Annotated in this window: 102 protein-coding genes and 1 pseudogene (1 of these 103 running past the window's edge); 56 read left to right on the forward strand and 47 right to left on the reverse strand. The window is 68.4% G+C overall.

Annotated elements, in window-relative coordinates:
• The first annotated feature begins 38 nt into the window (after positions 1–38).
• From DX912_RS03520 to DX912_RS03535, 4 genes are all read left to right on the forward strand, one after another.
• The gene (locus DX912_RS03520) at positions 39–320 is read left to right on the forward strand and encodes a hypothetical protein (RefSeq protein WP_115841100.1); all 282 of its coding nucleotides are present in this window, start codon (positions 39–41) and stop codon (positions 318–320) included.
• Positions 321–420: 100 nt separating this feature from the next.
• Positions 421–927 (forward strand): peptide-methionine (S)-S-oxide reductase MsrA, encoded by a 507-nt coding sequence (msrA, locus tag DX912_RS03525; protein ID WP_115841101.1) that lies wholly within the window; start codon positions 421–423, stop codon positions 925–927.
• Between the two features lie 102 nt (positions 928–1,029).
• Complete coding sequence (locus tag DX912_RS03530; RefSeq protein WP_115841102.1) at positions 1,030–2,574, forward strand: M20/M25/M40 family metallo-hydrolase; 1,545 nt, start codon at positions 1,030–1,032, stop codon at positions 2,572–2,574.
• A 338-nt stretch (positions 2,575–2,912) separates the two neighbouring features.
• On the forward strand, positions 2,913–4,967 hold the full coding sequence (locus tag DX912_RS03535; RefSeq protein ID WP_115841103.1) for a M13 family metallopeptidase: 2,055 nt from the start codon (positions 2,913–2,915) through the stop codon (positions 4,965–4,967).
• Between the two features lie 62 nt (positions 4,968–5,029).
• Here the strand turns inward: DX912_RS03535 and DX912_RS03540 are convergent, their stop codons facing one another.
• Positions 5,030–5,869: a hypothetical protein gene (locus DX912_RS03540; RefSeq protein WP_115841104.1), complete on the reverse strand. Its 840-nt coding sequence runs from the start codon at positions 5,867–5,869 to the stop codon at positions 5,030–5,032.
• A gap of 364 nt (positions 5,870–6,233) precedes the next feature.
• On the opposite strand from DX912_RS03540, the gene DX912_RS03545 reads away from it, so the two are divergent.
• From DX912_RS03545 to DX912_RS03580, 8 genes are all read left to right on the forward strand, one after another.
• On the forward strand, positions 6,234–7,010 hold the full coding sequence (locus DX912_RS03545; RefSeq protein ID WP_181902696.1) for an iron-containing redox enzyme family protein: 777 nt from the start codon (positions 6,234–6,236) through the stop codon (positions 7,008–7,010).
• Complete coding sequence (locus tag DX912_RS03550) at positions 7,007–7,438, forward strand: VOC family protein (RefSeq protein WP_232338502.1); 432 nt, start codon at positions 7,007–7,009, stop codon at positions 7,436–7,438. The genes DX912_RS03545 and DX912_RS03550 overlap by 4 nt, the downstream gene beginning before the upstream one ends.
• Before the next feature lie 20 nt (positions 7,439–7,458).
• Positions 7,459–8,829 carry an aspartate aminotransferase family protein gene (locus DX912_RS03555; RefSeq protein WP_115841107.1) on the forward strand — a complete coding sequence of 457 codons (1,371 nt, stop codon included), beginning with the start codon at positions 7,459–7,461 and terminating at the stop codon, positions 8,827–8,829.
• A 73-nt stretch (positions 8,830–8,902) separates the two neighbouring features.
• The gene (locus DX912_RS03560) at positions 8,903–9,304 is read left to right on the forward strand and encodes a DUF2946 family protein (protein WP_115841108.1); all 402 of its coding nucleotides are present in this window, start codon (positions 8,903–8,905) and stop codon (positions 9,302–9,304) included.
• A gap of 66 nt (positions 9,305–9,370) precedes the next feature.
• Complete coding sequence (locus tag DX912_RS03565) at positions 9,371–11,440, forward strand: TonB-dependent receptor family protein (RefSeq protein ID WP_115841109.1); 2,070 nt, start codon at positions 9,371–9,373, stop codon at positions 11,438–11,440.
• 118 nt (positions 11,441–11,558) lie between these two features.
• Positions 11,559–13,382, forward strand: a complete 1,824-nt coding sequence (locus DX912_RS03570) for a DUF885 domain-containing protein (RefSeq protein WP_115841110.1) — start codon at positions 11,559–11,561, stop codon at positions 13,380–13,382.
• Positions 13,383–13,492: 110 nt separating this feature from the next.
• The gene (locus DX912_RS03575; protein WP_115841111.1) at positions 13,493–16,021 is read left to right on the forward strand and encodes a mechanosensitive ion channel family protein; all 2,529 of its coding nucleotides are present in this window, start codon (positions 13,493–13,495) and stop codon (positions 16,019–16,021) included.
• 312 nt (positions 16,022–16,333) lie between these two features.
• Positions 16,334–18,223: a potassium transporter Kup gene (locus DX912_RS03580; protein ID WP_115841112.1), complete on the forward strand. Its 1,890-nt coding sequence runs from the start codon at positions 16,334–16,336 to the stop codon at positions 18,221–18,223.
• Here DX912_RS03580 and DX912_RS18305 read toward each other — a convergent pair.
• The 10 genes from DX912_RS18305 to DX912_RS03625 all read right to left on the reverse strand — a co-directional run bounded on the left by DX912_RS18305 (position 18,220) and on the right by DX912_RS03625 (position 26,340).
• The gene (locus DX912_RS18305; protein WP_157029060.1) at positions 18,220–18,378 is read right to left on the reverse strand and encodes a hypothetical protein; all 159 of its coding nucleotides are present in this window, start codon (positions 18,376–18,378) and stop codon (positions 18,220–18,222) included. The two genes, DX912_RS03580 and DX912_RS18305, sit on opposite strands and share 4 nt — an antisense overlap.
• Before the next feature lie 10 nt (positions 18,379–18,388).
• Complete coding sequence (locus DX912_RS03585; RefSeq protein WP_115841113.1) at positions 18,389–18,571, reverse strand: hypothetical protein; 183 nt, start codon at positions 18,569–18,571, stop codon at positions 18,389–18,391.
• A 118-nt stretch (positions 18,572–18,689) separates the two neighbouring features.
• Entirely contained in the window at positions 18,690–19,118 is a 429-nt protein-coding gene (locus DX912_RS03590; RefSeq protein ID WP_115841114.1) for a cupin domain-containing protein, read from the reverse strand.
• Between the two features lie 259 nt (positions 19,119–19,377).
• The gene (kduD, locus tag DX912_RS03595; protein ID WP_115841115.1) at positions 19,378–20,133 is read right to left on the reverse strand and encodes a 2-dehydro-3-deoxy-D-gluconate 5-dehydrogenase KduD; all 756 of its coding nucleotides are present in this window, start codon (positions 20,131–20,133) and stop codon (positions 19,378–19,380) included.
• A 42-nt stretch (positions 20,134–20,175) separates the two neighbouring features.
• Entirely contained in the window at positions 20,176–21,021 is an 846-nt protein-coding gene (kduI, locus tag DX912_RS03600; RefSeq protein ID WP_115841116.1) for a 5-dehydro-4-deoxy-D-glucuronate isomerase, read from the reverse strand.
• Positions 21,022–21,511: 490 nt separating this feature from the next.
• Entirely contained in the window at positions 21,512–22,609 is a 1,098-nt protein-coding gene (locus tag DX912_RS03605; RefSeq protein WP_115841117.1) for a LacI family DNA-binding transcriptional regulator, read from the reverse strand.
• Between the two features lie 88 nt (positions 22,610–22,697).
• The gene (locus tag DX912_RS03610; RefSeq protein ID WP_115841118.1) at positions 22,698–23,981 is read right to left on the reverse strand and encodes a TRAP transporter large permease; all 1,284 of its coding nucleotides are present in this window, start codon (positions 23,979–23,981) and stop codon (positions 22,698–22,700) included.
• Positions 23,982–24,491: a TRAP transporter small permease gene (locus DX912_RS03615; protein ID WP_115841119.1), complete on the reverse strand. Its 510-nt coding sequence runs from the start codon at positions 24,489–24,491 to the stop codon at positions 23,982–23,984.
• A gap of 8 nt (positions 24,492–24,499) precedes the next feature.
• Complete coding sequence (locus DX912_RS03620; RefSeq protein ID WP_115841475.1) at positions 24,500–25,489, reverse strand: TRAP transporter substrate-binding protein; 990 nt, start codon at positions 25,487–25,489, stop codon at positions 24,500–24,502.
• 17 nt (positions 25,490–25,506) lie between these two features.
• The gene (locus DX912_RS03625) at positions 25,507–26,340 is read right to left on the reverse strand and encodes a 2-keto-4-pentenoate hydratase (protein ID WP_115841120.1); all 834 of its coding nucleotides are present in this window, start codon (positions 26,338–26,340) and stop codon (positions 25,507–25,509) included.
• A 225-nt stretch (positions 26,341–26,565) separates the two neighbouring features.
• On the opposite strand from DX912_RS03625, the gene DX912_RS03630 reads away from it, so the two are divergent.
• Entirely contained in the window at positions 26,566–27,822 is a 1,257-nt protein-coding gene (locus tag DX912_RS03630) for a pectate lyase family protein (RefSeq protein ID WP_147298553.1), read from the forward strand.
• Between the two features lie 153 nt (positions 27,823–27,975).
• Here DX912_RS03630 and DX912_RS03635 read toward each other — a convergent pair whose 3' ends face one another.
• The 4 genes from DX912_RS03635 to DX912_RS03650 all read right to left on the reverse strand — a co-directional run bounded on the left by DX912_RS03635 (position 27,976) and on the right by DX912_RS03650 (position 34,372).
• Entirely contained in the window at positions 27,976–28,722 is a 747-nt protein-coding gene (locus DX912_RS03635; protein WP_115841122.1) for a rhamnogalacturonan acetylesterase, read from the reverse strand.
• A gap of 106 nt (positions 28,723–28,828) precedes the next feature.
• Positions 28,829–29,989, reverse strand: coding sequence for a pectinesterase family protein (locus DX912_RS03640; protein ID WP_181902697.1), 1,161 nt, complete (start codon positions 29,987–29,989; stop codon positions 28,829–28,831).
• Complete coding sequence (locus tag DX912_RS03645; RefSeq protein ID WP_115841124.1) at positions 29,970–31,313, reverse strand: pectate lyase family protein; 1,344 nt, start codon at positions 31,311–31,313, stop codon at positions 29,970–29,972. Before DX912_RS03645 ends, DX912_RS03640 begins: the two co-directional genes overlap by 20 nt.
• A 215-nt stretch (positions 31,314–31,528) precedes the next feature.
• Positions 31,529–34,372 carry a TonB-dependent receptor gene (locus tag DX912_RS03650; RefSeq protein WP_115841125.1) on the reverse strand — a complete coding sequence of 948 codons (2,844 nt, stop codon included), beginning with the start codon at positions 34,370–34,372 and terminating at the stop codon, positions 31,529–31,531.
• A 258-nt stretch (positions 34,373–34,630) separates the two neighbouring features.
• Between DX912_RS03650 and DX912_RS03655 the strand changes: the two genes are divergently transcribed.
• From DX912_RS03655 to DX912_RS03665, 3 genes are all read left to right on the forward strand, one after another.
• Complete coding sequence (locus DX912_RS03655; protein ID WP_115841126.1) at positions 34,631–35,638, forward strand: sugar kinase; 1,008 nt, start codon at positions 34,631–34,633, stop codon at positions 35,636–35,638.
• On the forward strand, positions 35,625–36,260 hold the full coding sequence (gene eda, locus DX912_RS03660; protein WP_115841127.1) for a bifunctional 4-hydroxy-2-oxoglutarate aldolase/2-dehydro-3-deoxy-phosphogluconate aldolase: 636 nt from the start codon (positions 35,625–35,627) through the stop codon (positions 36,258–36,260). Before DX912_RS03655 ends, eda begins: the two co-directional genes overlap by 14 nt.
• A gap of 191 nt (positions 36,261–36,451) precedes the next feature.
• Positions 36,452–36,835, forward strand: coding sequence for an HU family DNA-binding protein (locus DX912_RS03665; protein ID WP_115841128.1), 384 nt, complete (start codon positions 36,452–36,454; stop codon positions 36,833–36,835).
• Between the two features lie 185 nt (positions 36,836–37,020).
• Here DX912_RS03665 and DX912_RS03670 read toward each other — a convergent pair whose 3' ends face one another.
• On the reverse strand, positions 37,021–37,629 hold the full coding sequence (locus DX912_RS03670) for a nucleotidyltransferase family protein (protein WP_115841129.1): 609 nt from the start codon (positions 37,627–37,629) through the stop codon (positions 37,021–37,023).
• Positions 37,626–38,654 (reverse strand): XdhC family protein, encoded by a 1,029-nt coding sequence (locus tag DX912_RS03675; protein ID WP_233433464.1) that lies wholly within the window; start codon positions 38,652–38,654, stop codon positions 37,626–37,628. Before DX912_RS03675 ends, DX912_RS03670 begins: the two co-directional genes overlap by 4 nt.
• A 211-nt stretch (positions 38,655–38,865) precedes the next feature.
• On the opposite strand from DX912_RS03675, the gene DX912_RS03680 reads away from it, so the two are divergent.
• From DX912_RS03680 to DX912_RS03690, 3 genes are all read left to right on the forward strand, one after another.
• Positions 38,866–39,321: a (2Fe-2S)-binding protein gene (locus tag DX912_RS03680; RefSeq protein ID WP_115841130.1), complete on the forward strand. Its 456-nt coding sequence runs from the start codon at positions 38,866–38,868 to the stop codon at positions 39,319–39,321.
• 214 nt (positions 39,322–39,535) lie between these two features.
• A complete protein-coding gene (locus DX912_RS03685; protein WP_115841131.1) occupies positions 39,536–41,725 on the forward strand; it encodes a xanthine dehydrogenase family protein molybdopterin-binding subunit in 2,190 nt (729 codons plus the stop codon).
• 10 nt (positions 41,726–41,735) lie between these two features.
• Entirely contained in the window at positions 41,736–42,323 is a 588-nt protein-coding gene (locus tag DX912_RS03690) for a hypothetical protein (RefSeq protein WP_115841132.1), read from the forward strand.
• A gap of 71 nt (positions 42,324–42,394) precedes the next feature.
• Here the strand turns inward: DX912_RS03690 and DX912_RS03695 are convergent, their stop codons facing one another.
• From DX912_RS03695 to DX912_RS03710, 4 genes are read right to left on the reverse strand one after another with little or no spacing between them, the layout of a single operon-like run.
• Entirely contained in the window at positions 42,395–45,556 is a 3,162-nt protein-coding gene (locus DX912_RS03695) for an efflux RND transporter permease subunit (RefSeq protein ID WP_115841477.1), read from the reverse strand.
• A gap of 7 nt (positions 45,557–45,563) precedes the next feature.
• Entirely contained in the window at positions 45,564–46,811 is a 1,248-nt protein-coding gene (locus DX912_RS03700; protein ID WP_115841133.1) for an efflux RND transporter periplasmic adaptor subunit, read from the reverse strand.
• Positions 46,808–48,085: a TolC family protein gene (locus tag DX912_RS03705; RefSeq protein WP_115841134.1), complete on the reverse strand. Its 1,278-nt coding sequence runs from the start codon at positions 48,083–48,085 to the stop codon at positions 46,808–46,810. Before DX912_RS03705 ends, DX912_RS03700 begins: the two co-directional genes overlap by 4 nt.
• Before the next feature lie 54 nt (positions 48,086–48,139).
• Entirely contained in the window at positions 48,140–48,523 is a 384-nt protein-coding gene (locus DX912_RS03710) for a hypothetical protein (protein WP_147298555.1), read from the reverse strand.
• 105 nt (positions 48,524–48,628) lie between these two features.
• On the opposite strand from DX912_RS03710, the gene DX912_RS03715 reads away from it, so the two are divergent.
• The 5 genes from DX912_RS03715 (at position 48,629) to DX912_RS03735 (ending at position 52,595) form a co-directional block, all read left to right on the forward strand.
• Entirely contained in the window at positions 48,629–49,567 is a 939-nt protein-coding gene (locus DX912_RS03715) for an energy transducer TonB (protein WP_181902698.1), read from the forward strand.
• A gap of 35 nt (positions 49,568–49,602) precedes the next feature.
• Entirely contained in the window at positions 49,603–50,310 is a 708-nt protein-coding gene (locus DX912_RS03720) for an alpha/beta hydrolase (protein ID WP_115841137.1), read from the forward strand.
• An 83-nt stretch (positions 50,311–50,393) separates the two neighbouring features.
• Positions 50,394–51,134 carry a LytR/AlgR family response regulator transcription factor gene (locus DX912_RS03725; protein ID WP_115841478.1) on the forward strand — a complete coding sequence of 247 codons (741 nt, stop codon included), beginning with the start codon at positions 50,394–50,396 and terminating at the stop codon, positions 51,132–51,134.
• 44 nt (positions 51,135–51,178) lie between these two features.
• Positions 51,179–52,090, forward strand: coding sequence for a hydroxymethylbilane synthase (gene hemC / locus DX912_RS03730; protein ID WP_115841138.1), 912 nt, complete (start codon positions 51,179–51,181; stop codon positions 52,088–52,090).
• Positions 52,091–52,226: 136 nt separating this feature from the next.
• Positions 52,227–52,595, forward strand: coding sequence for a hypothetical protein (locus DX912_RS03735; RefSeq protein WP_115841139.1), 369 nt, complete (start codon positions 52,227–52,229; stop codon positions 52,593–52,595).
• 23 nt (positions 52,596–52,618) lie between these two features.
• Here the strand turns inward: DX912_RS03735 and DX912_RS03740 are convergent, their stop codons facing one another.
• The 5 genes from DX912_RS03740 to DX912_RS03760 all read right to left on the reverse strand — a co-directional run bounded on the left by DX912_RS03740 (position 52,619) and on the right by DX912_RS03760 (position 58,215).
• Positions 52,619–53,281, reverse strand: coding sequence for a DUF481 domain-containing protein (locus tag DX912_RS03740; RefSeq protein WP_115841140.1), 663 nt, complete (start codon positions 53,279–53,281; stop codon positions 52,619–52,621).
• 96 nt (positions 53,282–53,377) lie between these two features.
• Positions 53,378–54,352, reverse strand: a complete 975-nt coding sequence (locus DX912_RS03745) for a dimethyl sulfoxide reductase anchor subunit family protein (protein ID WP_115841141.1) — start codon at positions 54,350–54,352, stop codon at positions 53,378–53,380.
• Positions 54,353–54,362: 10 nt separating this feature from the next.
• The gene (locus tag DX912_RS03750) at positions 54,363–55,133 is read right to left on the reverse strand and encodes a 4Fe-4S dicluster domain-containing protein (RefSeq protein WP_115841142.1); all 771 of its coding nucleotides are present in this window, start codon (positions 55,131–55,133) and stop codon (positions 54,363–54,365) included.
• Between the two features lie 8 nt (positions 55,134–55,141).
• Positions 55,142–55,354, reverse strand: coding sequence for a hypothetical protein (locus DX912_RS03755; RefSeq protein ID WP_115841143.1), 213 nt, complete (start codon positions 55,352–55,354; stop codon positions 55,142–55,144).
• Positions 55,351–58,215: a molybdopterin oxidoreductase family protein gene (locus tag DX912_RS03760; protein ID WP_115841144.1), complete on the reverse strand. Its 2,865-nt coding sequence runs from the start codon at positions 58,213–58,215 to the stop codon at positions 55,351–55,353. Before DX912_RS03760 ends, DX912_RS03755 begins: the two co-directional genes overlap by 4 nt.
• Positions 58,216–58,479: 264 nt before the next feature.
• Here DX912_RS03760 and DX912_RS03765 point away from each other — a divergent pair, with 264 nt between their 5' ends.
• The 11 genes from DX912_RS03765 (at position 58,480) to hslU (ending at position 70,032) form a co-directional block, all read left to right on the forward strand.
• A complete protein-coding gene (locus DX912_RS03765; RefSeq protein WP_115841145.1) occupies positions 58,480–59,448 on the forward strand; it encodes a helix-turn-helix transcriptional regulator in 969 nt (322 codons plus the stop codon).
• Positions 59,449–59,692: 244 nt separating this feature from the next.
• A complete protein-coding gene (locus tag DX912_RS03770; protein ID WP_115841146.1) occupies positions 59,693–59,995 on the forward strand; it encodes a hypothetical protein in 303 nt (100 codons plus the stop codon).
• A gap of 103 nt (positions 59,996–60,098) precedes the next feature.
• The gene (locus tag DX912_RS03775; RefSeq protein WP_115841147.1) at positions 60,099–62,231 is read left to right on the forward strand and encodes a prolyl oligopeptidase family serine peptidase; all 2,133 of its coding nucleotides are present in this window, start codon (positions 60,099–60,101) and stop codon (positions 62,229–62,231) included.
• Positions 62,232–62,307: 76 nt separating this feature from the next.
• A complete protein-coding gene (locus tag DX912_RS03780; protein ID WP_233433465.1) occupies positions 62,308–64,446 on the forward strand; it encodes a S9 family peptidase in 2,139 nt (712 codons plus the stop codon).
• A gap of 112 nt (positions 64,447–64,558) precedes the next feature.
• The gene (locus tag DX912_RS03785) at positions 64,559–64,972 is read left to right on the forward strand and encodes a YbaN family protein (protein ID WP_115841148.1); all 414 of its coding nucleotides are present in this window, start codon (positions 64,559–64,561) and stop codon (positions 64,970–64,972) included.
• Positions 64,973–65,008: 36 nt separating this feature from the next.
• Positions 65,009–65,296, forward strand: coding sequence for an LPS translocon maturation chaperone LptM (lptM, locus tag DX912_RS03790; RefSeq protein ID WP_115841149.1), 288 nt, complete (start codon positions 65,009–65,011; stop codon positions 65,294–65,296).
• 12 nt (positions 65,297–65,308) lie between these two features.
• Positions 65,309–66,154, forward strand: coding sequence for a diaminopimelate epimerase (gene dapF / locus DX912_RS03795; protein WP_115841150.1), 846 nt, complete (start codon positions 65,309–65,311; stop codon positions 66,152–66,154).
• On the forward strand, positions 66,147–66,821 hold the full coding sequence (locus tag DX912_RS03800) for a DUF484 family protein (RefSeq protein ID WP_115841151.1): 675 nt from the start codon (positions 66,147–66,149) through the stop codon (positions 66,819–66,821). The genes dapF and DX912_RS03800 overlap by 8 nt, the downstream gene beginning before the upstream one ends.
• A 73-nt stretch (positions 66,822–66,894) precedes the next feature.
• Entirely contained in the window at positions 66,895–67,809 is a 915-nt protein-coding gene (gene xerC / locus DX912_RS03805; protein WP_115841152.1) for a tyrosine recombinase XerC, read from the forward strand.
• Positions 67,810–67,953: 144 nt separating this feature from the next.
• Complete coding sequence (gene hslV / locus DX912_RS03810; RefSeq protein ID WP_115841153.1) at positions 67,954–68,505, forward strand: ATP-dependent protease subunit HslV; 552 nt, start codon at positions 67,954–67,956, stop codon at positions 68,503–68,505.
• A gap of 138 nt (positions 68,506–68,643) precedes the next feature.
• On the forward strand, positions 68,644–70,032 hold the full coding sequence (gene hslU, locus DX912_RS03815) for an ATP-dependent protease ATPase subunit HslU (RefSeq protein WP_325050553.1): 1,389 nt from the start codon (positions 68,644–68,646) through the stop codon (positions 70,030–70,032).
• A 134-nt stretch (positions 70,033–70,166) separates the two neighbouring features.
• Here the strand turns inward: hslU and DX912_RS03820 are convergent, their stop codons facing one another.
• The 10 genes and pseudogenes from DX912_RS03820 to DX912_RS03865 all read right to left on the reverse strand — a co-directional run bounded on the left by DX912_RS03820 (position 70,167) and on the right by DX912_RS03865 (position 77,965).
• Positions 70,167–70,613, reverse strand: coding sequence for an OsmC family protein (locus DX912_RS03820; RefSeq protein WP_115841154.1), 447 nt, complete (start codon positions 70,611–70,613; stop codon positions 70,167–70,169).
• A gap of 45 nt (positions 70,614–70,658) precedes the next feature.
• A complete protein-coding gene (locus DX912_RS03825; RefSeq protein WP_147298557.1) occupies positions 70,659–71,729 on the reverse strand; it encodes a hypothetical protein in 1,071 nt (356 codons plus the stop codon).
• Positions 71,730–71,770: 41 nt separating this feature from the next.
• Positions 71,771–72,484, reverse strand: a complete 714-nt coding sequence (locus tag DX912_RS03830; RefSeq protein WP_115841156.1) for a helix-turn-helix domain-containing protein — start codon at positions 72,482–72,484, stop codon at positions 71,771–71,773.
• A gap of 135 nt (positions 72,485–72,619) precedes the next feature.
• Positions 72,620–73,261 carry a GNAT family N-acetyltransferase gene (locus tag DX912_RS03835; RefSeq protein WP_147298558.1) on the reverse strand — a complete coding sequence of 214 codons (642 nt, stop codon included), beginning with the start codon at positions 73,259–73,261 and terminating at the stop codon, positions 72,620–72,622.
• 104 nt (positions 73,262–73,365) lie between these two features.
• Complete coding sequence (locus DX912_RS03840) at positions 73,366–73,626, reverse strand: hypothetical protein (RefSeq protein WP_115841158.1); 261 nt, start codon at positions 73,624–73,626, stop codon at positions 73,366–73,368.
• A gap of 70 nt (positions 73,627–73,696) precedes the next feature.
• A complete protein-coding gene (gene arr, locus DX912_RS03845; RefSeq protein ID WP_220340758.1) occupies positions 73,697–74,098 on the reverse strand; it encodes an NAD(+)--rifampin ADP-ribosyltransferase in 402 nt (133 codons plus the stop codon).
• Between the two features lie 150 nt (positions 74,099–74,248).
• Positions 74,249–74,704, reverse strand: a complete 456-nt coding sequence (locus tag DX912_RS03850) for a nucleoside deaminase (protein ID WP_115841160.1) — start codon at positions 74,702–74,704, stop codon at positions 74,249–74,251.
• A pseudogene (locus DX912_RS03855) lies at positions 74,701–75,181 on the reverse strand (GNAT family N-acetyltransferase). Before DX912_RS03855 ends, DX912_RS03850 begins: the two are co-directional and overlap by 4 nt.
• A 22-nt stretch (positions 75,182–75,203) precedes the next feature.
• Complete coding sequence (locus DX912_RS03860; RefSeq protein WP_115841161.1) at positions 75,204–76,310, reverse strand: HlyD family secretion protein; 1,107 nt, start codon at positions 76,308–76,310, stop codon at positions 75,204–75,206.
• Positions 76,307–77,965: an MFS transporter gene (locus tag DX912_RS03865; RefSeq protein WP_115841162.1), complete on the reverse strand. Its 1,659-nt coding sequence runs from the start codon at positions 77,963–77,965 to the stop codon at positions 76,307–76,309. The genes DX912_RS03860 and DX912_RS03865 overlap by 4 nt, the downstream gene beginning before the upstream one ends.
• A gap of 96 nt (positions 77,966–78,061) precedes the next feature.
• Between DX912_RS03865 and ubiE the strand changes: the two genes are divergently transcribed.
• Entirely contained in the window at positions 78,062–78,835 is a 774-nt protein-coding gene (gene ubiE, locus DX912_RS03870; RefSeq protein WP_115841163.1) for a bifunctional demethylmenaquinone methyltransferase/2-methoxy-6-polyprenyl-1,4-benzoquinol methylase UbiE, read from the forward strand.
• Between the two features lie 36 nt (positions 78,836–78,871).
• Here ubiE and treA read toward each other — a convergent pair whose 3' ends face one another.
• Entirely contained in the window at positions 78,872–80,485 is a 1,614-nt protein-coding gene (gene treA, locus DX912_RS03875; RefSeq protein ID WP_425477908.1) for an alpha,alpha-trehalase TreA, read from the reverse strand.
• A gap of 130 nt (positions 80,486–80,615) precedes the next feature.
• Here treA and DX912_RS03880 point away from each other — a divergent pair, with 130 nt between their 5' ends.
• The 4 genes from DX912_RS03880 to DX912_RS03895 all read left to right on the forward strand — a co-directional run bounded on the left by DX912_RS03880 (position 80,616) and on the right by DX912_RS03895 (position 85,242).
• Complete coding sequence (locus DX912_RS03880; RefSeq protein WP_115841165.1) at positions 80,616–82,553, forward strand: M1 family metallopeptidase; 1,938 nt, start codon at positions 80,616–80,618, stop codon at positions 82,551–82,553.
• 109 nt (positions 82,554–82,662) lie between these two features.
• Entirely contained in the window at positions 82,663–83,640 is a 978-nt protein-coding gene (locus DX912_RS03885) for an alpha/beta fold hydrolase (RefSeq protein WP_233433466.1), read from the forward strand.
• 11 nt (positions 83,641–83,651) lie between these two features.
• Positions 83,652–84,407 (forward strand): hypothetical protein, encoded by a 756-nt coding sequence (locus DX912_RS03890; RefSeq protein WP_233433467.1) that lies wholly within the window; start codon positions 83,652–83,654, stop codon positions 84,405–84,407.
• Between the two features lie 367 nt (positions 84,408–84,774).
• Entirely contained in the window at positions 84,775–85,242 is a 468-nt protein-coding gene (locus DX912_RS03895) for an aminoacyl-tRNA deacylase (protein ID WP_115841166.1), read from the forward strand.
• A 63-nt stretch (positions 85,243–85,305) separates the two neighbouring features.
• Here DX912_RS03895 and DX912_RS03900 read toward each other — a convergent pair whose 3' ends face one another.
• Positions 85,306–86,238: a carbohydrate kinase family protein gene (locus DX912_RS03900; RefSeq protein ID WP_115841167.1), complete on the reverse strand. Its 933-nt coding sequence runs from the start codon at positions 86,236–86,238 to the stop codon at positions 85,306–85,308.
• Between the two features lie 300 nt (positions 86,239–86,538).
• On the opposite strand from DX912_RS03900, the gene DX912_RS03905 reads away from it, so the two are divergent.
• From DX912_RS03905 to DX912_RS03965, 13 genes are all read left to right on the forward strand, one after another.
• Complete coding sequence (locus DX912_RS03905) at positions 86,539–87,585, forward strand: rod shape-determining protein (protein ID WP_115841168.1); 1,047 nt, start codon at positions 86,539–86,541, stop codon at positions 87,583–87,585.
• 147 nt (positions 87,586–87,732) lie between these two features.
• Positions 87,733–88,905 carry a rod shape-determining protein MreC gene (mreC, locus tag DX912_RS03910; RefSeq protein ID WP_115841169.1) on the forward strand — a complete coding sequence of 391 codons (1,173 nt, stop codon included), beginning with the start codon at positions 87,733–87,735 and terminating at the stop codon, positions 88,903–88,905.
• Positions 88,902–89,387, forward strand: a complete 486-nt coding sequence (gene mreD / locus DX912_RS03915) for a rod shape-determining protein MreD (protein WP_115841170.1) — start codon at positions 88,902–88,904, stop codon at positions 89,385–89,387. Before mreC ends, mreD begins: the two co-directional genes overlap by 4 nt.
• Before the next feature lies 1 nt (position 89,388).
• The gene (mrdA, locus tag DX912_RS03920) at positions 89,389–91,452 is read left to right on the forward strand and encodes a penicillin-binding protein 2 (RefSeq protein WP_115841171.1); all 2,064 of its coding nucleotides are present in this window, start codon (positions 89,389–89,391) and stop codon (positions 91,450–91,452) included.
• On the forward strand, positions 91,449–92,561 hold the full coding sequence (gene rodA / locus DX912_RS03925; RefSeq protein WP_115841172.1) for a rod shape-determining protein RodA: 1,113 nt from the start codon (positions 91,449–91,451) through the stop codon (positions 92,559–92,561). Before mrdA ends, rodA begins: the two co-directional genes overlap by 4 nt.
• Positions 92,562–92,710: 149 nt before the next feature.
• A complete protein-coding gene (gene mltB / locus DX912_RS03930) occupies positions 92,711–93,874 on the forward strand; it encodes a lytic murein transglycosylase B (RefSeq protein ID WP_115841173.1) in 1,164 nt (387 codons plus the stop codon).
• Positions 93,871–95,067, forward strand: coding sequence for a septal ring lytic transglycosylase RlpA family protein (locus DX912_RS03935; protein WP_115841174.1), 1,197 nt, complete (start codon positions 93,871–93,873; stop codon positions 95,065–95,067). The genes mltB and DX912_RS03935 overlap by 4 nt, the downstream gene beginning before the upstream one ends.
• A gap of 59 nt (positions 95,068–95,126) precedes the next feature.
• Positions 95,127–96,341 carry a D-alanyl-D-alanine carboxypeptidase family protein gene (locus DX912_RS03940; RefSeq protein WP_115841175.1) on the forward strand — a complete coding sequence of 405 codons (1,215 nt, stop codon included), beginning with the start codon at positions 95,127–95,129 and terminating at the stop codon, positions 96,339–96,341.
• A 106-nt stretch (positions 96,342–96,447) separates the two neighbouring features.
• Positions 96,448–96,726 carry a DUF493 family protein gene (locus tag DX912_RS03945; RefSeq protein ID WP_115841176.1) on the forward strand — a complete coding sequence of 93 codons (279 nt, stop codon included), beginning with the start codon at positions 96,448–96,450 and terminating at the stop codon, positions 96,724–96,726.
• Positions 96,714–97,403, forward strand: coding sequence for a lipoyl(octanoyl) transferase LipB (gene lipB / locus DX912_RS03950; protein ID WP_115841177.1), 690 nt, complete (start codon positions 96,714–96,716; stop codon positions 97,401–97,403). The genes DX912_RS03945 and lipB overlap by 13 nt, the downstream gene beginning before the upstream one ends.
• Positions 97,404–97,461: 58 nt before the next feature.
• The gene (gene lipA / locus DX912_RS03955) at positions 97,462–98,475 is read left to right on the forward strand and encodes a lipoyl synthase (RefSeq protein WP_115841178.1); all 1,014 of its coding nucleotides are present in this window, start codon (positions 97,462–97,464) and stop codon (positions 98,473–98,475) included.
• A gap of 263 nt (positions 98,476–98,738) precedes the next feature.
• A complete protein-coding gene (locus DX912_RS03960) occupies positions 98,739–101,000 on the forward strand; it encodes a carboxy terminal-processing peptidase (RefSeq protein ID WP_115841179.1) in 2,262 nt (753 codons plus the stop codon).
• A gap of 83 nt (positions 101,001–101,083) precedes the next feature.
• Positions 101,084–101,914, forward strand: coding sequence for a methylated-DNA--[protein]-cysteine S-methyltransferase (locus DX912_RS03965; protein WP_115841180.1), 831 nt, complete (start codon positions 101,084–101,086; stop codon positions 101,912–101,914).
• Between the two features lie 96 nt (positions 101,915–102,010).
• Here DX912_RS03965 and DX912_RS03970 read toward each other — a convergent pair whose 3' ends face one another.
• A complete protein-coding gene (locus DX912_RS03970) occupies positions 102,011–102,505 on the reverse strand; it encodes an Lrp/AsnC family transcriptional regulator (RefSeq protein ID WP_115841181.1) in 495 nt (164 codons plus the stop codon).
• 249 nt (positions 102,506–102,754) lie between these two features.
• Here DX912_RS03970 and yedA point away from each other — a divergent pair, with 249 nt between their 5' ends.
• The 3 genes from yedA to DX912_RS03985 are packed head-to-tail and all read left to right on the forward strand — an operon-like array spanning position 102,755 to position 105,130.
• Positions 102,755–103,702: a drug/metabolite exporter YedA gene (gene yedA / locus DX912_RS03975; protein WP_115841182.1), complete on the forward strand. Its 948-nt coding sequence runs from the start codon at positions 102,755–102,757 to the stop codon at positions 103,700–103,702.
• The gene (gene rarD / locus DX912_RS03980; RefSeq protein WP_115841183.1) at positions 103,699–104,610 is read left to right on the forward strand and encodes an EamA family transporter RarD; all 912 of its coding nucleotides are present in this window, start codon (positions 103,699–103,701) and stop codon (positions 104,608–104,610) included. The genes yedA and rarD overlap by 4 nt, the downstream gene beginning before the upstream one ends.
• A gap of 10 nt (positions 104,611–104,620) precedes the next feature.
• Positions 104,621–105,130: a DinB family protein gene (locus DX912_RS03985; RefSeq protein ID WP_115841184.1), complete on the forward strand. Its 510-nt coding sequence runs from the start codon at positions 104,621–104,623 to the stop codon at positions 105,128–105,130.
• A 225-nt stretch (positions 105,131–105,355) separates the two neighbouring features.
• On the opposite strand, the gene DX912_RS03990 is transcribed toward DX912_RS03985, so the two are convergent.
• The 8 genes from DX912_RS03990 to DX912_RS04025 all read right to left on the reverse strand — a co-directional run.
• The gene (locus DX912_RS03990) at positions 105,356–106,687 is read right to left on the reverse strand and encodes an ABC transporter permease (RefSeq protein WP_115841185.1); all 1,332 of its coding nucleotides are present in this window, start codon (positions 106,685–106,687) and stop codon (positions 105,356–105,358) included.
• Between the two features lie 13 nt (positions 106,688–106,700).
• Entirely contained in the window at positions 106,701–107,858 is a 1,158-nt protein-coding gene (locus tag DX912_RS03995; protein ID WP_115841186.1) for an ABC transporter permease, read from the reverse strand.
• A 152-nt stretch (positions 107,859–108,010) separates the two neighbouring features.
• Positions 108,011–108,706, reverse strand: coding sequence for an ABC transporter ATP-binding protein (locus tag DX912_RS04000; protein WP_115841187.1), 696 nt, complete (start codon positions 108,704–108,706; stop codon positions 108,011–108,013).
• A 61-nt stretch (positions 108,707–108,767) separates the two neighbouring features.
• A complete protein-coding gene (locus DX912_RS04005) occupies positions 108,768–110,021 on the reverse strand; it encodes an efflux RND transporter periplasmic adaptor subunit (protein ID WP_115841188.1) in 1,254 nt (417 codons plus the stop codon).
• A gap of 758 nt (positions 110,022–110,779) precedes the next feature.
• Complete coding sequence (locus DX912_RS04010) at positions 110,780–112,159, reverse strand: leucyl aminopeptidase family protein (protein ID WP_115841189.1); 1,380 nt, start codon at positions 112,157–112,159, stop codon at positions 110,780–110,782.
• A complete protein-coding gene (locus DX912_RS04015) occupies positions 112,156–112,872 on the reverse strand; it encodes an HAD family hydrolase (RefSeq protein WP_115841190.1) in 717 nt (238 codons plus the stop codon). Before DX912_RS04015 ends, DX912_RS04010 begins: the two co-directional genes overlap by 4 nt.
• A gap of 151 nt (positions 112,873–113,023) precedes the next feature.
• Complete coding sequence (locus tag DX912_RS04020; RefSeq protein ID WP_115841191.1) at positions 113,024–114,157, reverse strand: AI-2E family transporter; 1,134 nt, start codon at positions 114,155–114,157, stop codon at positions 113,024–113,026.
• A protein-coding gene (locus tag DX912_RS04025; RefSeq protein ID WP_115841192.1) for a hypothetical protein crosses the window boundary here: on the reverse strand, positions 114,154–114,242 show its 3' portion. The gene runs 406 nt beyond the window's last position; the window shows 89 of its 495 coding nt (coding positions 407–495); its start codon lies off the right edge, out of view — the gene reads right to left on this strand; it ends in the stop codon at positions 114,154–114,156. The genes DX912_RS04020 and DX912_RS04025 overlap by 4 nt, the downstream gene beginning before the upstream one ends.

The following is a 114,242-nucleotide window of genomic DNA, read 5'->3' on the forward strand; positions in this document are numbered from 1 at the left end:
TCGAACACGACGCCGCCTCGCACACGGAGTGACACCTCATGAAGCGCACGATGAGCCGCATCCACGTAGTGCTGTTCCTGCTGGGCATCGCGATGGCGATGCCGGGTTGCGATCGCCGCGAAAGCGATGGCAATTCCACGACGCCGCCAGCGGCGGGCGATGCGTCCGAACCGGTGCAGTCCGAGCAGCCCGCCGCGCCGGCGCCGGAAGCGGCGAGCAACGATTCCACGGCGCCGGGCGCGGCGAATCCGCCGCCGGAAACCACGCCGTCGGACACTTCGCCCCAATCGCCGCAGCAGGACGATCCATCCCGCCGCTAGGCCGTCGACGCCGCCACGGCGCGCTTGCGGGGGCGTCTTCACGCCCCCATCGTGGAGGGACCGGACGAGACCGTCCCCATCGACGAGGCAGAGGACCGACATGAGCGCCCGTACCGAAACCGCACTGCTGGCCGGTGGCTGCTTCTGGGGCATGCAGGAGCTGATCCGCGCGATGCCCGGCGTGGTGTCCACGCGCGTGGGCTACAGCGGCGGCGACGTGCCCAACGCCACGTATCGCAACCACGGCACGCACGCCGAGGCGATCGAGATCGTGTTCGATCCGGACAAGCTGAGTTATCGCGAGATCCTGGAGTTCTTCTTCCAGATCCACGATCCCAGCACGAAGAACCGCCAGGGCAACGACATCGGCACCAGCTACCGCTCGGCGATCTTCTATACGAACGACGAGCAGAAGCGCGTGGCCGAGGACACCATCGCCGACGTCGATGCGTCGGGTTTGTGGCCGGGCAAGGTGGTGACCGAAGTGTCGCCGGCCGGCCCGTTCTGGCAGGCCGAGCCCGAACACCAGGACTACCTGCAGCATTACCCCACCGGCTACACCTGCCACTTCGTGCGTCCCGACTGGAAGCTGCCGCGCCGGGCCTGACCGGCGCGCCGATGCAGGGCGCGTGAAGCGCGGCCCCGTTCGCGCGTGTCCACCGATCCCCGGCTAGACTCGCCGCACGACCACGGCTGGGGAGAACGGTGTATGGCTGCATCGGTTTTCGGGCGTCGCGCGCAACTGGGCGCGATCGGTTTGACCGCCTTCGCGCTCACCGCGATGGCATCGGGGATGGCACTCGCGCAAACGCCTGATCGCGCCGCGATCCAGGTGCAGGTGGCCAAGCGGCACGACACGGCGGTGAAGGCGCTGCAGGACTGGATCGCCCTGCCGTCCATTGCCGCGGAGGATCGCAACGCGAATCAGGGCGCCGAATACATGGCGAAACTCGCGCGCGAGGCCGGCTTCCAGAAGGTCGAGATCGTCGACACCGGCGGCAAGCCGGGCGTGTTCGCCACGCTCGACGCAGGCGCGCCGACCACCGTCGGCGTGTACTACATGTACGACGTGAAGCAGTTCGATCCGGCCGAATGGTCGTCGCCGCCGCTGGAAGCGCGCATCGTCGACAAGCCGGGGCTCGGCAAGGCGATCGTCGGCCGCGGCGCGGCCAACCAGAAGGGCCCGGAAATGGCCTTCCTCACCGCGCTGCACGCCATCCGCGACGCGAAGCAGAAGATGCCGGTGAACCTCGTGCTCGTCGCCGAGGGCGAGGAGGAAATCGGTTCGCCCAACATCGCCAAGCTGGTGCTGCGCCCCGACGTGCAGGCCGCGCTGAAGAAGAGCATCGGCGTGTTCATGCCGATGGGCCTGCAGGATCCCGACGGCGCGGTGACGGTGAACCTCGGCGCGAAGGGCGTGGTCGAGCTGGAACTGGTCGCCGACGGCAACGCATGGGGACGTGGCCCGTCGAAGGACGTGCATTCCTCGCTCAAGGCGATGGTCGACAGCCCCGCATGGCGTCTGGTCAAGGCGCTGGACACACTGGTGTCGGAAGACGGCAACACCATCACCGTCGACGGCTTCCCGAAGCCGACGCCGCTCACCGCGACCGAACGCGCGCAGATCGCCAAGTCCGTCGCCGCGCGCGACGAAGCCACTGCGCGCAAATCGCTGGGCGTACCGCACTGGATCGACGACCTGTCGTGGGAAAAGGCGAACGAGCGCCTGGTCTCGCAGCCGACGATCAACATCGAAGGCCTCGTCGGCGGCTACACCGGCCCCGGCGGCAAGACGATCCTGCCGTATCGCGCGGTCGCGAAGATCGACATGCGCCTGGTCCCGCCGATGACGCGCGACGGCGCGGTCGAGGCGCTCAAGGCGCACTTGAAGAAGCGCGGTTACGGCGACATCGCCGTGAACGTGAGCGGCGGCTACGACCCGACCACGACCGATGCGGATTCGAAGCTGATCCAGGCGCAGATCAACGTGCTGCGTCGTAACAACATCGAGCCGCTGCTGTGGCCGCGCCTGGCCGGCTCGTACCCGGGCTTCGTGTTCACCCAGCCGCCGCTGTCGCTGCCGTCGGGCCACTTCGGCCTCGGCCATGGTGGCGGCGCGCACGCGCCGGACGAGTTCTACCTCATCCAGTCCACCAACCCGAAGGTGCAGGGATTCGACGGCGCGGTGATGTCGTACGTGGATTACCTGTACGAGCTGGGCGCGACGGGCGGGAGTTCGGCTGCGGCGAAGTGAGGTTCTTCAGCCCCTCTCCCGCCGGGAGAGGGGTTGGGGGTGAGGATGCGCTGCGTTCCTGATCGCCGAACCCTGTTTCCTCCGTCTTCCCGGCGAAAGCCGGGACCCAGGCCGATCACGCTGGTTCTTGCGTCACGCCCATCTTCGGATTGTCAGCGGGCCTGGCTCCCGGCCTTCGCCGGGATGACGATTCGGGAAGGCGCGGCGTGAGCCCGCTTTGCCTCAACTGGCGCCCCGCACTCCGCACCCCGCCAGCCGCCACAAACCCCACCAAAGTCACGCGACAGCCCCGTCGCGCGCCGTTAGCCTCGGGCGTTCCATTCCCGTCGGAACCACCCATGAAGTTCTCGTCCCTGAGCCTCGCCCTCGCGCTCGGCCTGGCATCCACCGCCTCCTTCGCCGCCGGGAATCCGGCCGGCAAGCCCGAGCTCGGCGATTTCGGCGTCGACCTCAGCGCCCGCGACCTGTCGGTCAAGCCCGGCGACGACTTCAACCGCTACGTCAGCGGCACGTGGCTGAAGAGCTACCAGCTCAAGGATTACGAGACCTCCTTCGGTTCGTTCAACGCGCTGCGCGACCGTTCGGAGGAGCAGGTGCACGGGCTGATCGAGGAACTGCACGCCAAGGGCGGCATCGCGCCGGGCAGCAACGACCAGAAGGTGCGCGATTTCTACGCCAGTTACATGGATCGCGACGCTCGCGACGCCAAGGGCATCAAGCCGTTGCAGCCGGTGCTTAAGCGCATCGGTGCGATCAAGTCGAAGGGCGATCTGATCAACGCCTTCGCCAACGCCGACCTCGACGCCAGCGCCTCGCCGGTACGCCTGGGCGTGGACCTGGACCGCAAGAATCCCGATGCGTACCTGGTGAGCCTCAACGTCGGCGGCCTCGGCCTGCCGGACAAGGACTACTACACCAATCCCGACGCGCGCTTCGTCAAGATCCGCGAGGCCTACGTCGCGCACATCGCGCGCATGCTCGCCTTCGCCGGCGCGAAGGATGCGCAGGCGCGCGCGCAGAAGGTGCTCGAGCTCGAAACCGCGCTCGCCAAGCCGCAGTGGGAGCGCGCCAAGCGCCGCGATCGCGACAAGACCTACAACGTCTCCTCCTTCGCCGAGCTGCAGAAACAGTTCCCGTCGTACGACTTCGCCGCGCACCTGAAGGCGCAGCAGATGCCGCAGCCGGACCGCGTCAACATCGTCACGCCCGATGCCGTGCAGCCCGTACTCGACGTGATCGCCGCCACGCCGCTGCCGGTGTGGCGCGACTACCTCGCCTTCCACGCCGTCGATGGCAACGCCGAACTGCTGAGCCGCGAGATCGACAACGCGTCGTTCGAATTCAACGGCAAGGTGCTCGCCGGCCAGAAGGCGCAGAAGGACGACTGGAAGCGCGCGGTGGCGATCGTCGGCGCGAAGGACGGCGGCCTCGGCGATGCCGTCGGCGAGCTGTACGTCGCGAAGTACTTCCAGCCCGAGTCCAAGGTCGCGATGGACAAACTGGTGGAAAACCTGCGCGCCGCGCTGCGCCAGAACATCCAGCAGCTGGACTGGATGGGCGAGGCGACCAAGGCCGAGGCGTACCGCAAGCTCTCCACGTTCCGCCCGAAGATCGGCTACCCGGAAAAGTGGACCGACTATTCCAGCGTCACCATCGTGCCGGATGACCTGGTCGCCAACGCGATCCAGATGCGCCGCTTCGAACGCAACGACGAGAACCGCCGCGTCGGCCAGAAGACCGATCGCGACGAATGGCGCATGACCCCGCAGACCGTCAACGCCTACTACAACTCGACGTTCAACGAGATCGTGTTCCCCGCCGCCATCCTGCAGCCGCCGTTCTTCGACGTGCATGCCGACGCAGCGGTGAACTACGGCGGCATCGGTGCGGTGATCGGCCACGAGATGGGTCACGGCTTCGACGACCAGGGCAGCAAGTCCGATGCCGACGGCGTGCAGCGCAACTGGTGGACCGATGCCGACCGCGCGCGCTTCGACGAACGCACCAAGGCGCTGGGCGCGCAATACGACAGCTACTGCCCGCTGGAAGGCCAGTGCGTCAACGGCGCGCTGACGATGGGCGAGAACATCGGCGACCTCGGCGGCATCTCGATGGCCTACACCGCCTACAAGCTGAGCCTGGACGGCAAGCCCGCGCCGAAGATCGACGGCCTGACCGGCGACCAGCGCTTCTTCCTCGCGTTCGGCCAGATCTGGAAGGGCAAGTACCGCGACGAATCGCTGCTCAACCTGATCAAGACCAACCCGCATTCGCCGGGCATGTACCGTGCGAACGGTCCGGTGCGCAACTTCGATCCGTGGTACCAGGCGTTCGACGTGAAGCCGGGCGACGCGCTGTACCTGCCGCCGGAGAAGCGCGTGCGTATCTGGTAATCATCGACACGCGTTGATGCAGAACGGCGCGGCGGAGCGATTCCGCCGCGCCGTTCTGCGTTTCAGGCGCCGAGGTCCGGTTCCGGCGGAGGACGCTCGCGAGTGCCGCGCGTCACCAGGCGCAACTGCCGCAGCGGCCCCTTCCACGGCAGCACGAAACGCCGATAGAAGAACGACAGCACGCGGCGCGGCCACGGCACGCGTCGTGCGAGGCCTTCCTCGATCGTGTACACGCATGGCGCGCACAGGCCGCACGGCTTGCCACGCACGGGGCGATGGCAGAACCACGTCATCTCCATGATGCCGTCCCAGCCGGCCGCGCGCGATTCGCGTTCGATCCCGCGCTTGTCGACGTGGAACAGCGGGAAGCCGAACGCGCCGAACAACGTGTGTTCAGGCGTTCCGATGCGCGCCGGATCCACGCGCACGCTGCGGAAGCCTGCCGGGTGGTCGACTTCGACGACGAAACCGCGCAGCAGCGCCTGCACCTTGTCGTCCACGTGCACGCCCAGTTCCATGCCGTCGAGCGTGTGGTCGCGACAGAACGCCGGCAGCCACGCATATTGGCTCCCGATGAACGAACGACGGCGGATCTTCGACAGCGCGAAGGCGATATCGTCGTCCACCACGATGTCCGCCACCGCCGCGCGCCGTAGCGGCTGCAGCAGCTCGCGCGTGTGGGGGAACTCCTCGTTCAGGCGCTGCGCGATGCGCGCCATCGTGTCGATCTCGGTATCCGTCGACGGACGCGTGCGATCTTCCAGGTAATAGGGAATCACGCGCGCGCGATCGCGCAACAGCAGCTGCAACAGGCGGAACGTGGAATCCCAGCCGCCGGTCCAGAGCAGCTTCACGCTTCGCGCGTCCTCGTGCAGGTCATTGTTGACGCGCGTGCTGCGCATGCGGCGCGGTTCCTCTTCGCGATGCGGGGAGACAGGACATGCGTTGTAGCAGTCGTGCATGAAGGATGCATCGCTGTCGTCGGCAGGCTCGCATGCGCTTCGTAAAGGTAGATGAATACTGGCTGTTCGAAGAACAACATGAATGCGCGATCGCGTGAAGCGCGTCTTCGCAAACGTGAGCGCAATCGCGAAATTCCCCGCAATTCCAGTGAAAACGAGAGGTCGTGGTCAAAAGGGAGTGAACCTTGCCATGATTCCTGCGGGGTATGCTCCAGCCGCACTCGATGTTCGTCATCGACGAGTTCGCTTCCCTCCACGCGCAGCGCATGCAATGCGTGCAACGCGCCTCTACCGGACCGGATGCATGTCCCTGGAAAACAGTCTGAGCCCGCTGACCACGCCCTCCTTTCCTGTCGCGATGCATCGCGGCGAATGGGACAGGGACAGTTTCTGGACGTTCGCGGACGCTGCCAAGGAAGCTACCGAAGCGCTTGCGGCGCAGAAGATGAAGGCGCTGGAGAACATGCCGGTCGAGGCGCTGCGCGAGTTCTGCACGCAGTACCGCTTCTTCACCATCGAATACATCAGCGATCTCGCGCTGCTGCTCGCCAAGCTCCCCTTCGGCGGCCTGCGCAGCCTGTTGAGCCAGATCCTCTCGGAGGAACTCGGTGAAGGCGACGCCTCGCGCGCGCATCCGGAGATCTACGATCGCTTCCTCGCCAGCATCGGCGTGCCACGCGACCGGCTGGATCGCGGCTTGCCGGAGAACCGCCGCATCCTCGGCGCGCTCACGCAGGAAATGGCGCAGCGCGATCCGGCCTTCGGCGTCGGCCTGCGCGGCATGGGCGGCGAGTGCCTGTGCCAGACCTACCTGTCGGTGATGTTCGACCACCTGCGCGTGCATCCCTACATGCAGGAGAACGCCGACCGCATCGACTGGGAGTTCTGGACGATCCACACCGGCGAGGAAGACATCGTCCACGGCGAACTCACGCGTGCGGCGATCGACCGCTACATCCAGGACGAGCCGGGCGCACTGCCGGATCTTGCGCAGGGCTACGAGCGCAGCATCACGGCATGGAACCGCTTCTGGCAGAACATCTTCGACGCGTGCGCGCCGCAGCGGAGTGCCGTCTCGTGAGCGAGGCGCCGCGCAGGATCACGCAGTTCCACCTCGCGTTCCCCGTGCGCGACCTCGACGAGGCGCGCCACTTCTACGGCGAGGTGATCGGTTGCCCGCAGGGCCGCACCGACGTGTCGTACCAGGATTTCGATTTCTTCGGCCACCACCTGGTGGCGCACATCGCGCCCGATGGCGCGCCGCTGCAGACCGGCCGTTTCGACGGCGAAGCGGTGCCGGTGCCGCATTTCGGCATGAACCTCGACCGCCAGTCGTGGGAGACGCTCGCCCAGCGCGTGAAGACCGCCGGTGTGCAGTTCGCCGAAGAGCCGCACTTGCGCCTGAAGGGCAAGCCCGGCCAGCATGTGACGATGTTCTTCTTCGATCCGTCGGGCAATGCGCTGGAATTCAAGTCGTTCGACGATCCGGAGCAGACCTTCATTCCCTGAGGTCACTGAAGGCGATCGACATGCGTGAGGCTTCCCTGCAAGGCGCCGGCGGAGCCGCGCCGTCGACCGCGCGTCGCGACGACCGCGCGCACGTGCTGCATTCGTGGTCGGCCATCGACACGTTGAATCCGACCGTCGTCGCCGGCGCGTCGGGTTCGCATTTCTGGGACGAGGAAGGCCGGCGCTACATCGACCTGTCGAGCCAGCTCGTCAACGTCAACGTCGGCCACCAGCATCCCAGGCTCGTCGCCGCGATCCAGGCGCAGGCCGCGACGCTGTGCACCATCGCGCCGTACCACGCGAATGCGGCGACGAGCGAAGCGGCGCGATTGATTGCCGAGGTTGCGCCGGGCGATCTCAACCGCGTGTTCTTCACCAACGGCGGCGCCGAGGCCATCGAGAACGCGATGCGCATGGCACGCCTGCACACCGGCCGCCACAAGGTGCTGGCGATGTACCGCAGCTACCACGGCGCCACGGCCGGCGCGATCACGGCCTCGGGCGATCCGCGCCGCTGGCCGGCGGAGCCGGGCATGCCGGGCATCGCGCGCTTCTGGGGACCGTATCCGTATCGCTCCGCGTTCCATGCGCGCGACGAACGCGAGGAATGCGAGCGTGCGCTCGCGCACCTGGCCGACACGATCGCCGTGGAAGGCCCGCACGCGATCGCGGCGATCCTGATGGAAAGCGTGGTCGGCGGTAACGGCATCCTCGTGCCGCCGGACGGCTACCTGCAGGGCGTGCGCGCGCTGTGCGACGCGCATGGCATCGTGATGATCGCCGACGAGGTGATGGCCGGTTTCGGCCGCTGCGGCGAGTGGTTCGCGATCGACCGGTGGAACGTCGTGCCCGACCTGATCACCTTCGCCAAGGGCGTGAACTGCGGCTACGTGCCGCTGGGCGGCGTGATCATCTCCGACGCCATCGCCGCGAGTTTCGCCAAACGCGCGTATCCGGGCGGGCTCACGTACGCGGGCCATCCGCTGGCGTGCGCGGCGGCCGTGGCCTGCATCGGCATCTATCGCGAGGAAAGCCTGATCGAACGTGCGCGTGCACTCGGCGACACGATCATCGGCCCCGAACTGCGCGCGATGCAGGCGCGGCATCCGTCCATCGGCGACGTGCGCGGGCTCGGTGCGTTCTGGGCGATCGAACTCGTGCGCGATCGCGACACGCGCGAGGCGCTGGTGCCGTTCAACGCAAGTGGCGATGCCAATGCGCCGATGATGCAGTTCGCCGCTGAGTGCAAACGCCTGGGTGCGTGGCCGTTGGTGATGGGCAATCGCCTGCACGTCGTGCCGCCGCTGAACATCGAGGAAGGCACGCTGCGCGAAGGACTCGCCATCGTCGACGAAGCGCTCGCGGTGGCGGACCGCTTCACCGCGAACTGACGGCCTTGCCGATCCGGCCGGGCTTGATCGACGTCAGCCCGGCGAGCCCCGCGCGCCCGTACAATGCGCCGCGATGCGCAACCCCGCCCTCCATCGACGGATGACCCTGCTGGCGCTCGCCGCCATGCTGCTGCTCCTGTCGTTGCCGACGGTTGGGCGCGTGCTGTCGGCGTCGTCGGCCGATTCGCAGGGCGCGTGGGCGCAGATGTGCACCATGGCCGGGCTGAAGCTCGTGAAGCTCGCCCCGGCCGATGACGCCGGTTCGCTTGAGACGCCCGCGCCGAAACACGCGCTGCCCGGCGAGGATTGCGCCTACTGCCCGGTGCTCGCCGGCCTGGCGATGTTGCTGGTGTGGACGCTGTTCGCGGCGCCGCCCGCAATGCGCCGCGCACTGCCGCCATGGCGACACGCGCCGCTGCGCGCGTTCACGCATCCCAGTGGCCTGGGCTCGCGCGGCCCGCCGATCGCCCTCTAGAAACCACGACACCTTCCTTCCGCGCGTGCACTTCGCGCGCGCGTTCGTGCTTTCCGGAGTTTCCCCATGTCGATCCTTTCGTTCGCGATGCCGCGCGCATCGCGGCTGGCCGTTGCCGTGTGCGCGGCGTTCGTTCCCGCTTTTCCAGTCTTCGCCGATCCGGCGCTTCCCTCGACCACGCTCGACGCCGTCGAAGTGCACGGCGTCCGTCCCGAACTCGCGAGCGCGCCCTCGCTGCAACAGGCGCGCGCGCGCCTGGACGAACGCGCCGGCGGCACCGCGCTCGTCGATGCCGACGCGTATCGCGATGGCCGCGTCAGCACGCTCACCGATGCGCTCGGTTACGCGCCGGGCGTGTTCGTGCAATCGCGCTTCGGCGCGGAGGAGGCGCGGCTGTCGATCCGCGGCTCCGGCGTGCAGCGCACCTTCCACGGCCGCGGCATCGAAGTCCTGCAGGACGGCGTGCCGCTGAACCTCGCCGACGGCGCCTTCGACATGCAGGCGATCGAGCCGCTCGCCGCGCGCTATATCGCGGTCTGGCGTGGCGCGAACGCGCTCGAATACGGTGCGGCCACGTTGGGCGGCGCGATCGACTTCGTTTCGCCGACCGGCTTCGATGCGCCGATGATCGATGCACGCGTGGAGGCCGGCAGCTTCGGCTACACGCGCGAGCAGGTCGCCGTGGCGGGTGCATCCGATCGAGCCGACGGGTACGTCAGCCTCACCGGCCTGCAGCAGGACGGCTATCGCGCGCATTCGCGGCAGGAGAATTACCGCCTGTTCGGCAACGCGGGCTATCGCTTCAGCGACACGCTCGACGGACGCGTGTACCTCACGCACGTCGATACGCGCTCGGAACTGCCGGGCAACCTCACGCTCGCGCAGTCGAAGGCCGACCCGCGCGCCGCCAACGCGGGCAATATCGCGCTCGACCAGCGCCGCGATTACACGCTCGACCGCATCGCCGGACGATTGGGCTGGACGCCGTCCGAAGGCCGCACGCTGGTCGTGTCGACGTGGCTGTCGGACAAGTCGCTGCACCATCCGATCTACCAGGTGCTCGACCAGGACAGCCGCGACGTCGGCATCGACGCGCGCTGGCGCGACGAAGGCGAACTTTCCGGGCATCGCAACGTGCTCGTTGCTGGCGTGGCGTACACGCGTGGCGACATCGACGACGACCGCTTCGTTAACGTCGCGGGGCACGCGGGCGGCCGCACCAACCGCTTCGATCAGCGCGCCACCAACGCCAAGGCCTACGTCGAAAACCAGACCTGGCTCGATGCGCGGTGGGTGGTATCGCTGGGTGCGCAGGAACTGCATTCGACGCGGCGCTCGCGCGACGGCTACATCACCGGCGGGCGCGACGAGGGCTTCGACGCCCGCTATTCCGGCGTGAGTCCGAAGCTCGGCGTGCGGTATGTCCTCGACGACACCGCGCAACTGTTCGCCAACCTGAGCCGCAGCCTGGAACCGCCGAGCTTCGGCGAACTCACCGGCGGACCGGGCGTCACGCAGGTGGACGAGCAGAAGGCGACGACCGCCGAAATCGGCCTGCGTGTGCAGCACGAGGCGTTGTCGCTCGATGCCGCGCTGTACCGCGCTCGTGTCGATGGCGAACTCCTCGCGCTGACCGACGGCAACGGGAATCCGCTGGGCACGATCAACGCCGATCGCACGCTGCACCAGGGGCTGGAACTCGGCCTCGGCTGGCGCATGGCCTCGCAGTGGCTGCTGTCGGCGAACTACCTGTGGAACGATTTCCGCTTCGAGCACGATGCGGTGTACGGCGACAACCAACTCGCCGGCATCCCGCCGCAGCAGCTGCGCGCATCGTTGCGGTGGTCCCCGGGCGAGGCCTTCTACGTCGCGCCCAACGTGGAATGGGTACCGCAGGACTACTACATCGACCACGCCAACACGTTCCGCGCACCGGGCTACACGCTGGCCGGCGTGCGCATGGGCGGGCGCGTCGCGTCGAACTGGTCGTGGTTCGTCGATGCGCGCAACCTCGCCGACCGCCGCTGGATATCGAGCACCAACGTCGTCGCCGACGCGCGCGGGCAGGACCAGGCGAACTTCATGCCGGGCGACGGACGCTCGGTGTACGTCGGACTGGAGTGGGCGATGCAGTGATCGTTGCCGATCGCGTCGGTTCGTGACCGTGGCACTCGACGGCAGGGCGATTCGCACCCACGATGTCGCCCTCGCCGAAGCGGCCGCTTCGGGCCGCCCTTGCGAAACAGGAGTCCGCATGCCCCGCAGTGTCCTTACGCTCGTGCTCGCCGCCGTACTCGGCATCGCGGCATCCGCCGTCGCCGCCGAATCGCCCGATGACCTGCGCGCCATGATCGACCGGCAGACGATGGAGGAAGTCCGTCAGAACCCGGAGCTGCGCACGCTGCTGGGCATGTCCGGCGACGGCATCGACCTGTCGGGCCAGCTGACCGACGTCGGCCTCCCGCGCCGGGCCGAGCTTCGTGCGCGCATGCAGCACAACCTCGACGAGGTGATGCGCGTTGATCCCGCCAGGCTCACCGGGCAGGATCGCTGGAACTACGGCCTGGTCGTGTGGTTCTACCGCACGCAGATCGACCTGCTGAAGCCCGACTGGGCGCCGGCGTGGATGCCCGCAGGCGCGTCGACCTACGCGGTGGACCAGCTCTTCAGCATTCCGGTCTCGCTGCCCGGCTTCCTCGAGAACCAGCACGCGGTGCGCGACGAGGCAGGCGCGGTGTCGTACGTGTCGCGCCTGCATGCGGTGGCGACGAAGATCGACCAGGTGCGCGCGAACTTCGACCTGCAGGCGAAGCAGGGCGTGCTGCCGCCGCAGACGGCGATGGAAGGCGCGGCGTCGCAGATCCGCATGCTGGTCTCGCGCGATCCGGCGCGGAGCCCGCTGGTGACCTCGTTCGAACGCAAGCTCGCCGCGGTGAAGGCGCTTCCGGCGAAGCGTCGCGATGAACTCCTCGCGCAGGCCGTCGAGGCCGTGCGCGTCGACGCGAATCCCGCCTATGCGCGCCTGCTTGCGCGGCTAAACGAGGAAATCGCGAAGAAGCCGGGCGACCACGGCATGTGGGCGCTGCCGGACGGCAAGGCCTTTTACGACGCCTCGCTGCGCTGGAACACCAGCACCAACCTCGACGCCGACCGCATCCACCAGATGGGCGTGGACGAAGTGGCGCGCATCGAACGGGAGATGGACGCGCGGCTTCGCGCACAGGGCCGCACCGAAGGCAGCGTCGGCGAGCGCATGTCCGCTCTGGTGACGGACCCGCGCTTCCAATACGACGACACCGAGGCCGGGCACGCGGAACTGATCGCCGACATCCGCCGCAACCTCGCGAAGCTCGATCCGCATGTGCCGGCGTATTTCGGGCGCACGCCGCCGCAGCCGCTCGACGTTCGTGCCGTGCCGAAGGAAGCCGAGGCGAACGCGCCGGGCGCGTACTACATCCAGCCGGCGATGGACGGCTCGCGGCCGGGCATCTTCTTCGTCAATTTCGGCAACCTGAAGGCGAACACGCGCTGGAGCCTGCCGACGCTGACCTACCACGAGGGCTCGCCGGGCCATCATTTCCAGATCTCCATCGCGCAGACGCTGACCGACCTGCCGATGCTGCGTCGCAGCCTCAACCCGAGCGCGTTCACCGAAGGCTGGGCGCTGTACGCCGAGCAGCTCGCCTCCGAGATGGGCCTGTACCGGGACGATCCGTGGGGCGACCTGGGACGCCTGCGCGCGGAGCTGTTCCGCTCCGTGCGGCTGGTCGTCGACACCGGCCTGCACCGCAAGCGCTGGACGCCGCAGCAGGCGATCGACTACATGCGCGCACACACCGGCATGCCGGAATCGGAAGTGCGGTCGGAAGTCTTCCGCTACCTCGTGCAGCCGGGGCAGGCGTGCTCGTACAAGATCGGTCACCTGAAGTTCGTCGAGTTGCGCGAACGTGCGCGCACCGCCCTGGGCGACCGCTTCGACATCCGCGCCTTCCACGACCTCGTGCTCGGCAACGGCGCGGTTCCGCTGGCGGTGCTGGAAGCGTCGGTGGACGACTGGATCGCGACGCAGCGCAGGTAACGCATCGCCTCGAAGGCGTGAAGAAGCGCGGCCTCGACACGTGGCCGCGCCTCGGCGCGCGCTGCGTCGAATTCCCCTAGACTCCCGCCTGGAACACCGGAGTGCGTGCGATGCGTCGATTCACGGGCTGGCTGTGTGCGTTGCTGTGGCTGTCGATCGCGGCCGCGCCGGCCTTCGCGCAGACCAAAACCGTCATCGAGACGCCCACGGCGACGCCCGACGCGCCGAAGGCGCCGGTGGCGATCCCGGTTGCCGACATCCCGCTGCGCGCCGATTCGGACGAGCGCTTCGCCGAGGCGATCATCCTGCGCGCGAGCGAGGAGGATCCGACCGAACATCTCGCGCCGGAACTCGATGCCATCGCGAAGTCCGTCGACGAGAAGGCGAAGATGTTCCGCGCCGCCGAACTGCGCGAACTGCCGGTGATGCGGCTGGAGAGTTTCGAACGCCACTGGAAGTTCGATGCGCGCCGTTTTGCGCGCTGGCAGGAGAACATGCGCACGGCCATGGCGCCGTACGCGCAGAGCGCGTCGCAACTCGCGCAGCGTCGCGCCGATTGGGAAGCGACGCAGGTGATCGCGCGCGGCGGCAACATGCCGGCGGCGCTGTCCAGTCGCGTCGATGCGCTGGTCGCGCAGATGAAGGAAGCCGAACAGGCGCTGTCGAAGCCGCTGGCGCGGCAGATCGCGCTCGGCCGCCGCGCGAACCTGGTGGATGCACGCATCCAGGTCGGCCTGCGCTCGGTGTCGGAGGCGATCGAGTTCATCGACAGCCGGCTGATCCGCCTCGACTCGCCGCCACTATGGCGCGCACGACAGGCCGACAGCGATCCGAACGACGCGATGACGTCGATCAAGAACGGCATCGGCATCGAGGCGCGCTTCCTCACCGAATATACGGCTTCCGATTTCGGCAACCAGCGGGCGCTGCACGTGCTGCAGGTCCTGCTGCTGCCGGTGCTGTTGCTGCTGTCGTGGCGCGCACGGCGTGCGCGTCGCGAGGCGATGAAGGCCGGCGCCGAGCCCGAGCCGATCGATGCGACCACGCGCGTGCTGCAGCGGCCGATCTCCTCGTGGCTGCTGCTGTCGATGATGGGCGTGCTCGCGTTCGAGCCGGACGCGCCGCTGCTGGCGCACCAGTTCGCGATGCTGGTCGCGCTGGTGCCCGTGCTTCGCCTGCTGCCGCCGCAGAGCGAGCGGCTGCTCGGCCACTGGCCTTACGTCGCCACGGCGCTTTACCTGCTCGAACGCATCGCGTTCTTCTTCCTCGCCAACGCGCTGGTGTACCGCTGGTACCACCTGGTGCTGGCGACGCTGGCGCTGCTGCTCACGCTGGGCCTGCTGTGGCGCGCGCGTCGGCAGCAGCATTCGGGGCTGGAAGGCCGCTACGGGCGCGCCGTGCACATCGCCGCATGGGTGAGCGTGGCGGTGTTGCTGGTGTCGATCGTCTCCAACGTGGTCGGCAACGTGTCGCTGGCGGAGATGCTCAACAGCGCCGTCATCGACAGCGGCTACTTCGGCCTGGTGCTTTTCGCGGGCATGACGGTCGCGGTCGCGCTGCTGCATCTGCTGTTGGCGCGCGGTGGCGACGCGCGCCTGCGCGTGGTGCGCGAACACGCCACGCCGTTGCTGACGCTGATCGTGCGCCTGCTGACGCTGGCCGCGGTGATCGGCTGGGTCGTGTTCACCATGAACCGGTTCCGCGTGTTCCGGCCGGTGTACGCGTTCTTCGAGACGATCCTCACGCACACGCTGCAGATCGGCGAAATCGCCATCAGCCTCGGCCACGTGCTGGTGTTCTTCGTGTCGATCTACGTCGCGTTCTGGGCGGCGAAGGCGACGCGCTACCTGCTGCAGGAGGAAGTGCTCACGCGCATGTCGCTGCCGCGCGGCGTGGGTAACTCGGTCGCGTCGCTGACCTATTACGCGGTGCTGCTGATCGGCGCGCTGGTCGCGCTGACGGCGGCGGGCTTCAAGATGACGCAACTGGCGTTCATCTTCGGCGCGCTCGGCGTGGGCATCGGCTTCGGCCTGCAGAACGTGGTGAACAACTTCGTCTCGGGCCTGATCCTGATGTTCGAGCGGCCGATCCAGCCGGGCGACGTGGTCGAAATCACCGGCACGTCCGGCCGCGTGCGCGAGATCGGCATGCGCGCCACGACCATCAAGACCTTCGACGGCGCCGACGTCGTGGTGCCCAACGGCACGCTGCTGTCGGAGAAGCTGACCAACTGGACGCTGCTGGACCGCAATCGCCGGCTCGACATCGACATCGGCGTGGCCTACGGCTCCGATCCCGCGCAACTGACCGCGCTGTTGCAGAAGACGGCGCTGCAGACGACGGGCATCGTGTCGAACCCCGAGCCGGCGGTGCTGTTCCTGGGCTTCGGCGCGAGCGCGCTGAACTTCGGCCTGCGCGCGTGGACATACGACTACGACAACTCCGCGTCGATCCGAAGCGATCTGGTCACGCGCATCTACGCGGCGCTGAACGAAGCGGGCATCGAAATGCCGTTCCCGCAGCAGGACATCCATCTGCGTTCGGTGTCGGAGGAAGCGGGCGAGATGCTGCGTCGGCGCAGCGAGGCGCGTAATGCCGGTGGTGGTGCCAAGGACAAGGGCGAAGAGGCGGGCGGCTGAGCGCGCCAAGGTCTGGACGCGTCATCCGTTGATGCGAAACGCGGGAAGTGAGCAGTGCATCGCGACCCCTCGTCGTCATCCCCGCGAACGCGGGGATCCAGCGCCTTCAGCCGGACGCGTCCGGTTGTAAGAGAAGTCGCTGGATTCCCGCGTTCGCGGGAATGACGGGCAACAGGGGGGCGGCGGCGAGGCCACTGAGACCAGCGCACCCCGAAGCGGCGTCATCCACACGCACCCACACCGTTCAGTCCGCACGCCCTCCCGTCACCCCGGTTTCGTTGTACTGGCATCGGGCCCGTCGCGTGCGGATCGATGCGGAACGACGAACACATCAGCGCCGACAGAAAGGCGTCGCCCGCATTGCCCGGGCTCATGCTCGCCGCGCTGGGCGTGGTGTTCGGCGATCTCGCGACCAGTCCGCTGTACTCGCTGCAGGAGGCCTTCGGTTCGCATGGCGTGCGGCCGACGCCGGCGAACGTGATCGGCGTGGTGTCGCTCGCGTTCTGGGCGCTCGTGGGCGTGGTGTCGCTCAAGTACGTGCTGTTGATCATGCGCGCGGACAACAAGGGCGAGGGCGGCATCATGGCGCTGCTGGCGCTGGCGCGTTCGTCGCTGATGGAGCGGCCGCGGCGGCGCCATTGGGTCGTGCTCGCCGGTCTCACCGGCGCCGCGATGTTCTTCGGTGACAGCGTGATCACGCCGGCGGTATCGGTGCTGTCGGCGGTGGAAGGGTTGGAGATCGCGGCGCCGGCGCTGGCGCCGTGGGTGTTGCCGCTGAGCATCGCGATCGTCGTCGGCCTGTTCGCGCTGCAACGGTTCGGTAGTGCGCGCGTCGGCGGATGGTTCGGTCCGGTGATGCTGTCGTGGCTGCTTGCCGCCGGCGTGCTCGGCTTCTTCGCGATGATGCGACAACCGCAGATCCTGTCGGCAATGAACCCGCTGCATGCGTGGTCGTTCTTCGCGCGCAACGGCTTCGCCGGGCTCACGACGCTGGGCGCGACCGTGCTGGTGCTGACGGGCGCCGAAGCGCTGTACGCGGACCTGGGGCATTTCGGCGCGCGGCCGATCCGCCTGGCGTGGACGACTACCGCGCTGCCATGCCTGCTGCTGAGCTGCTTCGGCCAGGGCGCGGTGCTGCTGCTCGATCCCACTGCGGCCACGCGGCCGTTCTATCGAACGGTGCCGCACTGGGCGTTGTTCCCGATGATCGGGCTCGCCACCGCGGCGACGGTGATCGCATCGCAGGCGGTCATCGCCGGCGCGTACTCGATGGTCCGTGCGTGCATCCAGCTCGGCTACCTGCCGCGCATGCGCGTGCTGCATACGTCCTCCCGCGTGCGCGGACAGATCTACCTGCCGCTGGTGTCGGGGCTGCTGCTGTTGCTGGTGCTCGCCGCGATGCTGGGATTCCGCTCGTCCGGGGCGCTGGCCGCGGCGTTCGGCATCGCGGTGAGCGGCACCATGCTGACGACGACCATCCTCATCGTCGTGGTGATGCGACGCGTGTGGGGATGGGGATGGCCGGTCGTCGTGCCGCTGGGACTGGCGATGCTGGCGATCGACCTGGCGTTCTTCGGCGCGAACCTGATGAAGCTGCGCAGCGGCGGCTGGTTCCCGCTGCTGCTGGGCGCGCTTGCGCTGGTAGTGATGACGACTTGGCGCCGAGGGCGCGAACTCCTCACGCAGCGCAACCGGCGCGACAGCCTGCCGCTGCGTCCGTGCCTGGTCTCGCTGCGCGACCACCCGCCCACGCGCGTGGCGGGCACGGCGCTGTTCCTGACGAACGATCCGGAATATGCACCGCAGGCGCTGCTGCACAATCTCAAGCACAACCGCGTACTGCACGAGCGCAATGCGTTGCTGACGGTGGAAATCCTTGACGAACCCTATGCACGCGAGCGCGTGCGCATCGACGCGCACGATGCGGACTTCCACCGCATCTGCGCACGCTTCGGCTTCGCGGAAACACCGGACGTGCCCGCCGCATTGGAAGCGTGCGGCGAGCAGGGACTCGACTTCGATCTGATGGAGACGACGTTCTTCACCAGCCGCGAGGACGTCATCGCGGGCGATCGCACCGGCATGGCGCTGTGGCGCGACCAGCTGTTCGCGCTGCTCACGCGCAACGCGCTGCCGGCGACCTCGTTCTTCCAGATACCGGACAACCGGCTGATCGAGATCGGCCGGCGTGTCGCGATCTAGGCGCGACCGGCTACGTCGTGGAGGTAGAGCGCACTGGTCGCATCGGGCGACGGATCCTGCAGCGGCGCCGCTTCGCGACTGTGCAGGTACATGTAACCGATGATCGCGACGGCGAGGATGATCGCCATCGCGATGAAGATCTGGCGTGAGTTCATCGCGCCGTCCTCAGTGCTTGCGATCGCCGCGATCGCCCTGGCCCGGCTTCGACTCGTGCTGCGATTGACGCTTCTGGTCCTGCGACAACGAACGACTTACGTCGTCGGACTCCTTGAAGCGGCCCTTCTCGTCGCGACGCACGTAACGCTTGTCGCCGTTGGGGGCGATGAGTTCGCGCTTGCTGTCTGCCATCGGCGTGCTCCCTTCACTGGACGATGGCCCATGCTCGGATGCGCGCGGTTAAGACGGGGCGAATGAAGGCCGCCTTCATTCATGCACGCGCGCCGCGCGTCACGGATCCTTCACCGCGTCAGCGCTGCGCGCGCTTGCGGTAGACGACGATGATGACGAGGTCCTCCTCGCCGCGCTGCGCAAGCGCATGCGTGCTGCCATCGCGCGTGAGAATCGCGTTTCCGGGTCCGACGTCGCGGCGCTTTCCGTCGAGCATCAGTTCGCCGCGACCGGACAGCACGTAGTAGATCTCGTCCTTGTCGTTGCGATGCTCGCCGATGGTCGCGCCCGGATGGAGTGCGCGCTGACGGAAGACGATGTCGAAGCCTTCGGCCTGCTCGAAGAAGGGATAGGCCGTGGTCGTGCCCTTGCCTTCGTGTGGACCGGGCTGCTGGACGGCGATATCGCGCGCGTTCTCGACGTACGAGTCGCGGCGGGGCTCGGCGGCGTGGGCCGTGGAGAGTGCCGCGCTGATCAGCGTGAAAGCGATGAAGCGGAATGGGCTCACGTCATCCTCCCTCTGTCGTCATCCCGGCGAAGGCCGGGACCCAGGCCCGTAGCAGCCGGGTACTCCCAGTCGATAAATCGTCACGTCGTCATTCCAGCGAAAGCTGGAATCCATCTTGATCTTGCGCCTGCTTCCTGAAGCACCACCGCAGCGCGGTGCGGCAATCCAAGTTCACCGCCATCGCTTCGTTACCCCTCACCCCAACCCCTCTCCCGGTGGGAGAGGGGCTCGAAGCGTCAGCGCTCCAACGCAATCGCCATCACCGCGCCAGCCAACCACCATCCACCGGCAGGATCGCGCCATTCACGTAATCCGACGCACGCGATGCGAGGAACACGGCCGCGCCGCCGAGATCGGAAGGATCGCCCCAGCGGCCCGCGGGGATGCGGTCGAGGATCGCGGCGCTGCGCGCTTCATCCGCGCGCAGCTGCGCGGTGTTGTCGGTCGCCATGTAGCCGGGCGCGATCGCGTTGACGTTGATGCCCTTGTTCGCCCATTCGTTGGCGAGCAGGCGCGTGATGCCGGCGATGCCGCTCTTGCTCGCGGTGTACGACGGCACGCGGATGCCGCCCTGGAACGACAGCATCGAGGCGATGTTGACGATCTTGCCGCCGCCGTTCGCGATCATGTGCCGGCCGGCCGCCTGCGCCATGAAGAACGCGCCCTTGATGTTCACGTTCATCACGTCGTCCCAGTCCTTCTCGGTGAAATCCACCGCATCGGCACGGCGGATCAGGCCGGCGTTGTTCACCAGGACGTGCAGCCCGCCTAGACCGTCGAGCGTCTCGCGCACGACGCGCTCGATCGGCTCCACGCTCGACAGGTTCGCTTCGATCGACACGAAGCGGCGGCCGAGCGCGCGCACTTTCTCCTCGGTCTCGAGCGGCGCCTGGATGCCGGCGGCGGCGATGTCGGCGCCCGCTTCGGCGAGCGCCACCGCGATGCCCTGGCCGAGGCCCGTGTTGGCGCCGGTGACCAGCGCGACCTTGCCTTCGAGACTGAACGGATTGGACATGGTGCCTTCCCCTTGGTTTCGTGTGCGGATGCGTCCGCGCGCTTACTTGAGCTGGCAGATGTCCAGCTGGTTCATGTCGGTGTAGTCGAGGTTCTCGCCGCCCATCGCCCAGATGAAGCAGTAGTTCTTCGTGCCCGAGCCCATGTGGATCGACCAAGGCGGCGACACGACGGCTTCGTCGTTCGCGATGACCAGGTGGCGCATGTCGGCCGGATCGCCCATGAAATGCATGACGCGCTGGTCAGCGAGGTCGAAGTAGAAATAGACCTCCGAGCGGCGGTCGTGCAGGTGCGGCGGCATGGTGTTCCACACGCTGCCGGGCTTGAGGATCGTCAGGCCGAGCAGCAGCTGGCACGACTTCACCGTCGCCGGGACGATGTACTGGTAGATCGTGCGTTCGTTCGAAGTTTCCAGCGCGCCGCGCTCCAACGGAACCGCCTGCGCGATGGAGATGTGCTTCGTTTCGAAACGCGCGTGCGCGGGCGTGGATGCGAGGTAGAACTTCGCCGGATTGGCGGCGTCGTTCGAGGCGAACGTCACATCGGCGCTGCCCATCGGCACGTACAGGCCGTCCTTCGGTTCGAGCGTGTGCGAGGTGCCGTCGACCGTGACCGTGCCCGTGCCGGCACCGACATTCACGATGCCGAGCTCGCGGCGTTCGAGGAACGGCTTGCCCGCGGCGGAGGCCGGTTCGGTCTGCGCCGGGAGCGATACCGGCGTCGTCGTCGGCGCCGCGCCGCCGATGACGAAGCGCTCGTTGTGCGAGTAGTTCAGGACGACCTGCCCGGGAACGAAGAGGCCATCAATGAGGTAGCGCTCGCGCAGCTGGTCGTTGCTGGCGCCGGCCATCATGTCCGGGTGGGTGGCGTGGTAGGTCTTGCGGAACATCGGGCCTCTCCGGTGGTTCGGGCCGTCGCGGACGTCGCGCGGCAGGCGGGTGAGGGGATGATAGCGGGGTTTTGGTAACCGGTGTCAAAAGGCTGGTGCGCCGGGCGGGATAGCCAACGGCATTAACACCAACGACCCGAATGCCTTCGAAGAACGTCATCCCGGCGAAAGCCGGGACCCAGGCTGATGGCCTATGGGCACCCCATGGACGGCGAACCATCACCCCGTAATTCCCGCGTAGGCGGGAATCCATGGACATGGTGGATGGCCAGCGACGTAATCCGGGTGCGCTGCGGGCCTGCAGAAATGGCCTGCGCGTTCCCTGTGCGATTTCAGCGAAAGCTGGAGTCATCTGGCGTTCGATCGGGACGTCGAAACAGGCATCGCGAGCGCGAACGTGCCCTCACGCCCCGACCCTCACCCCAACCCCTCTCCCGCAGGGAGAGGGGCTTAAACGCGGGGCGCCTCACCGAGCGCGCGAGCGTCGGCCTCAACCCACCTTCGGCCGCTGCGTCGAATCCCGCACGACCAGCTGCGGGCTCACGGTGCGCGGTTCCTTCACCGCGTGCGGGCCGGACGGCTCCTCGCCCAGCAGCATCTGCGCCGCCTGGCGGCCGACGTCGCGCGTGGGCGAATGGATGGTGGTCAGCGCCGGCCACAGCTGCGCGGCGAGCGGGCTGTCGTCGAAGCCCACGACCGACAGATCGCCGGGAATCGACAGGCCGCGACGCATCGCCGCCTTGTAGACGCCGGCGGCCATTTCGTCGTTGCAGGCGAAGATCGCCGTCGGGCGCGGCGACTTGGCGAGCAGGTATTCCGCGCCCGCAACGCCCGAGTCGAACGTGTAGCCGCCCTCGAAGATGTAGTCCGGCGACAGCTCGATGCCGCGCGCGTCGAGGCCGGCGAGGAAACCGCCGCCGCGTTCGATCGTCGAGCGATAACGGCGCGGACCGGTGATCAGCCCGATGGTGCGATGTCCCAGCGATTCGACGTAGTTGGCCGCTTCCATGCTGGCCTGGCGGTCCTGCGTGACCAGCATGTGCGTCGCCGCGTCCATCGGCACCGAGGCGATGCGCACGTAGCGCACGCCGGTCTCGCGCAGCGCGGTGGCGAGCTGCTCGTCTTCCGACACGCGCGGGATCAGGATCACGCCATGCAGCTTCTGCTGCTGAACGAAACGGCGCACGCCCTCGATGTAGTCCTCCTTCGAGGAATCGCACGGGTGCACCACCAGCTCGTAACCCGAATCGCGCAGCGCATCCAGCGCGCCGTACTGCATGTTCACGATGTACTGCGCGGTCGGGTTGTCGTACACCAGCCCGATCAGGAACGAACGCCGGAACGCGAGGCCACGCGCCTGCGGGTCGGGCGTGTAGCCCAGCTGCTTCATCAGCGCGAGCACTTTCTCGCGCGTTTCCGGATGCACCAGCGGCGAGTTGTTGATGACCCGCGAGACCGTCTTCTTCGATACGCCGGTGAGCCGCGCGATGTCGTTGATCGTCGCCTTGCCGGTCAGTCCGGTGTCCTCCGGCGCCGGCAGCGGCGAGGCGGTGCGGGATCGGCGGGTGCGCGGCGCGGGTTCGGTCATGGGCGGATTCTAGCGGGGCGCGAGCGGGGTGCGCGCGCCCGATGCGATCCGGCACCGATGCATCGTCGAAACAGGCGCGGACGCCGCGTCAGGCCTTGAGCACCGCCGGCAACCACAGCGACAGTGCCGGCACGAAGGCCACCACCAGCAGCACCGCCAGTCCCGCCAGCCAGAACGGCCAGATCGTGCGCATGCTCTGGCCGATGCTGATCTTGCCGATGGACGTGCCGACGAACAGCACCGATCCCAGCGGCGGGCTGATGAGGCTCAGGCCGCCCTTCAGCACCAGGATCACGCCGAAATGCACGGGATCGATGCCGATGGCCCGGGCCACCGGCAGGAAGATCGGCGTGCAGATGAGGATCATCGGTGCGAGGTCGAGGAACGTGCCCAGCACCAGCAGCACGAGGATCATCAGCAGCAACATCAGGTTGCGGTCCTGCGTCAGGCCGGTGAGGAAATCCACCGAGGCCGACGGCACCTGCAGGTACGCGAGCAACCAACCGAACACCGCGGCGGTGGCGATCACGAACAGGATCGCGCCCGCACTGCGCGCCGCGTGCACGACGGTGCCGAGGAATTCGCGCCATGGCATCTGCCGATACAGCACGCTGGTGACCAGCAGCGCGTAGACGACCGCGATCGCCGCGCTCTCCACCGCGGTGAAGATGCCTGCGCGGATGCCGACGAAGATCAGCGCGACCAGTCCCAGGCCCGGAAGCGCCGACACCAGGCGCAACGCGACGGCGCGCCAGCCGGGGAAGATTTCCACGCCGTAGCCGCGATGCCGCGCCACCGCGTAGCAGGTGACCATCAACACGAGCGTCATCAGCAGCGCGGGCACGATGCCGGCGGCGAACAGGTCGGCGATCGACAGACCGCCGCCGGCCGCGGCCGAATACAGGATGAGGTTGTGCGAAGGCGGCACCAGCAGCGCGACCAGCGCGGCGGTGATGCACACGTTCACGGCGAAGTCGCGGTCGTAACCGCGCTGCACCATCTGCGGGATCATCGTGCCGCCGACGGCCGACACGTCGGCCAGCGCCGAGCCCGACACGCCGCCGAAGAACAGCGACGACAGGATGCTGACCTGCCCGAGGCCGCCGCGCATGCGGCCCACCAGCGACGAGGCGAGGCTGATCAGGCGTTCGGAAATGCCGCCGCGCATCATGATCTCGCCGGCGAAGATGAAGAGCGGAATGGCGATGAGGCTCGCCGAACCCGAGCCGGCCGAGACCTGCTGCACCATCACGATCGAGGGCACGTCCAGGTAGAGCAGCGTCGCCAGCGAGGCGGCGGCCAGCGCGTACGCCACCGGCACGCCCAGCACGAGCATCACGCCGAAGACGACGAAGAGCAGGGCGATCGCCATTCAGTGGACCTCCGCCGACGGGGTGTCATGGAACATCTGCGATATCGCGAACAGCGCCATCAGCGCGCCGCCGACGGCGAGCGGCAGGTAGTCGATGCTTTCCGGCAGCGGTGCGCCCGCGGTCGGGATGTGCACGCCGTCGACGAACAGCACGCCGCCCCAGTAGGCGAGCATCAGCCCGATGACCACCACCACCGCCGATTGCAGCAGGTGCGCCGCGTGCCTGCCGCGCGGGCCGAGCGCTTCGGCGAGCAGCGAGAACGCGAAGTGTCGGCGCGTGTGCACGCCCGCGGCGGCGCCCATGCTCATCGCGGTGCTGAGCATCAGCAGTGTGACCGGCTCGGTCCAGCTGGGCGAATCGTTGAGCACGTAGCGCGCGATCACCTGCCAGCCCTGCACGAGCACGAGCATCAGCAGCGCGAACGCCGCCGTCGCGATCGTCCAGCCGGCCAGCCGTTCGCAGGTGCGTTGCAGGATCGAAGTCGGAACCGGAGTCACGGTGGCGTCCATGGGAATCCTCAGGCGAGATCGCGGATCTGCCGGTACAGCGCGTCGATGGCCGGGTCCGCGCGGTAATGCGCCAGCAACGGCTGCGCGGCGGCGCGGAACGACGGGATGTCGCATTCGTTGAACGCGACACCGGCGTCCTTCACGATGCGGCGCGCGTCGTCTTCCTGCTGCGCCCACAGCGTGCGCATCACGCCCACCGATTCGCGCGCCAGGCGCAGCAGCGTCTCGCGATCGCGCGCTTCCAGGGAATCGAAGATCTTGCGCGACATCAGCAGCACGTCCGGCGCCCACGAATGATCGCTGTGCGACCAGTAGCGTGCGGCCTCGAAATGGCGGCTCGACTGGAAGCTGCGGATGTTGTTCTCCGCGCCGTCGATCATGTGCGTCTCCATGCCGGAGAACACCTCGCCCAGCGGCAAGGGCGTCGGGTTGGCGCCGAACAGGCGCAGCATGCGGATGAAGATGTCCGACATCGGCACGCGGATCTTCAACCCGTGCAGGTCGCCCGGTACTACGATGGGATGCTTGATGTTGTAGAAGCAGCGCGGACCGCTGTCGTAGATGGCAAGGCCGACGAGCCCGCGCGATTCGAAGCCGCGCAACACCTGCGCGCCGACGTTGCCGTCGATCGCGCGCCGCAGGTGCTCGGTGGAATCGAAGACATACGGCAGGCACAACGCCTGCGTGAGCGGAAACGCGTTGTTCAGCGCACCGGTGTAGACGCGCGTGATGGCGATGGCGCCGAAACGCGCCATGTCGATGGCTTCCGATTCGCGGCCGAGCTGGCCCGCGTGGTACATGCGGATGCGCACGCGTCCGCTCGTTTCGCGCTCGAGCTGTTCGCCGATCCACTGCACGGCCTGCACGGTCGGGTAATCCTTCACGTGCACGTCGGTGGCGGTGAGCACGCGCGCCGGCTCGGCCGCGCGCAGCGCCTGCGGCAACGCGCCCGCGGCGCAGGCGCCGGTGAGTCCGGCGAGGAAACGGCGGCGATGCATTCCGTGTTCGGCTTCGGTCACGCGCGCTCCCCGTGCGGTTGTGCGGCGATGGCGTTGCAGTGGATCTCGCCCCATTCGCCGAAACTGACGCGCGCGCGCTGTCCGGCCACGATGTCGTGGATGCCGGTCGCCGCGCCCGTCGTCACCAGCATGCCGCGTTTGAGCGGATGTCCGCGACGTGCGCAACGCGACAGCGCGAACGCCAGCGCCGCGAGCAGGCCGCCGGCGATGGAGGCCGCGCCGCCTTCGCCGACCAGGTGGCCATCGATGAAGGTCTCGCAGGTGAGGTCCTCCGCGCTGCGGCGCTGCCAGCCGGTGATTTCGTTGCCGAGCACCAGCCCGGTGTTGTTGCCGAAATCCGACACCACCACCGGCGGGCCGAGCACGTTGATCAGCGGCAGCGGACTGCCGGCCAGCTCGATGCCCACGTGCAGCGCATCGACGAGCCCGGCTGCTTCGTCGGCGGAGTAATCGAACTTGCCGGGATCGCTGTCGCGCGCGATGCGGAACACGAACTCGGCCTCCACCGCGGCGAAGCCGCCGGGAATCACCGGGAACGTCGCCGCGTCGCGCGGTGAGGGCGACTGGATCGCACCTTCGAAGATCGGCCCGACCAGGCGTTCCTCGCCGAGCGTCGCTTCCCAGTCGGCCGGGATCTTGCCGACCTTCCAGCCCACGACCGGGCGGTCCCACAGCGCGATCGCCGCGTCCTGGCGCGCATAGCCCACGTCGAGGCTGGCGGGCAGCGCGCCGGGATATTCCGGAAGCGCCTGCGCCTTCCGGCGGGCATCGACCAGTCGCCGGGCGATCGTTGCGCTGTCACTGCCCGCGTCGGGCGCGTGTTTGTCCATGCGACGGCGATCCCCTGAGATTCGGCTGTTCGGGATGTTGTATAGGAAACCGGTGTCATTGACAATCGGGGTCTACACTCGGATCACGGCTCGGGGAGGGGACGGATGGGGATGCAGCGCCGGAACGGCAGGATTCACGGGTTTGCGCGCGCGCTGGCGATGGCCGCGCTGCTGGTTTCCACCACGGTCGGAGGCGTCTGGGCGGGCCCCGCCGGGCCTGATGCCTTGTCCACCGGGACACCCGCACTCGCATTCCCCGGCGCCCAGGGCTGGGCGGCGCATACGCCGGGCGGCCGCGGCGGCAAGATCCTGCGCGTCACCACGCTCGCGGCCGACGGGCCGGGATCGTTCGCCGAAGCGCTCGCCACGAAGGGGCCGCGCATCGTCGTGTTCGAGGTCGGCGGCGTGATCGACCTGGGCATGAAGGAGCTGCGCATCACCGAGCCCTTCCTCACCATCGCCGGGCAGACCGCGCCGCAACCGGGCATCACCTTCATCAAGGGCGGGCTGACCATCGCCACGCACGACGTCGTGGTGCGCCACATCCGCATGCGCCCGGGCGATGGCGGCATGCCGAAGTTCTCCGGCGACATCGACGCGATCACCACCGTGCGCGGCGCGAAGGACGTGATCGTCGACCACTGCTCGCTGACGTGGGCGACGGACGAAAACCTGTCCGCCTCCAGCACGCGTTTCTTCGGCGAGGACGAGAAGGCATGGATGGACGCGGCGTCGCGCCGCATCACCTACAGCAACAACATCATCGCCGAGGGATTATCGAACGCGACGCACAAGAAGGGCGAGCATTCCAAGGGTTCGCTGATCCACGACCACGTCAACGACGTGCTGATCGTCGGCAACCTCTACGCGCACAACTACGAACGCAACCCGCTGTTCAAGGGCGGCGCGCGCGGCCAAGTGATCAACAACCTGATCTACGACCCCGGCCAGCGCGCCGTGCACTACAACCTCATCGCCGAGGAATGGCTGGGCCATCCGTATTCGCGCGGGCAGGTCATCGCGCGCGGCAACGTGATGCGCGCGGGCATTTCGACGGAGGACGTCGCGTTCTTCGAAGTGGGCGGGTCGGGCGACGTGGACGTGTTCTTCGAGGACAACCTCGCCGTCGACCGCATCGGCAACCCGCTGCCACAGCAGGGTCGCTACACCACCACGCCGATACGCGTGGATGCGATGAAGCGTGCGCCGGCGCTGCCGTTCGGTGTGACGCTGTTGCCGTCGTCGCAGGTGCAGGACGCGGTGATCGCGAATGCCGGCGCACGGCCCTGGGATCGCGACGACGTGGATCGCCGCATCCTCGCCGACACGATCGAAGGTCGCGGCCGCATCATCGACAGCCAGGAGCAGGTAGGCGGCTATCCGGTGCAGAAGGAAACCCGGCAGGCGTTCGTGCCGGCGGACTGGGACCTGGACACGATGGAACCGCTGAAGCCGCTGCCGCGGCGGGAGCCGTTGAAGTAGGCGTTCGCGCGAGCAGCATCGCAGCGTCGATGTTGTCTGCGTTGTCCCCGACCCAAGGGAGAGCCGTCATCCCGGCGAAAGCCGGGATCCAGGCCCGTAGCGCCGGCTCGGCCCTCACCCCCACCCCTCTCCCGCAGGCGGGAGAGGGGCTTGCTACGGCGCGCGGTCGAGCTTCGATACCTTCACCCCCGACTCCCGCAACGCCGCCGCAAACTCCCGCGCCATCCGCGCCGCACCTTTCGGCGAGAAATGCGTGTTGTCCTGCACGCCTTGCGGGTAGTTCGCGTGCTCGCCCGGCGCGAGCCAGAGGAACAGCTCCTTCGAGCCCTCCACGCCAGCTTCCTGGAGCACGGCGGAACTGCGGCGCTCCATGTCGATCAGCGCGACATGCTCACGCGCGGCGAGTGAACGCACGAGGTCGGGATATTTGCCGTGGCTTGCGACGATGCGTCCGTCCTCGTCGAACCGGCGTCGTGCGACCGGCGTGAGCAGCACGGGCGTGGCGTTCCGCGCGCGAACGTCGGCGACGAAACGCGCGAGGTTGCGCACGTAATCGGCCGGCGGCGTGTAGCGGTCGGGTTTCTCGATCGACTGATCGTTGTGGCCGAACTGGATCAGCACGATGTCGCCCGGCCTCGTCGCTTCCAGCAGCGCGCTCCAACGGCCTTCGGCGATGAACGTGCGCGTGCTGCGGCCGTTCATCGCGCGATTGTCGACGGCGATCGCGCCGGGTGCGAACTGCTCCGCGAGGAACTCGCCCCATCCGGTTTCAGGCCGCTTCTCGGCGCGTTTGATCGCCATGGTGGAGTCGCCGGCGAGATGGATCGTGGGCGGTTCCGCTGCGCGTGCGGAGGCGGCGAGGGCGAGCAGCAGTACGAGTGCGTGGACGACTTTGGGCATGGGATTCGCTTGACGGTGCGGTTCCGGATCCCGGCTTTCGCCGGGATGACGGTGAAACGAGGGATGACAGCGGGATCGAAGGTGACGCGCCAACGCGCGGCGTCGATCAGATCGGCACCCAGCCGTCGAGCACGCGCTCGCGCGCATACGCAGCGATGCGATCGCGCGGCAATGTTCGCCTTGAAGCAGAGCGATGTGCGCCCGGCCCCGCACTTGCGTGCTCGAACAGCCGCGCGTCGCCGGGCTGCAGCATCACGCGCTTGCCGTCGCGGGCGGTGTAGCCCATCTCGTCCCAGCCGCGGGGATCGACGTGCGCATCCATCCAGCAGTCGAGGTACACCGCGGCGCCGACGGCGTCGGGGTCGCCGTACTTGCCATCGGGAAACGTGCGTCCCGGTCGCCACGCGCGGCCCAGCGCGACGCTGCCGTCGGGGATGGCGGCATCGCGCGTCAGCCGACATCGCACGAACGTGAGTCCATACGCCTGCGCCGACGGCGTGCACGGCACGGCGACATAACCCTGCCGCTCCTTGCCGGGTCGGAAGCGCGAGTGCAGCTCGCACTGTTCGAACAGCGCATTGCCGCCGCCGAAGATGAAATCGACGCTGCCGCTGATGCGGCAATCGCGGAAGAAGCTCCGGCCTGCATCGACGAACAGCGTGTCCTGGTGGCCGATGAAGTTCACGCGCTCGAACATCGCGCGATCGGAACCCGCGTCCAGCATCAGCGCCACCGCCTGCGCGCCGTTCGGGCCGATGGGCTCGAACTTCGGCGTGGCGAGATTGCCGACGTAGTCGAACGCGTTCTCGATGGTGAGCTCCGTCGCGCGGAAGCCGGGCGCACGGATGGTGACGCTCGCGCAGCCCCACGTACCCCACGGCTCGCCGTCGGGCCGCGGCATGCCGGCGGCGGCGTCGAACGTCAGAACGCTGGCCGTGCGGTCTTCGCCGACGAGATGAATGTCGGGTTTGTCGACCACCAGCTTCTCGTGCCAGCGACCGCGGGTGACGAGGATGCGGAAGGGTTTGCCGCCCGTGATGGGCGCGGCGGCGATGGCGGCTCCGACGCTGGCGAAGATCGGGATGTCGTCGAAAGGCGTTCGCCCGACTACGGCATCGAAGGTTCCCGCGGGGGACTTCGCCCTCCCAAGCCCTCCCCTGCAAGCAGGGGAGGGGGCAGCAGCAAAGCGGATGAGGCGATCGATGCGCGCAGAAGACGACGACGCTGCGCGAAGGTCGAACTCGATGTCACTTGAACGGCCCCGCACCAAGGATCACCGCGATCGGCACGACCACCGTCGGGTCGATGCGGCGATACAGCGTCGGCGTCCAGCCGACATCGCGCGACAGCGGAACGGTGTTCACCGCGTTGTAGGCATCGACCACGTCCACGCGTGCGTGCCGCGACACGCCATTGCGCAACGTGCCTTCCTCGAACAGCGCCGTGCCGTTGAAACGCTCGGCGAACAGGTCAGGCGTCACCGCCGACGGCACGAGGAAATGGTTGTTCTGCGCGACGATCTTCGATTCGATGCCCACGCCCCAGCTGTACGCGTAGGTCTGCGAGCCTTCGTCGGTGAGCGTGTACTGGTTGTTGAACACGTGCACCTGGCCGTAGCGCACGCGCGGCACGCGCTGGCCGAGATCGTGGAACAGGTTGTGATGCAGCGTCACGCGCAGCTTGTCGCGGTCGGCGACGGCACTGTCGGACGAGCCGATCAGCATCGCCTTGTCGTGGTTGGCCATCAGGTTCCATGACACCGTGACGAAGTCGGACTCGTTGGTGACGTCCACCAGTCCGTCGTGGCGCTGGTAGAGCCGGCCGAAATACGTCGGCGCGTCCTCGTCGCGCGTGGCGACGTCGAGCATCGCGTTGTGGTCGATCCACACGTGCGTCGCGTTGCGCACGGAAATCGCGTCGTACAGCGCGTTCCAGTTGCCCTCGGCGCCATCGGTCGGGGACCACTGCGGGAAGCAGTCGGCGCTGTCGACCAGCAACAGGTTGCGCACGATGACGTTCATCGGCTGGTTGCCGCTGGTGGAACTCGGACGGATGTCGAGCCACGCGCCGCGCAGGCCGTCGCCGTGGTTCACGCCGATGATCGTGGTGTTGGCCGGCACGCGGATACGCACGCGCGCCTGCTGCGCGGCGGCGGATGCGGCGCGTGCGCGCTCCTGCGGGCCGCTCGGATTCACGCGGCCCCATGTCGCCGGATCGTACGCAGCGAGGAAGGCGTCCAGCGAGTACAGCTCGCCCGTCTGCGGGTCGGGGCGCGCGTAGTCGTCGCACGTGAGCGGTTGGCCGTTCGCATCGACGTTCGCGTCGATCATGCCTTCGATGCGGATGATCTTCGGCGTGGCGTCGGGGAAGTTGAGCGCCGCGACCAGCGCGTTGCGGTCGGACACGGTGAACACGTGCGCCTCGTCCGCGGCGGAACCGCCGGTGGTTCCGTACGGCAATGCGGCGGTGGGTTGCGAAGCCCAGCCGTCGTTGGGGGCGATGGTCTGGCGTTCAAGGCCGTGACCGGCGTGAGCGCATGGCATCAAGGCCAGTGCGAGCGTGGTCAGGACGATCTTCGTGCGATTGCGCATCGGTGCCGCTCCTTCTAGTCAGGAAGAGGCGGACGTCGGCGGTCAGGCGTGCGACGCCCGCAGGATGACTACGCAAACGATCAACAACAAAGCCCCTCTCCCGCGCGCGGGAGAGGGGTTGGGGTGAGGGCAGGCGAAGCGGTTGCGCAAGATCGCCCTCATCCGCCCTTCGGGCACCTTCTCCCGCGAGCGGGAGAAGGGCCTTGCCATCACGATCAGAACTTGTAACGCGCACCCAGGAAGTACTGGCGGCCGGTGTGGTGATAGACCGAGGCGCGATCGCCGATCGAATCGACCCACTGGTCCTGGAACTCGTCGGTGAGGTTCAGGCCTTCCAGCGTCAGTTCGAAGTGCTCGTTGATCTTGTACGAGGCCGACATGTCGATGGTCAGCGTTTCCGCCGTGCCTTCCACGTCGTTGTTGTTGCGGCCCGGCACCGTGGTCAGGTAGTCGTCGCGATACGCCGCCGACACGCGCGCGCTGAACTTGTCGCCTTCGTAGTAGAGCGTGGCGTTGTAAGCGTTCTTCGACAGGCCGGTGAGGTCGGTGCGAAGCGAGGTCGCGCCGGCCGCGGTCATGTACTGGATCTTCGAATCGACGTAGGTGTAGTTCAGCTGCACGCCGAAATCGCTCCAGAAGCCGGGCAGGAACACGAACGGCTGCTGATAGGTGAACTCCAGGCCCTTGAGCGGACCGCCTGGCGTGTTCAGCGGGATGTTGAACTGGAAGTCGTCGTTCACCGTCGCGCCCGTCCCGGCGAGCAGGCTCTCCGGAAGGCCCGACGTGTAGTACGGACGCGTTTCGCGCGAGGTCTGCACGAAGCTGTCGATGTCCTTGTAGAACAGGCCCAGCGCCAGCAGCGATTCCTCGGCGAAATACCACTCGAACGACAGATCGGCCGTCTTCGCGCGGAACGGATCGAGCAGCGGGTTGCCGCCGTTCACCACGCGATTGCCGCCGGACACGTTCACCGTCACGCCCGGCGTGAGGTTGCCCAGGCCCGGACGCGCCATCACCTTCGCCGCGGCGAAGCGGATCAGGAAGTCCGGCGTCACGTCGGCGACCAGGTTCATCGACGGCAGCGTGTCCTCGTAGCTGCGCTCGACCGTGGTCAGCACGGGCTGTCCGCCGACCGTGGACCAGCCGGTGGAGCTCTGGCGCGTGGTCACCTGGCGCAGGCCGATGTTGCCGCTCAGCGGCAGCGAGCCGATCTGCGTATTGAAGTCGCCCTGCAGCCAGAAGCCCTGGTCGCGCTCGGTCACGGTGCGGTTGTTGCCGAGCACCGACGACACGGTGTCGCTGACGGCGAAGATGCCTTCGTCGCTGTAGAGGTCGAACGCGCGGTTGAACGCGTCGATGTCGGGAATCAGCCAGCGACCGTCGCCGACGTTGCGGATGTCTTCCAGCTGGATCGTGCGCGTGAAGTCGGCGAGCGTCGTGCCGGCCGGCAGCGCGGGCACTACGAGCTCGGACGCGCGGCGTTCCTCGCGCGATTCGAAGGTGTATTCCTTGAACTGGCCGCCGCCCTTCAGCGTGAAGCTGTCGGTCAGCGCCCACGACATGCCCAGCGACACGTTGTCGATGGTGTTGTCGGCGTACTGCGGGCGCAGGCGGATTTCCGACACGCCGTTGATGAACGCCCACTGCGCCGGATCGTTCACGTCGAAGCCGTTGGTGATGACGGGCAGGCGGTCGTTGTTGCGGTAATCCCAGGTGTAGTTCTGCGCGTTGGTGCGATCCAGCGTGATGGTCGTCTGGATCGGGTTCTCGAACTCGGACTTCGCGCGGCCGCCTTCGAAATGCAGCTTGAAGTCGTCGGTGAGTTCGTGGTCGGCGTAGAAATTGAACTGGGTGAACTTGGTTTCCAGCTCGTCGTAGCGCGCTTCCGAACGCACGTCGACGTTGTTGAAGCGGCCGTAGACGAGGTTGCCGCGCTCGTCGACCACGCTTTCCAGCACCACCGTTTCCGGCTTGCCGCTGGCGCCGGCCGCGCGGCAGGCTGCGCCCGCGGTGCCCGCGGCACACGCGCCACGGCTGAAGGACAGGCCGTTGAGGAAGTTCTCGGTGCGCGTGGCGTCGAGGTCGGCGTACATGAGGTCGAGGCCGAGCGAGGTCTTGTCGGTCGGATCGAACTGCAGCGACGCGGTGACGCCCAGGCGCTCCTGCTCGTGCTCCATCACGCCATAGCGCGGGATGCGCGGATGGAAGACGCTGGCCGACTCGGCCGCCGGCGTGCCGGCGAAACCGCCGCTGCTGGTGCCGTTGTCCCAGCGCACCGTGCTGTGGCCTTCTTCCAGCAGGCGGCGCTTGGTGTAGGCCACCGACAGCAGCGCGCCGAACTTGTTGTCGGCCCAGGTGTTGCTGACCAGCATCGTCGCGCGCGGGTCGAGGTCCGACGCCAGGTCGTTGTAGCCCAGCTGCGCGCCGGTGACGAAGGTGAAGCCGTCGTAGTCGAACGGACGCGCGGTCTGCAGGTCGACGGTCGCGCCGAGCGCGCCTTCCTCGATGTCGGCCGAGGAGGTCTTGCGCACCGTGATGCTGTTGAACAGCTCGGAGGCGAAGACGTTGAAGTCGAAGCCGCGGCCGCGGTTCGCGCCGCCGGAGCTGTCGGTGCCGCCGGTGGTGGTCAGCGCTTCCATGCCGTTGATGCGCACGCGCGTGAACTGGCTGTCCAGGCCGCGAACGGAGATGTTGCGGCCTTCGCCGGCATCGCGCGAAATCGACACGCCCGGGATGCGCTGCAGCGATTCGGCCAGGTTGAGGTCCGGGAAGTCGGCGATGTCCTCGGCGACGATCGCATCGACCACGCCGATCTCGCTGCGCTTCTTGTCCAGCGCCTTTTCCAGCGCGCCGCGGAAGCCGGTGACGGTGACCGCGTCGAGTTCGGTCGGCGGCGCGTCCGCGGCGGGCGCGACAGCGGTCGTCGTGGTCGGTGCGGTGGACGAGGCCGCTGCGGCGTCCTGCGCGAGGGCGCTCGCGGCGCTCAGCTGCAGCGCAAGGCCGATCGAGGCGGCAAGCAAGGTAACCGGTGTCTTTTTTGGTGCACGCTGAAATTGCATAGGTTCTCCCCTCCCATATGGCACTACAGCTCAAAGGCGCTTGTTGACTGGCTCAGGACGCTTGCTAAGGTGTTCCGTACGGTGGAATGACACCGATGGTCAAAACCCTAGCACCTGAGTTGACGGATCGCATGCTGCGGTGCGCCATGGGCTCGCCGGAGCCCGGTCGCGGCAAGGCGGGACGGCCCGGGAAGCAGGCAGAATCGTCGCGGTTTTCGAATCGATGGGAGCAGGAATGAGCGCAATGAGGAACCCGGCGTGAGCCGCATCGTCTGTTTCGGTGAGCTGCTGCTGCGCCTGTCCGCGCCCGGCCGCGAGCGCGTGCTGCAGTCGCCCGCGCTGGACGTGCACATCGGCGGTGCCGAGGCCAACGTCGCGGTGCTGCTCGCGCAGCTGGGCCATGACGCGGCGATGGTGTCGACCGTCGCCGACAACGCGCTTGGCGCCGCCGCAGTCGGCGAACTGCGCCGCCATGGCGTGGACACGCGCGCGGTGCGCGCGGCCGATGGCCGCATGGGCCTGTACTTCCTGTCGCACGGCGCGATGCAGCGTCCGAGCGAAGTGCTGTACGACCGCGCCGATTCGGCCTTCGTGCGCCATGCCGACTACGACTGGGACGCGCTGCTCGACGGCGCGCAGTGGTTGCACCTGTCCGGCGTGAGCCCGGCGCTCGGCCTGGCGACGGCGCAGGCGACCATCGACGCCGCGCGCGCGGCGCGGCGCCTCGGGGTGAAGGTGTCCTTCGACGGCAACTTCCGCGGCAAGCTCTGGCAGGCGTGGGACGGCGACGCCGCCGGCCTGCTGCGGCAGATCTTCGAGGAAGCCGACATCGTTTTCGCCGACCATCGCGACATCGCCATCGTGCTCGGCGAACGCGTGCCGTCCGAAGGCGAGCGTGCGGTCGCCGAAGCCGCCACGCGCGCGTTCGCCGCGCTGCCGAACCTGCAGTGGCTCACCTGCACGCTGCGCACGCAGCACAGCGTCGATCGGCACACGCTGTCGGCGGTCATGGTCGAACGCGACGGCACGCGTCGTCGCGCGCCGGATTACGAACTGGACGGCATCGTCGATCGCATCGGCACCGGCGATGCGTTCGCCGGCGGCGTGCTGCACGGCCTGATCCAGGGCATGGCGCCGCCGGAAGTGCTGCATTTCGGCCTCGGCGCCGCCGTGCTCAAACATTCCATCTCGGGCGATTTCTGCCTGGCCAGCGCGCAGGAAATCCACGACGTGACGTCGCAGGCGGGCTTCCATGTCCGCCGTTGACGCGCAGGCACTGCTGCACGGGCATCGCGTCATGCCCGTGTACACCCCCGCCAGCGTGGACGAAGCGCGTGCCGTCGCGTGTGCGCTGCAGGCCGGCGGCATCGGCGCGATCGAAGTGACGCTGCGCACGCCGGTGGCGATGGGCGCCGTCGCCGCGCTCGTGCGCGAAATGCCCGACATGCGCATCGGCGCGGGCACGGTGCTGGAGGTCGAACAACTGCGCCGCCTCAAAGACATCGGCGCGGCATTTGCCGTGTCGCCCGGCAGCACGCCCGAGCTGCTGGCCGCCGCGGTCGAACTGGAGATCGCGTACCTGCCGGGCGTGGCGACGGGCAGCGAAGTGATGGCCGCGCTCGCCGCGGGCCATCGACTGCTCAAGGTGTTTCCGGCCGAACCGATCAATGCGCTCGAACTGATCGATGCCTGGCGCGGGCCGTTCGCGCAGGCGCGCTTCTGTCCGACCGGCGGCATCGACGCGGCGCGTGCCCGCGAGTACCTGCGCCGATCCAACGTCGCCTGCCTCGGCGGCTCGTGGCTGACGCCGGCCGATGCGTTGCGCGAGGGCGATTGGGCGCGCGTGGAAGCCCTCGCGCGCGAGGCGGTGGCGCTCGCGGCGGAGTGACGCAGCGCGTCGAAAACCGCGCATCCAAGCACCGTGCCGGCACCCGGAACCGGTCGGGATCGCCAAACCTGCCTAATTCCCGCACTTTTTCGTGCAAAACCACTTGGCGGCGCGTTGGTGTTGCCCTACATTCCGCTTGCCTAGCTGCGGTTTACGGGCATCCATCAACCATCGAGTATCACGAGACACATATGGCGAAGACGAAGAAAGTGGCAAAGAAGGCCGCCCCGAAGAAGGCCGCTGCCAAGCCGGCCGCTCCGAAGCCGATCAAGGAAGTGCTGTCCAAGTCGGGCCTGGTCGCGCACCTGTCGGAAACGACGGGCGTGGTCGCCAAGGACGTCCGCAACGTGCTGGCCGCGCTGGAAGGTGCCGTGCACGCTTCGGTCAGCAAGAAGGGCGCGGGTGCGTTCACCCTGCCGGGCCTGCTGAAGATCACCGCCGTCAGCGTTGCGGCCAAGCCGAAGCGCAAGGGCATCAACCCGTTCACCAAGGAAGAGCAGTGGTTCGCTGCCAAGCCGGCCACGGTGAAGGTCAAGGTCCGTCCGCTGAAGAAGCTGAAGGACGCCGCGGCCTGATGACCGCCTGGATGCGGCGCGCGCACGCGGCCGCATCCTGTTGACGCATTCCGGGTAAGGGCAGGAACGAGGGACGAGTCGGCGGTTTACGCCGCATCTCGCGCCTGGTTCCTGCCCTTATCCGTTCTTGTATTTGTAGAAGCGACGAAGGAACGCGGTTGCGTGTCGTCGCCAGCGGCGATCGATCAATCCGCCGCGTCCAGCCAGCCCCGCGCCACCGCTTCGGCGACATCGGCGGGCGTATCCAGATCCAGCGCCAGTTCCGGCGCATCCAGCGTCCAGACGCCATCCAGCGCGCTCAGTCGCGCGCCCAGGCCCGCATCGCCACGCAGCGTGCGCGCATCGTCGAGCAATCGCGCACTGACCAGCGCCGGCACGCCGAGGCGTTCGCCATGGCGGGTCGCCGCGCAACCGGCCGGTGCGTGCGCGGCACCGTCGAGGAGCGCGCGCAGGTGGTGTTCGTCGAGCGCGGGCTGGTCGCAGACCAGGATCAGCGCCGGCGCATCGACGCCATGCAGCGCGTTCGCGGCGGCGGCAAGGCTCGTCGACAGGCCCTGCGCCCAGTCGGAATTGGCGATCAGCTCCAGCCGATGATCCACCGCGATCACCTGCAGTGCCGCCGCCACGTCGTGCGCGTGCGCGCCGGTGACGACGAGCAGCCGCGCCGGATGCGTCGCCGCCGCGAGCCGCACCGCGCGATGCACCAGCGCCTCGCCGTCGCGCGTCAGCAGTTGTTTCGGTCGGCCCAGTCGCGTGCTGCCGCCGGCGGCCAGGACGATCGCCGTGTGCTTCACGCTGGCGTGCCGTGCAGGTGACGCTGCAATTGCGCGGCGATGCTCAGCGCGATCGACTCCGGGCCGCTGCCGCCCAGGTGCAGCCCGACCGGCGAATGCAGGCGCGGCAGCAGCGCCTCGCGCACGTCACCGGGCAGCACGCGGAACAGGTCGTCGCGACGACGCACCGGACCCAGCAGGCCGATGAAGCCGATCGGCGATGTTGCCAGCGCGTGCAGCGCCTCGCGATCGAGTTCGAAGTTGTGGTGCATCACCAGCGCGACGTCGAACCGTCGCATCGGCGCGACGAGCGCCTGCGTCGGCGTGAGTGCCGGCGCGTGGTCGGCGAGCGCGCCTGCACCGCTCCAGCGCGGGCGTCGTTCGACGAGCGTGGTCGTCGCGCCGAAGGCGCGCAGCATCGGCAGCAGGAAGGGCGTTTCCGGCCCCGCGCCGAACACAATTACCGAGGGTGCCGCCTGCACGGTGATCGACCAGCGCGATTGCGCGTCGGGCCACGGGGGCGCTGCGGCCGGCAGCCGATGCGTGCTTTCGTTCGCCGCGTACGCGAGTTCGACCGTGCCGTCGTCATGGACGCCGAGCCGCAGCGGTTCGCCTTCGCGCCACGCCTCTACGTGCGCGATCCAGTCGCCAAGCAGAGCAAGCGGCAGCAACGCGATGCGCAACCGCCCGCGGCAACCGACGGCCGATCCCGACAGCAGGTCTTCGTCGAAGCGCGTGTCGATCTCCATGAAATCGACCTGGCCCGCGCGCGACGCGTCGTTCGCGCGCTGGGCGATTTCCGGCTCCAGGCAGCCGCCGCTCAGCCAGCCGACCTGCGCGCCTTCGCCATCGAACAACGCGAGCGCACCGGCGCGCACGTAGGTCGAGCCGCTGGTTTCCAGCACGACGGCGAGCGTGGCGGCGGTGCCGCGCTGCAATGCGGCGACGGACGCCTCGAGCACGGCGCGCGCGCCGCCGACGGGCATCGCACCGACGGATGTCGATGTGGAGGCGAACGTGTTGTCGGGGATTCGCGAGAGGTCCATTGGCGAAGGATCTGCGGCGCGCCGACGCGGCAACGTGATCGGCAGGGTACGGGAGCAATGCGGCACAACGCGCGATGCCGGAGGATCGGGCAAGGATCGGCGACGAACGGGCTAGCGGCCCCGACCATGTCGGAGGTCTACTGTAGCGGCCCGGTCCGCCGCGCGAGGCGACGGTGAGACCCGGTCGCCCCCAGCCGCCGCGAGGGATTCCATGAAGCTGCAAGTCAACGGCATCGAACACGATGTCGACGCGCCGCCCGACATGCCCCTGCTGTGGGTGCTGCGCGACGTGCTCCACCTCACCGGCACGAAGTTCGGTTGCGGCATCGCGCAATGCGGCGCCTGCACCGTGCACGTCGATGGCGCCCCGCGCCGCGCCTGCGTCACGCCGGTGTCCACGGTGGAAGGCAAGGTCGTCACGACGATCGAGGGCCTGTCGAAGGACGGCATGCACCCGGTGCAGCGCGCCTGGACGGAGCTGGACGTCGTGCAGTGCGGCTATTGCCAGTCCGGCCAGATCATGTCCGCCGCCGCGCTCCTGGCGAAGGTGCCGGCGCCGAGCGATGCCGACATCGACCAGGCGCTGTCCGGGAACATCTGCCGTTGCGGAACGTACCAGCGCATCCGTGCGGCGGTGCACCGGGCAGCGGAGTTTGGAAAGGCTTGAAGTTTCAACAGGACCTTCCCTCATCCATCCCTGGGGTCAGAGCCCCTCTCCCACCGGGCGAGGGGTTGGGGTGAGGGGCAACGGAGTGTCGAGGTCGAACCGCCAGTGCAGTGAGGCGCTGCGAGTTCGATGCCTTGCAGCCCCGTTCCCCCTCATCCGCCCTTCGGGCACCTTCTCCCGCAGGGAGAAGGGAAACAGAACGCGGAGACGCGACATGAATCCACGGCTGAACTCCTCCCGTCGCACTTTCCTCAAATCCACCGCGACGATCGGCGCGGGCCTGGTCGTGGCCTTCGTCGTGCCCGGCGCGCGCCGCTTCGCGCAGGCCGCGCCCGAGGTGGCCGCCGCCGCATCCACCGGCCTTGAACCGAATGCCTACCTCCGCATCGCGCCCGACGACAGCGTCACCGTGCTGCTGGCGCATTCGGAAATGGGGCAGGGCATCTGGACGACGCTCGCGATGCTGGTCGCGGAGGAACTCGATGCCGACTGGACGCGCATCCGCGTCGAGCACGCGCCCGCCGCGCCGCCTTTCGCGCACACGGCCTTCGGCATGCAGATGACCGGCGGCTCGACCACGACCTGGTCCGAATTCGACCGCTACCGCCAGGCGGGCGCGACCGCGCGCGCGCTGCTGGTCGCGGCCGCCGCGCAGAAGTTCAACGTGCCGGCCGCACAGGTGCGCACCGAGAACGGCACGGCCATCGCGGGCGATCAACGCGCGCGTTACGGCGAACTTGCCGTGCAGGCCGCCACGCTCCAGGCGCCGGCGAAGGTCGCGCTGAAGGATCCGAAGGACTGGAAGCTCATCGGCCATCCCACCAAGCGCCTGGATACGCCGGAAAAGATCACCGGCCGCGCGCAGTTCGGCATGGACGTGCAGTTCGAGGGTTTGCTCACCGCGGTGGTCGCACGCGCGCCGGTGTTCGGCGGAACGGTGAAATCCTTCGACGCGACCGCCGCGAAGGCCGTGCCGGGCGTGCGCGACGTGGTGCAGGTGCCCAGCGGCGTGGCGGTGGTGGCCGATCATTACTGGGCGGCGAAGCTGGGCCGCGACGCCCTGAAGATCGAGTGGGATACCGGCCCCAACGCGGCGCTCGATACCACATCACTGCACGAGCAGTTCCGCACGCTCGCGCTCACCGACGGCCTGCTCGCGAAACAGGCTGGCGACGCGAAGGGCGCGCTCACCCGCGCCACGCGCACGCTGGAGGCGCAGTACCACGTGCCGTACCTGGCGCATGCGCCGATGGAACCGCTCAACGCCACGGTGAAGTTCGAGAACGGCGTCTGCGACATCTGGACCGGCACGCAGTTCCAGACGCTGGACCAGCAGGTCGCCGCGAAGGTCCTCGGCATCACGCCCGACAAGGTGAACATCCACACGACCTTCCTCGGCGGTGCCTTCGGCCGGCGCGCGACGCCGACGTCGGACTTCGTCAGCGAAGCGGTCGAAGTCGCCAAGGCCGCCGGAAAGCCGGTGAAAACCGTCTGGACGCGCGAGGACGACATCCGCGGCGGCTACTACCGGCCGATGTACGTGCAGCAGGCGCGCATCGCGCTCGACGACGCGGGCAAGCCCGTCGCGTGGCACCACGTGCTGGTCGGGCAGTCGATCCTGATCGGCTCGCCGTTCGAGGCGATGATGGTGAAGGGCGGCATCGACGGGACGTCGGTGGAAGGCGTGGTCGATTCGCCCTACATCGTCGATCTTGCCGACCATCGCATCGACCTGCATTCGCCGCGCACGGGCATTCCCGTGCTGTGGTGGCGCTCGGTCGGCCACAGCTACAACGGCTTCATCATGGAAAGCCTGGTCGATGAGCTGGCGCATGCCGCGAAGCAGGATCCGGTGGAATACCGCCGCGCGCTGCTGGCCCGGCACCCGCGCCATCTGGCGGCGCTGAACCTGGCGGCGGAGAAATCCGGCTGGGGCTCGCCGCTGGCACAGGGCCGCGCGCGCGGCGTCGCGGTGCACGAATCCTTCGGCAGCTTCATCGCGCAGGTGGCGGAAGTATCGATCGACCCCAATCCCGGCCCGCGGCACCGCGTGCGCGTGCATCGGGTGGTGTGCGCGATCGATTGCGGCGTCGCGGTCAACCCCGAGGGCGTCCGCGCGCAGATGGAGTCGGGCATCGCGTTCGGCCTTGGCGCCGCGCTGCACAGCGCGGTGACGTTCAAGGACGGTCGCGTGCGGGAATCCAACTTCCACGATTACCGCGTGTTGCGCATGGACGAGATGCCGCAGATCGAGGTGCACATCGTCCCGAGCACCGAAAAGATGGGCGGCGCCGGCGAACCCGGCACGCCGCCGATCGCGCCGGCGGTGGCCAACGCGATCTTCGCCCTCACCGGACAGCGGTTGCGCGAACTGCCGCTGCGCCTGCCCGACACGGTCGCCTGAGGAGAACGCCATGCGGGCTTTCCGCTCACTTCCGCTCATCGTCCTGGCGCTGCTGGCCGCGTGCGCGCCCAAGGTCGATCCCGAACAGCAGGCGCAGGCGCTGGCCGCCTTCTCGACGGTGGAGAAGGTGTTCCAGCATCCACGCTGCAGCAACTGCCACATTCCCGGCGATGCGCCGCTGCAGTTCGACACGCAGACGCCGCACATGATGAACGTGGTCCGCGGGCCCAAGGGCGAAGGCGCGCCGGGTTTGCCATGCGCGTCCTGCCACGGCGAAGCGAACCTGCCGGAAAGCTACGGCCCGAACGCCCCGCCGGGTGCGCCGCACTGGGCGCTTCCGCCGCCGGACCAGAAGATGGCGTGGATCGGCGTTTCGTCGCACGAGCTGTGTTCGATGATCCAGGACCGCAAGCGCAACGGCGACCGCGACATGGAGGCGATGTTCAAGCACGTCGCCGAAGACAAGCTGGTCCTGTGGGGTTGGGCGCCGGGCGGCAATCGCGTGCCGGTACCGGTGCCGCACGACGAATTCGTGCGCGCGTTCCGCACGTGGATGGACGCCGGCGCGCCGTGCCCGGAGGCACCGGCGCGCGGTTGATCCGTCGTCCGTCCCAGGAAGCGGCTCTGCCATCATCCGCGCCTTCGCGGGGATGACGGCAGCAAAGGGCATCAGGCGGTGCCGCGCCGATGCGCCCACTCATACAGCGCCGGCAACACCAGCAGCGTGAGCAGCGTCGACGACACGATGCCGCCGATCACCACCGTCGCCAGCGGACGCTGCACTTCCGAGCCTGCGCCGACGTTCAGCGCCATCGGCAGGAAGCCCAGCGACGCCACCAGCGCGGTCATCAGCACCGGGCGCAGCCGGCCAAGCGCACCGTCGACGATGGCGTCGTGCAACGGCATTCCGGATTCGCGCAGGCGGCGGATGAAGCTCACCAGCACCAGCCCGTTGAGCACCGCCACGCCCGAGAGCGCGATGAACCCCACGCCGGCCGAAATCGACAGCGGAATCCCGCGCAGTGCGAGCGCGATTACGCCGCCGGTCAGCGCGAGCGGCACCCCGCTGAACACCAGCGCGGCGTCCTTCGCCGAACCGAACGCCCAGAACAGCAGCGCGAGGATCACCACCAGCGTCACCGGCACCACCACGGCCAGTCGCCGGCTCGCCGAAATCAGCTGCTCGAACGTGCCGCCGTAACCGATCCAGTACCCCGGCGGCAGCGTCACGTCGCGTTGCACGCGCTGCTGGAGTTCGGCGACGAAGCCACCCAGGTCGCGTTCGCGCACGTTCGCGGTGACGACGACGCGGCGTTTCCCATCCTCCCGGTTGATCTGGTTCGGGCCGAGCACGGTCTCGATCCTCGCCACTTCGCGCAGCGGCACGGTGCGCGGCGCGCCGGCGGCCCACGTCGCATCGCGGCTGGATTCGTCGGCGTTGCCGCTTTCGCGCAGCGGGATCGGCAGGTCGGCCAGTCGCGCCGGATCGGAACGCAGCGCTTCGGGCAGGCGCACGACGATGTCGAAACGGCGGTCGCCTTCGAACAACTGCCCGGCCACTTCGCCGCCGATCGCGGTCGCAACGGTGTCCTGCACATCGCCCGGGTTGAGCCCGTAGCCCGCGAGCGCGCGGCGGTCGGGCGCGATCGACAGCAGCGGCAGTCCGGTGGCCTGCTCGCTCTTCACGTCGGCCGCGCCCGGCACGGTGGCCATCACGGTTTCGACCTCGCGCGCGACGCGCACCAGCGTGTCGAGGTCGTCGCCGTACACCTTCACCGCGACGTCCGCGCGCACGCCGGAAATCAGCTCGTTCATGCGCATCTGGATGGGCTGGGTGAACTCGTAGTTGTTGCCGGGCAGGCGTTGCGCGACGGCTTCCATTTCCGCCAGGAGGCGCGCCTTCGGCTTGCGCGGGTCGGGCCACTCATCGCGTGGCTTCAGCATCACGTAGGTGTCGGTGACCGATGGCGGCATCGGGTCGTTGGCGATCTCCGCCGTGCCGATCTTGCTGAAGACGCGCTCGACTTCCGGCATCGCGCGGAAACTGCGCTCCAGCTGCGCCTGCATCGTCACCGCCTGGCTGAGGCTGGTGCCGGGAATGCGCAGCGCGTGCACGGTGACGTCGCCTTCGTCCAGGCCGGGAATGAACTCGGTGCCCAGACGCGTCGCAAGCAGCGCGCAACCGGCCACCAGCACGCCAGCCGCCCCGATCATCACCGCGCGATGCGACAACGACCACGCTAGCGCGGGCCGATACGCGCGCTGCGCCCACGCAATGACGCGGCTTTCCTTCTCCGCGACGCGGCCACGCAGGCACAGAGCGATCGCCGCCGGCACGAAGGTGAGCGACAGCAGCATCGCGCCGGTGAGCGCCAGCACGACGGTGATCGCCATCGGGTGGAACATCTTTCCCTCGATGCCGGTCAGGGCGAAGATCGGCAAATACACCGCGGTGATGATGCCCACGCCAAACAGGCTCGGACGGATGATTTCAGCCGTCGCCGATGCGGTGAGGTCGTGGCGTTCCTCGTCGGTGAGCTCGCGCGCCAACGCGTGCTGCGCTTCGCCGAAGCGGCGCAGGCAGTTCTCCACGATGATCACCGCGCCGTCGACGATCAGGCCGAAGTCGAGCGCGCCCAGGCTCATGAGGTTGCCCGAGACGCCGCCGCGCACCATCCCGGTCATCGTGAACAGCATCGACAGCGGGATCACCGCGGCGGTGATCAACGCCGCGCGCAGGTTGCCCAGCAGCAGGAACAGCACGACGACGACAAGCAGCGCGCCTTCGACGAGGTTCTTCGCCACCGTGGCGATGGTGCGGTCCACCAGCGCGGTGCGGTCGTACACGGCGTGCGCCTTCACGCCGGCGGGCAGGCTCGCGTTCGCCGCCTGCACTTTGGCCGCTGCGGCCTGCGCTACATCGCGGCTGTTCGCGCCCACCAGCATGAAGACGGTGCCGAGCACGACTTCGCGGCCGTCCTGCATCGCGGCGCCGTTGCGGAGTTCCGGGCCTTCGTCGACCTGCGCGACGTCGCGTACGCGGATCGGGACGCCGTCGCGACGGTCGAGCACGATGTCGCGGATCGCGTCGAGGTCGGCGACCTGGCCCGGCACGCGCACGAGGAACTGCTGCCCGTTGCGCTCGATGTAGCCGGCACCGACGTTGCGGTTGTTCGCCGCCACCGCGGTCACGACGTCGCGCAGGCCGAAGCCCAGCGCGACCAGGCGCGCGGGATCGGGCGTGATGTGGATCTGCCGCGCGTAGCCGCCGATGGTGTTCACCTCGGTAACGCCCGGCGTGTTGCGCAGCTGCGGGCGCACGACCCAGTCCTGCAGCGTGCGCAGGTCGGTGGAATTCCACGGCGTGCCGTCGGGCTTGCGCGCGGCGGGATCGGCTTCGACCGTGTACATGAAGATCTCGCCCAGCCCGGTCGAGATCGGCCCCAGTTCCGGCTCAAGGCCTTCGGGCAGCTGCGATTTCACCTGCTGCAGCCGCTCGGCCACCTGTTGCCGCGCGAAGAACAGGTCGGTGCCGTCCTTGAAGACGACGGTGACCTGCGACAGCCCGTAGCGCGACAACGAGCGCGTGTAGTCGAGTTTCGGCAGACCGGCCAGCGCGGTCTCGATCGGGAAAGTGACGCGCTGTTCGGCTTCCAGCGGCGAATAGCCCGGCGCCTGCGTGTTGATCTGCACCTGCACGTTGGTGATGTCGGGCGTGGCGTCGATGGGCAGGCGCTGGAAACTCCACATGCCCAGCGCGATCAACGCCGCGGTCAGCGCCATCATCAGCCAGCGGTGGCGGATGGCGAAGCGGATGAGTCTTTCGAGCACGCCGGCGTCAGTGGTCATGGGACGCCCCCGACTTCTCGATGTCCGCCTTCACCAGATAGCTCTGTTCGATAACCACCTCGTCACCCGCGCGCAGGCCCGACAGCACTTCGACCTGTGTCGCGTCGCGGCGCCCGAGTTCGAGCGGCCGCACCTCGTAGGTGTCGCCAACGCGCACGAACACGACATCCCAGTCGCGGAAGCGTTGCAACGCCGACAGCGGCACCGCCATCGCGACGGGCTGTCGCGCGACGGTGACCTTCGCGCTCACCGCCGAGCCCGGGCGCCACAGGTCGTCGGCGTTGTCGAGCGTCGCGCGTGCGACCGTGCTCTGGCTGGCGGTCGCCGTGCCGGGCAGGACGCGCTCCAGCGTCGTCTGCGCCTGCACGCCGTCGCTCATGCGCGTGACCGTGACCGGCACGCCCGCGCTCAGGTGCGTGGCGTCGGCGCCGAACACGTGCAGGTCGACCCACAACGTCGACAGATCGGCGATCTCGAACAGCGGGGCGCCTTCGCCCGCGACCGCGCCGACCGCGGCGTTGCGCGACAGCACCACGCCGGAAATCGGCGCGGCGATGGTGTATTGCGACAGGCTCAGGTTGCTTTCGATGCTCGCGAGCGGCTGCCCGGCGCGCACGGCGTCGCCGACGTTGGCGAGCAGGGCGCGGATCGGCCCCGGAAAGCGCGCCATCGCGCTGGCGACGCGGCCTTCGACTGGCGTGAGCAAACCCTGGACTTCGTGCTCGTCGGCGATCACGCCCGGCCCGGCCTTCGCGACGCGGATGCCCGACTGCCGCGCGACGTCGGCGGCAATGACGGTTCGGCCCTCATAGCTCGGGAAGTTCCAGCGCAAGGTGCGGCCGTCGATGCGCGCGGTGACGACGACGTCGAACGAATGCGGCTCGCCAACGATGCTGTCGGCCATCAGCCGGCCGTCCGCTCGGGCGCGCAGCGCGTGCGTTTCGCGCACATTGCCTAGTCGAGTGAGTGCCACGTCCACTTCGCCGACCGTCGCAGGAAGCGGCTTGTCGTCGCGGTAAAGCCAGGCTTCGTACTTCGGCGGCGTGCCGTCTTCGGCGATGGCGAGTTCGACGGTGATGTCGTCCTGCCGCAGCAGGCGACCGCCGTGCTCGCCGCGCGCATCGACGTCGGCGTGGTCGCCTTCGGCGGTGTGCTCGTGGCCGGCACCACTCGTTCCGGAAGTGCCGCAGCCGGCCAGCGCCAGCGCGAGGAGTGCGATCGTCAGTCGGAGTTTCATGGTGCGGATTCCTTTTGCGTGCGCGCGGTGGGCTGCACGAGGGCGTCCCCGGTCAGGCGCTGGATTTCGATGAGGGCGCGGTGGGCGTCGAGTGCGGTGTCGAGCTGCTGACGCGCGAGGGCAGTGCGTTCGGATTGCAGCTGCGCCCATTCGAGGTAGCTGATCGCGCCGGCGCGGTAGGTGCGTTCGGCGGCGGCTTCGGCGCGCGCGAGCGCGGGCAGCACGTCGTCGCGAAGGCGCAGCACTTCCAGCTGCGCGACGCGATAGCGGCCGTGCGCGTCCACGAGCGTCGAGTACAACGAGATGCCGCGCGATTCCCGTTCGACTTCGAGCATCGCCAGTCCGGCTTCCGCGGCGCGGATCTGTGGCTGCGCGCGTCGCGCCCCGCCCAGCGGCATCGACGCGCTGGCGACCAGCGCGAATTCGTCGGTGTCGTTGAAAGCGCGCACGCCCAGCTGCCAGTCCACGTCGGCCTTCGCCTGCGAACGGGCCAGCTGCAGGCGCGCTTCGCCGATGCGGCGCTCATTGGCGAAGCGCGCGAGTTCCGGCGTGCGTTCCAGCGTCGCGGCGAGCGCGTCGAAGTCGGCGATCGTGGGAAGCGCCAGCGGGTCGGTATCGCTCGTCTCGAAGCGCGGCTCGCGTTCGCCCCACAACGCGGCGAGGTGCTGCCGCGCAGCGTCCATCGTCTGCGCCGCACGCCGCTGTTCGAGCTGCGCGCGCGCCAGCGCGGCCTGCGCGGTAAGCAGCACCGATTCCGGCGACGCACCGGCCTGGAAGCGATGGCGCGCAGCGGCGACGGTTCGCGTGCGCTGGGCGATGTCGGCGTCGGCGAGGTCGCGTCGATGCTTCGCGCCGACGACGTCGAGGTAACGGCGCGCGGTTTCGGCGAGAAGATCGAGGCGCGCGGCTTCGCGCTCGGGCGCGAGTGCGTCGATGCGGCCCTGCGCGAGCGCACGGCGTGCGTCGCGCTTGCCGCCGCGTTCGAGCACGGAGGCCAGGCTCAGCGTCAGCTCGGCGCCATCGACGCCGCTGTAGTCGCCGGTGCCGGGTGCGTTTTCCAGTTCGACGCCGGCGCGAATGGCGGGGCGTTGCACGGCTTCGTCGAGTTCGGCCGCGAGGATCTCGCCGCGCACTGCGGGCAGGCGAAGGTCGGGATGGAAGGCGGCGACGCGCGCGAACGCGTCGTCCAGGGTCAATCGGTCGCCGGCTCGCGCGGGCAACGCCGCAACGAGCACGACGACAAGCGCGGCGGAGGCCGCGAGTCGCGAAAACATGGGAACGCTCCGATGTGGGAATGACGGAACGCCGGCGCGAGGCCGGCAGGACGGTCAGACGGCGATCGGAGGACGGAACGGCGCGGGATGCGGCGTGGGCGCGAAGGCGACGATCTGCGCGGGCAGCGGAGAATCCAGGTGGATCCACGGCAGCGCGAGTTCCAGTCGCGGCAGCACGGCGGCCTGCTGGCCGCAGCAATGGGTCAGGTGGAGATGGCTGTCGTCGTGCGGCTTCGGATCGTCGCCGGTCGCAGGCGGGATCGATGCAGCCGCATGGCCCTCGGCGTGCGTGTGGCCGTCGCCGGCTACGGCGGCGTGCGCCAGGAGCTCGTGCATTTCTTCCGCGATCGCCATCGACGGCTTCAGCACGACGCCGCACAGCAGCAGGCCGAGCAGCATCAGCCGGAAAGCGTGGGCGAGGGCGGGGGCGCGAAGCATCGGCGCAGGGTACGCGGCGGGCGCCGCGAAACACAATCGCGCATTGCCGCGAAGCCGTCACATGCGCTGCCTAGCCTGTGCCGGCTTTTCGGAGGGGAACGTGCAATGCGGTTCGCGGGTATGGCGGGTGCGGGTTTGCTGATGCTGGCGCTGGCCGGATGCGAGGGCGCGCGGGCGCCCGCGGCGCAGGAGGCGTCGGCAGCTGGATCCGAAGCGTTGCCCGCGCCTGTGCTCGAACAGATGGAAACGCAGCCGCTGCGCGCGCGTGCCGAAGCCGCGCTGCGCGACCAGCGCCTGCACACGCCGGCCGGCGACAACGCCGTCGAGTACTACCTCGCATTGCGCGAACGCGAATCCGATCCCGGTGTCGCCGCCGCGCTGGGCGAGATGCAGCCGTACGTGCTGATCGCCACGGAGCAGGCGCTCGCACAGCAGCAGCTGGACGAAGCGCGCCGCCTCGTCGGCCTGCTCGCGCGCATGGACACGCACGCGCCGGCGTTGCCGCGTCTTCGTGAATCGCTGCGCGTGGCGCAGGAACGCGCCGATCGCGAGGAAGGCGCACGCATCGCCGACGCCGCGAAGCCTGCGCTGGCGACACCGCTGCAGGTGATGCCCACCGCGCCGCCGACCCCCGCCCGGACGAGCCTGCCGGTAGCGACCGTCACGCCCGCGCCGATGGCGACGATCGCGACGCCGCCGCCCGCAACGCCCGAGCCCGTGAAGCCGAAGGAAGCCGCGCCGCCCGCGCCCGTCGCGCGCACCGAGACGGCGCCGACTGCCTTGCCGCGCCTGCTCCAGGACGCCGCGCCACGCTATCCGCTGGCCGCGCGCAATCGCCGCATCGAAGGCAGTGTCCAGGTCGCCTTCACCATCCAGCCCGACGGCCGCGTCACCGACGCGCGCGCCGTGTCGGCGCAGCCGGAAGGCCTGTTCGAGCAGGCCGCGCTCGCCGCCGCGGCGCGCTGGCAGTTCGAAGCGACTTCGCGCCGCGTGACCACCACGCGCACCGTCACCTTCCGCCTGCCGCCGGATCCGAACACCTGATTGGCGCGCCACGGCGCAGCGGCGACAATGCGGGCATGAACACCACCGCCCCGCTGCTGGAAACCGTCGAATTCGAAACCGGCCCGTCGCCGACGTGGACCGTGCTCTGGCTGCACGGCCTGGGCGCCGACGGCCACGACTTCGCGCCGATCGTGCCCGAACTGGTCCGACGCGACTGGCCGGCGCTGCGTTTCGTCTTCCCGCATGCGCCGGTGCGGCCGGTGACGATCAACAACGGCATGCGCATGCGCGCGTGGTACGACATCGTGCATTTCGATTTCGACGCGCTGCACACCGATGCCGGCCACAATCGCGCCGACGCGGCCGGCGTCGCCGAATCGGTGGCGCAGGTCGAAGCGCTGATCGCTCGCGAGAACGAACGCGGCATTCCGGCCGAACGCATCGTGCTGGTCGGCTTCTCGCAGGGCGGGGCGATCACGCTGTCGGCGGGGCTGCGCCGTCGCGTGCCGCTCGCCGGCCTGGCCGGATTGTCGACCTACCTGCCGGAAGCTCCGGCGCAGGCGGCCGCGGCGCTTCAGGCGGCCGCGACGTCGCAGCCGCTGTTCATGGCGCACGGGCAGTTCGACCCCGTGGTGCCGGCGGCGATCGGTTTGCGCAGTTCTCAAGCCATGAAGGCCATGGGCTTCGACCTGGAATGGCACGACTACCCGATGGCCCACCAGGTCTGCGCGGAGGAGATCCGCGACCTGGGTGACTGGCTGTCGCGCCGTTTTGCGGGCTGAGCGTCCCGACGATTGGTAACCCGGCCCCGCCCGGGGCTATCCTCCCCCTGAACGGCTCTGCCGGCCTGGGGATGGACGCGCCGATGAGGGTAGTGATCGCCGATGACGAACCGCTGGCGCGCGAGCGCCTGCGTGGGCTGCTCGCCGAACAGCGTGGCGTGGAGGTCGTCGCCGAGGCGGCCGACGGCCAGAACGCGCTGCACGCCTGCGCCGAACACCGTCCCGACCTGGTGCTGCTGGACATCGCGATGCCGGGCATCGACGGGCTGGAAGCCGCGCGCCACCTCGCCGCATTCGATCCGCGCCCGGCCGTGGTGTTCTGCACCGCGTACGACGCGCACGCGCTGTCGGCCTTCGAGGCCGAGGCGATCGACTACCTCGTCAAGCCCGTGCGCGCCGAACGCCTGGCCGCCGCGCTGGAGCGCGTGCGTACCTTCGCCGCCGGCCGCGAGAAGAACGGCGACGGCAATGGCGCCGGCCCCGTCGGACAGCGACGCAGCCACCTGTGCGCGCGCCTGCGCGGCAGCCTGCGGCTGATCCCGATCGAGGACGTGCACTACCTGCACGCCGAGGAGAAGTACGTCGTCGTGCACCATGCGCGCGGCGAGGACCTGATCGAGGAATCGCTGAAGTCGCTGGAAGACGAATTCGGCGAGCGTTTCGTGCGCATCCACCGCAACTGCCTGGTCGCGCGGCACGAGATCGTCGAGCTGCGCCGCGCACCCGATGGCCACGTGCAGGCCGTGCTCCGCCATGGCAAGGCGCCGCTGGAAGTCAGCCGGCGCTGCGTGGCGGGGTTGAAGGAAACGCTCAAGCACCTCTGATCCATGGCAAAACGGCCACGGCGCCTTTCCGCGATAATGTCGCGATGAAGACGCTGCGCATCGCCACCCGAAAGAGCCCGCTCGCCCTCTGGCAGAGCGAGCACGTCGCCGACCGCCTTCGCGCGACGCATCCCGGCCTGACGGTGGAACTGGTGCCGATGAGCACGCGCGGCGACGAGGTGCTCGACCGCTCGCTCGCGGCGATCGGCGGCAAGGGGTTGTTCCTGAAGGAACTGGAGCTGGCGATGCTGCGCGGCGATGCCGATTGCGCCGTGCATTCGCTGAAGGACGTGCCGATGGAACTGGAGCCGGGCTTCACGCTGCCGGCGATCCTCGCGCGCGCCGACTACGCCGACGCCTTCGTCAGCAACCGCTACGCCAACATCGCCGGGCTTCCGCAGGGCGCGCGCGTCGGCACGTCGTCGCTGCGCCGCCAGGCCCAGTTGCGTGCGCTGCGTCCGGACCTGCAGCTCGCCGATCTGCGCGGCAACGTCAACACGCGGCTGGCGAAGCTCGATGCGGGTGAGTACGACGCAATCGTGCTGGCCTGCGCGGGATTGCAGCGACTGGGTTTCGACGACCGCATCCGCGATCGGCTGCAGGCGCCGCAGTGGCTGCCCGCGCCGGCGCAGGGCGCGGTGGCCATCGAATGCCGCGACGACGACTTCGCCACGCGCGAGTTGTGCGCGCGCCTCGACGACGCCGCCACGCGCACCTGCGCCGAGGCCGAGCGCGCGATGAACCGCGCGCTGCACGGCAGCTGCCACGTGCCGGTGGCGGCGTTCGCGCAATTGGAGGACGGGCGACTGCACCTGTCGGGCCTGGTGGGTTCGGCGAGCGACGGCGCGATCGTCCGCGCTGACGGCCAGGGCGATGCGCCCGAGGCGCTCGGAAAGGACGTCGCGGCACAATTGCTCGCGCAGGGCGCGGGCGATCTCATCGCCGCTTCGCACTGAGGCAAACTCGCCGGCCCGGCAAGCGGCCCCGCACGCCGGCCGCGGGCTCCCGTCGTGACGACGCATCGACATCGCCGACACGGCCGCCTCACCGGGCGCGACCTAGCCTGTGCGCGGCCCTGATCGGGAGTCGGAAATGCTCCAGACCGCATCGATCCTCTTCGCGATAACCGCGCTCGGCGGCCTGCTCATGGCGGCGATCCGGTTCGCGACCAAGCACAATCCGCCCGCATGGCTCGCGATGGGACATGGCCTGCTGGCCGCCTCCGGCCTCACGCTGGTGATCTACGCGCTGTGCACGCAGGCGGTGCACCCGACGGTGTTGTTCGCGCTCGTGCTGTTCCTGCTGGCCGCGGGCGGCGGGGCCATCATGAGCCTGGCGTACAAATGGCGGCAGCGACTGCTGCCGGCGTGGCTGGTGATCGCGCACGCGCTGATCGCCGCGATCGCGCTGGTGTTGCTGCTGCTTGCGGTCTTTGGCGGCAGTCCCGACCAGGCGGGCTGACCGCTCCTCCTGGAACCGCCCTGCTAGAACCGCCGACGCAGCTCGATGCTGCTTTCGGCCGTTTCCTTGCCGCCGCCGCTCTGCGTGTCGTGGCGGATCGCGAAGTCGCTTTCCAGCGTCCAGTTCGGCGCGAGGTTCACGTCGAAGCTCATCGACTGCTTGACGAAGGCCTCGCCGCGTCCGCTTTCGAACTGCACGCGCTGCGTCCACGTGGCGCGCTCGCCGACCTTCTGGCCCAGGTTGAGTTCCCCGCGCAGCACCGGGCCCGCCTGGTTGATGCCGTCGTCGTACAGCGGCGCGAGGCGATAGCCGGCGCCGAGCGTCAGGCCGACCTGCGTCGGGCCGTCGCGCATCACCTGCATCCCGTAGCGCGCGCCGATGCGGAAGTCGTTGGAGTACGACGCCTTGCTGTCGCGCGGCGTGGCCGGCGCGCTGAGCGACGTGTAGCTCTGGCTGCCGGGCAGGCGCAGCGTGCGGTGCCGCGCGTCGCCGTTGGACTCCACCGGCATGGGTGCCGCCATCGCGACCTGCCACTCCTCATCGCCGCAGCGCGTGGAAAAGCAGTACAGCCGCATCTGCGCCGGATCGCTCGCAATGGCCATCAGCGTCGGGTCGCCGGGGGTGACCGGCATCGGCAATGTCACGAAGGGGCCGCCGAGCAGGGCGAGCCCGAGCACACCGAGCATCGTCGTGAATGGGGAACGGGGAAGTGCCCATGTTGCCCATGGAAACGGTTACAGGCAAATCGGACGCGTCCGAAAATCCGTTTCCGTTCAGGGACTTCAGTAGTAAAGCGTGACCAGGTGCCGGGCCTGGGCGAAAAACAGCCAGCGTTCGACCAGCGTTCCGGCCAGCGCCAGAAGGGCCCCGAGGGTGAACACGGGGCCGGCCAGCGCGGGATTCGCCCACGCGAACCACGACGCCACCATCGGTACCACCGCGAACAGCACCAGCGCGATGAAGCGCAACGGCCGCGCATGCTTGCGCGCGAGCACGTAGCCCATTTCCTTGTTGATGTAGTTGGCCTGCGTGTTCGGGCGTTCGAACACGTCGACATCGCGTCCGGGCAGGCCGACGGCCTCGCCGCGCGTGGCGCCCAGCGGCTGGCGGTCGATGCGATGCCAGTACACGAGCTTGAGCACGCCGGCGACGATCGCCAGCGCGAAGGTCACCAGCAGGATCACGCCGAGCGCTTCGTCCGACAGCGCGGCCCAGTTCACCAGCGCCATCAGCACCAGCCAGCCGGTGAGCACCGCGAAGGCGAAATACGCCGGCAGCACCAGCGGATGACGCCACGCGGGAATGGGCTTCAACGAGGCGTAGATCATCGCGGTGCTCGCGATCGTGCACAGCGACAGCAGCACCATGATCGCGGCCAGCACCGGCATCGCGATCCACAGCTGCTGCGGCAGTGCGCCGGCAATGCCGAGCCCGAGCACGGCCAGCATCGCGACCACGACCAGCGCCGTCGCCACGGCGAACACGCCTTCGCGCGAGAGCCACGACGTACGCCACTGCGAGAAGGCGCGCCACGCGCGGCCGGGCTTGCCCAGGTGCAGCATCGAACTGAGCAGGCCGGCGGTGGTGAGCACGAGGCCGAGCACGAGCAGCACGCCCCACAGCAGAATGGTCGTGCCGTTGGCGGGCGCGCGGCCCTGCAACGCCGGCAGCAGGATCAGGCCGCCCGCCCACAGCAGCAGGCCGTAGCCCGCGCCGGAGAGCGTGGTGAAGGCGATGACGGAAAACGCAGGATGCATGCGAGAAGACTCAGCGGCTGAGCACGCGGTCGAGCCAGCGCAGCATCGGCGGCAGCGCGGCGGTGTCGAGGGTTTCGTCCCGCGCAGGCGCGGCGGCGGTCGCCTCGCCCGTGCGACGCGGACGCGGCGGCAGGTATTTGTTCACTGGCTGGTAGCCCAGCTGCGGCAGCAGGTCGACGCCGCCGCGTTCGGCCACGAGCTTCGACACCTTCGATTCCGGATCGCCGAGATCGCCGAAGTGCCGCGCGCGCGTCGGGCAGGCCTGCACGCAGGCCGGCTGGCGTTCGGATTCGGCGAGGTTCTCGTTGTAGATGCGGTCGACGCACAGCGTGCATTTCTTCATCACGCCTTCGACTTCGCTGTACTCGCGCGCGCCGTACGGGCAGGCCCACGAGCACAGCTTGCAGCCGATGCACTTGTCCTCGTCGACCAGCACGATGCCGTCCTCGGCGCGCTTGTAACTGGCGCCGGTCGGGCACACGGTCACGCACGCGGGCGTTTCGCAATGCAGGCACGAACGCGGGAAATGCAGCGTCATCGCCGGCTGCGGCGTCGGGCTGGACGCACAACCTTCGGTGGCGGCGACCTCGTAGCTGTGCACGCGGTTGAACCACACGCCTGACGGGTCCTTGCCGTACGGTTTCTCGTCGGTGAGCGGCGCGGCGAATCCGCCGGCGTTCCATTCCTTGCAGCTTACCGCGCAGGCATGGCAGCCCACGCAGGTGTCCAGGTCGATGACGAGCCCGAGTTTCTTCTTCGACGGCGGCGGCAGGTCGGTCATCGGAATCTTCAGCGTTTGCGGGAACTGATCAGCCAGACGCCGATCGCGAACAGGGCGATGCCGAAGGTCACGCTCGGCAGCATGCCGATCAGCACCGGCACGATCGACGTGCCCGTTTCGGCCGGCGCGATCGGATCGAACACGCCGAAGCTGATCAGGATCATCACCGCGAAGCCGAGCACGATGCACAGCCAGCCGGCGAGGAGTCGGATGGATTTCATGACGAGGTTCCTTCGCGCTTCGCACGGAATTGCGCGCCGTAGCGCAGCGGCGCGTCATCCGCTTCGCCCATCGCCAGCGGCGCGAACTGCGGCGAGCTTTCCCTTACCGCGCCGTCCTTCGGCGCAGAGCGCGCGATGCGCACGCGCAGGTCGAACCACGCCGCCTGCCCGGTGACGGGGTCGGCGTTGGCGTAATCGCCGCGCGGGGTGATGTCGGAAATCAGGTGGTTCAGCAGGAAACCCTCGCGGCCTTCCGGCGCGTCCTTGCCAAGCTTCCACGCGCCGCGGCGCTTGCCGATGGCATTCCACGTCCACACGGTGTCGGGCTGCACGTTCGCGGCGAATTTCGCCTGCACCGTGATCGTGCCGTGATGCGAGGTGACCTCGATCCAGTCTTCATCGCGAATGCCGTGGCGCGCCGCGGTATCAGGATGCAGGTACAGCCAGTTGCGCGTCGCGATCTGTCGCAGCCACGCATTCTGCGAACCCCACGCGTGGTACATGAACATCGGACGCTGGGTGACGGCGCTGAGGGGGAAGCCCTCGCGCGTGGTCTGGGCGCCCTCGAAGGGCTCGTACCACGTGGGCAGGGGATCGAAGTACGTCGCCACGCGCTCGCGATGTTCGTCCGGCGGCTGTACCGCGCCGTGGCCCTGCGCGGCGAGGCGGAATTTCTGGATCGTTTCCGAATACAACTGCAGAACGATCGGGTCGGCGTGGCCCAGGAAGCCCATCTTCTGCGCCCAATCGAGATAGCCGCGGTTGGCCATCTTGAAATAGCGCGCGTCCTCGGGAACTTCGCTTCGCCAGAAGCCGCCGTTGTCGATGTAGCGCTGCAGCTGCTGCGGATTGGGCTGCCCCTTCGCCTCGACTTCCCCATGCGCACCGCGCCAGCCGGCGAGCAGGCCGACGCCCGGCGCGCGTTCGTGGCGGACGATGTAGTCGGCGTAATCGCGGAACTTCGGCGAGCCGTCCTCGTTCGTGAGGCCCGGCAGGCCGACGCGCGCGCCCAGGTCGATCAGCACCGACTGAAAGCCGCGAACATCACGGCCCTCGCGCTGTTTCGCCGGGTCGAGCACCGGATGGCGAATGGCGTCCGCTGCGCCGTCCGCATCGGAAATCGGCCGGTCGAGCAGGCTGATCGCGTCGAAACGTTCCAGGTACGTCGTATCGGGCAGGACGAGGTCGGCGTAGGCGACCATCTCGGAGGCGTACGCATCGGCATAGATGATGCGCGGAATGCGATACTCGCCATCGTCGCGTTTGTCGGTGAGCCACGCGATGGTCTGCGCGGTATTCATCGACGAATTCCAGCTCATGTTCGCCATGAACATCATGAGCGTGTCGATGGGGTAGGGATCGCCCGCCCACGCGTTGCGGATGACGGTGTGCATCATGCCGTGCGCCGACAGCGGATACGCCCACGAGAACGCGTGGTCGATGCGGCGCGGCGCGCCGGCCTCGTCGACGACGAGGTCTTCGGGCCCGTGCACGAAACCCAGCGGCGCGGCGTCGAGCACGCCATTGGCCTGGCGCGCCTTGCCGGGGCGATTGGGCGGCGGCAGCGGCTTGGGGAACGGCGGCTGGTAACGGAACGAACCCGGCGCATCCACCGCGCCGAGCAGCATCTGCAGCACGTGCAGCGCGCGACACGTGTGGAAGCCATTGCTGTGCGCGCTGATGCCGCGCATCGCATGCATCGACACCGGGCGACCCTGCATCGAATCGTGTTCGCGACCCCACGCATCGGTCCACGCGATGGGCAACTTGAACGCGCGATCGAACGCGGCTTCGGCCAGTTCGCGCGCGATGCGGCGGATCGTGTCGGCCGGAATGCCGCAGCGCTCGCTCACCGCATCGGGCGCGTACTGCGGATCGAGGTAACGCTGCGCGACCAGATGGAACGCCGGCACCGCGCGACGGCCGTCGCGCAGCGTGTACTCGCCGACCACGCGCGGCGCGATGCCGGTGTCGTTGGCGCGCGCGAAGCGATGCGAGTCGATCGCGCACAGCGGATGGCCTTCCAGGTCACGTGCGAACAGACCGTCTTCCGCGCCGCCCGGATCGTCGATGACCAGCCAGTGCGCGTTGGTGTAGCGCACCAGGTAATCCAGGTCGATGCGATCGGCGTTGAGCAGCTCGTGGATCAGCGCGAAGGCGAACAGGCCGTCGGTGCCGGGGCGGATGCCGATCCATTCGTCGGCGATCGCGCCATAGCCCGAGCGCACCGGGTTGACCGCGACGATCTTCGCGCCGCGCGCCTTGAGCTTGCCCAGCCCGAGCTTGATCGGATTGGAGTCGTGGTCTTCGGCCACGCCCCACAGCATCAGGTACTGCGTGTGGTCCCAGTCGGGTTCGCCGAATTCCCAGAAGCTGCCGCCCACCGTGTACAGCCCCGCGGCGGCCATGTTCACCGAGCAGAAACCGCCGTGCGCGGCGTAGTTCACGGTGCCGAACTGCTGCGCCCACCAGCCGGTGAGCGCTTGCGACTGGTCGCGACCGGTGAAGAAGGCCAGCTCGTCGGGATTGCGTTCGCGGATCGGCTTCAGCCAGGACGTGGCGATGTCCAACGCCTCGTCCCATTCGATCTCGCGGAATTCGCCCGAACCGCGCTCGCCCACGCGCAGCAGCGGCTTGTCCAGCCGCGCCGGCGAGTAGTGCTGCATGATCCCGGCCGAACCCTTGGCGCACAGCACGCCCTGGTTCACCGGGTGGTCCGGATTGCCCTGGATGTAGCGGATCTGCCCGTCGTTGAGCCACACCTTGATGCCGCATCGGCACGCGCACATGTAGCAGGTGGTGGTCTTCACCTCGTCGCCGATGCTGGGCGAGGTGTCGATGGCGGGCTCGGGCTGGCGCATCCGGTCATTGTGCCTGCGCGCGGCACGGGACGACACAGCCCGTGTTCCCACTGCGCTGCAGGTATTGCACGGCGTGACGGTATTTTTGCGCGTGCGTTCGCCGATGTTCCCGCCTGCGATGCCGCGCGGCGCGTCCCTCACGCGGCGTGCAAACGTGACCGCAGTATCGTAGTCGCCCGGTTCAGCGGGCCCGACGCACCCTTGCCGCTGGCGGCCGCCATGGCGCGGTGCGATCCTTTCCCTCCGCTTCCTCGACCGCGACCCATGGAACGCATCGAACGCATCCACGCCCTCCACCGCATCCTCAGCGCCGCGCGCTATCCGGTCACGGTGCAGCGGCTCCAGGAGGACCTGGAATGCTCGCGGGCCACGGTCTACCGCGATCTGGCGTACCTGCGCGATTACCTGATGGCGCCGGTGGTGGGCAACGGCGAGGCGGGATTCCGCTACGACCACAGCGAAGGCGAGCGCTTCGAACTGCCCGGCCTGTGGCTCAGTTCCGAGGAACTGCATTCGCTGCTCGCCGCGCAGCAGTTGCTCGTCCGCAGCGGCGGTGGCGTGCTGTCCAATGCGCTGGCGCCTCTGCAGCACCGCATCGAGAAGCTGCTGGACGAACATGCCGGCGGACGTCGCGTGCCGGTCGAGCGCGTGCGCGTGATCCCGCACCGCACGCGCCGTCTCGACGAGACCGCGTTCCGCACCGTCGCCACCGCGGTGCTCGATCGCAAGCAGCTCAGTTTCGAATACCGCGCGCGCTCCACCGACGAGCAGACGCGCCGAACGGTGTCGCCGCAACGCCTGACGCATTACCGCGAGAACTGGTACCTCGACGCGTGGGACCACAACCGCGAGGCGCTGCGCAGCTTCGCGGTGGACCGCATCAGCGCGGCGAAGCTGTCGGAGACGGCCGCGCGCGACGTGCCCGACGAGGAACTCGACAAGCACCTGGCCTCCAGCTACGGCATTTTTTCCGGCACGCCCAAGGGCTGGGCGACGATCCTCTTCACGCCGAAGGCCGCGCGCTGGGTGGCCGACGAGCACTGGCATTCGCAGCAGCAGGGGCGCTTCCTGCCCGATGGCCGTTACGAGTTGAAGGTCCCCTACAGCGCCGGCCGCGAACTGCTGATGGACGTCATGCATTACGGCAGCGATGCGGAAATCGTCGAACCGCCGGTGCTGCGCGAGCAGGCGCGCGCCTTGCTGCAACTGGCGCTTAGCAATTACGAAAGGTGAGGCAGGCCGCTCTCCCGCCCTGATAAGGGTTGGGGTGCGGGTCGGGGGGGCGACCGCGCTCGTACTTGCGTGGATTTCCGCAGTTCGTATTCAAGACCCTGTGCAGCGAGGCAACTGGGTATCGGCGTTGCCACTCCGTTGCCCCTCACCCCAACCCCTCTCGTGGGGAGAGGGGCTGGAACGCCGTCGCAGCCCCTGAGATCCCCCGCCCGCAGGCTGGCTCCATTCCAACGGAGACCGAGCCATGCAGACCCGTCCCGACATCCATTCCGGCCTCGACGTCCTGATGCGCCATGCCGTCGCGATAGGAGTCGCGATCGTCGCGCTGCTGCCGGCCGCGCGCGGTTTCAGCCCGACCTTCGGCTGGATGCCGCTCTGGCTGGTCGCGATGCCGCTGTGCGCATGGTGGGCGCTGCACCGCTTCCGCATGCCGGCGGGCGAGGCCGACGAGGCCGCCGCGCCGGTCCGCATGCGTCGCCGCGCCGGGGCGCAGGCGCGTCGCCGTCGCGTGTCGATGCCGCGCAGCCGCCACTCGCAGGCCGCCTGAGCGGGACGCCTGCTCCGGCACAGCCGCGCGACGTCCGGCGACGGCGGCGGCCTTCGCGCGCTGTGCTAGCGTTCCGGGTCCATTCCATGCACCCGGAGCGCCGATGTCGAAGCTGTCGATCGCCTGCCAGACCCTGATGTTGTCCACGGGCCTGGCGGCCGCGACCCTGGCCGGCGCCGCACCCAAGGAGTCCCCCGCCGTGTCCGCCGATCCCTACGCCTGGCTCGAAGACGTCACCGCCGAGCGTTCCCTCGACTGGGTCCGGGCGCACAACGCGCAGGCCGAATCCGAACTGGCCACCTCGCCGCAGTTCAAGCAGCTTGAATCCGACATCCGCGCCATCCTCGATTCCGACGCCAAGATTCCCGGCGTCGAGAAGATCGGCGACTACTACTACAACTTCTGGAAGGACAAGCAGCACGAGCGCGGCCTGTGGCGCCGCACGACGCTGGAGGAGTACCGCAAGGCGTCGCCGAAGTGGGAAACCGTCATCGACCTGGATGCCCTGAACAAGGCCGAAGGCGAGAACTGGGTGTGGCACGGCGTGGATTGCCTGCGTCCTGACTATTCGCGCTGCCTGATCGCGCTGTCGCGCGGCGGCGCCGACGCCGACGTCACGCGCGAATTCGACCTGTCGACGAAAGCCTGGGTGAAGGACGGCTTCTTCCGCGACGAGGCCAAGGGCGCGCTCGGCTGGATAGATCGCGACACGGTGTACGTCTACACGGATTTCGGCCCCGCCCCGAATGGCGCGTCGTCGATGACCAGCTCCGGCTACCCGCGCATCGTCAAGGAATGGAAGCGCGGCACGCCGATCGGGCAGGCCCGCGTGGTGTACGAGGGCAAGCCCACCGACATGTACATCGCGGCGCTGCGCGACCACACGCCGGGCTTCGAGCGCGATTTCGTCAGCCGCACGCTCGCGTTCTACAATGATGAGCTGTACCTGCGCGATGCGTCGGGTGCCCTGGAGAAGATCGACGCCCCCAACTCCGCCAGCAAGTCCGTGCACCGCGAATGGCTGCTGCTCGAACTTCGCGAACCGTACGAGGCCGGCGGCAAGACGTGGCCGGCCGGCAGCCTGATCGCCACGAACTTCGACGCCTTCATGGCAGGCAAGCGCGAGTTCACCGCGCTGTTCACGCCGACCGAGCGCACGTCGCTGGCGGGCTACACCTGGACGAAGTCGCACCTGGTGCTCAACGTGCTTGACGACGTGAAGAACCGTTTGACCGTGCTCACGCCGGCGGCGGGCGAGTGGACGCGCACCGACTTCACCGGCGCGCCGACGTTCGGCACGCTCGGCGTGTCGGCGGTCGATGCCGACGAAAGCGACGCCGTGTGGCTCACCGCCACCGATTACCTGACCCCGACGACGCTGTCGCTGGCGCAGATCGGCAGCAAGCCCGAAGTGCTCAAGACGATGCCGGTGTTCTTCGATGCGTCGAAGGACGTGATCGAGCAGCACTTCGCGACGTCGAAGGACGGCACGCGCGTGCCGTATTTCCTCGTGCGTCCGAAGAACCTGAAACTCGACGGCACCGCGCCGACGTTGCTGTACGGCTACGGCGGCTTTGAAATTTCGCTGACGCCGGCGTATTCCGGCAGCGTCGGCAAGGGCTGGCTAGAGAAGGGCGGTGTGTACGCGGTCGCCAACATCCGCGGCGGCGGCGAATACGGCCCCCGCTGGCACCAGGCCGCGCTGAAGGCCAATCGCCACAAGGCCTACGAGGACTTCGCGGCGGTCGCGCAGGACCTCATCGCGCGCAAGGTGACGTCGACGAAGCACCTGGGCATCCAGGGCGGCAGCAACGGCGGCCTGCTCACCGGCAACATGCTCACGCAGTATCCGGAGCTGTTCGGCGCGGTGGTCGTGCAGGTGCCGCTGCTGGACATGAAGCGCTACAGCCACCTGCTGGCCGGTGCGTCGTGGATGGCCGAGTACGGCGATCCGGACACGGCCGACTGGGACTTCATCCGCACCTTCTCGCCGTACCACCTGTTCGATGCGAAGAAGACCTATCCGCCGACGCTGTTCATGACCTCCACGCGCGACGACCGCGTGCACCCCGGTCACGCCCGCAAGATGGCGGCGAAGATGCTCGACGCCGGCAAGGACGTGCGCTATTACGAGAACATCGAGGGCGGCCACGGCGGTTCGGCCAACAACGCCCAGGCCGCGCATATGAGCGCGCTCGCCTTCACGTTCCTGTGGAACGAACTGGGCGGCAAGTAACGCGTTCTCCCTCCCCTGCGAGCAGGGGAGGGGCTGGAAATCGAGCCGTTGTCCAACGCACAACCGGACCCCATCCATGAATCCGACCCACCTCCTGCTTTCGGCCCTCCTGATGAGCACGACCGCCCCGACCCTCGCCGCCACCGCCACGCCGCCCGACGCGGCGAAGAAGCCGCACGTCGTGAAGGCGCCGCATGGCGCGCAGCGCAACGACGAGTACTACTGGCTGCGCGACGACAAGCGCAAGAACGCCGACATGCTGGCGTACCTCAACGCCGAGAACGCCTACGCCGACGCCGTGATGGCGCCGCTGAAGCCGCTAGAAAACAAGCTGTACGAGGAGATCGTCGGCCGCATCAAGCAGGACGACAGCTCCGTGCCGTACCGCGAGCGCGGCCACTGGTACTACAGCCGCTTCGAGACCGGGCAGGACTACCCCATCTACGCGCGCCGCGCCGGTTCCATGGACGCCGCCGAGCAGGTACTGCTCGACGTCAACAAGATGGCCGCCGGCAAGGACTACTTCAGCGTCGGCGACTGGGAAGTGAGCCAGGACAACAAGATCCTCGCCTGGGCCGAAGACGCGGTCGGCCGTCGCCAGTACGTCATCCGCTTCAAGAACCTGGAAACCGGCGAGGTCTACCCCGACCAGATCACCGGCGTCTCGCCGAACCTCGTCTGGGCCGACGACAACAAGACGCTGTTCTACGTCGAGAACGATCCGGAAACCCTGCTCACCGTGCGCGTGAAGAAGCACGTGCTCGGCACGCCCGCGTCGAAGGACGTGCTGGTGTACGAGGAGAAGGACGACAGCTTCTACATGGGCATCGATCGCTCGCGCGACGACAAGTTCATCTGCATCGGCGTGGAAAGCACGGTGTCGAGCGAGATGCGCTGCGCGCCGGCGGCCAATCCGGAGAAGTTCACCGTGCTCGCGCCGCGCGAACGCGACGTGGAATACCAGGCCGACCACCTCGGCGATCGCTGGGTGATCCGCACCAACGAAGGCGGCGCGGCGAACTTCAAGCTGATGACCGCGCCGTCGGATGCGACCTCGCGCAAGCAGTGGAAGGAGTGGGTGCCGCACCGCGACGACGTGTTCATCGAAGGCTTCGAGCTGTTCGACGGGTTCACCACGATCGCCGAACGCTCCGACGCGCTGGAGCGCCTGCGCGTGCTCAAGAACGACGGCACCGAGGAGTACGTGAAGGCCGACGAGCCGGCGTATTCGATGGGGCTGTCGGTCAACTCCGAGCACGACACGCCGTGGCTGCGCTACAGCTACACCTCGCTCACCACGCCGGGCACGACGTATGAGGTCAACGTGCTCACCGGCGAGCGCAAGCTGCTCAAGCGCGAACCGGTCATCGGCTACGACCCGGAAAAGTACGTCACCGAGCGCGTGTGGGCGACCGCGCGCGACGGCGTGAAGGTGCCGGTCTCGCTGGTCTACAAAAAGGGCTTCCAGAAGGACGGCAAGGCCGCGATGCTGCAGTACGCCTACGGCAGCTACGGCAGCTCGACCGATCCGCGCTTCAACGGCCCGGTGGTGAGCCTGCTCGATCGCGGCATGGTCTACGCGATCGCGCACATCCGCGGCGGCCAGGAGATGGGCCGCAAGTGGTACGACGACGGCAAGCTCTTCCACAAGAAGAACACCTTCACTGATTTCATCGACGTCACCGACGACCTGGTGAAGCAGGGCTTTGCTGCGAAGGATCGCGTCGCCGCGTACGGCGGCAGCGCCGGCGGCCTGCTGATGGGCGCGATCTCCAACATGGCGCCCGACCGGTACCGCGTGATCCTGTCGCAGGTGCCGTTCGTGGACGTGGTCACGACGATGCTCGATCCGACCATCCCGCTCACCACCAACGAATACGACGAGTGGGGCAACCCGGAAAAGAAGGAGTACTACGACTACATGCTGTCGTACTCGCCGTACGACAACCTGAGCAAGCAGGCGTATCCGGCGATGTTCGTCGGCACCGGCCTGTGGGACTCGCAGGTGCAGTACTGGGAGCCGGCCAAGTACGTCGCGCGCCTGCGCGACCTGGACCAGGGCAAGGCGCCGATCGTGTTCCGCACGAACATGGACGCCGGGCACGGCGGCAAGTCGGGCCGCTTCCGCCGCTACCGCGAGCTGTCGGAGATGTACGCCTTCATGCTCGACCAGCTGGGCGTGCCCGCCACGCTGGCGGCGACGGCGTCGAAGTAGGTTCCAAGGCGCCGAGCGCTTGAGCCCCTCTCCCTCCGGGAGAGGGGTTGGGGTGAGGGTCGGAGCACGATGGCGACGGCACTCGCGATGCCCGACTTCCTATGATTCACCCGTGACCACAGCCCCCGACTCCCCGCCACCCCGCAAGGTCCGCTTCCGCTGGGCCTGGTGGCTGCTCGCGTACGCCAGTCTTGCGCTCGGCATCGTCGGGATCGTGGTCCCGGGCCTTCCCACGGTTCCCTTCGTGCTGCTGTCGGCGTTCGCGGCCGCGCGCGGCTCGCAGAAGCTGCACGACCGCCTGCTGGCGGACCCTCGATTCGGCCCGATGATCCGCGACTGGCAGGCGCACGGTGCGGTCTCGCGCCGCGCCAAGCGCCTGGCGGTGTCAATGATGGCCGCCTGCGCGGCGATCATGTTCCTCACCGCGCCGCGCTGGTGGATGGCCGCGACCGGCACCGCGATCATGACCCTCGTCGCGATCTGGCTATGGCGCCGCCCGGAACCGCCGTCGCCGCCGGGCGCCTGACGTCCCATCCCGGGCCACGCGGGCTACACTTCGGGCATGAATCCCGTCCGACTTTCCGCCGCTGTCGTTTCCTTTCTTGCCCTGCCGCTGCTCCTGTCGGCTTGCGGCAACAAGGGCCCGTTGATCCTGCCGCCGAAGACCGTGCCGCAGGTCGTCATGCCGTCCGACGCGCCGCCGGCGCAGGACGCGCAGCAGATCGGCGATCCCAGCGATTCGCTCGACCAGGCGCCCAAGGTCGGCGACAGCAACGCCGAGACGGACCTGAAGGACGAGGGCGACACCGATCCGCCCGAGAACACGGACACCAACACCGACATCCCGTAACGGACTGCGACGATGACGCTGCGTTTCACCAAGATGCATGGCGCGGGCAACGACTTCGTCGTGCTCGACCTGCGCGCCGACACCGCCGAGCCCGGCGCCGCGTTATGCCGCGCGCTGGCCGATCGCCACACCGGCGTGGGCTGCGACCAGATCCTCACCGTCGAGCGCGCCGCCGACGGCGCCGCCGCGCGTTACCGCATCTGGAACGCCGACGGCTCGTCGTCGCAGCAGTGCGGCAACGGTGCGCGCTGCATCGCCGCCTGGATCGTGCGCGATGCGCTGGCACGCGGGGAGGCGCTCGGCGACGAGTTCGTGCTCGACAGCCCGGTCGGCGCGCACGCGGTCACGCGCCTCGACGGCGGACGTTACCGCATCGAAATGGGCCTGCCGCGTTTCGCGCCCAACAGCATCCCGCTGCATGGCTTCGAAGGCGCACAGGACGAATACGTGCTGTACCACAACGATGCCGTGTTCACCTTCGGCGCGGTGTCGATGGGCAACCCGCACGCGGTGATCGAAGTGGACGACATCGACCATGCGCCGGTCGAAACCGTCGGACCGATGCTGCAGGCGCATCCGGCGTTTCCGGAGTCTGTCAACGTTGGTTTCGCGCAGGTGCAATCGCGCGACCGCATCCGCCTGCGCGTGTACGAGCGCGGCGTCGGCGAAACGCTGGCGTGCGGCAGCGGCGCGTGCGCGGCGGCGGCGGTGCTCATGCGCCGCGGTCGCGTGAACCGCGACGTGACCGTCGCGCTGCCCGGCGGCGAGCTGCGCATCGCCTGGCCGGCCGACGACGCGCCGCTGACGATGTCCGGGCCGACCGCATTCGTGTTCGAAGGGGAGTGGAACCATGAATGAAACCCAGGAAAAGCTCGGGGCCCATGAAGTCGCCGCGTTCCTGCGCCGGCATCCGCGCTTCCTGCAGCAGTTTCCCGATCTCGCAGTGACGCTGGTCGTGCCGCGCGAGGAAGGCTCGGCGGCGTCGCTCGCGAGCTACCAACTGGAAGTGCTGCGCGACAAGAACCGCGAACTCTCGCGCCGCCTGCAGGAACTGTTCGGTAATGCGCAGGAGAACGAGCGTCTGTCGGTGCGCACGCACCAGCTCACGCTCGCGCTGATGCGGCAGGACACCGCTGCCGACACGCTGCGCGCGATGGCCGCGACGCTCGCCGAGGATTTCAACGGCGACCTGGTGCGCCTGGTCGTGTTCAAGCCGGTCGACGACCTGGACGACACCGAGTGGTTGCAGGTCATCGCGCAGGACGACGCGCGCCTGCAGCCGTTCCGCGATTGCCTGGCTGATGGCGAACCGCTGTGCGGCCGCCTGCAGCCGGAAAAGCACGCGCTGCTGTACGGCTTGCGCGCCGAAGAAGTCCAGTCCACCGCGTTGCTGCCGCTGCCGGGCGTGGGCCTGATCGCCGTGGGCAGCCGCGATGCCAACCGTTTCTTCCCCGGCATGGGCACGCTGTTCCTGCGCATGATGGGCGAATCGCTCGCCACGGCGCTGAAGCGTTTCGAGGGCTGATGCACCGCGTGCTGCGCGCTGCAATTCACACGCTCCCGCAATCGGGAGCGGATCGGGGCGGGGGCGAACCGCGATGAACGCCCAGCAAGACCACGAGCCACATGTCGCCGACATCGAGGACTACCTCGCGCATCTGCAGGTCGAACGCCGCATGTCGGCGCACACGCTCGATGCGTATCGGCGCGACCTGATGGCGCTCGCGCACTGGGCGCGGCAGGAAGGCGGCGATGTCGCTTCGCTGCACAACGAACAACTGCGCGGCTTCGTCGCCGCCGAACACCGTCGCGGACTGTCGCCGAAGAGCCTGCAACGCCGGTTGTCGGCGTGCCGCAGCTTCTACGCGTGGCTGGTGAAGCAGGGTCGCATCGCGGCCAGCCCCGCCGCGTCGATCCGTTCGCCCAAAGCGCCACGCAAATTGCCGCAGGTGCTCGATCCCGACGAAGCCAAGGCGCTGGTCGAAGTGCCCACCGACGCGCCGCTGGGCTTGCGCGATCGCGCGCTGCTGGAACTGTTCTATTCCTCGGGCCTGCGACTGTCGGAGCTGTGTTCGCTGCGCTGGCGCGATCTGGATCTTTCCGATGCGCTGGTGAACGTGCTCGGCAAGGGCAACAAGCAGCGCAGCGTGCCGCTGGGTTCGCATGCGCGCGCGGCGCTCTCCGAGTGGCGCGCGTCCACCGGTGCGGCGAACGATGCGCACGTGTTTCCCGGTCGCGGCGGCGGGGCCATCACGCCGCGCGCCGTGCAGCTGCGCATGCGTCACCTCGCGCAGCAGCAGGGGTTGTTCAAGCGCGTGCATCCGCATCTGCTGCGGCATTCCTTCGCCAGCCACATCCTCGAGTCGTCCGGCGACCTGCGCGGCGTGCAGGAACTGCTCGGCCACGCCGATATCGCGACGACGCAGATCTATACCCACCTGGACTACCAGCACCTGGCGAAGGTGTACGACGACGCGCATCCGCGCGCGCGCCGGAAGGGCGGCCAGGGCTGAACCTGAGCCGCTAGCGGCGATCCCGGGTGTAAGGATTCCGTTTCGGCGAGCGCCCCGGCCCGCGATCGAACCGCCGCATCGCCGCCCGCCGGCTTGAACCGGCCCGTCCGTGCCCCCACCGATGGGAAATCCCCCGGAGGTCGCATGGACCCGAGTCAGAACCCCAACGTTTTCCACGCCACGACCATCGTCTCGGTTCGCCGCGACGGCCACGTCGCCGTCGCCGGCGACGGACAGGTCACCCTTGGCCACACCGTGATGAAGGGCAACGCACGCAAGGTGCGCCGTCTCGGCCGCGACGGACAGGTGCTGGCCGGCTTCGCCGGCGCCGCCGCCGATGCCTTCACGCTGTTCGAACTGTTCGAAGCCAAGCTCGAGAAGCATGGCCAGCTCACACGCGCCGCGGTCGAGCTCGCCAAGGATTGGCGCACCGAACGCCGCCTGGGCAAGCTCGAAGCGCTGCTTGCCGTCGCCGACAAGGAGACCTCGCTGATCATCAGCGGCACCGGCGACGTCATCGAACCGGAAGACGGCATCATCGCCATCGGTTCGGGCGGCATGTACGCGCTCTCGGCGGCGCGCGCGCTGATCGCGCACACGCAGCTGGACGCACGCACCATCGCCACCGAGGCCATCGGCATCGCCGGCGACGTGTGCATCTACACCAACCGCAACGTGGTGGTGGAAGAGCTCTGAAAGCAGCCCCCTCTCCCGCTCGCGGGAGAGGGATGGGGTGAGGGCAGAAGTACCTCACGCCCTAACGCCCTCATCCGCCCTCCGGGCACCTTCTCCCGCAAGCGGGAGAAGGGACGACCCCGATACGACGACAACGACATGCCCATCAAGCCCGACAATTCCAACGCCACCATGACGCCGCGCGAGATCGTGCAGGAGCTGGACCGACACATCGTCGGCCAGCATTCGGCCAAGCGCGCCGTCGCCATCGCCCTGCGCAACCGCTGGCGCCGCATGCAGCTGCCGGCCGAGCTGCGCAATGAGGTGATGCCCAAGAACATCCTGATGATCGGCCCCACCGGCGTGGGCAAGACCGAGATCGCGCGGCGGCTGGCGACGCTGGCCAACGCGCCGTTCGTGAAGGTGGAAGCCACGCGCTTCACCGAGGTCGGCTACGTCGGCAAGGACGTCGAGCAGATCGTGCGCGACCTCGCCGACACCGCGGTCAAGCTGTATCGCGAACAGGCCAAGCAGCGCGTGCGCACGCAGGCCGAGGAGCGTGCGGAAGAACGCATCCTCGACGCGCTGCTGCCGCGCCGCCAGGGCGCGCCGACCGTGTTCGGCTTCAACGCCACCGAGGAAGCGAAGGACGAACCGTCTTCCCAGGAGAACGAAACCCGCGCGAAGCTTCGCAAGCAGCTGCGCACCGGTGCGCTGGACGATCGCGAGATCGAGATCGAAACGGCGGTGAACGTCGGCGTCGACATCATGGCGCCGCCCGGCATGGAAGAGATGGGCCAGCAGCTGCGGCAGATGTTCTCGCAGGTGGCCGGCGCGAAGACGCACAAGAAGACGCTGCCGATCCGCACCGCACGCACGCAGCTGACCGAAGAGGAAGCCGGCAAGCTCGTCAACGAGGACGAAGTGCGCGAGGCGGCGATCGAAGCCTGCGAGCAGCACGGCATCGTCTTCATCGACGAGATCGACAAGGTGGCCAAGCGCTCCGAGGCCGGCGTGACCGGCGGCGACGTCAGCCGCGAAGGCGTGCAGCGCGACCTGCTGCCACTTGTGGAAGGCTCGACCGTGAGCACGAAGTACGGCCCGGTGAAGACCGACCACATCCTCTTCATTGCGTCCGGCGCGTTCCACCTGGCCAAGCCGAGCGACCTGATTCCCGAACTGCAGGGTCGATTCCCGATCCGCGTGGAGCTTTCCGCGCTGAGCAAGGACGATTTCGTACGCATCCTCACCGAGCCCAAGGCCGCGCTGACGACGCAGTACGTCGAACTGCTGCGCACCGAAGGCGTGGGGCTGGAGTTCACCCCCGATGCGGTGGACCGTCTGGCCGAAATCGCCGCGCAGGTGAACGAGCGGCAGGAAAACATCGGCGCGCGTCGCCTGCACACCGTGCTGGAGCGCCTGCTCGACGTGCTGAGCTACGAAGCGCCGGATCGCGACGGGCAGTCGGTGAAGATCGATCGCGCCTATGTCGATTCGCACTTGGGCGAGCTGGTGCAGGATCCGGATCTGAGCCGTTACATCCTGTAACTGCTCTGAAGCCCCTCTCCCGTTTGCGGGAGAGGGGTTGGGGTGAGGGCAGGCAGTTGCAGAAGCAGGAACAGCGCCCTCATCCGCCCTCCGGGCACCTTCTCCCGTGAACGGGAGAAGGGAACGCAGACCCCTCAGCGCGGCTCCACCACCACTTCCGTCTTCACCGAACTGGCGATGAAGCAGTTGCGGTGCGCCGACTCGTGCAGTTTCTCCAGCGCAGCCGAATCCGGCGCGTCGCCTGCGAACGTGATCTTCGGACGCAACGTCACGTGCGTGACCGCCGCGCGACCCTCCGCGTTCTTGCCGAGCGTGCCGACGGCGTCGTCCTCGTAGGCGTCGATGGTGAAGCCCTTCTTCGCCGCGATCGCCAGCAGCGTCAGCATGTGGCACGACGACAGCGCGGCCACCAGCATCTCTTCCGGATCCACGCCATCCGCGCTGCCGAAGTACGCCGGCGCGGCCGAACCGGTGATGCGCTGCCCGCGCTCGAAACGCACGTCGTGGTCGCGCGGGTAGTGTTCGTAGTCGAACGGCTGGCCGTTGCGGGTCCAGCGGATCGAGGCGAGGTGTTCGGACATGGTGGCGGCTACCGTGGGGCGGGCCGCCACCATGCCACAGCGGCTTCAGCGCGCGACAGCCTCCGCGCCCGGAGCCGCCGCCTTGCGACGTGCGGTGTCCTCCGCGAGCTGGTCGCGCGCGGCCTGCTGCAGGCGCTCGATGCTCACCTTGTCCGGCGCCGCGCCCAGCTTCGCGGTGAGGTCGGCGACCACGCGCTTGTTCGCGTAGGTGTGCGGCGAATCGGGGTCATCGCCCTGCGCGGTGATGAACGAGCCCAGTCGCTTGGCGCTGACCTCGCGCGCCTGCGCCAGTTCGACCAGCTTGGCGCGGTATTCCAGCTCCCACGACGCCATGCCCGGGAACGCGTTCTGGTCGGCGAAGTGCTGCGTTTCGTGGCCGAGGAACACCACGCGGAACGCTTCGCTGTCGAGTCCCTCGGTGTAGCTCGGCACGACGGCGTACAGCGCTTCGGCCGTCGCCCAGCCGCCGGCGGAGCCGCGTTCGCAGCGGCCGTACGAGGTCCAGCCGCGGCTGACCCAGTCGTCGAGCAGTTCGACCTTCACCGTGTACGGGCCTTCGGGCAGCTCGACCTTCCACGGCCGCGTTTCCTGCTTGCGCCACATCATCAGCTCGCGCAGCGGCAGCGTGCGGCCCAGCTGCGCGCGATAGCCGTGCGCCAGCAGCTGCCCCTGCAGGATCGGCTCCAGTGCGTCCATGTCCTTCGCATCGTTCGCATCGGGACCGATGCGCTTGCGCAGCGTCGCGAGCAATTTCGCTTCCAGCTGCGCGCGCTGCTGCGGTGCCTTCATCGCGTGCCACCAGTAGTCCTGGTAGTCGTGCAGTACCTGGCGGGCGAAACCGTCGGCGATGGCGTCGGTGGCGAACACCGGCGCGTCGCCGTGCCGCGCGAGCATGCAGGCGCGATACACCGCGTCCTTGTCGACGAAGCCGGCGGCCGGCGATGCGCGCAGCGCCGTCACCGCGCGCTGGCTGTCGCCCTGCAGGATGGCGTTGGTGGATTCGGCGATCGCGGCGGTAGCCGCCGGTGTGGACGCGGGCGGGGCGGCATGTGCGGCCGACACCGCGGCGGTGAGCGCGAACACCAGCGGGGCGATGCGGAACGTCGTGCGGGGCATGGGGAATCCGTTCGTGCGACGGCCGGCGGCCGCCTTCGCGCTCATTGCAGCGCGGTCGCCAGGGCGGCGTCTTGAACGGATTTGATCTTCCGGCGCAACCGCGAGGGCGGGGCGCCCGTCGCCGCGCGCAGGGTTCGCGTGAGGTGCGCCTGGTCGGCGAAACCGCTGATCGTGGCGATCTCGACCAGCGGCCATCCTTCGACCAGCAGGCGCAACGCGCGACGGCAGCGCAGTTCGCGACGCAGCAGCTGCGGCGCCATGCCGTGCGATTTCACGAAGGTGCGCGAGGCGTGCGCGAGCGACACGCCGGCCGCCTGCGCGAGCGAGGCGATGTCCTGCTCGCCGTGTTCGAGCTCGTGCAGGAACGTGCGCTGCCACGGTTGCAGCGTCGGCGTCGGCGTCGGCGCGGCATCGCACGCGGCGATCAGCTCCGGCAGCCGGTGCGGCGCGTGCGTGAACACCGCGAGCGCGTCCTTCGCATCGTGCACGCGCAGCACGCGCAACGTGTCGCCGACGGCATCGCCGTCCAGATCGAGGTTCACCACCTTCGCGCCGAGCCGCCCGAAGCGGTTGCCGTGCGCGTGCCAGCGCGGATGCAGCACCAGCGTGCCGGGCACGCAATCGACCGGGCCGTCGGCACTCGCCTCGACATGGCTGCCGTCGATCACCAGCGCGGCGTACGCCCCGTCGTGCCGGTGCGTGCGCAGCACGTCGCAGGCGTCATGGCGGGTCTCGAAGCCGGTGTGGGCGTGCATGCGTGGATCCTGACGAAGGCCGCGGCCGCAGGCCAGTGGCAGAGGTTGGGCCCTGCTTGTGATGCCGCACTCGGGCGAGGGGTTGAAGGCCGCGGCGGCCGGGCCCTCCAACGCAGGCCACCGTGCCGCGGACCCTCAGCGTTCCGGAATGACCGCAGCGGCCATAGGCGCCAGCACGGTCCAGCCCAGCGTCTCGTAAAGCGCGCGCCCGTCTGCCGTGGCGACCAGCAGTTGCGGGGTGGTCGCCGATTCCTTCGTCGAAGCGAGCGCGGCCATCACGGCCATGCCCAGGCCTTTGCGGCGATGGTCGGGCGAGGTCTCGATGCGGTCGTAGATGAAGGCGTCGCCCGTCTGCGCCGCGGTGCCGTGGGCGGCAATGCCACCGTCGGGCGCGAGGATGCTGGCCCGGTTGACGGGCCCGGCGCGATGAACTTCAAGCCGATAGCCGTGCGCCAACGGCCTTGGGTCCAGGAGCGCCGCCGTCGCGATCATGAAATGGTTCGTCGGCTGGATCTCCCAGCGATCGGGCAGCGCGCTTCTCAGCGCCTCGTCGGTGCCGCACAGCTTCAGCACGTGCCGTGGCGCCGTGATGGCCTGCGCGATCTCGCGCAGGCCATCGCACATCCGCGGGAACACCCAGCGCGTGGTTTCCGTCTCCGATCGCGTATCGACACGAATGCCGCCGCGATCGTGCACCGGCGCCGGCGAGCCACGCGCGATGGAGTGCGCGGCCTGCCAGGCGAATACGAGTTGGCTGTCGACGTGGAACGAAGTCATGGAGATGCCCGGAAGTCGGTTGGAGATGCTGCGCGCATCGCACTTGATCACGACGCCGTCTCCCGCGACGAGACGACTCGGCCGCAGTGCACGGGAGGCGCGGCCTACCCCGCGTTCCGGAACACGATCTGCCGGACGCCTTCGGCCGACATCCACGCTCCGGCAAGAACACCGATGCCGTGTTGCATGAGCGCCATCTCACCCGTGACCTGACGCGGGGATGATCCCCAACTGATGTGGCCCGTCGCGAAGTAGTGCTGGATTACGTCCAGGCTGCCGTACAGGAAGAAGGCACCAAGACACAGCAGGCATAGTCCCCAGATGCCGCGCGCCGCCGGCGTCCTCAAGCGTTGTTCCCTTGCCATTCGTCCATCCCCCCGTTGCTGCGTCCCCTCGCCGTTATACCTCCAGTGCGATCGGCTCCGGCATTCCGCATCACTCCTCGATCGCCTCGACGCCCGCCTGCCGCAGTTTCTCCAGATGCGCGCGCATTTCCGCCAGGCGCTCGGGCGGGTGGCCTTCCCAGCCGATGATCTCGCCAACCACGCGGAACGGGTGCGCCGAGCGGTACGACTTTGTGGGATTGCCGGGGAAGCGCTTGTCGGTGAGGTTCGGATCGTCCTCTATCGGCCCGGTCGGCTCGACGATGTAGACGTGGCCACGGCCTTCGCCGACGGCCAGTTCCGCGCCCCAGATGGCCGCATCGAGCGTCGCGCTGAGGTACACGAACTTCGCCGGCGCGCGCTTTCCGTAGTTGGAAGCGCGCCCGGGCTCGATCAGCGCGCCGATGGCGAGGTCGGCCTTGGTGCCGTGGTAGTAGGTCGTGCTATCGCCCATGTGCATCGCTCCGCTTGGCTGCCCGTTCGACAGGCCGGCGATGCTGCACCACGCGCCGCGGCTTGCCGCAAGCCCCGGGGCGTTATATAAATTGGTTGTGGGAGGCGCCGGGCGCCTCCCTTTTTCGTTTTCGGCGTGATCGAGTTGCGATCAATCCTCGCCGATGTCCTCGTTCCACACGGCCGGATTCGCGGCGATGTAGTCGCGCAGCATGCCGATGCATTCGGCGTCTTCCAGATCGATCACCTTGACGCCGTTCTCGCGCAGCCAGTCGATGCCGCCGCGGAAGTTCACCGATTCACCCACCACCACGGTGCCGATGTTGAACTGCCGCACCAGCCCGCTGCAGTACCAGCACGGCGCGAGCGTGGTGACCATGATCGTGTCGCGGTAACGGCGCTGGCGACCGGCCTTGCGGAAGGCGTCGGTTTCGCCGTGCACGGACGGGTCGTTCTCCTGGATGCGGCGGTTGTGGCCGCAGCCGAGCAGGCGTCCGTCGTCGTGATACAGCGCCGCGCCGATCGGAATGCCGCCTTCGGCGAGGCCCTTGCGGGCTTCTTCCACGGCGGTGGCGAGCAGGGCGCGGTAGTCGGGGGTGTCGATCATGGGGTGGCTCCAGCGGCGCGCAACATGTCGATGTGCGGGATGCCGTCGTCGAGGTAGTTATCGGAATTACGCACGAATCCATGCCGCGCGTAGTAGTGCTCAAGATGCGCCTGCGCGCCGATCTGCACGTCGCTGCCGGGCCAGCGGCGTTCGATTTCGTCCAGCGCGATGCGCACCAGCGGATCGCCCAGGCCTCGCCCGCGACAGGCCGGCGCGGTGAGTACGCGGCCGAAGCTGACCTGCGGATAGCTCAGGCCGGCCGGCAGGATGCGCAGGTACGCGGCGATGCTGCCGTCGTCGGCGCGACCGATGACGTGCGCGACGTCCGGGTGCGCGTCCTTGCCATCTGGATCCAGATAGACGCACTGCTGTTCGACGACGAACCTCCGAACGCAGCTTCAGCAGTGCGTAAAGCGTGCCGCCATCGAGTTGCGCGAAGGTGCGGACATCCCAGCGAATGGTTGGAACTGCGGTCATGCGTGCATGATGCCAGCGCGGCTCAGCGTCGCGCATCCCGTCGCGCATCCGATGTGTCGATGCGTACTTCGACCGACATCCCCGGATGCAGTCGCGCCTTGAGCGGCTGGTCGGCGTCGATGGCGATCTTCACCGGGATGCGCTGGGCGATCTTCACGAAATTGCCGGTGGCGTTGTCGGCCGGCAGTACGGCGAATTCGGAGCCGGTCGCGGGGGAGATCTCCTCCACGCGCCCGCGCAGGCGCGCGCCGCCGAGCGCATCGACGGTGAACGTCGCCGGCTGGCCGATGCGCACGAACTCCATCTGCGTCTCCTTCATGTTCGCCACCACCCACATGCGCTCGGGCACCAGGCCCATCAGCTGCGTGCCGACGTTGACGTACGCGCCAACGCGCACCGCGACCTGTCCCAGCTGTCCGTCGCGCGGCGCGAGGATGCGCGTGTTTTCCAGATCGATCTCCGCCAGCCGGATCGCCGCCTGCGCGCTCGCGACGGCGGCTTCTAGCACGCCGGTGTTGACGGTGACGCTGCGCGCGTTCTGGCGTGCGATCTCCAGCGCCGCCTGCGCTTCCGACACGCCGGCCAGCGCCTGCGTGCTCGCCGCCTGCGCCTGGTCGCGATCGGCCTGCGAGAGCAGGCGCTGGCGCGCGAGCGGCTCGATGCGCGCCAGGTCGGCCTGCGCCTTCTTCTGCAGCGCCTGCGCGTTGCGCACGGCTGCTTCGCTCTGCGCGATGCCAGCCGCGGCGCTGGCCTGCTGCTGCGTGGCGTTGGCCAGCGCGGCCTGTTCGCTCTGCAGCTTCGCCTGCGCCTGTTCGAGCCGCTGCCGGTAGATGCGGTCGTCGATCTGCACCAGCAGCTGGCCCTGCTTCACGTGCTCGAAATCCTGCACCGCCACCTTCGTGACGTAGCCGGCGAGCTGCGGCGCGATGATCGTCACCTGGCCGTGCACCGCCGCGTTCTCGGTGGTCTGGATCGCGCTGCGGAACGGCGGCAGGCGCCAGGCGTAGAGCACGATCAGCACGCCGGCCAGCGCGACACCGGCGAATGCGGCCATCTGCCAGCGACGCCGGCGCTTGCGTGCGGCGGTCTGCGCGGAGGCGGCGGGGTCGATCGGAGCGGGGGAATTCATGGAGCGGGCGTCGGCAGCGGAGCAGGGGAAGAGGCGACGCGTGCGAGCGCGCGGTCGCGCTTCAGCAGGCGCAGGCGATGGATGAGCATCCACACCATGGTCAGCAGCGCGATGGCGGCGATCAGCATGAACACATCGTTGTAGGCCAGCACGTTCGCCTCGCGTGAAGCCGCGGTGCCCAGCGCCCGCATGCCCAGCGCGTTGCGCGTGGCCGGGTCGGCGACGACGGGCGCGTAGGCTGCGGCGCCGGCCTGCACGCGCGCGGCGACGAGCGGGTCCTGCAGCGTCAGGTGTTCGACGAGCTGGCTGGAGTGGTACTTCTCGCGCGCGGTCTGGAAGGTGCCCAGCGCGGCGGTGCCGACCAGGCCGCCCAGGTTCTGCGCCATGCCGAACAGCACCACGAAGGTGATGAGGTTGCGCGGCTGCGCGATCACCTGGCCCATGCCGAGAATCATCGCCGGGCCGAGGAAATACGTGCTGCCGAAGCCGATCAGGAACTGGCTCAGCATCATGTCCTGCGGGCGCGTCTGGTTGGTCGAGTGCGCGTCGAGCAGGGCGCCGATGGCGATGCAGGCAAGCGCGATCGACGACGGCACGATCATGCGGCCGGGCACCAGCGTCAGCGCGCTCGCAACGATGCCCAGCGCGCAGCCGAGCGCGACCATCGCGAACATTCCGTGCATCTGGTCGTTGGTCAGGCCCAGCGCCTGCATGAAGCCCACCGCGCCGGTGCTCTGTTCCGACAACGCGAAGCGGATCAGCAGCACCGACACGCCCAGCCGCACCATCGTGCCGCTGGCGAGCCAGCGCGTGTTGATGAGCGGATTCGCGCGGAAATGCTCGACCGCGATCGCGCTGGTGAGCAGCACGATGGCGCCGGCGAGCGCCCAGCCGATCCATTCGGCGTCGAACCACCAGTCGATGCGACCCAGCGACAGCACCGCGCACAGCAGCGCCATCCCCGGCGCGAACAGCACGAAGGTAAGGAAGTCGGTCTTCTCGAACGCCTTCATGCGATCGCTCGGCGGCAGCCGCAGCATCAGCACGCCGGCCAGCGCGATCAGCGCCAGGCCCAGCTCGAACAGGTACAGCCCGCGCCACTCACCGAACTCCAGCAGGTCGGCCGAGAAGATGCGCGCCAGTGGCGTCGCCAGCTGCGCCACGCCGATGCCGACCACGAGCCCGCGCAGGCGGTGCTCGGCGCTGAAGGCCTGCATCATGTAGTACAGGCCCAGCGTGCTCAGCGCCGCGCCCGCGATGCCATGCGCCGCGCGCACGGCGATGGCCGATTCGAGCCCGTGCACGAACAGGTGCGCGAACGCGACCAGCGCGTACAGCCCGAGGAAAACCTCGGTGAAGGCGCGCAGCCCGAACTGCTGGCGGAACTTCACCAGGATCAGGTTCACCGAGACGTTGGTCATCACGTAGGCCGCAGGCAGCCATTGCACCTCGGCCGACGTCGCGCCGAGCGCGCCCTGCAGGTTGAGCAGGTTGGCCGTCACCAGCGCGTTGCCGAGGCCGCCGGTGATCGCCACGATGAAGCCCACCACGGCGAAGGCCACCCGGCGGCGCGGCGTGTGCAGCGGGGTGGAGGGCGAGCCCGGAAGCTTCGGGCGTTCGTGCTCGGCCCATTCGCGCGGCGCGTAACGGCTCATCGGCGCGGTCGTCCTCCTGGCGCGGCATGGGCGTGAAGAGGGCGTAAGGCCCGGCCGGCGGCGGTGAATTCTCGCACGGGGTGCGATAATCGCCGCATGAACGATCCCCGCCAGAAGCCAGACGCCATATCCGGCACGACCCACTTCGGTTTCCGCGACGTCCCCACCGGCGAGAAGCAGAAGCTCGTCGGCCAGGTCTTTTCGTCCGTCGCGAGCAACTACGACCTGATGAACGACCTGATGTCGATGGGCATCCACCGCGTGTGGAAGCGCTATTTCGTCGGCACCAGCCAGGTCAAGCGCGGCGACCGCGTGCTCGACCTCGCCGGCGGCACGGGCGACATCGCGCTGCTGCTGCGCGACCGCGTGGGCGAGGCGGGCAGCATCGTGCTGGGCGACATCAACGGCGCGATGCTGCGCACCGGCCGCGACCGCATGACCGACATGGGCAAGGTCGCCGGCTTCGAATACGTACAGATGAACGCCGAGAAGCTCCCGTTCCCTGACGCGAGTTTCGACCTGGTGACCATCGCCTTCGGCCTGCGCAACGTCACCGACAAGGACGCCGCGCTGCGCGAGATGCATCGCGTGCTCAAGGTCGGCGGACAGGCGCGCGTGCTGGAGTTCTCGGAAGTGAAGGCCGAATGGTTCAAGCCGATCTACGACTTCCATTCGTTCAAGGTGCTGCCGCGCCTGGGCAAGCTGTTCGCCAACGACGCCGACAGCTACCAGTACCTGGCCGAGAGCATCCGCAAGCATCCGCCGCAGGACGAACTGAAGGCGATGATGCAGTCGGCCGGCTTCGCGCGCTGCGATTACCGCAACCTGTCGGCCGGCATCGTGGCGATCCACACCGGTTACAAGGTCTGACGTCTGACGCCGTCCCGGCGAAAGCCGGGACCATGATCACGGCGATTGCGGATACCGCACCAGCAACGCCCGCACCACGCCGTTGGTCCAGCCGAATCCGTCCTGCAACGGATACTCGCCGCCGCCGCCGTGCGCCTCGCCCGTCGCGTCGTACTTCTCGACGAGCTTGTGCTGGTCGTCGAACACGCGCTGCACCTCGCCGAGGAAGTTCGTCGCGACATGCTTCGCCAGAGCGTCTTCGCCGTAGCGATGCAATCCCTCGACCGCGACCCACTGCAATGGCGCCCACGCGTTCGACGCATCCCATTGCTGCCCGGTGCGCAGTGTCGTGGTCAACAGGCCACCGGGCTGCAACAACTGCGTGCGCACCGTCACCGCGGTGAGCTTCGCGCGCTGCTGTGACGCGATGCCGACGAACAGCGGATACAGCGACGCCGCCGTCACCTTCGTGCTTATCTGGCGACGCTGCCAGTCGTAATCGGCGTAAAAGCCGTCGGTGTTCCACAGATGCTTCTCGATCGCCGCAGCGCGTTGCGATGCGCGCTCGTCGAACTCGCGCACGCAGTCCGGCTGCGCCGCCTTGCGACAGGCGAAGGCGATGGTCGCTTCGAGGTGATGCATCAGGCTGTTGAGATCGACCGGTACGAATGCGGTGGTGCGGATCGTGCCAAGCGTGTTGCCGTCGCCCAGCCAGCGGCTGGAATAATCCCAACCGCTCTCCGCACCGGCGCGCAGCTCGCGGAACACTTCCGTCGGCGGACGCTCCGGCACGCTCGCTGCGGTGCGCACATCGTGCAGCCACGCTTCCGGACGCGGCGTGTCGCGGTCGTCCCAGTAGCGATTCAGCACGCTGCCGTCGTCCAGGCGCACGACGCGCCGCGAGGCCTGTCCGGGCGCGAGCGACGACGCGCCCTGCATCCAGAACGCATGTTCGCGACGCAGCTGCGGCAGGTAACGGCGATACACCGTGTCGCCCTCGATGCGCGCCTCCAGCTCGACCATGTGCGAGAAGTACGGCGGCTGCGAGCGGCTGAGGTAATAGCTTCTCGCGCCGTTCGGAATGTGGCCGTAGGCGTCGATCAGCGCGGCGAAGTTGGCGACCATGTCGCGCGCGCGATCCCGCTGTCCGCTTTCGACCAGGCCGAGCATCGTGAAGTACGAGTCCCAGTAATACATCTCGCGGAAACGTCCGCCGGGCACGACATACGCATGCGGCAAGGTCAGGCGGCTGTCGTACGGCAGCGGCGCCGGATCGATGCGCGTGAGTTGCGGCCACAGGCCGTCGATGTGCGCTTCGAGCGTGCGCCCGACCTTCACCTGCGAGGTCGCGACCTGCGCGGGCACGTCGAAATTCGCCCTCACGAATGTCGCCAGTTGGAAGTCCGGCGCGTCGCGCAGCGCGAGGAAGTCGGCCTCGATGTCCGCCGGATCGCGCAGCGGTCGTGCGTCGGCGAAGGTCTTCTGGTCGTCGAACAAAGGCACCTGTTGCACCGCGGCGAACAGCGCCGGCATTGCGAGATCGGGCGTTTCGACAGGCGTTTCGACACGCGCGGTCGCAGGCGCGTCCGCGCGCTGCGGTGCCAACGCGGTGCAGGCGGCGAGGCCGCCGACGAGCAGGGCGGCAAGGCCAGGCCGAAAGGCGGTTTCCAGGGCGCAGCGGTTCAATACGGGCTCCGGGCGAGGCTCCGGGCAGGGTAGGCGTCCGTGCATCGGCGCGGCGTGAGGTGGGCCGGCGGGCCGCGCTACACTCGCCCGCTCACCCGCCAGAACCGGTTCTCCCATGCGTTATTCGATGCTGACCCTGTGCCTTGCCGCCGCCCTCGCCGCCGGTTGTTCGCGCGACGCCGCGCCACCCGCCGGCACCGCCGCGAAGGACACCGCCGCCGTGACCACCGCTGACCAGAAGACGACCGCCACCGTTGACGAATACTCCTTCGCGCAGCCCGACAAGGTGCGCATCGACGACCTCGCGCTGGAGCTGAAGGTCGATTTCGACAACAGGCAGCTCGGCGGCAGCGCGACCTACACGCTGGAGTGGCTCGACAAGAACGCCACGCAGCTGGTGCTGGATACGCGCGACCTGACCATCGAGAAAGTCGTCGGCGAACGCAGCGACGGCAAGTGGGAAGACCTGAAGTTCGCGCTCGCCGACAAGGACAAGGTGCTCGGCAGCAAGCTCACTATCGAGGCGCCGCAGCGCAATCCGCGCATCCGCGTGACCTACCACACCTCGCCCGATGCCTCGGGCCTGCAGTGGCTCACGCCGGAGATGACGCAGGGCAAGAAGACGCCCTTCATGTTCAGCCAGTCGCAGCAGATCCACGCGCGTTCGTGGGTGCCGCTGCAGGACACGCCGCAGGTGCGCTTCACCTACACCGCGCACGTGACCGCGCCACAGGACGCCATGGTGCTGATGAGCGCCGACAACGATCCCAAGGCCGCGCGCGATGGCGACTACACGTTCAAGATGCCGCAGAAGATCCCGTCGTACCTGCTGGCGATCGCCGCGGGCGACCTGGTGTTCCAGCCGATCAGCGGACGCGCCGGCGTGTGGGCCGAGCCGGGCATGGTGAAGAAGGCGGCCGACGAGTTCGCCGATACCGACAAGATGATGCAGACGGCCGAACGCCTGTACGGCCCGTACCGCTGGGAGCGTTACGACATCCTCGTGCTGCCGCCGTCGTTCCCGTACGGCGGCATGGAGAACCCGCGCCTGACCTTCGCCACGCCGACGGTGATCGTGGGCGACAAGTCGCTGGTGTCGCTGGTCGCGCATGAGCTGGCGCACAGCTGGTCGGGCAACCTGGTGACGTTCTCCACGCCGAAGGACAGCTGGCTCAACGAAGGCTTCACCAGCTACGTCGAGAACCGCATCGTCGAGGACCTGTACGGCAAGGAAGCGGCCGACATGGAGAAGGTCATCTCGCGCAACGAACTGGCCGCCGAGTACAAGGAGCTCGATCCGAAGCTGCAGGTGCTGGCGCTGCGTCCGGGCACGCTGGCCGATCCGGATGGCCAGAGCAGCTCGACCGTCTACACCAAGGGCGCGTGGTTCCTGCAGTTCCTGGAGGAGCGTTATGGCCGCGAGGCGTTCGATCCGTTCCTGAAGGAATACTTCAACCACTTCGCGTTCCAGTCGATCCCGACGACGACCTTCGTCGAGTACGCGAAGAAGAACCTGCTCGAGAAGTACCCGGGCAAGGCGACCGAAGCCGAGCTCGACCAGTGGATCTACGAACCGGGCGTGCCGGATACCGCGCCCAAGACCGTGTCGCCGCGCTTCAACGCGGTGGACGCCGCGCGCAAGGCGTGGCTCGACAGCGGCACGCTTCCGGCGAAGGACGCAACGTCGAAGTGGAGCACGCAGGAATGGGTGCACTTCATCGACGGCATGCCGGAAACGCTCAAGCCCGAGCAGCTGGCTGCGCTGGATGCCGCGTTCCATTTCACCGGCACGCCGAACGGCGAGATCGCGCAGCGCTGGTACCCGCTGGCGGTGCGTAGCGGCTACACGCAGGCGAACGCGGCCGCGGCGGAGTTCATCGCGCGCGTGGGCCGCCGCAAGCTGATCATGCCGACCTACGCCGAACTGGTGAAAACGCCGGAAGGCCTGAAGCTCGCCGAAGACACCTTCGCCAAGGCGCGCGCCGGCTATCACCCGATCACCACGCAGTCGGTGGAAGAGACGATCGCGAAGGCGAAGCAGCCGAAGTCGTAAGCGCAGCTTCAAGGCCCCTCTCCCGCTAGCGGGAGAGGGGTTGGGGTGAGGGCTGGTACGCGAGGTGCAGTGAGGTGCCTCACGTCCCAACCTCAAGAGAATCTACGAGGTGACCGTGCCGCGCCATCGCCGCCTCCGCGTCATTTCCACCGCACTGCTCGCGCTGCTGCTCCTGGCGGCGGCGCTTCTCTGGCACAACCCCTACGCGATCATCAGTGGCGACTTCGCCCGCCAGCGCATCGCCGCTGGCCTGTCGAAAGCCAGCGTGCAGATCGGCGAAGACCATTGGGTCTACGCCTACAACGACGAAGCGCCGCGCAATGCGCCCACCGTCGTAATGCTGCACGGCTTCACAGGCAGCAAGGAAAACTGGTTTCCGCTGGCGCGCCGCTTGCGTGAGCGTTACCGCGTCGTCGTGCCCGACCTTCCCGGCTGGGGCGAATCGAATCGCATCGACGACGCGAACTACGGTTTCCTCGCGCAGAGCGAGCGCGTCGCGCATTTTCTCCAGGCCGTATCGCCGGACGAACCCGTCGTGCTGCTCGGCCATTCGATGGGCGGCGGCATCGCCGCGCTGACCGCCGCGCGGCATCCCGATCGCGTCGCGCGCGTGGCGTTGATCGACGCGGCGGGCGTGCGTTTCCGCGACAACCGCTTCGGCATCGACGTGCTCGCCGGAAGGAATCCATTCGCCGTGCACGATGAAGCATCGCTGCAACGCTATCTCGACACGGTGTTCTTCGACGATGTCGCGAAGCCGACGATTCCCTGGCCGGCAGACCGCGTCTACATCGCGCGCCGAACGCAGGACGCTGCATTCGAACAGGCTGTGCTCGATCGCATCGGTCGCAGCGACGAGCGCTTCCTGCCAGGCGGTGACGCCGTGCGCATCCGCCAGCCGGCGCTGCTGCTATGGTGCCGCCAGGACGCGGTGATCGACGCGAGCGCGCTCGCGCTGTACGCGCAGCGCATCCCGCAGGCGCAGCGCGTCATGCTGGAAGGCTGCGGCCACATGTCGATACTGGAAAAGCCCGACGCGGTCGCGAACGCCGTCGTCGAACTGATCGAACGAGGAAGGCAACGATGAAACATGCCGCAATGAAACGCGCTGCAATCAAGCACGCTGCAATCAAGCGCGCCGCAATCAGATGCTCCACCGTCGTGCTCGCAGGCGCGCTCGCCGCGTGCCAGCCGGCGAGCGATCCGAAGGCCGAAGCCGCCTCGCAGGCGGACGCGCAGGAGCAGGCCGCCGACGAAATGGCCAAGGCGTTCGAGGCCGAATACGGCAAGCAGAACTGGGAGCTCGCACGCGCGCACGGCGATGTGCTCGCGGCCATGTATCCGAACAGTGCGGCGTTCGGTCGCATCGAGATGCGCTACAACGAAGTGCGGGAAAAGGCCGCGCAGGCGCGCGAGCAGCGCCGCACCGCCGCGTTGTGGACGTACCAGACGCAACCGGTAGAGAAGGGCGAGCAGGTATCGGCGTCGATCTACGCGAAGGATCCCGTCGACACCGACGGCAGCGGTCCGCGCCCGGTGCAGCTGATCTTCCGCGATCGCCCCGACTGGGGCCGCAGCAGCTACCTCGTGCTGGAGAAGGGCGATTTCGACTGCTACGGCGGCTGCAAGGTGAAGCTGAAGGTAGACGATGCCGAGCCCAAGCGCGTGGACGCGAGCCGCCCGAAAACCGACGAGGCCATCGCGATGTTCATCGAGGACGAGAAGATGCTGTGGAAGACGGTGAAGGCCGCGAAGGTCATCGCCATCGAATTCCCGGTGAAGGCCGGCGGCACGCGCACCGCGGTATTCGAGGTGGGCGGGCTGGATGCTTCGAAGATGCCGAAGTGGAATTGAGCTGCCTGCTGCCCTCCTTGCGGCGACTGAAGGGAGTGCAGAGCTGAGAAGGTGCCCCAGCACCTGATCCGGGGCGGATGAGGGCAACGAAGGGTCAAAGGTGGAACGTGCAGTGCTTCACTGCACTGCACGTGTGAGGCTGCCGCTTCGTTGCCCCTCACCCCAACCCCTCTCCCGTCGGGAGAGGGGCTAAGGCGAGGGCGCCGTCGTGCACATCGCCTTACACGAACCTCCGTAAGCTCGATCCCGATGCCGGCGCACGTCGTCGCGCATCCGGCGGCACGCACACGGATGACGCGGGCCGGTCAGCAAGCCACGCGGTCGCGATCGGAACGCAGGCGGCATGGCCCATCGGGTGGAGGACGCCATGCTCTCCCCACGTCTGCACAACCTGCTCGACCAGGGCCAGGCGCCCTACACGACGCTCACGCATCCGCGCACGGTGACCGCGCACGAGACCGCATCGGCGGTGCGCGTGGAGCCCAACCACTTCGCCAAGACGGTGATGCTCAAAGCCGACGGCCGACTCGCCATGGTGGTGATGCCGGCGGCGTATCGCGCGGATCTCTACCGCCTGTCGCTCGCGCTGGGCGGCGTGCCGGTGGAACTGGCGGAGGAGACGGAATTCCGCGATGCGTTCCCCGACTGCGAGCCGGGCGCGATGCCGCCGTTCGGCCATCTCTACGGCATGCCGGTCTATATTGATTCCCGACTGGCGCACCAGGAAGAGATCGCATTCAACGCCGGCAACCACACCGAAGTGGTGCGCATGCCGTACCGCGAGTTCGAGCGCCTCGCCGCGCCGGAGATGCTCTGGCTGGCGCATATGATGTGACGCGTGCGGATACGAAAAACCCCGCGAGATGCGGGGTTTTTCGATCGCGTCCGATGCGGCGCGTTACAGCGCGTAACCGAACTGCTGCTTGAACTGTTCGTTGAACTCGTCGAAATCGAAGCGCTGGTTCTGCGTGCCCGGATGTTCGACCTTCAGCGCGCCCATCAGGTTGCCCATGCGGCCGATGGTGAGCCAGTCGTAGCCCTTCTCGATGCCGTAGATCAGGCCGGCGCGGAACGCATCGCCGCAACCGGTCGGATCGGTCACGCGGCGCTCGTGCGCCGGCGGGACGTCGATGGTCTTCTCGGGCGTGTGGATCTGCGAGCCGTGCGGTCCGCGCGTGGTGATGTAGGCCTTCACGCGCTTGACGATGTCGTTCTCGCTCCAGCCGGTGCGTTCCTGCAGCAGGTTGGACTCGTAGTCGTTGACGGTGACGTAGTCGGCCAGCTCGATGAAGTTGCGCAGTTCCTCGCCGTTGAACAGCGGCATGGCCTGGCCCGGATCGAAGATGAAGGGAATGCCCAACTCGGCGAATTCCTGCGCGTTCTGCAGCATGCCTTCGCGACCGTCGGGGCTGACGATGCCGAACGTCACGCCCGGGACATCACGCACGTGGTTCTCGTACGAACGCATCATCGCGCCCGGATGGAACGCGGTGATCTGGTTGTTGTCGTGGTCGGTGGTGATGAAGGCCTGCGGCGTGAAGAGCTCTTCGATCTCCTTCACCTGCGACAGGTTGATGCCCTGCTGCTGGAAGTGCTCGCGATAGGGCGCGAAGTCCTGGCCGACGGTCGCCATCGGGATCGGATCGCCGCCGAGCAGCTTGAGGTTGTAGGCGATGTTGCCGGCGCAGCCGCCGAACTCGCGGCGCATCCGCGGGACGAGGAAGGACACATTCAGGATGTGCACCTTGTCGGGCAGGATGTGGTTCTTGAACTGGTCGGGGAACACCATGATGGTGTCGTAGGCCAGCGAGCCGCAGATCAGTGCAGACATCGAAATTCCCAGGGTTCAGGGCCGTCCGCGGCGCGGTTCCGGCGTGGTGCGTGAGGTCACGGAGCAGCGGCCCAGCGCCGCGCGGGCGCTAGGGTAGCCGCTGGGGGCGCCCGCGGCCAGCGGCCGCCCAGCTGAACCGTTCGCCCGCCCCGGCATAGGACGCTTCCGAAACGTGACGGGAGAGGGCACGAAGTGCCCGGAATTGCAGGTATTTTCCTTGTGCCGCAAGGGGGTGGTTGCTAGGCTAGCGAACCCCTCACGCGCCTCTCACGCCCCCACCTTTTCGACGGCCGATCCTCGATGTTCAAGAAGTTTCGCGGCATGTTTTCCAACGACCTGTCCATCGACCTGGGCACGGCGAACACCCTCATCTACGTCCGCGGCCAGGGGATCGTGCTGAATGAGCCCTCCGTCGTGGCCGTCCGCCAGGACCGCCTGATCGGCGGCAACCGCACCGTGGCGGCGGTGGGCAGCGAGGCCAAGATGATGCTCGGGCGCACGCCGGGCCACATCACGACCATCCGGCCGATGAAGGACGGCGTCATCGCCGACTTCACCTACACCGAGGAAATGCTCAAGCACTTCATCCGCAAGGTGCACAAGAGCCGTTTCCTGCGCCCGAGCCCGCGCGTGCTGGTCTGCGTGCCGTGCGGTTCGACCCAGGTGGAGCGCCGCGCGATCAAGGAATCGGCCGAGGAGGCCGGTGCCCGCGAGGTCTACCTGATCGAGGAGCCCATGGCGGCCGCCATCGGCGCCGGCATGCCGGTGACCGAGGCCCGCGGCTCGATGGTGGTGGACATCGGCGGCGGCACCACGGAAGTGGCGGTCATCGCGCTCAACGGCATCGTCTACTCCGCGTCGGTCCGCATCGGCGGCGACCGCTTCGACGAGTCGATCATCAGCTACGTCCGCCGCACCTACGGCACGCTGATCGGCGAAGCCACGGCCGAGCGCATCAAGCTCGAGATCGGTTGCGCCTACCCGCAGCAGAAGGCGGCGACGGTGGAAGTCTCCGGCCGCAACCTCGCCGAGGGCGTGCCGAAGATGATCACCATCAACTCCAACGAAGTGCTGGAAGCCCTGCGCGAGCCGCTCGCCGGCATCGTCTCGGCGATCAAGCTGGCGCTGGAGCAGACCCCGCCGGAACTGTGCGCCGACGTCGCCGAGCGCGGCATCGTCCTGACGGGCGGCGGCGCGTTGCTGCGCGACCTGGACCGCCTGATCAGCGAGGAAACCGGCCTGCACGTGCAGGTCGCCGATGACCCGCTGACCTGCGTCGCCCGCGGCGGTGGCCGCGCGCTGGAGCTGGTCGACATGCACGGCAACGAGTTCTTCGCGCCGGAATGATCGAACCGGGGACCGGCTCGGGCATCGCGTTTCGACGCCCCGGGCCGTCCTTTCCCCGAATGAACGCGCATCGCGGCCGGCCGATGGGGATTCCCGCCCGGCCGCGAACGTCGAAGTCCCACACCTGATCCGCCTCTTCCGGCCCCGATGCCCACCTACGCCGGCCCTCCCGCTTCCGCACGCCCCGGTGACGTGGCCGGCACGCTCAAGCTGCTCGCCTACCTGGCGCTGGCGGTGGTGCTGATCGTGCTCGACCACCGCGGCGGCTGGCTTGCGCAGGCGCGCCGGCAGGTGACGCTGCTCGTGCAGCCGCTGTGGATGGTCGCCGGCTGGCCCGGACAGGTCGTCGACCGCGTCCGCGAGGACGCCGGCACGCTGGCCCAGCTCACCGCCGAAAACCGCCGGCTTCGCAACGACCTCATGCTCAACCAGGCGCGCATGGCCCGGCTGGCGACGCTCGCCGCCGACAACGCGCGTCTGCGCGGGCTGCTCGAGGCGTCGCAGTCCGGCAACCTCGACGTGGTCCTCGCGCCGGTCCTGGACATCGACCTCGATCCCGCCCGGCAGCGGCTCGTCCTCAATGCCGGCTCGCGCGAGCGCGTGCAGGTCGGGCAGAACGTGATCGACGCCAACGGCCTGCTCGGCCAGGTCATCGCCGTCACGCCGATGTACGCCAACGTGCTGCTGCTGACCGATCCCTCGCACGCGGTGCCGGTGGCGGTCGCGCGCAACGGCGTGCGTCTGGTGGTGTATGGCGAAGGCCGCAGCGACAAGCTGCGCCTGACCAGCGTGCCGCTCTCCAGCGACGTGAAGGTCGGCGACGTGCTGGTCACGTCCGGCCTGGGCGGCCGTTTCGCACCGGGCTTCCCGGTGGGCAAGATCGCCTCGCTCAAGCCGGACGACAGCCGCGCCTTCCTCATTGGCGAAGTCACGCCGGCGGCGCAGCTCGACCGCGGCCGCGAAGTGCTGGTGCTGCTTTCGATGCCCAATCCGCTGCCGGGCGCGACGGCCTTCACGCCGTCGGATGCGGCCGCCGCAGGGGCCGTCTCGGCTACCGCGCCGGGCGCAGCGCCCGCAGCAGTCCAAGGCGCTGCTTCGACGCAGCCGGGTAGCCCCGTCGCGAACGGCGCAGCGAATCCGCCGGCCGCAGGCGCGCCGGGCAACAGCACGCCCGCGACCCGCGCCGCCCCGGCGAGCAGCGGCACGAACACGCGTCCCGCCAGCACCCCACCCGGGCAGCAACCGACCACGCCTGCCGCACGCACGCCCGCGGCAAATCCGCCGCCCAGCCAGCCGACGCCGTCGGAGACTCGCCGATGACCCGCGCCCGTCCGCAATGGGTACTGCCGGTCAGCATCGTCGTGGCCCTGATGCTGATGCTCCTGCCGCTGCCGGCTTCGGTGCAGCCGCTGCGTCCGTACTGGCTGGCGCTGGTGCTGGCGTACTGGGTGATCGAAGACCCTGATCACGTCGGGCTCGGCCTGGCCTTCGTCATCGGTCTGCTGGGCGATCTGGTCACCGGCAGCCTGTTCGGCGAACAGGCGCTGCGGCTGGTGGTGATGGCCTACATCCTCCAGCGCTTCCGCGCGCGGCTGCGGTTCTTCCCGGTGTCGCAGCAGGCGCTGGCGATCGGCGGCCTGCTATTGAACGACTGCATCGTCACCGCGGCGATCCACATCGCCGTCGGCGTTGCGCCGCTCCATCCGCTGCGCTGGGCCTCGCCGGTCACCGGAATGGTGCTGTGGCCGCTGGCCTACGTCGCGCTGGACTCGCTCCGCCACGGTCGATGGAGGGCGCGCTGAGATGGGCCCGCGTCGTCGCGTCCTGAAGAACAGCGCAGCCGAAGCCAACCAGTTCCGATTGCGCTCCGCCATCGCCTTCGCTTGCGTGATGCTGGCATTGGCGGGACTGGGCTTCTGGTACTTCCGCCTGCAGGTCTGGCAGCACGACGACTACGCCACGCGTTCGGAAGCCAACCGCATCAAGCTGCGGCCGGTGGTGCCGGGGCGCGGGCTGATCCTGGATCGCAAGGGGCGCGTGCTCGCCGACAACGTGCCGGCGTACCGCATCGAAGTGACGCCCTTCGAAGCCGGCAAGAGCGAAACGTGGCTGCCGGCGCTGGGGAAGATCATCGCCCTCACGCCGGAGGACATCGCGCGTTTCGAGGACGAACGGCGCGCCACCCGCGGCTACAAGCCGATCACGCTGAAGCTGCGCGTCACCGAGGAAGAGGCCGCGCGCTTCGCGGTCGATCGCTGGCGCTATCCCGGCGTGGACCTGGTGCCGTACCTCAATCGCCGTTATCCGTACGGCGAGCTGCTTTCGCACGTGATCGGCTACGTCGGCCGCATCGACGCGGACGACCTGAAGGAATTGGGCGAAGGCGGCGCTGCGCTCACGCACATCGGCAAGACCGGGCTGGAGCGCTATTACGAGGAAGCGCTGCGCGGCAAGGTCGGCTACGAGCAGATCGAAACCAACGTCGACGGCCGCCCGATGCGCCAGGTCGGCCACGTGCCGGCCACGCCCGGCGCGGACCTGCGCCTGAGCATCGACCTGGACCTGCAGCAGGCGATGGTGACGGCATTCGGCGACATGGACGGCTCGGCCATCGCGATGGATCCGCGCACCGGCGAAATCCTCGCCATGGTCAGCCTGCCGGGCTACGACACGAACCTGTTCGTCAACGGCATCTCCAACGTCGATTACCGCGCGCTGATGGACAACCCGTCGCGCCCGCTGTTCAACCGCAACGTGCTCGGCGGCGGCCCGCCGGGCTCGACGGTGAAGCCGCTGATCGGCCTGGCCGGCCTGGACAGCGGCCTGCGCACGCCGGAGTCGAAGGTGTTTTCGACCGGCACGTTCTACATCCCCGGCCAGAAGCGCGGCTGGCGCGACGCCCACGGCGGCGCCGGCTGGACGGACCTGCGCAAGTCGATCGCCGCGTCGGTGAATTTCTATTACTACAAGCTCGCCTACGACATGGGGATCGAGCGCTTCGACGAGTACATGCGCAAGTATGGATTCGGCGACAAGACCGGCATCGACCTGGCCGGCGAGAACAAGGGCGTGGTGCCGTCGCCGCAGTGGAAGCGCACGCGCAGCAAGGAGCCGTGGTACGCCGGCGAGACGGTGAACGCGGGCATCGGTCAGGGCTACTGGATCGCCACCACGTTGCAGCTCGTGCGCGGCACGGCGGCGATCGCCAACGGCGGCCACCTCGTGCGTCCGCACCTGGTCGCCGAACGTCGCGACGGTTACGACACGCCGTGGGTGCCGCTCAAGCAGCCCGAGGCGCCGCGCATCACCGACAACGCGAACAATCTGCGCGCCGTGCAGGAAGGCATGATGGCGACGATGGGCCCGGGCGGCACCGGGCGCGCGATGGCCGCCGGCGCGCCGTACCTGATGGCGGGCAAGACCGGTACGGCGCAGAAGATCAGCCGCAAGGGCAGCCAGAGTTTCGATCCGCATTCGTTGCCGTACCACCTGCGCCACCAGGCGCTGTTCGTCGGCTATGCACCGGCGGACAACCCGACGATCGTGGTCGCCATCTCGGTCGAACACGGCGGCTTCGGCGGCAGCACGGCGGCGCCGATCGCGCGCAAGATCTTCGACGCGTGGCTGCTGGGCAAGATGCCCGAGCCGGTGCCGACCGATCCGAAGTACACCCGTCCGGCGCAGCCGCATGCGGCGCCGGTTGTGGCGGCCGCGGCGACGCAGGGCGCGCCGGTGGTGCCGATCCTGCCGACGCCGCGCGCCGTCGTCGCAACTCCGCCTGCCGCGAGCGGGACAACGCAAGCGCAGCCGCAACCGCCGCAGCCGCAGACGCAGACACAGACACCGCCCCAGGAGCCCACCCGATGAGGCAGATCCTGCGCTGGCTGTTCGACCTGCTGGTGCGCTTCGCACGCACGCTCGACCTGCCGCTGCTGGGCGCGTTGCTCGCGCTGATGGTGATCGGGCTGGCCGTGCTGTACAGCGCCGCCGACCATGCCATGGGCCTGGTCGTGCGTCAGGGCGCGTTCTTCGTCGCCGGGCTCGGCGTGATGTGGGCGCTCTCGCGCGTGCCGCCGAACCAGCTGCGCAACTGGACGCCGTTCGTGTTCGCGGCCTCGCTCGTGCCGCTGCTGCTGGTGCTGCTGATCGGCACCGGCAAGCACGGCCGGCACTGGATCAACCTCGGCGTCGTCTACGTGCAGCCGGCGGAACTGCTCAAGCTGAGCCTGCCGATGATGGTGGCGTGGTATCTGGACCGTCAGGCCTTGCCGCCGCGCTTCCGCACCGTGCTGCTCGCCGGATTGCTGATCGCCGCGCCGACCGGGCTGATCCTGCTGCAGCCGGACTTCGGCACCGCGATGCTGGTCGCCACCAGCGGCGCGTTCGCGCTGTACCTGGCCGGCTTGCCGTGGTGGTGGTTCGGCATGGCCTTCGGCGCCGTGGCCGCGGTCGCGCCTGTAGCTTGGTTCTGGCTGCTGAGGCCGTACCAGAAGGACCGCATCCTGACCTTCCTCAACCCCGAATCCGACCCGCTCGGTACCGGCTGGAACATCATCCAGTCGAAGATCGCCATCGGCGCCGGCGGCCTCACCGGCAAGGGCTGGGGGCAGGGCTCGCAGTCGCATCTGAACTACCTGCCCGAACACACGACCGATTTCATCTTCGCCGTGCTCAGCGAGGAATTCGGCTGGATGGGCGTGGCGACGGTGCTGGCGCTGTACCTGTTCGTGATCGGCCGCTGCCTGTGGATCGCCTCCGAAGCGCGCGACGGCTATTCGCGCCTGATCGCCGGCGCGCTGGGCCTGGCGTTCTGCGTGTACGTGATCGTCAACGGCGGCATGATCTCCGGCCTGTTGCCCGTGGTCGGCGTACCGATGCCGCTGCTGAGCTACGGCGGCACGTCCGCGGTCTCGCTGCTGGCCGGCCTGGGCGTGGTGATGGCGGTCCGGGCGCACCGGCCGGTCTACGCGCGCTGAGAAAACGTCGACGACGAACTTGCGTGCGCCGCGGACGAGACCGATCCGGGCCGCATGCGTCGAAGTGGGCGCAGCGAACCTGACTGTTGCCCGCGGCAAGGCTGAACACGCGGTTTTTGGCCTCGCAAGCGCGTGCTACCCTCGCGGCGATGACCCGACGCCACCTCACTCGTAGCGCCGCGATCAGCGCGATTCTTGCCGCGTTGGCCGGTTGCGCCACCCAGACCCAGGCGCCCGCGCCGCAGACCCCGACCGCCACCGCTCCCGCAGCCGCCAAGCCGCGGCACGTGCCGGGCACGCCTGCGTTGCCGGCGCCGGTCGTGCAGCAGCCGCTGGAGGTCGCGCGCGCCGCGTTCGTGCGCGAGACCGCCGCGCAGTACGGCATCGATCCGGCGTACATCGAGTCGGTGCTCGCGCGCGCCGAAATCCGCGACAGCATCATCGCCGCGATGTCGAAGCCGGCCGAAGCCAAGCCGTGGCGCGATTACCGCCCGATCTTCATCACGCAGTCGCGTATCGACGGCGGTCGCGCGTTCCTCGCCGAACACCGCGACGAACTCGCACGCGCCGAAGCGACCTACGGCGTGCCGGCCGAAGTGATCGTCTCGATCATCGGCGTGGAAACCAACTACGGCCGCAACACCGGTTCGTATCCGGTGCTCGATGCGCTGTACACGCTCGCCTTCGCGTATCCGCGCAGCGGCGACCCGGCCAAGCTCGATCGCGAGAACCGCCGCGAGGCGTTCTTCCGTGGCGAGCTCGCGCAGCTGTTCGCGCTGGGCAAGGAAACGGGACTGGACATCACCACGCTCAAGGGCAGCTATGCCGGTGCGATGGGCTGGGGCCAGTTCATGCCGTCGAGCTACCGCGAGTTCGCGGTGGACGGCAACGGCGACGGCAAGCGCGACCTGTTCAACAACCTCGACGACGTCTTCGCGTCCATCGCCAACTACTTCGTGAAGAAGGGCGGGTGGGAACGCGGCGGCCCGGTGACGGTCCGCGCCAACGCGGCCGCGAACGCGCAGCCCATCGAGCCGGAAAGCCTGGATCCGCTCTACACGATGGATGACCTGGCCACGCGCGGCTTCCGCCCGCTCACGCCGGTCTCGCCCGCGGGCGAACACGCCACGGTGGTGATGCTCGACGGCACCAGCGGTCCGGAATACTGGTTCGGTTTCCGCAACTTCTACGCGATCACCCGCTACAACATCTCCAAGCATTACGCGATGGCGGTGTACCAGCTGAGCCAGGCCATCGCCGGGCGAGGCGATGCGGACGTCGCGACCGCATCCGACGGACAGCCGTCCGCATGACGCGCCTGCCTGCCCTTGGCGCCGTGGCTGCCCGGGCCCTCCTGGCGGCCGCGGTGCTTACCCTCGCGGCGTGCGCGAGTTCGCCGAAGAAGTCGGGTTCGCAGCCGGTCGCCGCGCCCGATCGCGGTGGCGTGCACCACGCGCCGCTCCCCGGCGGAAAGAAGAAATCCCCGTACGCGCCCGCGCAGGAAGATCCGAGCACGCGCGGCCACTACACCGCCGGCGGCCTGTACAAGCCGGGCGTGAAGGACAGCACGCCGGACTACATCCCCGACGTCGACGCCATTCCCGAACCCGAGGTCACCAACGAGCCGCGGTCGGCTATCGGCAATCGCCCGAGCTACGTCGTGCTCGGCAAGACCTACAAGGTGCTCGCCAACCCGAAGGGCTACGTCGAGCGCGGCACCGCGTCGTACTACGGCCAGAAGTTCCACGGACGGCGCACGTCCAACCTGGAGGTGTACGACATGTACGCCTTCACCGCCGCGCACAAGACGCTGCCGCTGCCGAGCTTCGCGCGCGTGACCAACCTGGACAACGGCAGGTCGGTGGTGGTGCGCGTCAACGATCGCGGCCCGTTCCACGACGGCCGCGTGATCGACCTCTCCTACGCCGCAGCGGTGAAGCTCGGCATCACCGCGCGTGGCACCGGCAACGTCGAAGTGCGCGCGCTGACGCCGGACGACGATGCACCGGTCTACGCCGCCGCGCCGCCGGCTCCGGCGCCTGCACCCGCGCCGGCCAAGCCGCCGAGCGCGATGGATCGCCTGGTCGCGGCAATCCCGGTCGGCTCGGCGAATGCCGCCGTACTTCCGCCCGGCGTGCGCATCGCCACGGGCAAGCCCACGCCGATGGCCAGCCAGGCCGGAAAGTTCGACGCGGCGGTCGCGGCCGCCACCGCGACGAAGCCCGCCATCGTCCCGGCGCCGGTTCCGACGCCAGCGCCGGCCCAGGTCGCCGGCGACGACGTCGTCTTCCAGATCGCCAGTTTTTCCGCCCGCGACAACGCCGACCGGGCCCTGACGCGCCTGCGCGCGGCCGGGATCGACGGCGCCCAGATCAGCGACGCCAGCGCCAACGGCCAGACCGTGTGGCGGCTGCGCGTCGGCCCGCTGCAGGCCACGCAGGCCACGGAACTTGCACAGCGCATCGCGGGTCTGGGTTTCGGCCAGCCGCAGCGCGTCCGCGACTAGAATTCGTCCCACCCTTTGCCAATCGCCGGTCCCTGCCGGTGCCCGGAGCTTCGTAGAAAATGAAAGTCCCCGCTCTCGCCAGAGCCGTCGTCCTCGCGGCCACCACGACCCTCGTGGCTGGTCTCGCCATCGCCCAGACCACCCCGACGCCGCGCACGCAGCTGCCGCCCGCGAGCCAGTCGCTGCCGGTCCCGCCGCCGCCGCAGATCACCGCCAGCGCCTGGGTGCTGATGGACGCCGCCAGCGGCAACGTCCTGGCCGGGGAGAACTACGACCAGCGCCTGGAACCGGCGAGCATCACCAAGGTGATGACCAGCTACGTCATCGCCGCCGAAATGGCGGCCGGCAAGGTCAAGCCCGACGACCAGGTGATGATGACCGAGAACGCCTGGCGCGTCGGCGGCGCCGGCACCGATGGCAGCTACTCCGGCTTCGAGGTCAACAAGACCGCGCCGTTGCTCGAGATGGAAAAGGGCATGGTCGTGCAGTCGGGCAACGACGCCGCGATCGCGCTGGCCGAACACGTCGCCGGCAGCACCGACGCGTTCGCCGCGCTGATGAACCAGTACGCGCAGCGCATCGGCCTGAAGAACACGCATTGGGTGAACCCGACCGGCCTGTCCGCGCCGGAGCATTACTCGACCGCGCACGACCTCGCGCTGCTCGGCCGCGCGCTGGTGCACGATTACCCGGTTGCGTACTCGTACAACAAGATCAAGGAATTCACGGTCGGTCCCATCACCCAGCCGAACCGCAACCTGCTGCTGTGGCGCGACCCGTCGGTCGACGGCATCAAGACCGGCCACCACTCCGGCGCCGGCTACTGCCTGATGGCCTCGGCCAAGCGCGGCGACCAGCGCCTGATCTCGGTCGTCATGGGTTCCAGCAGCGAGAACCAGCGCGCGGTGGACTCGCAGGCGCTGCTGAACTGGGGCTTCCGTTTCTTCGAGACGCACAACCTCTACGACGCCGGCAAGGCGATCGCGAAGCAGAAGGTGTGGAAGGGCGCGTCCGACGAAGTGCAGCTCGGCGTCGCCGAACCGCTGCTGGTGACGGTGCAGCGCGGCAAGTACGACCAGCTCAAGCCGACGATGGACGTGCCCAAGCAGCTTGTCGCGCCGATCGCGAAGGGCCAGAAGATCGGCTCGGTGAAGGTCACGCTCGACGGCAAGGTCGTGGCCGAGCGCCCGCTGGTCGCGCTCAACGCGGTCGAGCAGGGCGGCTTCTTCAAGCGCCTGTGGGACGAGTTCTGGATGTGGTGGGAGTCGGAGTAACCCTCCGCGCAACGCAGCATCCCGCGATGTGAAGAAGGCCGGCGCAAGCCGGCCTTCCGCGTTACGGCGCCTTGGGTTTGCCGGGCCCCGGACCCATAATCCGGCCATGGAAATCAAATCCGACAACCCCGAGCACGGCTTCCAGTTCCCGGGCACGTTCGAGCTGAGCGCCATGGGCGCCGCCGAGAAGGACCTGGAAACGGTGCTGCCGACGCTGCTGCTCGATGCGGGCATCGAAGTGGTGCAGGAAACCGTCAACTGGAAGCTGTCCAGCAACGGCCGCTACGTCTCCGTGCGCATCACCTTCCGCGCGCGGGATCGCGAGCAGTACGACCTGGCGCACCAGGTGCTGCGCGAGCATCCGGAAGTGAAGTGGACGCTCTGAGCGAGCCCGTCGTCGCGCCCGAACCGCTCCGCACGCTGCCGCCGACGCAGCTGCGCGACCTCGGTCGCCGTGCCTACGAACCGGTCTGGCACGCCATGCAGGCCTTCACCGACGCGCGCACCGCCGACACGCCCGACGAGCTGTGGCTGGTCGAGCACGATCCGGTGTTCACCCTCGGCCAGGCCGGCAAGGACGAACACGTGCTGTTCCCCGGCGACATCCCGGTGATCCACGTCGATCGCGGCGGCCAGGTGACCTATCACGGGCCGGGCCAGATCGTGCTGTATCCGCTGCTGGACCTGAAGCGCCTGAAGGTCGGCGTCAAGGAATACGTGCACCGCATCGAGCAGGCGATGATCGACACGCTGGGCGACTGGAACATCCACGCCGAGCGACGCGACGGCGCCCCCGGCGTCTACGTGAATGGGGCGAAGATCGGCGCGCTCGGCATCCGCGTGCGCCGTGGCTGCACCTTCCACGGCCTCGCCTTCAACATCGCGATGGACCTGGAGCCGTTCCGGCGCATCAACCCCTGCGGCTACCAGGGGCTGCAGGTGACCTCGATGCTAGACTTGGGCGGCCCTTCCGGGCTGGAGCCGGTCAAGCCGGTGCTGATCGGGCACGTCGCCCGCCAGTTCGGACTGACCGTCGAAACGGCCCCGCCGCCGACGTTCTGACCTTCCCCGGCGCCGTCTTTTTCCGGCGCGTTCGCCGATCCAGAGATTCCCCCACGCCATGTCCGAGACCGCCTCCAAGACCATCCCGCTTTCGGTCGTGAGCGGCGACGCCGCGTCGTCGTTGCAGCCGGGCGTGAAGCAGATCGCCGGCGACAAGATCGCCCGCTCGCCGGTGCAGTTCGCCGACGCACCGGTGCTGCGCAAGCCGTCGTGGATCCGCGTACGCATTCCGTCGGGCAACTCGGTGGCGCAGCTGAAGTCGAAGCTGCGCGAGAACCGCCTGGTCACGGTGTGCGAGGAAGCCAGCTGCCCGAACATCCACGAGTGCTTCAGCCACGGCACGGCGACCTTCATGATCCTGGGCGAGGTCTGCACCCGCCGCTGCAGCTTCTGCGACGTCGCCCACGGCCGCCCGAAGCCGCCGGATCCGTCCGAGCCCCTGAGCCTGGCGACCACCGTCGCCGACATGGGCCTGAAGTACGTGGTCGTCACCAGCGTCGATCGCGACGACCTCCGCGACGGCGGCGCCCAGCATTTCGTCGACTGCATCGCCGCGATCCGCGAGCACAGCCCGCGCACGCGCATCGAGATCCTCACGCCCGACTTCCGCGGCAAGGGCCGCATGGAGCGCGCGCTGGAGATCATGGCCGCCAGCCCGCCGGACGTGTTCAACCACAACGTCGAGACCGTGCCGGACCTGTACCGCAACGTGCGTCCGGGCGCCGACTACCAGTGGTCGCTGACGCTGCTGAAGAAGTTCAAGGCGCAGCATCCGGAGGTCGCCACCAAGAGCGGCATCATGCTCGGCCTGGGCGAGACGATGGAGCAGGTGCAGGGCACGCTGCGCGACCTGCGCGACCACGACGTGGACATGATCACCATCGGCCAGTACCTCCAGCCCAGCGCGCACCACCACCCGGTGCTGCGTTACTGGACGCCGGAGGAGTTCAAGGCGCTGGAGGAGTACGGCTACGCGCTGGGCTTCACCCACGTCGCCTCCGGTCCGCTGGTCCGCTCGTCGTATCACGCCGACCGTTCGGCGCTCGAAGCCGGGGTCGTCGCGGCCGGGTGATCGCCGCGCCAACCGTCGCATTGCGCTCACATCGTGTTGATCGGCAAAGGCCGAGGCTGAGTCGTGCCTGACCGCAGCCCGTCGCCCAGCTGAACGCACCCGGGTGAACGGGCGAAGTGCGGCGACTGGCACGCTAATTCCCACCCCCGGTGGGTGACACGTCCCGCAACTTTCGGCACTGTGGGGTTGTCGAACCGCACTCCATTCTGCGTTCGTCTCCTCAGGACCCCCATTCGGCCGCATGCGGTCGCGAAGCCTCCTCGATGAAAGCCAAGACCACTCCCGCCTCCGTCCTCGTCGCCCTCGCGCTGGCCTCGCCCCTGGCACTGCTCGCGCAGTCCGACAGCGCGGCCGACAAGAAGACTTCGCAGGTTGAAGTTCCGACGCACGAGAAGCCGAACCTGATCAAGTCGATGGAGGTCTCGCAGCTTCCGCGCGCGGCCACCGCCGACCAGACCACGGCGGCGAAACTCGTCTACGGCCTGCTGTCCGACAGCCGCTACGCGTACCGCCCGGTCGCGCTGGACGACACGCTCTCGGCCGACATCTACAAGCGCTATCTCGAATCGCTCGACGGCGGCAAGCAGTTCTTCACCGCGCAGGACATCGCCAAGTTCGATGCCTACAAGTTGAAGTTCGACGACGCGATCAAGAGCGGCGACCTCGCACCGGCCTACGCGATCTTCGCGACCTACAAGCAGCGCGTGGACCAGCGCGTGGGCTACGCGCGCGGCCTGCTCAAGCAGGACATGTTCGATTTCACCGGCAACGACCGTTACGAGTACGACCGCGAGAAGGCGCCGTGGGCGACCGACGACGCGGCGCTCGACACGTTGTGGAAGGCCTCGGTACGCAACGACTGGCTGCGCCTGAAGCTCGCCGGCAAGAAGCCCGACGACATCCGCAAGACGCTCGACAAGCGTTACGCGAACATGGGCAAGTCCATCGCCGAGCTGAAGGGCGAGGACGTGTTCCAGACCTTCCTCAACAGCTACGCCAATTCGGTCGATCCGCACACCGACTACTTCACGCCGAAGACGGCCGACAACTTCAACGTGTCGATGTCTCTCTCGCTGGAAGGCATCGGCGCCGTGTTGCAGAAGCAGGACGACGTGGTCGCGATCCGCGAGATCGTGCCCGGCGGTCCAGCCGGCAAATCCGGCAAGCTCAAGCCCGGCGACCGCGTGGTCGGCGTGGGCCAGGGCGAAAGCGGCGCGATGGAAGACGTGATCGGCTGGCGCATCGACGACGTCGTCGCCAAGATCCGCGGCAACAAGGGCACGAAGGTGCGCCTGGACGTGATCCCGGCCGAAGCGGGCCTGGACAGCCAGCCGCAGCGCCTGGTGCTGGTGCGCGACAAGGTGCGCCTGGAAGACCAGGCCGCCAAGTCGAAGGTCATCACCATCCCGGCCGCGAACGGCGCGCCGGAGCAGCGCATCGGCGTGATCGAACTGCCCGGCTTCTACCAGGACTTCGAAGGTCGCCGGAAGAACAGCAACGACTACGCCTCGGCCACGCGCGACGTCGCCAAGCTGCTGGAAGAGCTGCGCGGCAAGAACGTCGACGGCGTCGTGCTCGACCTGCGCAACAACGGCGGCGGCTCGCTCAACGAAGCCATCGAACTCACCGGCCTGTTCATCGACCGCGGTCCGGTCGTGCAGGTGCGTGAGTCCGGCGGCCGCGTGAGCGTGGAAGGCGACAGCGACACCGGCATCGCGTGGGAAGGCCCGCTCGCGGTGTTGATCAACCGCGGATCGGCTTCGGCGTCGGAGATCTTCGCCGGCGCGATCCAGGATTACGGTCGCGGTCTGGTCATCGGCGAAACGAGCTTCGGCAAGGGCACGGTGCAGAACCTGGTCGACCTCGACCGCTGGCCGGCGAATGAAGAAGCGCGCTTCGGCCAGGTGAAGCTGACCATCGCGCAGTTCTTCCGCGTGAGCGGCGGTTCGACGCAGAACAAGGGCGTCGTACCGGACGTGGCCTTCCCGGTCTCGGTCGATGCGAGCGAGTACGGCGAAAGCACGTACGACAACGCGCTGCCGTGGACGCGCATCTCGGCCGTGCCGCACACCACCTACGGCAACTTCTCGCCGCTGCTTCCGAAGCTCGAGGCGCTGCACACCACGCGCATCGCGAACGACAAGGAATTCCAGTGGTGGAGCGAGGACGTCGCGCAGTTCCGCGACGAGCGCGCCAAGAAGTGGGTGAGCCTCAACGAAGCCGAGCGCCGCGCCGAGCGCGATGGCGAGGAAGCCAAGCGCAAGTCGCGCCAGGAACAGCGCAAGGCACTGGGCCTGGATCTCGACCCCCTGGCCGACGACTACAACGACGACGGCCTGGCCGCCAACGAGCGCGACATCGCGAAGGACGCCGAACGCGAGAAGCTCGCCGACAAGCGCCCGGACCCGCTGCTGCGCGAATCGGCCGCCATCCTCGCCGATGCGGTGCGCCTGCTGAACAACGATCGCCAGCTGTCGGCGCAGGTGCTGCCGACCGCGACGACGGCGGGCCACTGGGCCGACTGACACGACGTCGGGGGAAATCCCCACGCGAGGCACAACAAGGATCGGATAGCGGGCGCCCTCGGGCGCCCGTTACTGTTTGGGCCATGAACACTGCCCGCCAACTTCGCGACAAGCTCGAACATGCCCGCCGCCTGATGGACGAAGGCGAGCCCACGCTTGCCGACCTCGCGGCAAGCGTCGGACTGAGCGCCTCGCATCTGCAGCGCCGCTTCGCCGAGCGCTTCGGCCTGAGCCCGGCCGAGTACCTCTCGCAACGCAAGCTCGGCACGCTGAAGGGCGCCCTGCGCGAAGGTAGCGACGTCAGCGCGGCGCTTTACGACGCGGGGTACGGTTCGCCGTCGCGCGTTTACGAAGGCGGCGCGGCGAAACTCGGCATGACACCGGCGCGCTATCGCGCCGGCGGCGCGGGCGAGCAGATCCGCTGGAGCATCGCCGACACCGCGCTCGGACAGGCGCTGGTCGCAACGACCGAGCGCGGCATCTGCATGATCGAACTGGGTGAGGATGCCGCCGCGCTCGAAGCGAAGCTGCACGCGGAATTCCCCAAGGCGCAGCTGGAACGCGTCGATGCCGGGCGCGACGAATTCCTCGCGCCGCGCCTGCGTGCGGTCGCCGAGGCACTCGCCGGACGACAGGCGCAGGTTCCGGTGGATCTCATCGGCACAGCGTTCCAGAAGAAGGTGTGGGACGCGCTGATGAAGATCCCGCACGGGCAGACGCGCAGCTACACGCAGATCGCGGAGGAGATTGGCCATCCGCGTTCGATGCGCGCCGTGGCCAATGCATGCGCCAACAACCACGTCGCCATCGTCGTGCCGTGTCACCGCGTGGTACGCGGCGATGGCTCACTGGGCGGCTATCGCTGGGGGCTACCGATGAAGCAGCGCGTGCTGGAGCGCGAGCGCGTGGCGTAAGCGGGGCGCACCACGTCGTCGTCGAAGCGCTTGTAGCTCTTGCAGCCCCAGTGAGCGAAGCGCACTCCGGTTTCGGCGACCGCCTCAATCACCGCATCACTTGCGACGCCGAACCGGCACGCGCGTGGGCACCTGCAATCCCGACTTCACCACGTCGAACACCATCCGCGTCTCGTAACGCTTGATGTTGCCTTCGTCCATGAACAACCGGTCGGCGACTTCGCGGCAATGCGCGACGCCGGTGGTGCATAGGATCACCAGGTAGTCCCACTCGCCGGCCAGCGAGTAGCACTGCTGCACTTCCGGGGCGGCGCGCATGCGGGCATGGAAGGTAGCGTGGAGCTTGGCTGATTCGCGCTCCATCGCGACCAGCACCGTCGCCAGCGTGGTGGTGCCGAGCAGAGTGGAGTCCAGAACGGCGACCTCGCGCATCAGTCCGTGCTTGCGATAGCGCGTGATGCGCCGCTGCACGGCGCTCGCCGATAGCCCCACGGCTTCGCCGAGCGCGGTCAGCGTCGAGGCCGAGTCGCGCTGCAGCAGCTCCAGCAGCCGATGGTCGAACTCGTCCAGTACGACGGGTGTTTTGGCCATGCAAAATTTTTGCGTCAGGGCGCACGATTTATCAAGCATGTCGCGGCCGGTGCGCGTTACGCTTCACCCATCCGAACGACTCCCGGCACCGCGCGTGCGTGGCGTCCCGCCCGAACAGGGCAGAACGCTCCGACCGCACGGTGCCTCGATGTCGTCCGGCGCTCGCGGTCGCCGCAACGCTGTGTTGCCGATTGCCGCGTTCATCGAAGTAGAGCAGTGCCGCACCTCCACCCCACGCATGGAATCCGCATGAGCACCGCTGCACCTCACGACCGGGCCGCGCCCGGCGCGCTCGCCGTCGCCTTCGCCCTGGCCTCGGTCTACATCCTCTGGGGCTCGACATACCTGGCCATCCGCTTCGCGCTGGAGAGCTATCCGCCGTTCCTGCTCGGCGCCGGCCGCATGTTCCTCGCCGGCCTCATCATGTACGTCGTGCTGCGCGCGCGTGGCGTCGCGTCGCCCACCGGCAAGCAATGGCGCACGTTGTGGATCCTCTCGATCTGGATGGTGCTGCTGTCCAACGGGCTGGTGAATCTGGCCGAGACCGAAGTCGGCTCGGGCCTCGCCGCGATCGCCGTCGCATCGATGCCGCTGTTCGCAGGCGTCTTCGCGATGCTGCGCGGGCGCCATCCGTCGAAGATCGAATGGGTCGGCCTGATCATCGGCTTCCTCGGCGTGCTCTGGCTCAATGCGGGCGGCGAACTGTCGTCCTCCACGCTCGGCCTGGTCTGCCTGGTGATCGCGCCGATCGCCTGGGCGTGGGGCTCGATCTGGAGCCGCGACCAGGACCTGCCGCAGCCCTTCATGTCCGCCGCCGGGCAGATGCTTACCGGCAGCATCTGGATGCTGATCGCCGCGGTGATCCACGGCGAGCGCATCACGCAGATGCCGACGCTATCGGCGACCGGCGCGATGCTCTACCTCGTCGTCGCCGGTTCGATCTTCGGCTTTACCGCCTACATCTGGCTCCTGCACCACGTGCGGCCGGCGCTCGCGACGAGCTACGCCTACGTCAACCCGCCGATCGCGGTGCTGTTCGGTGCTTTGATCGGCGGCGAGCACTTCACCGCGCATGACCTCGGTGCGATGGCGGTGATCCTGGTCGGCGTGGTGATCATCACGCTGGCGAAGGCGCGCGCTGCGAAGCCGGTAGCGCCTGCGCCGTCGGCCGCCTCGTCGTCGGAGCCGGCGGCATGAACACCGGTCACGACACCCGGAACGCGCTCTGGATCGCCGCTGCCTCCTTCGTGCTGTGGGGGCTGATGCCGCTGTACTGGCATGCACTCAAGGCCGTCCCGTCGCTGCAGATCCTGCTCCACCGCATCGTCTGGAGCGCGCTGCTCGTCTCCGCCTGGCTCGGCTGGAAGCACGGCCGCGGCTGGCTGAAGGCGACGCTCGCGCGGCCGCGCGCCGCGTGGATGCTGGCGCTGAGCGGCGTGCTGATCGCCTTCAACTGGGGCCTGTACATCTGGGCGGTGAACGCCGGGCACGTGGTCGAAAGCAGCCTGGGCTACTTCATCAATCCGCTGATCAGCGTCGTACTCGGCGTGGTGTTCCTGCACGAGCGGCTCAACCGCGTGCAGTGGCTGTCGGTCGCCATCGCCGCCACCGGCGTGGCGTGGCTCACGTGGCAGTACGGGCAGCCGCCGTGGATCGCACTCGGCCTGGCGCTGTCGTTCGGTCTGTACGGCCTGATCCGCAAGCTGGTCGCGGTGGATGCGGTGAGCGGGCTTGCGGTCGAAGGCGTGTACCTGTTCCTGCCGGCCCTCGCGCTGCTGCTATGGAGCGAGACGCACGGCGGTGGTGGATTCGGCGGCGGCTACGGCCTCGCGGCCGATGCGCTGCTGATCTTCGCCGGTGTGCTGACCGCGCTGCCGCTGATCGGCTTCGCCTATGCGGTACGACGCGCGCCGCTGTCGGTGGTCGGCCTGATGCAGTACATCGCGCCGACGATCCAGTTCCTGCTCGGCGTGCTGTTCTTCAACGAAGCCTTCGATCGCGATCGCGCGACCGGCTTCGTCTTCATCTGGATCGCGCTGGCGATCTTCGCCGGCGAAGGACTGTGGCGGGCGCGGCGTCAGCCGGCGGTTCCCGCCACGGCTTGAGGACATCACGATGGACAAGACCACGCTGAACGCACTGGCGCTGTTCCCGTTGCAACTGGAGGCGCATTACAAGGCGATTCCCGTGTCGCATCGGCATTGGACGCCCACGAGTTGGGACGGCATTCCCAGCGAGCACTTCACCGCGATCGAGCAGTTGTGCCACGTGCGCGACATCGAGATCGAGGGCTACCAGGAGCGCATCCGCCGCACGCTGGACGAAGCGCATCCGCTGCTGCCGTCGATCGACAGCGAGCCGCTGGCGATCGAACGCCGCTACGGCGACGCCGATGCCGAGGCCGTGTTGCAGGCCTTCCGCGATGCGCGCGCCCGCACGGTGGAGACGATCGCGCGCCTGGACGACGCACAGCTCGCGCGCACGGCGGAGTTCGAAGGCTACGGCCCGCTCACGTTGCGCAGCCTGGTGCACTACCTGTGCAGCCATGACCAACAGCACCTCGCGGGATTGCAGTGGTTGCTGGGGAAGATCGAAGCGGAGCGGGTATCGCAGCTTCGCGCGTAACGCGTTTGCCATTTGCTTTCATTCCCGCGAAGGCGGGAATCCGGCCGTCAGCCGTGGCAGCTCGTCCGTAGCTTGATGCGTCTGCCCCATGGATTCCCGCCTTCGCGGGAATGACAGCAAAAGGCGAAAGCTCCATGGATTCCCGCCGCCCTCGCGGGAACGACAGCAGGAAACAGAAAGGCCGCGATCGCTCGCGGCCTTTCTGCTTTCAACGCAAGGCGGATATCACGCCGCCCGCAACGCCTCCGTCACCGGCAAGCGCGCCGCGCGCAGCGCCGGGAACAGGCCGCCGACCAGGCCGATGCCAAGCGCCCACTTGATGCCGTTCCACAGCAGCTCCGGCGAGACCTTGAACTGGAACATCACCTGGCTGAAGTTGTTGCCCAGCGTCGACACGCTGTAGCCGTTGAACACCAGCCACGCGATCAGTCCGCCGAGCAGGCCGCCGATCAGCGCCAGCAACATCGTTTCCAGCATCACCGCCACCACCACCGGCAGGCCACGGAAGCCGATCGCGCGCATCGTCGCGATCTCGCGCGAACGCCCCGCCACGGCGGCGTACATGGTGTTGAGCGCGCCGAACACCGCGCCCACCGCCATGATCGAGCCGATCACGATGCCCAGCACCCGCAGGAAACCGCTGAGCTGCTCGGACTGCTTGGCGTAGTAATGGCGCGTGGTGTCGACGTCGAGCTTCAGGCGTGGGTCGGCGGCCATCGCGGCCTTGAGCTTGTCGAAGCCGTCCTTGCCGTCGAGCTTCACCGTGATCGACTGGTACGCGCTGCGGCGATACGTCGAAGCCAGGGTTTCGGCGTCGGCCCACAGCTCCGAGTCGTGCGAATCGCCCGACGCGAAGAAGCCCACCACCGTCCACACCTGGTTCGCCAGTTCGATCTGCGTGCCCGGCTTGAGGTCGTTGAACTGCTGGTCGACGTACTGCTTGCGCGCGCCCTGGCCGATGATCAGCTCGCGCTTGCCCGGCTCGAACTTCCGGCCTTCGACGATCTTCACCTGCGGCCGCAGCGCCCACGCCGCCTCGCCGACGCCGCGCAGCTGCGCGTTGGCGTCGGTATGGTCGGCGCGCGTGACCATGTTCACCACCTGCGACAGCTCCGGCGAAATCGCCGGCCGGCCGTCCGAACCGCGCGCGACGCCCGCCAGCGCACTCACCAGCGGCACTTGGTCGCGGGTGATGACCGAATTGGTCTCCGCCTGCGAACCGCCGCGCAAGATAATCGCGGTGCTGTCGTTGCCGGTCTGCTTCAGCGTCGCCTCGAAGCCCGCGCCCATGGCCAGCATCGCCACCAGCACGCCGACCACGCCGGCGATGCCGACCACGATGACGCTTGAGGCGCCCCATCGCTGCGGCAGACTCGCGATGCCGATGCGCGTGGCTTCCAGCGCGAGGCGACCGCTGCGCGTGAGCAGCAGCCACAGCACCATCGCGACCACCAGCGCCAGCACGGCGTACCACGGCAGCATGATCCACGCGGCCAATCCCACGACCAGCGCCAGCACCACGCCGGCGTTGCCCAACCACTTCCTTGCACGGCTCATGTCGTGTCTCCTGTCAGCGGCCCGCGAGGGCATCGACGATGTTCAGGCGCATCGCGCGCAGCGCCGGCAGCAGGCCGACGACCACGCCGATGATCAGCATCAGCGCCAGGCCCAGGCCCCAGGTCGCGCCCGGCACGCTCGGCAGCTGGATCAGGCCGCGGCTGGCCGAACTCACGCCCGGCATGATCAGCGCCGCCAGCCCCAGGCCGATCAACCCGCCCAGCACTACCAGCAACGTCGCCTCGGCGAGCACCAGCCACAGCACGCTGCGGTTGGAGAACCCGATGGTCTTGAGCACCGCCAGTTCCGGGATGCGCTCGCGTACCGCCTGCGCCATCGTGTTGCCGGTGAGCAGGAGCAGGGTGAAGAACACCGCGCCCATGATCGAGGTCACGATCATGCCGATGTCGCCGATCTGCTTGAAGAAGGCCTGGTTGAAGGCCGCTTCGGTCTGCGTCTTGGTCTCGTGGTCGGAGTTGTCCGACAGCTTGTCGATGGCCTGCGCGACGGCATTGGACTGGTCGGCATTGGCTACGTCGATCACGTACCAGTGCACCTGGCCCTTGATGTAGTCGTTGGCCTCGTCGAAGTACTTCCAGTTGAACATCAGCGTGTTCTCTTCGCCCTTGCGCTTGTTGTCGTTCACGCGGTAGATGGCGACGAGCTTGAAGTTCCAGTTGTTGCTGCCCTTGGTCGGGAAGATCGTCGCCTGCAGCGGGATCGTGTCGCCGATCTTCCAGCCGTGCTTGGTCGCCAGCGCCTCGCCGACGATGGCGCCGTCCTGCGTGGCGTAGAACGCCTTGAGCTGGTCGGCGGGCACGACGTACTCCGGATACAGCTCCATGTAACCCGGGCCGACGGCGAAGTTCGGGAAGAAGTTCTTCGGGTCCTGGTAGATGCCGCCGAACCAGGTGGCATACGAGGCCTTCTTCACCCCCGGCACGCTTTCGATCTGCGACTGCAGCCGGTACGGCAGCGACGAGGTGATCGACAGCTTCGAGGTGGTGATGAGGCGGTTGGTGCCGGCGACGTTCGCGCTCGAACTGAACGCCACGCGGACCGAGTCGAGCATGCCGAACAGCAGGAATGCCGTGACGACCGACAGCAGCGTCAGGAAGGTGCGCGTCTTGCTTCGGAACAGCGCGGCCCAGATCAGGTGCAGGTATTTCATCTCTGCGTCCTCAAGAATGTTCCCTTCTCCGCGCGCGGGAGAAGGTGCCCGAAGGGCGGATGAGGGCGGCTCGGCGGCAACGCCGGATCGGCCCTCACCCCATCCCCTCTCCCGCAGGCGGGAGAGGGGCTACGGGAAGGTGGGAGTGAGCGTCAGTGCTCCAGCGCCAGCTCGCGCTCGACCAGCGTTCCCTTGTCGAGGTGGATCGTGCGCTGGGCGTGGTCGGCGGCCTTGGGATCGTGCGTGACCATGATGATGGTCTTGCCGTGGTCGCGATTGAGCGACTGCAGCAGCGCGAGGATCTCCTCGGCCGATTGACGATCCAGATCGCCCGTCGGTTCATCGCAGATCAGCAGCGTCGGATCGGAGACGATCGCGCGTGCGATCGCCACGCGCTGCTGCTGGCCGCCGGACAGTTCGTTCGGACGATGCTTGCCGCGTTCGGCCAGCCCCACCAGCTGCAGCGCGATCTCCGCGTTGCGCTTGCGCTGCGCCGCCGACAGCTTGGTCAGCAGCAGCGGCAACTCGACGTTCTTCTGCGCGTTGAGCGTCGGCATCAGGTTGTAGAACTGGAACACGAAGCCGACGTTCTGGCTGCGCCAGTGCGACAGCTGGCCGGCGGTCATCGCGTCGATGCGCTGGCCGTCGACGGTGATCTCGCCACCGGTGGGCGAATCCAGTCCACCGATGAGGTTGAGCAGCGTGGTCTTGCCGGAACCCGACGGACCCATCAGCGCGACGAAATCGCCCTTGGGAATGTCCAGGTCGATGCCGTGCAGCACCTCGACCTTCTCCGGACCGCGTTGATAGGTCTTTCTCAGGTTGCGGATCGAAACCAGCGTGGCCATTGCGACGTCCTCGAAACGATGAAAGGGGGACTGCTTCCTGCTCGTAAGGCTTGCTTGCTGCTTATTCGCTTGCGGGCTCCGCGTCGCCGCCTTGCGCGACGCGCACGCGGTCGCCGTCGGACAGCGAGGCCGGAGGATCCAGCACGACCGTCTCACCGCCTGAGAGACCCTGCGTGATCTCGCGATCCTCGCCCAGGCTGCGGCCCACGGTGACCTCGCGCTGCGAGGCCTTGTCCTCGGTCACGACGAACGCGACCTGCTTGCCCTCGCGCGCGACGATCGCCGCCGCCGGCGCGAGCGCGCCGGGCTTCTGCGCGGGCGCTTCATCCTTCTTCGGCTCCAGGAAGCTCACGCGCACGCCCATGTCGGGCACGATGCGCGGATCCTTCTGCTTCAGCGCGACGCGCACCTTCACCGTGGCCTTGCCGCGGTCGGCAGCGGGAATGATCGCGATGACCTCGCCGGGGATCTTCCAGTCCTGGTACGCGTTGAGCGTGGCTTCCACCGGCATCTTCGGCTGCACGCGGCCGATGAAGGCCTCACCGACCTCGACTTCGACTTCCAGCGAATCCATGTCGACGATGGTGCCGATGCCGGTGCGCGTGAAGCCGCCGGTGGCCAGCGGCGAGACGATCTCGCCCGGCTGCGCGGCCTTGGCGGTGACGACGCCGGCGAACGGCGCGCGCACGATGGTGTTGTCGACGCCGATGTCGGCGATGCGCAGGCGATCGCCGGCGACCTTGGCGTTGCGCTCGGCGGTGGTCAGCTCGGCTCGTAGCGAATCGCGCGCGGCGACGGCTTCGTCGTACTGCGCGTTCGACACGAGCTGCTGGTTCACCAGCGTCGACAGGCGGCGCGCGTTGGCTTCGGCTTCCGACAGCTGCGCGCGGACGCTTTCGACCTGGCTGCGGGCGGCGCTGTGCTGCGCGCTGGCGAGCGTGCGTTCGGCATCGGCGTCGAGCGGATCGAGCGTGGCCATGACCTGGCCTTCGTCGACCTTCATGCCTTCCTCGATGAACACCTCGCGCACCTTGCCGGTGATCTTCGCCGACACCGTCGCCATGCGGCGCGCGACGATGTAGCCGGTGGCATCCAGCACCGAACCGCTTGCGCCGCCGTTGCCGATCGCCGTCACCGTGGCGGTGCGCACTTCCACGCCGCGCGCGCGGCCGAACGCGGCCCACGCGACGAGCGCGATCACGACCAGGACCGCGACGGCGGCCAACGCGATCCACAGACCGCGGCGCGAGGTGGGCGGCGGCGGTGCCGAGCGGTCTATGCGCAGTTCCTTGAGCAGGTCGGCAGAGTTGTTCATCGACGATCCGGACGATGGGGAAGGGGGGCAGTGTGGGCAGCGTCCCGCGCCGCGCCAAGGGGCCGGAAGTAACTTTCTACGGCCGCAACGCCGCCAAGCGTATGCGATGCGGGGGCGCGGGGTCACCTCGGCGGCCGGCGTACGCATGTGCCCGGAGCGCCATTCGGTGGTCGATAGCGCTATCAGGGTTCCTAAGGTTCAGCGCCTTGCGGCAGATCGAAGCAAGCTTGACCACTCGCGAACGTCATCCCGGCGAACGCCGGGACCCAGGCTGGCAGCGCTTCCGCACTTCGGTCGTCATTCCAGCGGAAGCTGGAATCCATTTGGCTCTATGTGTGTGGTGCGGAAGCAACAGCGCAGCGCTGTGCGGCAGCGACAGTTCACCTCCACCGCTCCGTTGCCCCTCACCCCAACCCCTCTCCCGGTGGGAGAGGGGCTTGAAGCGCCGTCACTCCATAGAGCGTGGCCACCCATGAAGCGCCGCCACCCATGAAGCGCCACCCATGAAGCACCGTCATCCCGGCGAACGCCGGGACCCAGGCTGACAGCGCTTCCGCACTTCGGTCGTCATTCAAGCGGAAGCTGGAATCCATTTGGCTCTTTGCGTTCGGTGCGGACGCAGCGCAGCGCTGTCAGGCAGAGGCAGCTCACCGTCACAGCTCCGTTGCCCCTCACCCCAACCCCTCTCCCGGTGGGAGAGGGGCTTCACAGCTCGTCGTTCCAGGACCGCAATACGACCTGGACCTCTCAGTTGGACGTCAAACGCCCGCGTGCTGCTTCAACAACGCGTACGCAGCGCGCAAGCCCTGCGCTTCACCACCCGCCGGGCGGCCGGGGCGGTCGTTGTCGTTCCAGCTGTACACGTCCAGGTGCGCCCACTTCTGCGTCGGCGGGACGAAGCGGTCCAGGTACACCGCGGCGGTGATCGAGCCGGCCATCTTCGACGGGCCGCCGTTGGCGATGTCGGCCACGTTGCTCACCAGGTAACGCACGTACGGGCGCCACAGCGGCATGCGCCACAGCGGATCGCGCAGCTGCATGCCGGCGTCGAACCACTGCTGCGCCACTCTGTCGTCGTTGCTGTACAGCGCCGGCAGGTCCGGGCCGAGCGCGATGCGCGCCGCGCCGGTGAGCGTGGCGAAGTCCAGCAGCAGTTGCGGCTGCATCTCGGCGGCGTAGGTCAGCGCATCGCAGAGGATCACGCGGCCTTCGGCGTCGGTGTTGTCGATCTCGACCGTGACACCCTTGCGCGTGTCGACGACTTCGCCCGGACGGAACGCGTTCGGCCCGATCGCGTTCTCGACCGCCGGAACAAGCAGCGTGATGCGCAGCGGCAGCTTGCGCGCCATCACCAGTTCGGCCAGCGCGATCGCGTGCGCCGCGCCGCCCATGTCCTTCTTCATGTTGCGCATGCCGTCGGCGGGCTTGAGGTCCAGGCCGCCGGTGTCGAAGCACACGCCCTTGCCGACGATGACCACGTGCGGGTGCGATTCATCGCCCCAGCGCAGCGTGATGAGCCTCGGCGCGCGATGGCTCGCGCGGCCGACGGCGTGGATCGCCGGGAAGTTCTGCGTGATCAGGTCGTCGCCGCTCACCACTTCGATGCGCGCGCCGAAGCGTTCGGCGATCTCGCACGCCACCTGCTCCAGCTGGTCCGGACCCATGTGCTCGGTCGGCGTGTTGACCAGGTCGCGCACGCGCACGCAGGCGGCCAACTGCGCGAAGGCGTCGGCATCGGCCTGCGCGATGGCCAGTTGCGCCGGCGCGCGCAGCGGCTGCCGATAGCGGGTGAAGCGATATGCACCCAGGCCCCAGCCCAGCTGCAGGGCGTTGCGGGCGTCGGCCGGCAGCTCGCCCGCCAGCGCGAACGCGCGCGCCGGCAGCGCGTACGGCGCGTGGCCGTAGGCGAACGGGTCGAGCATGTCGCCCACGCCGATCACCGCGCCCGCGATGCCGCCATCGCTGCCCGGCAGCGTGATCGCGGAGAACGGCGAGCCGTCGAAGCCCTGCGCATCGAGCCATGCGCCGACGCCGGCCGGTTGCGCCGAACGCCAGGCGGCGAGGCTGTCGCGCGTGACGACGTGCAGCGGCAGCGCGTCGGCGGTGGTGGTGTCGGCAAATCCGGACGGCAGGCTCATGCGGCAACGGTTTCCATCGTGTGCGTCGAATCCAGCCAGTCGGCGAGTTCGGCGAGGGTGGTGAATTGAAGATCGGGGCGCACGTCCTCGTGCGGCCACTGCGCGCCGATGCGGTTGATCCAGCAGCTGCGCAGGCCCGCGCGATGCGCGCCGACGACGTCCATCTCGATGTCGTCGCCCACGTGCAGCACCTCATGCGGCGCGAACGGGAAGCGCGCACAGGCGGCGTGGAAGATGCCGGCGTGCGGCTTGGGCATGCCGTGTTCGCGCGCGCCCAGCTGGAAGGCGAAATGCGCGCCGATGCCGACGCGGGCGAGGTCCGCATTGCCGTTGCTGATCGCCGCGAGCGGTACACGTGCGGCCAGGCGCGCGAGTGCGTCCAGCGTGTCCTCGTAGAAGTCCACGCGGTTGCGCTCGTCGTAGAACGCCTCGAACGCGGCGTCGGCGTGCAGCGGGTCGTCGCCGGCCAGTTCCATCGCCCGCACCAGGCTCAGCTTGCGCAGCTGGCTGAAGTCGTGGGCCAGGTCGGGGCGTTCGACGTACATGCGCTCGCGCAGTTCGCGCATCGCCTCGATCGGGAAGCGCTGCGCGGTGAGCGGGCAGTGCTGCGTCAGCCAGTCGTGCAGCACGCGTTCGACCCGCGCACCGATCGGTGCGAAGGGCCACAGCGTGTCGTCGAGGTCGAGGGTGATCGCGCGGATGGGGAAAGCCATCCGGCGATTTTAGCCCCAGCCGGCGGCGGGGCTGGGTACGGCAGCCGGGAGGCCGCGAGGCGGGGATTGAAGCCCCTCTCCCGCCGGGAGAGGGGTTGGGGTGAGGGTCGGGACGCGCGATGCCGCGAAGATCGTCACGAACGCCATTGCCTCACTCCAGCAACCGCGCCCACCCCGTCAGCCCTTCCACCCGCGCCAGCACCAGCTTCACGCACACCAGCAGCGGCACCGCGAGCAGCAGGCCGATGATGCCCCACAGCCAGCCGAACACCATCAGCGCCAGGATCAGCACCAGCGGCGACAGCCGCATGCTGTGGCCGAGGATGATCGGCGTGATGATCTGGCCTTCCAGCGTGTGCAGTGCCAGGTAGATGCCGGCCGGCAGCAACGACGGCCACAGGTCGTCGAAGGCGACGAAGCCCATCAGCAGCATGATGATGATGCCGATCAGCGGACCCACGTACGGCGCGAAATTGAGGATCGCCGCCATCGTGCCCCACAGCAGCGCCTCCTGCATCGGCACGCCGAGCCAGTACAGCGCGCCCGACAGCGCCAGGCCCAGGCAGGTGTTGATGACGGTGATGGTCAGCACGTACCGCGAGATGGCGCGCTCGATCGACGTGAGGATCTCCACCGTCAGCTTCTTCTGCTGGCGCGTGGGCAGCAGCGCGAGCGCGTTCCGCTGCAGCTGCTCGCCATACACCATGAAGAAGAACGTCAGCAGCACGACCGCGAGCACCGACGCGATGCGGCGCGGCGTCGCGGTGAGGACCTTGTAGGGCTCGTTGGCCTCGGTGCGGATCACCTGCACCGGCCGGCTCGTGCTTTCGCCACCGGCCGCACGTGCGATGTTCTGCGCGGCCTTGTTCGCGTCGAGCATCGGCTTGTACAGATCGCGAAGTTTCGGCGCAACCTGCTTCATCTCGCGCGGCACCTGCCGCACCCATTCGCCGGCCGGTTCGATCAGCTGGTTGCCCAGCGCGCCGGCCGCGAACAGGCCGCCGAGCAACACGATCAGTGCGCCGATGAAGCGGGGCACATACACGCGCTGCAGACCGCGGATGATCGGGTTGCCGATCAGCGCGAAGAACATCGCCAGCAGGATCGGCAGCACCAGTTCCTGCGCCGCCCACAGGGTGAAGCCCACCGCGAGCGTCGCCAGCACCAGCGCCGCGCTGGACGAGCGCGGTCGCGGTGCGGGCGGCGGACTGGGAGGAAGTTCGCCGTCCTCGTCGAGCGATTCGACGTTGTCGGCCGCGGCCGGAACCAGCGGCAGCGCGCTCATCGCGTCACCTGGTCGACGGTCGCGGTGCGCGCGGCGCGCGCACGGGCCTCGGCCTGGGCTAGGGCGTACGCCTCGTCGTCCAGGT

It is taken from the genome of Lysobacter soli, from assembly GCF_003382285.1.
GTDB lineage: Bacteria > Pseudomonadota > Gammaproteobacteria > Xanthomonadales > Xanthomonadaceae > Lysobacter_J > Lysobacter_J soli.

What these genes read in the sequence shown, in the direction of transcription:
- DX912_RS03520 (WP_115841100.1), top strand. Translation starts at nt 39, where the DNA reads ATGAAGCGCACGATGAGCCGCATCCACGTAGTGCTGTTCCTGCTGGGC.
- msrA (WP_115841101.1), top strand. Translation starts at nt 421, where the DNA reads ATGAGCGCCCGTACCGAAACCGCACTGCTGGCCGGTGGCTGCTTCTGG.
- DX912_RS03530 (WP_115841102.1), top strand. Translation starts at nt 1,030, where the DNA reads ATGGCTGCATCGGTTTTCGGGCGTCGCGCGCAACTGGGCGCGATCGGT.
- DX912_RS03535 (WP_115841103.1), top strand. Translation starts at nt 2,913, where the DNA reads ATGAAGTTCTCGTCCCTGAGCCTCGCCCTCGCGCTCGGCCTGGCATCC.
- DX912_RS03540 (WP_115841104.1), bottom strand. Translation starts at nt 5,869, where the DNA reads ATGCGCAGCACGCGCGTCAACAATGACCTGCACGAGGACGCGCGAAGC.
- DX912_RS03545 (WP_181902696.1), top strand. Translation starts at nt 6,234, where the DNA reads ATGTCCCTGGAAAACAGTCTGAGCCCGCTGACCACGCCCTCCTTTCCT.
- DX912_RS03555 (WP_115841107.1), top strand. Translation starts at nt 7,459, where the DNA reads ATGCGTGAGGCTTCCCTGCAAGGCGCCGGCGGAGCCGCGCCGTCGACC.
- DX912_RS03560 (WP_115841108.1), top strand. Translation starts at nt 8,903, where the DNA reads ATGCGCAACCCCGCCCTCCATCGACGGATGACCCTGCTGGCGCTCGCC.
- DX912_RS03565 (WP_115841109.1), top strand. Translation starts at nt 9,371, where the DNA reads ATGTCGATCCTTTCGTTCGCGATGCCGCGCGCATCGCGGCTGGCCGTT.
- DX912_RS03570 (WP_115841110.1), top strand. Translation starts at nt 11,559, where the DNA reads ATGCCCCGCAGTGTCCTTACGCTCGTGCTCGCCGCCGTACTCGGCATC.
- DX912_RS03575 (WP_115841111.1), top strand. Translation starts at nt 13,493, where the DNA reads ATGCGTCGATTCACGGGCTGGCTGTGTGCGTTGCTGTGGCTGTCGATC.
- DX912_RS03580 (WP_115841112.1), top strand. Translation starts at nt 16,334, where the DNA reads ATGCGGAACGACGAACACATCAGCGCCGACAGAAAGGCGTCGCCCGCA.
- DX912_RS18305 (WP_157029060.1), bottom strand. Translation starts at nt 18,378, where the DNA reads ATGAACTCACGCCAGATCTTCATCGCGATGGCGATCATCCTCGCCGTC.
- DX912_RS03585 (WP_115841113.1), bottom strand. Translation starts at nt 18,571, where the DNA reads ATGGCAGACAGCAAGCGCGAACTCATCGCCCCCAACGGCGACAAGCGT.
- kduD (WP_115841115.1), bottom strand. Translation starts at nt 20,133, where the DNA reads ATGTCCAATCCGTTCAGTCTCGAAGGCAAGGTCGCGCTGGTCACCGGC.
- kduI (WP_115841116.1), bottom strand. Translation starts at nt 21,021, where the DNA reads ATGTTCCGCAAGACCTACCACGCCACCCACCCGGACATGATGGCCGGC.
- DX912_RS03605 (WP_115841117.1), bottom strand. Translation starts at nt 22,609, where the DNA reads ATGACCGAACCCGCGCCGCGCACCCGCCGATCCCGCACCGCCTCGCCG.
- DX912_RS03610 (WP_115841118.1), bottom strand. Translation starts at nt 23,981, where the DNA reads ATGGCGATCGCCCTGCTCTTCGTCGTCTTCGGCGTGATGCTCGTGCTG.
- DX912_RS03615 (WP_115841119.1), bottom strand. Translation starts at nt 24,491, where the DNA reads ATGGACGCCACCGTGACTCCGGTTCCGACTTCGATCCTGCAACGCACC.
- DX912_RS03620 (WP_115841475.1), bottom strand. Translation starts at nt 25,489, where the DNA reads ATGCATCGCCGCCGTTTCCTCGCCGGACTCACCGGCGCCTGCGCCGCG.
- DX912_RS03625 (WP_115841120.1), bottom strand. Translation starts at nt 26,340, where the DNA reads ATGGACAAACACGCGCCCGACGCGGGCAGTGACAGCGCAACGATCGCC.
- DX912_RS03635 (WP_115841122.1), bottom strand. Translation starts at nt 28,722, where the DNA reads ATGCCCAAAGTCGTCCACGCACTCGTACTGCTGCTCGCCCTCGCCGCC.
- DX912_RS03645 (WP_115841124.1), bottom strand. Translation starts at nt 31,313, where the DNA reads ATGCGCAATCGCACGAAGATCGTCCTGACCACGCTCGCACTGGCCTTG.
- DX912_RS03650 (WP_115841125.1), bottom strand. Translation starts at nt 34,372, where the DNA reads ATGCAATTTCAGCGTGCACCAAAAAAGACACCGGTTACCTTGCTTGCC.
- eda (WP_115841127.1), top strand. Translation starts at nt 35,625, where the DNA reads ATGTCCGCCGTTGACGCGCAGGCACTGCTGCACGGGCATCGCGTCATG.
- DX912_RS03665 (WP_115841128.1), top strand. Translation starts at nt 36,452, where the DNA reads ATGGCGAAGACGAAGAAAGTGGCAAAGAAGGCCGCCCCGAAGAAGGCC.
- DX912_RS03675 (WP_233433464.1), bottom strand. Translation starts at nt 38,654, where the DNA reads ATGGACCTCTCGCGAATCCCCGACAACACGTTCGCCTCCACATCGACA.
- DX912_RS03680 (WP_115841130.1), top strand. Translation starts at nt 38,866, where the DNA reads ATGAAGCTGCAAGTCAACGGCATCGAACACGATGTCGACGCGCCGCCC.
- DX912_RS03685 (WP_115841131.1), top strand. Translation starts at nt 39,536, where the DNA reads ATGAATCCACGGCTGAACTCCTCCCGTCGCACTTTCCTCAAATCCACC.
- DX912_RS03690 (WP_115841132.1), top strand. Translation starts at nt 41,736, where the DNA reads ATGCGGGCTTTCCGCTCACTTCCGCTCATCGTCCTGGCGCTGCTGGCC.
- DX912_RS03700 (WP_115841133.1), bottom strand. Translation starts at nt 46,811, where the DNA reads ATGAAACTCCGACTGACGATCGCACTCCTCGCGCTGGCGCTGGCCGGC.
- DX912_RS03705 (WP_115841134.1), bottom strand. Translation starts at nt 48,085, where the DNA reads ATGTTTTCGCGACTCGCGGCCTCCGCCGCGCTTGTCGTCGTGCTCGTT.
- DX912_RS03710 (WP_147298555.1), bottom strand. Translation starts at nt 48,523, where the DNA reads ATGCTTCGCGCCCCCGCCCTCGCCCACGCTTTCCGGCTGATGCTGCTC.
- DX912_RS03715 (WP_181902698.1), top strand. Translation starts at nt 48,629, where the DNA reads ATGCGGTTCGCGGGTATGGCGGGTGCGGGTTTGCTGATGCTGGCGCTG.
- DX912_RS03720 (WP_115841137.1), top strand. Translation starts at nt 49,603, where the DNA reads ATGAACACCACCGCCCCGCTGCTGGAAACCGTCGAATTCGAAACCGGC.
- DX912_RS03725 (WP_115841478.1), top strand. Translation starts at nt 50,394, where the DNA reads ATGAGGGTAGTGATCGCCGATGACGAACCGCTGGCGCGCGAGCGCCTG.
- hemC (WP_115841138.1), top strand. Translation starts at nt 51,179, where the DNA reads ATGAAGACGCTGCGCATCGCCACCCGAAAGAGCCCGCTCGCCCTCTGG.
- DX912_RS03735 (WP_115841139.1), top strand. Translation starts at nt 52,227, where the DNA reads ATGCTCCAGACCGCATCGATCCTCTTCGCGATAACCGCGCTCGGCGGC.
- DX912_RS03740 (WP_115841140.1), bottom strand. Translation starts at nt 53,281, where the DNA reads ATGCTCGGTGTGCTCGGGCTCGCCCTGCTCGGCGGCCCCTTCGTGACA.
- DX912_RS03745 (WP_115841141.1), bottom strand. Translation starts at nt 54,352, where the DNA reads ATGCATCCTGCGTTTTCCGTCATCGCCTTCACCACGCTCTCCGGCGCG.
- DX912_RS03750 (WP_115841142.1), bottom strand. Translation starts at nt 55,133, where the DNA reads ATGACCGACCTGCCGCCGCCGTCGAAGAAGAAACTCGGGCTCGTCATC.
- DX912_RS03755 (WP_115841143.1), bottom strand. Translation starts at nt 55,354, where the DNA reads ATGAAATCCATCCGACTCCTCGCCGGCTGGCTGTGCATCGTGCTCGGC.
- DX912_RS03760 (WP_115841144.1), bottom strand. Translation starts at nt 58,215, where the DNA reads ATGCGCCAGCCCGAGCCCGCCATCGACACCTCGCCCAGCATCGGCGAC.
- DX912_RS03765 (WP_115841145.1), top strand. Translation starts at nt 58,480, where the DNA reads ATGGAACGCATCGAACGCATCCACGCCCTCCACCGCATCCTCAGCGCC.
- DX912_RS03770 (WP_115841146.1), top strand. Translation starts at nt 59,693, where the DNA reads ATGCAGACCCGTCCCGACATCCATTCCGGCCTCGACGTCCTGATGCGC.
- DX912_RS03775 (WP_115841147.1), top strand. Translation starts at nt 60,099, where the DNA reads ATGTCGAAGCTGTCGATCGCCTGCCAGACCCTGATGTTGTCCACGGGC.
- DX912_RS03780 (WP_233433465.1), top strand. Translation starts at nt 62,308, where the DNA reads ATGAATCCGACCCACCTCCTGCTTTCGGCCCTCCTGATGAGCACGACC.
- lptM (WP_115841149.1), top strand. Translation starts at nt 65,009, where the DNA reads ATGAATCCCGTCCGACTTTCCGCCGCTGTCGTTTCCTTTCTTGCCCTG.
- dapF (WP_115841150.1), top strand. Translation starts at nt 65,309, where the DNA reads ATGACGCTGCGTTTCACCAAGATGCATGGCGCGGGCAACGACTTCGTC.
- DX912_RS03800 (WP_115841151.1), top strand. Translation starts at nt 66,147, where the DNA reads ATGAATGAAACCCAGGAAAAGCTCGGGGCCCATGAAGTCGCCGCGTTC.
- xerC (WP_115841152.1), top strand. Translation starts at nt 66,895, where the DNA reads ATGAACGCCCAGCAAGACCACGAGCCACATGTCGCCGACATCGAGGAC.
- hslV (WP_115841153.1), top strand. Translation starts at nt 67,954, where the DNA reads ATGGACCCGAGTCAGAACCCCAACGTTTTCCACGCCACGACCATCGTC.
- hslU (WP_325050553.1), top strand. Translation starts at nt 68,644, where the DNA reads ATGCCCATCAAGCCCGACAATTCCAACGCCACCATGACGCCGCGCGAG.
- DX912_RS03820 (WP_115841154.1), bottom strand. Translation starts at nt 70,613, where the DNA reads ATGTCCGAACACCTCGCCTCGATCCGCTGGACCCGCAACGGCCAGCCG.
- DX912_RS03825 (WP_147298557.1), bottom strand. Translation starts at nt 71,729, where the DNA reads ATGCCCCGCACGACGTTCCGCATCGCCCCGCTGGTGTTCGCGCTCACC.
- DX912_RS03830 (WP_115841156.1), bottom strand. Translation starts at nt 72,484, where the DNA reads ATGCACGCCCACACCGGCTTCGAGACCCGCCATGACGCCTGCGACGTG.
- DX912_RS03835 (WP_147298558.1), bottom strand. Translation starts at nt 73,261, where the DNA reads ATGACTTCGTTCCACGTCGACAGCCAACTCGTATTCGCCTGGCAGGCC.
- DX912_RS03840 (WP_115841158.1), bottom strand. Translation starts at nt 73,626, where the DNA reads ATGGCAAGGGAACAACGCTTGAGGACGCCGGCGGCGCGCGGCATCTGG.
- arr (WP_220340758.1), bottom strand. Translation starts at nt 74,098, where the DNA reads ATGGGCGATAGCACGACCTACTACCACGGCACCAAGGCCGACCTCGCC.
- DX912_RS03850 (WP_115841160.1), bottom strand. Translation starts at nt 74,704, where the DNA reads ATGATCGACACCCCCGACTACCGCGCCCTGCTCGCCACCGCCGTGGAA.
- DX912_RS03860 (WP_115841161.1), bottom strand. Translation starts at nt 76,310, where the DNA reads ATGAATTCCCCCGCTCCGATCGACCCCGCCGCCTCCGCGCAGACCGCC.
- DX912_RS03865 (WP_115841162.1), bottom strand. Translation starts at nt 77,965, where the DNA reads ATGAGCCGTTACGCGCCGCGCGAATGGGCCGAGCACGAACGCCCGAAG.
- ubiE (WP_115841163.1), top strand. Translation starts at nt 78,062, where the DNA reads ATGAACGATCCCCGCCAGAAGCCAGACGCCATATCCGGCACGACCCAC.
- DX912_RS03880 (WP_115841165.1), top strand. Translation starts at nt 80,616, where the DNA reads ATGCGTTATTCGATGCTGACCCTGTGCCTTGCCGCCGCCCTCGCCGCC.
- DX912_RS03890 (WP_233433467.1), top strand. Translation starts at nt 83,652, where the DNA reads ATGAAACGCGCTGCAATCAAGCACGCTGCAATCAAGCGCGCCGCAATC.
- DX912_RS03895 (WP_115841166.1), top strand. Translation starts at nt 84,775, where the DNA reads ATGCTCTCCCCACGTCTGCACAACCTGCTCGACCAGGGCCAGGCGCCC.
- DX912_RS03900 (WP_115841167.1), bottom strand. Translation starts at nt 86,238, where the DNA reads ATGTCTGCACTGATCTGCGGCTCGCTGGCCTACGACACCATCATGGTG.
- DX912_RS03905 (WP_115841168.1), top strand. Translation starts at nt 86,539, where the DNA reads ATGTTCAAGAAGTTTCGCGGCATGTTTTCCAACGACCTGTCCATCGAC.
- mreC (WP_115841169.1), top strand. Translation starts at nt 87,733, where the DNA reads ATGCCCACCTACGCCGGCCCTCCCGCTTCCGCACGCCCCGGTGACGTG.
- mreD (WP_115841170.1), top strand. Translation starts at nt 88,902, where the DNA reads ATGACCCGCGCCCGTCCGCAATGGGTACTGCCGGTCAGCATCGTCGTG.
- mrdA (WP_115841171.1), top strand. Translation starts at nt 89,389, where the DNA reads ATGGGCCCGCGTCGTCGCGTCCTGAAGAACAGCGCAGCCGAAGCCAAC.
- rodA (WP_115841172.1), top strand. Translation starts at nt 91,449, where the DNA reads ATGAGGCAGATCCTGCGCTGGCTGTTCGACCTGCTGGTGCGCTTCGCA.
- mltB (WP_115841173.1), top strand. Translation starts at nt 92,711, where the DNA reads ATGACCCGACGCCACCTCACTCGTAGCGCCGCGATCAGCGCGATTCTT.
- DX912_RS03935 (WP_115841174.1), top strand. Translation starts at nt 93,871, where the DNA reads ATGACGCGCCTGCCTGCCCTTGGCGCCGTGGCTGCCCGGGCCCTCCTG.
- DX912_RS03940 (WP_115841175.1), top strand. Translation starts at nt 95,127, where the DNA reads ATGAAAGTCCCCGCTCTCGCCAGAGCCGTCGTCCTCGCGGCCACCACG.
- DX912_RS03945 (WP_115841176.1), top strand. Translation starts at nt 96,448, where the DNA reads ATGGAAATCAAATCCGACAACCCCGAGCACGGCTTCCAGTTCCCGGGC.
- lipA (WP_115841178.1), top strand. Translation starts at nt 97,462, where the DNA reads ATGTCCGAGACCGCCTCCAAGACCATCCCGCTTTCGGTCGTGAGCGGC.
- DX912_RS03960 (WP_115841179.1), top strand. Translation starts at nt 98,739, where the DNA reads ATGAAAGCCAAGACCACTCCCGCCTCCGTCCTCGTCGCCCTCGCGCTG.
- DX912_RS03965 (WP_115841180.1), top strand. Translation starts at nt 101,084, where the DNA reads ATGAACACTGCCCGCCAACTTCGCGACAAGCTCGAACATGCCCGCCGC.
- DX912_RS03970 (WP_115841181.1), bottom strand. Translation starts at nt 102,505, where the DNA reads ATGGCCAAAACACCCGTCGTACTGGACGAGTTCGACCATCGGCTGCTG.
- yedA (WP_115841182.1), top strand. Translation starts at nt 102,755, where the DNA reads ATGAGCACCGCTGCACCTCACGACCGGGCCGCGCCCGGCGCGCTCGCC.
- rarD (WP_115841183.1), top strand. Translation starts at nt 103,699, where the DNA reads ATGAACACCGGTCACGACACCCGGAACGCGCTCTGGATCGCCGCTGCC.
- DX912_RS03985 (WP_115841184.1), top strand. Translation starts at nt 104,621, where the DNA reads ATGGACAAGACCACGCTGAACGCACTGGCGCTGTTCCCGTTGCAACTG.
- DX912_RS03990 (WP_115841185.1), bottom strand. Translation starts at nt 106,687, where the DNA reads ATGAGCCGTGCAAGGAAGTGGTTGGGCAACGCCGGCGTGGTGCTGGCG.
- DX912_RS03995 (WP_115841186.1), bottom strand. Translation starts at nt 107,858, where the DNA reads ATGAAATACCTGCACCTGATCTGGGCCGCGCTGTTCCGAAGCAAGACG.
- DX912_RS04000 (WP_115841187.1), bottom strand. Translation starts at nt 108,706, where the DNA reads ATGGCCACGCTGGTTTCGATCCGCAACCTGAGAAAGACCTATCAACGC.
- DX912_RS04005 (WP_115841188.1), bottom strand. Translation starts at nt 110,021, where the DNA reads ATGAACAACTCTGCCGACCTGCTCAAGGAACTGCGCATAGACCGCTCG.
- DX912_RS04010 (WP_115841189.1), bottom strand. Translation starts at nt 112,159, where the DNA reads ATGAGCCTGCCGTCCGGATTTGCCGACACCACCACCGCCGACGCGCTG.
- DX912_RS04015 (WP_115841190.1), bottom strand. Translation starts at nt 112,872, where the DNA reads ATGGCTTTCCCCATCCGCGCGATCACCCTCGACCTCGACGACACGCTG.
- DX912_RS04020 (WP_115841191.1), bottom strand. Translation starts at nt 114,157, where the DNA reads ATGAGCGCGCTGCCGCTGGTTCCGGCCGCGGCCGACAACGTCGAATCG.